Origin of the sequence: Thermomonas mangrovi (genome assembly GCF_028201335.1) — a bacterium.
GTDB classification, from domain to species: Bacteria; Pseudomonadota; Gammaproteobacteria; order Xanthomonadales; family Xanthomonadaceae; genus Thermomonas; species Thermomonas mangrovi.
On record NZ_JAPEVV010000004.1, the window covers coordinates 1 to 112652 of the forward strand.

General features: G+C 70.8%; 102 protein-coding genes, 1 tRNA gene and 2 pseudogenes (1 of these 105 running past the window's edge). 46 read left to right on the forward strand and 59 right to left on the reverse strand.

Going from position 1 to position 112652, the window contains the following annotated elements:
- The 5 genes from ON759_RS07960 to ON759_RS07980 form a co-directional block, all read left to right on the forward strand.
- Positions 1-3295: autotransporter outer membrane beta-barrel domain-containing protein (locus ON759_RS07960; RefSeq protein WP_271679844.1), on the forward strand; the 3295-nt coding region annotated here is incomplete at its 5' end.
- Between the two features lie 62 nt (positions 3296-3357).
- Positions 3358-4560 (forward strand): TIGR03032 family protein, encoded by a 1203-nt coding sequence (locus tag ON759_RS07965; protein WP_271679845.1) that lies wholly within the window; start codon positions 3358-3360, stop codon positions 4558-4560.
- Positions 4557-4979: an EF-hand domain-containing protein gene (locus ON759_RS07970; protein ID WP_271679846.1), complete on the forward strand. Its 423-nt coding sequence runs from the start codon at positions 4557-4559 to the stop codon at positions 4977-4979. The genes ON759_RS07965 and ON759_RS07970 overlap by 4 nt, the downstream gene beginning before the upstream one ends.
- Positions 4976-5602: a hypothetical protein gene (locus ON759_RS07975; protein WP_271679847.1), complete on the forward strand. Its 627-nt coding sequence runs from the start codon at positions 4976-4978 to the stop codon at positions 5600-5602. The genes ON759_RS07970 and ON759_RS07975 overlap by 4 nt, the downstream gene beginning before the upstream one ends.
- A gap of 77 nt (positions 5603-5679) precedes the next feature.
- On the forward strand, positions 5680-7299 hold the full coding sequence (locus ON759_RS07980; RefSeq protein ID WP_271679983.1) for a M4 family metallopeptidase: 1620 nt from the start codon (positions 5680-5682) through the stop codon (positions 7297-7299).
- 315 nt (positions 7300-7614) lie between these two features.
- On the opposite strand, the gene ON759_RS07985 is transcribed toward ON759_RS07980, so the two are convergent.
- A tRNA-Arg gene (locus tag ON759_RS07985) sits at positions 7615-7691 on the reverse strand.
- A gap of 78 nt (positions 7692-7769) precedes the next feature.
- Here ON759_RS07985 and ubiA point away from each other — a divergent pair.
- Positions 7770-8690: a 4-hydroxybenzoate octaprenyltransferase gene (gene ubiA, locus ON759_RS07990; protein WP_271679848.1), complete on the forward strand. Its 921-nt coding sequence runs from the start codon at positions 7770-7772 to the stop codon at positions 8688-8690.
- A gap of 69 nt (positions 8691-8759) precedes the next feature.
- Here ubiA and ON759_RS07995 read toward each other — a convergent pair whose 3' ends face one another.
- Positions 8760-9485 (reverse strand): ComF family protein, encoded by a 726-nt coding sequence (locus ON759_RS07995; protein ID WP_271679849.1) that lies wholly within the window; start codon positions 9483-9485, stop codon positions 8760-8762.
- Positions 9486-9561: 76 nt separating this feature from the next.
- Here ON759_RS07995 and bioB point away from each other — a divergent pair, with 76 nt between their 5' ends.
- Genes bioB through ON759_RS08020 form a run of 5 tightly spaced genes read left to right on the forward strand, consistent with a single transcriptional unit; the run spans position 9562 to position 14486 of the window.
- Positions 9562-10584 (forward strand): biotin synthase BioB, encoded by a 1023-nt coding sequence (gene bioB / locus ON759_RS08000; protein WP_271679984.1) that lies wholly within the window; start codon positions 9562-9564, stop codon positions 10582-10584.
- Between the two features lie 2 nt (positions 10585-10586).
- Positions 10587-11768, forward strand: coding sequence for an 8-amino-7-oxononanoate synthase (bioF, locus tag ON759_RS08005; protein ID WP_271679850.1), 1182 nt, complete (start codon positions 10587-10589; stop codon positions 11766-11768).
- Between the two features lie 2 nt (positions 11769-11770).
- Positions 11771-12580: a pimeloyl-ACP methyl ester esterase BioH gene (bioH, locus tag ON759_RS08010; RefSeq protein ID WP_271679985.1), complete on the forward strand. Its 810-nt coding sequence runs from the start codon at positions 11771-11773 to the stop codon at positions 12578-12580.
- Positions 12577-13497: a malonyl-ACP O-methyltransferase BioC gene (bioC, locus tag ON759_RS08015; RefSeq protein WP_271679851.1), complete on the forward strand. Its 921-nt coding sequence runs from the start codon at positions 12577-12579 to the stop codon at positions 13495-13497. Before bioH ends, bioC begins: the two co-directional genes overlap by 4 nt.
- Positions 13494-14486, forward strand: coding sequence for a multidrug resistance efflux transporter family protein (locus ON759_RS08020; protein WP_271679852.1), 993 nt, complete (start codon positions 13494-13496; stop codon positions 14484-14486). The genes bioC and ON759_RS08020 overlap by 4 nt, the downstream gene beginning before the upstream one ends.
- On the opposite strand, the gene ON759_RS08025 is transcribed toward ON759_RS08020, so the two are convergent.
- From ON759_RS08025 to ON759_RS08035, 3 genes are read right to left on the reverse strand one after another with little or no spacing between them, the layout of a single operon-like run.
- Positions 14483-15967 (reverse strand): ArnT family glycosyltransferase, encoded by a 1485-nt coding sequence (locus ON759_RS08025; protein WP_271679853.1) that lies wholly within the window; start codon positions 15965-15967, stop codon positions 14483-14485. The two genes, ON759_RS08020 and ON759_RS08025, sit on opposite strands and share 4 nt — an antisense overlap.
- Positions 15968-15980: 13 nt before the next feature.
- Positions 15981-16406 carry a ketosteroid isomerase-related protein gene (locus tag ON759_RS08030; protein WP_271679854.1) on the reverse strand — a complete coding sequence of 142 codons (426 nt, stop codon included), beginning with the start codon at positions 16404-16406 and terminating at the stop codon, positions 15981-15983.
- Positions 16403-17392, reverse strand: a complete 990-nt coding sequence (locus ON759_RS08035; protein WP_271679855.1) for a pyridoxal-phosphate dependent enzyme — start codon at positions 17390-17392, stop codon at positions 16403-16405. Before ON759_RS08035 ends, ON759_RS08030 begins: the two co-directional genes overlap by 4 nt.
- 128 nt (positions 17393-17520) lie before the next feature.
- On the opposite strand from ON759_RS08035, the gene ON759_RS08040 reads away from it, so the two are divergent.
- The 4 genes from ON759_RS08040 to ON759_RS08055 all read left to right on the forward strand — a co-directional run bounded on the left by ON759_RS08040 (position 17521) and on the right by ON759_RS08055 (position 22005).
- Positions 17521-18075: a hypothetical protein gene (locus tag ON759_RS08040; protein ID WP_271679856.1), complete on the forward strand. Its 555-nt coding sequence runs from the start codon at positions 17521-17523 to the stop codon at positions 18073-18075.
- Positions 18076-18644: 569 nt separating this feature from the next.
- Positions 18645-18836 carry a hypothetical protein gene (locus ON759_RS08045; RefSeq protein WP_271679857.1) on the forward strand — a complete coding sequence of 64 codons (192 nt, stop codon included), beginning with the start codon at positions 18645-18647 and terminating at the stop codon, positions 18834-18836.
- A complete protein-coding gene (gene mnmG / locus ON759_RS08050; protein ID WP_271679858.1) occupies positions 18833-20722 on the forward strand; it encodes a tRNA uridine-5-carboxymethylaminomethyl(34) synthesis enzyme MnmG in 1890 nt (629 codons plus the stop codon). Before ON759_RS08045 ends, mnmG begins: the two co-directional genes overlap by 4 nt.
- 26 nt (positions 20723-20748) lie before the next feature.
- On the forward strand, positions 20749-22005 hold the full coding sequence (locus tag ON759_RS08055; protein ID WP_271679859.1) for a sialidase family protein: 1257 nt from the start codon (positions 20749-20751) through the stop codon (positions 22003-22005).
- Between the two features lie 6 nt (positions 22006-22011).
- Here the strand turns inward: ON759_RS08055 and ON759_RS08060 are convergent, their stop codons facing one another.
- The 7 genes and pseudogenes from ON759_RS08060 to glyQ all read right to left on the reverse strand — a co-directional run bounded on the left by ON759_RS08060 (position 22012) and on the right by glyQ (position 32722).
- On the reverse strand, positions 22012-25920 hold the full coding sequence (locus tag ON759_RS08060) for a translocation/assembly module TamB domain-containing protein (RefSeq protein ID WP_271679860.1): 3909 nt from the start codon (positions 25918-25920) through the stop codon (positions 22012-22014).
- The gene (locus ON759_RS08065; protein WP_271679861.1) at positions 25917-27845 is read right to left on the reverse strand and encodes an autotransporter assembly complex protein TamA; all 1929 of its coding nucleotides are present in this window, start codon (positions 27843-27845) and stop codon (positions 25917-25919) included. Before ON759_RS08065 ends, ON759_RS08060 begins: the two co-directional genes overlap by 4 nt.
- Positions 27846-27891: 46 nt before the next feature.
- Positions 27892-28361: pseudogene (locus tag ON759_RS08070) on the reverse strand (bacteriohemerythrin).
- 84 nt (positions 28362-28445) lie between these two features.
- A complete protein-coding gene (glyS, locus tag ON759_RS08075) occupies positions 28446-30584 on the reverse strand; it encodes a glycine--tRNA ligase subunit beta (protein ID WP_425608462.1) in 2139 nt (712 codons plus the stop codon).
- Positions 30585-30681: 97 nt separating this feature from the next.
- Positions 30682-31308 (reverse strand): DUF3011 domain-containing protein, encoded by a 627-nt coding sequence (locus ON759_RS08080; RefSeq protein WP_271679863.1) that lies wholly within the window; start codon positions 31306-31308, stop codon positions 30682-30684.
- Position 31309: 1 nt separating this feature from the next.
- Positions 31310-31717 carry an EF-hand domain-containing protein gene (locus ON759_RS08085; protein ID WP_271679864.1) on the reverse strand — a complete coding sequence of 136 codons (408 nt, stop codon included), beginning with the start codon at positions 31715-31717 and terminating at the stop codon, positions 31310-31312.
- Between the two features lie 63 nt (positions 31718-31780).
- Positions 31781-32722 (reverse strand): glycine--tRNA ligase subunit alpha, encoded by a 942-nt coding sequence (gene glyQ / locus ON759_RS08090; RefSeq protein WP_271679865.1) that lies wholly within the window; start codon positions 32720-32722, stop codon positions 31781-31783.
- Between the two features lie 42 nt (positions 32723-32764).
- Between glyQ and ON759_RS08095 the strand changes: the two genes are divergently transcribed.
- Together ON759_RS08095 and ON759_RS08100 are read left to right on the forward strand one after the other, a co-directional pair.
- Positions 32765-33496 (forward strand): glutamine amidotransferase, encoded by a 732-nt coding sequence (locus ON759_RS08095; RefSeq protein WP_271679866.1) that lies wholly within the window; start codon positions 32765-32767, stop codon positions 33494-33496.
- 23 nt (positions 33497-33519) lie between these two features.
- Entirely contained in the window at positions 33520-34449 is a 930-nt protein-coding gene (locus ON759_RS08100; protein ID WP_271679867.1) for a hypothetical protein, read from the forward strand.
- Between the two features lie 3 nt (positions 34450-34452).
- Here ON759_RS08100 and ON759_RS08105 read toward each other — a convergent pair whose 3' ends face one another.
- The 5 genes and pseudogenes from ON759_RS08105 to ON759_RS08125 all read right to left on the reverse strand — a co-directional run.
- Complete coding sequence (locus ON759_RS08105; protein WP_271679868.1) at positions 34453-35163, reverse strand: RDD family protein; 711 nt, start codon at positions 35161-35163, stop codon at positions 34453-34455.
- The gene (gene tatC, locus ON759_RS08110; RefSeq protein ID WP_271679869.1) at positions 35144-35899 is read right to left on the reverse strand and encodes a twin-arginine translocase subunit TatC; all 756 of its coding nucleotides are present in this window, start codon (positions 35897-35899) and stop codon (positions 35144-35146) included. Before tatC ends, ON759_RS08105 begins: the two co-directional genes overlap by 20 nt.
- Entirely contained in the window at positions 35892-36305 is a 414-nt protein-coding gene (gene tatB / locus ON759_RS08115) for a Sec-independent protein translocase protein TatB (RefSeq protein ID WP_271679870.1), read from the reverse strand. The genes tatC and tatB overlap by 8 nt, the downstream gene beginning before the upstream one ends.
- A gap of 17 nt (positions 36306-36322) precedes the next feature.
- A complete protein-coding gene (locus ON759_RS08120; protein ID WP_271679871.1) occupies positions 36323-36544 on the reverse strand; it encodes a Sec-independent protein translocase subunit TatA in 222 nt (73 codons plus the stop codon).
- A gap of 90 nt (positions 36545-36634) precedes the next feature.
- Positions 36635-37411, reverse strand: a pseudogene (locus tag ON759_RS08125) (lipid-binding SYLF domain-containing protein); the annotation flags it as partial.
- A 96-nt stretch (positions 37412-37507) separates the two neighbouring features.
- Between ON759_RS08125 and hemH the strand changes: the two are divergent.
- Positions 37508-38473, forward strand: coding sequence for a ferrochelatase (gene hemH / locus ON759_RS08130; RefSeq protein ID WP_271679872.1), 966 nt, complete (start codon positions 37508-37510; stop codon positions 38471-38473).
- Entirely contained in the window at positions 38473-39333 is an 861-nt protein-coding gene (locus ON759_RS08135; protein WP_271679873.1) for an alpha/beta fold hydrolase, read from the forward strand. The genes hemH and ON759_RS08135 overlap by 1 nt, the downstream gene beginning before the upstream one ends.
- 19 nt (positions 39334-39352) lie before the next feature.
- Here the strand turns inward: ON759_RS08135 and ON759_RS08140 are convergent, their stop codons facing one another.
- The 5 genes from ON759_RS08140 to ttcA form a co-directional block, all read right to left on the reverse strand.
- Positions 39353-39658 carry a hypothetical protein gene (locus ON759_RS08140; protein WP_271679874.1) on the reverse strand — a complete coding sequence of 102 codons (306 nt, stop codon included), beginning with the start codon at positions 39656-39658 and terminating at the stop codon, positions 39353-39355.
- Positions 39659-39695: 37 nt separating this feature from the next.
- Positions 39696-40217, reverse strand: a complete 522-nt coding sequence (locus ON759_RS08145) for a hypothetical protein (RefSeq protein WP_271679875.1) — start codon at positions 40215-40217, stop codon at positions 39696-39698.
- A gap of 48 nt (positions 40218-40265) precedes the next feature.
- The gene (locus tag ON759_RS08150) at positions 40266-41063 is read right to left on the reverse strand and encodes a M48 family metallopeptidase (protein WP_271679876.1); all 798 of its coding nucleotides are present in this window, start codon (positions 41061-41063) and stop codon (positions 40266-40268) included.
- A 47-nt stretch (positions 41064-41110) separates the two neighbouring features.
- A complete protein-coding gene (locus ON759_RS08155) occupies positions 41111-42013 on the reverse strand; it encodes a recombination-associated protein RdgC (protein WP_271679877.1) in 903 nt (300 codons plus the stop codon).
- Between the two features lie 101 nt (positions 42014-42114).
- Positions 42115-43014, reverse strand: coding sequence for a tRNA 2-thiocytidine(32) synthetase TtcA (gene ttcA, locus ON759_RS08160; protein ID WP_271679878.1), 900 nt, complete (start codon positions 43012-43014; stop codon positions 42115-42117).
- Between the two features lie 54 nt (positions 43015-43068).
- Here ttcA and ON759_RS08165 point away from each other — a divergent pair, with 54 nt between their 5' ends.
- Positions 43069-43287 carry a YdcH family protein gene (locus ON759_RS08165; RefSeq protein WP_271679879.1) on the forward strand — a complete coding sequence of 73 codons (219 nt, stop codon included), beginning with the start codon at positions 43069-43071 and terminating at the stop codon, positions 43285-43287.
- 9 nt (positions 43288-43296) lie between these two features.
- Here ON759_RS08165 and plsB read toward each other — a convergent pair whose 3' ends face one another.
- From plsB to ON759_RS08185, 4 genes are all read right to left on the reverse strand, one after another.
- The gene (plsB, locus tag ON759_RS08170) at positions 43297-46083 is read right to left on the reverse strand and encodes a glycerol-3-phosphate 1-O-acyltransferase PlsB (RefSeq protein ID WP_271679880.1); all 2787 of its coding nucleotides are present in this window, start codon (positions 46081-46083) and stop codon (positions 43297-43299) included.
- An 8-nt stretch (positions 46084-46091) separates the two neighbouring features.
- Positions 46092-47024, reverse strand: coding sequence for a hypothetical protein (locus ON759_RS08175; RefSeq protein ID WP_271679881.1), 933 nt, complete (start codon positions 47022-47024; stop codon positions 46092-46094).
- Positions 47025-47245: 221 nt separating this feature from the next.
- A complete protein-coding gene (locus tag ON759_RS08180) occupies positions 47246-48079 on the reverse strand; it encodes a DUF2608 domain-containing protein (RefSeq protein WP_271679882.1) in 834 nt (277 codons plus the stop codon).
- Positions 48080-48125: 46 nt separating this feature from the next.
- The gene (locus ON759_RS08185; RefSeq protein ID WP_271679883.1) at positions 48126-50120 is read right to left on the reverse strand and encodes a UvrD-helicase domain-containing protein; all 1995 of its coding nucleotides are present in this window, start codon (positions 50118-50120) and stop codon (positions 48126-48128) included.
- Positions 50121-50182: 62 nt separating this feature from the next.
- On the opposite strand from ON759_RS08185, the gene ON759_RS08190 reads away from it, so the two are divergent.
- Positions 50183-50803 (forward strand): thymidine kinase, encoded by a 621-nt coding sequence (locus ON759_RS08190; RefSeq protein ID WP_271679884.1) that lies wholly within the window; start codon positions 50183-50185, stop codon positions 50801-50803.
- Between the two features lie 7 nt (positions 50804-50810).
- Here ON759_RS08190 and ON759_RS08195 read toward each other — a convergent pair whose 3' ends face one another.
- The 3 genes from ON759_RS08195 to mutM all read right to left on the reverse strand — a co-directional run bounded on the left by ON759_RS08195 (position 50811) and on the right by mutM (position 55122).
- A complete protein-coding gene (locus tag ON759_RS08195) occupies positions 50811-53624 on the reverse strand; it encodes a serine/threonine-protein kinase (protein WP_271679885.1) in 2814 nt (937 codons plus the stop codon).
- A gap of 28 nt (positions 53625-53652) precedes the next feature.
- Positions 53653-54231: an ECF-type sigma factor gene (locus ON759_RS08200; RefSeq protein ID WP_271679886.1), complete on the reverse strand. Its 579-nt coding sequence runs from the start codon at positions 54229-54231 to the stop codon at positions 53653-53655.
- A gap of 63 nt (positions 54232-54294) precedes the next feature.
- A complete protein-coding gene (gene mutM / locus ON759_RS08205; protein ID WP_271679887.1) occupies positions 54295-55122 on the reverse strand; it encodes a bifunctional DNA-formamidopyrimidine glycosylase/DNA-(apurinic or apyrimidinic site) lyase in 828 nt (275 codons plus the stop codon).
- 99 nt (positions 55123-55221) lie between these two features.
- Between mutM and ON759_RS08210 the strand changes: the two genes are divergently transcribed.
- The 3 genes from ON759_RS08210 to ON759_RS08220 are packed head-to-tail and all read left to right on the forward strand — an operon-like array spanning position 55222 to position 57250.
- Positions 55222-56424 (forward strand): DesA family fatty acid desaturase, encoded by a 1203-nt coding sequence (locus ON759_RS08210; RefSeq protein WP_271679888.1) that lies wholly within the window; start codon positions 55222-55224, stop codon positions 56422-56424.
- 1 nt (position 56425) lies between these two features.
- Complete coding sequence (locus tag ON759_RS08215) at positions 56426-56755, forward strand: EF-hand domain-containing protein (protein WP_425608463.1); 330 nt, start codon at positions 56426-56428, stop codon at positions 56753-56755.
- An 18-nt stretch (positions 56756-56773) separates the two neighbouring features.
- Positions 56774-57250 (forward strand): BLUF domain-containing protein, encoded by a 477-nt coding sequence (locus ON759_RS08220; protein WP_271679889.1) that lies wholly within the window; start codon positions 56774-56776, stop codon positions 57248-57250.
- Positions 57251-57305: 55 nt separating this feature from the next.
- On the opposite strand, the gene ON759_RS08225 is transcribed toward ON759_RS08220, so the two are convergent.
- The 3 genes from ON759_RS08225 to ON759_RS08235 form a co-directional block, all read right to left on the reverse strand.
- Complete coding sequence (locus ON759_RS08225) at positions 57306-59414, reverse strand: M13 family metallopeptidase (protein WP_271679890.1); 2109 nt, start codon at positions 59412-59414, stop codon at positions 57306-57308.
- A 134-nt stretch (positions 59415-59548) separates the two neighbouring features.
- The gene (locus ON759_RS08230; protein WP_271679891.1) at positions 59549-61210 is read right to left on the reverse strand and encodes an MFS transporter; all 1662 of its coding nucleotides are present in this window, start codon (positions 61208-61210) and stop codon (positions 59549-59551) included.
- Between the two features lie 10 nt (positions 61211-61220).
- Positions 61221-62597, reverse strand: coding sequence for a DcaP family trimeric outer membrane transporter (locus tag ON759_RS08235; protein WP_271679892.1), 1377 nt, complete (start codon positions 62595-62597; stop codon positions 61221-61223).
- Positions 62598-62773: 176 nt separating this feature from the next.
- Here ON759_RS08235 and acs point away from each other — a divergent pair, with 176 nt between their 5' ends.
- Both acs and ON759_RS08245 read left to right on the forward strand, forming a co-directional pair.
- The gene (gene acs, locus ON759_RS08240) at positions 62774-64726 is read left to right on the forward strand and encodes an acetate--CoA ligase (protein ID WP_271679893.1); all 1953 of its coding nucleotides are present in this window, start codon (positions 62774-62776) and stop codon (positions 64724-64726) included.
- A gap of 7 nt (positions 64727-64733) precedes the next feature.
- The gene (locus tag ON759_RS08245; protein WP_271679894.1) at positions 64734-65405 is read left to right on the forward strand and encodes a response regulator transcription factor; all 672 of its coding nucleotides are present in this window, start codon (positions 64734-64736) and stop codon (positions 65403-65405) included.
- Positions 65406-65408: 3 nt separating this feature from the next.
- Here ON759_RS08245 and ON759_RS08250 read toward each other — a convergent pair whose 3' ends face one another.
- From ON759_RS08250 to ON759_RS08300, 11 genes are all read right to left on the reverse strand, one after another.
- Positions 65409-68852: a PAS domain-containing hybrid sensor histidine kinase/response regulator gene (locus tag ON759_RS08250; RefSeq protein ID WP_271679895.1), complete on the reverse strand. Its 3444-nt coding sequence runs from the start codon at positions 68850-68852 to the stop codon at positions 65409-65411.
- A gap of 90 nt (positions 68853-68942) precedes the next feature.
- A complete protein-coding gene (cls, locus tag ON759_RS08255) occupies positions 68943-70361 on the reverse strand; it encodes a cardiolipin synthase (RefSeq protein ID WP_271679896.1) in 1419 nt (472 codons plus the stop codon).
- A gap of 98 nt (positions 70362-70459) precedes the next feature.
- Positions 70460-70624, reverse strand: a complete 165-nt coding sequence (gene rpmG, locus ON759_RS08260) for a 50S ribosomal protein L33 (RefSeq protein ID WP_139716501.1) — start codon at positions 70622-70624, stop codon at positions 70460-70462.
- 12 nt (positions 70625-70636) lie between these two features.
- Positions 70637-70873, reverse strand: coding sequence for a 50S ribosomal protein L28 (gene rpmB / locus ON759_RS08265; RefSeq protein WP_271679897.1), 237 nt, complete (start codon positions 70871-70873; stop codon positions 70637-70639).
- Positions 70874-71166: 293 nt separating this feature from the next.
- On the reverse strand, positions 71167-72921 hold the full coding sequence (locus ON759_RS08270) for a DUF885 domain-containing protein (protein WP_425608464.1): 1755 nt from the start codon (positions 72919-72921) through the stop codon (positions 71167-71169).
- A gap of 52 nt (positions 72922-72973) precedes the next feature.
- Positions 72974-73297, reverse strand: a complete 324-nt coding sequence (locus ON759_RS08275) for a lipid-A-disaccharide synthase N-terminal domain-containing protein (protein ID WP_271679898.1) — start codon at positions 73295-73297, stop codon at positions 72974-72976.
- A gap of 20 nt (positions 73298-73317) precedes the next feature.
- Positions 73318-74064 (reverse strand): glycosyltransferase family 2 protein, encoded by a 747-nt coding sequence (locus tag ON759_RS08280; protein ID WP_271679899.1) that lies wholly within the window; start codon positions 74062-74064, stop codon positions 73318-73320.
- Positions 74065-74125: 61 nt separating this feature from the next.
- Positions 74126-75067, reverse strand: coding sequence for a ParB/RepB/Spo0J family partition protein (locus ON759_RS08285; RefSeq protein WP_271679900.1), 942 nt, complete (start codon positions 75065-75067; stop codon positions 74126-74128).
- The gene (locus ON759_RS08290) at positions 75064-75861 is read right to left on the reverse strand and encodes a ParA family protein (protein ID WP_271679901.1); all 798 of its coding nucleotides are present in this window, start codon (positions 75859-75861) and stop codon (positions 75064-75066) included. Before ON759_RS08290 ends, ON759_RS08285 begins: the two co-directional genes overlap by 4 nt.
- A 52-nt stretch (positions 75862-75913) precedes the next feature.
- Entirely contained in the window at positions 75914-76561 is a 648-nt protein-coding gene (gene rsmG / locus ON759_RS08295) for a 16S rRNA (guanine(527)-N(7))-methyltransferase RsmG (RefSeq protein ID WP_271679902.1), read from the reverse strand.
- Positions 76558-77130 (reverse strand): 4'-phosphopantetheinyl transferase family protein, encoded by a 573-nt coding sequence (locus ON759_RS08300; RefSeq protein WP_271679903.1) that lies wholly within the window; start codon positions 77128-77130, stop codon positions 76558-76560. Before ON759_RS08300 ends, rsmG begins: the two co-directional genes overlap by 4 nt.
- Before the next feature lie 169 nt (positions 77131-77299).
- Here ON759_RS08300 and ON759_RS08305 point away from each other — a divergent pair, with 169 nt between their 5' ends.
- On the forward strand, positions 77300-77554 hold the full coding sequence (locus ON759_RS08305; RefSeq protein WP_271679904.1) for a GlsB/YeaQ/YmgE family stress response membrane protein: 255 nt from the start codon (positions 77300-77302) through the stop codon (positions 77552-77554).
- A 64-nt stretch (positions 77555-77618) separates the two neighbouring features.
- On the opposite strand, the gene xth is transcribed toward ON759_RS08305, so the two are convergent.
- Positions 77619-78389 (reverse strand): exodeoxyribonuclease III, encoded by a 771-nt coding sequence (gene xth, locus ON759_RS08310; RefSeq protein WP_271679905.1) that lies wholly within the window; start codon positions 78387-78389, stop codon positions 77619-77621.
- 34 nt (positions 78390-78423) lie between these two features.
- The gene (locus ON759_RS08315) at positions 78424-79857 is read right to left on the reverse strand and encodes a coniferyl aldehyde dehydrogenase (protein WP_425608466.1); all 1434 of its coding nucleotides are present in this window, start codon (positions 79855-79857) and stop codon (positions 78424-78426) included.
- 70 nt (positions 79858-79927) lie between these two features.
- Between ON759_RS08315 and ON759_RS08320 the strand changes: the two genes are divergently transcribed.
- From ON759_RS08320 to ON759_RS08355, 8 genes are read left to right on the forward strand one after another with little or no spacing between them, the layout of a single operon-like run.
- Complete coding sequence (locus tag ON759_RS08320; RefSeq protein WP_271679907.1) at positions 79928-80515, forward strand: gamma carbonic anhydrase family protein; 588 nt, start codon at positions 79928-79930, stop codon at positions 80513-80515.
- Positions 80516-80549: 34 nt separating this feature from the next.
- Positions 80550-81083, forward strand: coding sequence for an RDD family protein (locus ON759_RS08325; protein ID WP_271679908.1), 534 nt, complete (start codon positions 80550-80552; stop codon positions 81081-81083).
- A complete protein-coding gene (locus tag ON759_RS08330; protein ID WP_271679909.1) occupies positions 81083-81763 on the forward strand; it encodes an RDD family protein in 681 nt (226 codons plus the stop codon). The genes ON759_RS08325 and ON759_RS08330 overlap by 1 nt, the downstream gene beginning before the upstream one ends.
- Before the next feature lie 5 nt (positions 81764-81768).
- Positions 81769-82758: a stage II sporulation protein M gene (locus tag ON759_RS08335; RefSeq protein WP_271679910.1), complete on the forward strand. Its 990-nt coding sequence runs from the start codon at positions 81769-81771 to the stop codon at positions 82756-82758.
- Entirely contained in the window at positions 82748-84268 is a 1521-nt protein-coding gene (locus ON759_RS08340; RefSeq protein ID WP_271679911.1) for a DUF4129 domain-containing protein, read from the forward strand. Before ON759_RS08335 ends, ON759_RS08340 begins: the two co-directional genes overlap by 11 nt.
- Entirely contained in the window at positions 84265-85386 is a 1122-nt protein-coding gene (locus ON759_RS08345) for a DUF4350 domain-containing protein (RefSeq protein WP_271679912.1), read from the forward strand. The genes ON759_RS08340 and ON759_RS08345 overlap by 4 nt, the downstream gene beginning before the upstream one ends.
- Positions 85383-86366: an AAA family ATPase gene (locus ON759_RS08350; RefSeq protein ID WP_271679913.1), complete on the forward strand. Its 984-nt coding sequence runs from the start codon at positions 85383-85385 to the stop codon at positions 86364-86366. Before ON759_RS08345 ends, ON759_RS08350 begins: the two co-directional genes overlap by 4 nt.
- The gene (locus tag ON759_RS08355; RefSeq protein WP_271679914.1) at positions 86363-87664 is read left to right on the forward strand and encodes a DUF58 domain-containing protein; all 1302 of its coding nucleotides are present in this window, start codon (positions 86363-86365) and stop codon (positions 87662-87664) included. The genes ON759_RS08350 and ON759_RS08355 overlap by 4 nt, the downstream gene beginning before the upstream one ends.
- 1 nt (position 87665) lies before the next feature.
- On the opposite strand, the gene aroE is transcribed toward ON759_RS08355, so the two are convergent.
- The 7 genes from aroE to ON759_RS08390 all read right to left on the reverse strand — a co-directional run bounded on the left by aroE (position 87666) and on the right by ON759_RS08390 (position 93836).
- Positions 87666-88511, reverse strand: coding sequence for a shikimate dehydrogenase (gene aroE, locus ON759_RS08360; RefSeq protein ID WP_271679915.1), 846 nt, complete (start codon positions 88509-88511; stop codon positions 87666-87668).
- Positions 88512-88542: 31 nt separating this feature from the next.
- Positions 88543-89535: a porphobilinogen synthase gene (hemB, locus tag ON759_RS08365; protein WP_271679916.1), complete on the reverse strand. Its 993-nt coding sequence runs from the start codon at positions 89533-89535 to the stop codon at positions 88543-88545.
- A gap of 74 nt (positions 89536-89609) precedes the next feature.
- Complete coding sequence (locus ON759_RS08370) at positions 89610-91247, reverse strand: PA domain-containing protein (protein ID WP_271679917.1); 1638 nt, start codon at positions 91245-91247, stop codon at positions 89610-89612.
- The gene (locus ON759_RS08375) at positions 91240-91569 is read right to left on the reverse strand and encodes a hypothetical protein (protein ID WP_271679918.1); all 330 of its coding nucleotides are present in this window, start codon (positions 91567-91569) and stop codon (positions 91240-91242) included. Before ON759_RS08375 ends, ON759_RS08370 begins: the two co-directional genes overlap by 8 nt.
- A 130-nt stretch (positions 91570-91699) precedes the next feature.
- Complete coding sequence (locus ON759_RS08380) at positions 91700-91948, reverse strand: hypothetical protein (protein WP_271679919.1); 249 nt, start codon at positions 91946-91948, stop codon at positions 91700-91702.
- Positions 91949-91991: 43 nt separating this feature from the next.
- Positions 91992-92981: a chorismate transformation FkbO/Hyg5 family protein gene (locus ON759_RS08385; protein ID WP_271679920.1), complete on the reverse strand. Its 990-nt coding sequence runs from the start codon at positions 92979-92981 to the stop codon at positions 91992-91994.
- A 39-nt stretch (positions 92982-93020) separates the two neighbouring features.
- Positions 93021-93836: a glycosyltransferase family 2 protein gene (locus tag ON759_RS08390; RefSeq protein WP_271679921.1), complete on the reverse strand. Its 816-nt coding sequence runs from the start codon at positions 93834-93836 to the stop codon at positions 93021-93023.
- Between the two features lie 141 nt (positions 93837-93977).
- Between ON759_RS08390 and ON759_RS08395 the strand changes: the two genes are divergently transcribed.
- The 9 genes from ON759_RS08395 (at position 93978) to ON759_RS08435 (ending at position 103122) form a co-directional block, all read left to right on the forward strand.
- Positions 93978-96305 (forward strand): S9 family peptidase, encoded by a 2328-nt coding sequence (locus ON759_RS08395; RefSeq protein ID WP_271679922.1) that lies wholly within the window; start codon positions 93978-93980, stop codon positions 96303-96305.
- A gap of 123 nt (positions 96306-96428) precedes the next feature.
- Positions 96429-97022: a TIGR00645 family protein gene (locus tag ON759_RS08400; protein ID WP_271679923.1), complete on the forward strand. Its 594-nt coding sequence runs from the start codon at positions 96429-96431 to the stop codon at positions 97020-97022.
- A gap of 48 nt (positions 97023-97070) precedes the next feature.
- Positions 97071-99257: a DNA helicase II gene (uvrD, locus tag ON759_RS08405; RefSeq protein ID WP_271679924.1), complete on the forward strand. Its 2187-nt coding sequence runs from the start codon at positions 97071-97073 to the stop codon at positions 99255-99257.
- 103 nt (positions 99258-99360) lie between these two features.
- Positions 99361-99681 (forward strand): BufA1 family periplasmic bufferin-type metallophore, encoded by a 321-nt coding sequence (locus tag ON759_RS08410; protein ID WP_271679925.1) that lies wholly within the window; start codon positions 99361-99363, stop codon positions 99679-99681.
- Between the two features lie 8 nt (positions 99682-99689).
- Entirely contained in the window at positions 99690-100577 is an 888-nt protein-coding gene (gene bufB, locus ON759_RS08415) for an MNIO family bufferin maturase (RefSeq protein ID WP_271679926.1), read from the forward strand.
- Positions 100574-101356 (forward strand): DNA-binding domain-containing protein, encoded by a 783-nt coding sequence (locus tag ON759_RS08420; RefSeq protein ID WP_271679927.1) that lies wholly within the window; start codon positions 100574-100576, stop codon positions 101354-101356. Before bufB ends, ON759_RS08420 begins: the two co-directional genes overlap by 4 nt.
- Positions 101353-101841 carry a DoxX family protein gene (locus tag ON759_RS08425; protein WP_271679928.1) on the forward strand — a complete coding sequence of 163 codons (489 nt, stop codon included), beginning with the start codon at positions 101353-101355 and terminating at the stop codon, positions 101839-101841. Before ON759_RS08420 ends, ON759_RS08425 begins: the two co-directional genes overlap by 4 nt.
- A gap of 38 nt (positions 101842-101879) precedes the next feature.
- A complete protein-coding gene (locus ON759_RS08430) occupies positions 101880-102470 on the forward strand; it encodes a sigma-70 family RNA polymerase sigma factor (protein ID WP_271679929.1) in 591 nt (196 codons plus the stop codon).
- Positions 102460-103122 (forward strand): NrsF family protein, encoded by a 663-nt coding sequence (locus ON759_RS08435; protein WP_271679930.1) that lies wholly within the window; start codon positions 102460-102462, stop codon positions 103120-103122. The genes ON759_RS08430 and ON759_RS08435 overlap by 11 nt, the downstream gene beginning before the upstream one ends.
- 39 nt (positions 103123-103161) lie before the next feature.
- Here ON759_RS08435 and ON759_RS08440 read toward each other — a convergent pair whose 3' ends face one another.
- Together ON759_RS08440 and ON759_RS08445 are read right to left on the reverse strand one after the other, a co-directional pair.
- Entirely contained in the window at positions 103162-103443 is a 282-nt protein-coding gene (locus ON759_RS08440; RefSeq protein ID WP_271679931.1) for a DUF2782 domain-containing protein, read from the reverse strand.
- 47 nt (positions 103444-103490) lie between these two features.
- Positions 103491-105341: an ABC transporter ATP-binding protein gene (locus ON759_RS08445; RefSeq protein ID WP_271679932.1), complete on the reverse strand. Its 1851-nt coding sequence runs from the start codon at positions 105339-105341 to the stop codon at positions 103491-103493.
- 74 nt (positions 105342-105415) lie between these two features.
- Here ON759_RS08445 and polA point away from each other — a divergent pair, with 74 nt between their 5' ends.
- Together polA and ON759_RS08455 are read left to right on the forward strand one after the other, a co-directional pair.
- The gene (gene polA / locus ON759_RS08450; protein WP_271679933.1) at positions 105416-108178 is read left to right on the forward strand and encodes a DNA polymerase I; all 2763 of its coding nucleotides are present in this window, start codon (positions 105416-105418) and stop codon (positions 108176-108178) included.
- A gap of 438 nt (positions 108179-108616) precedes the next feature.
- Positions 108617-109096, forward strand: coding sequence for a DUF421 domain-containing protein (locus ON759_RS08455; protein ID WP_271679934.1), 480 nt, complete (start codon positions 108617-108619; stop codon positions 109094-109096).
- A gap of 15 nt (positions 109097-109111) precedes the next feature.
- On the opposite strand, the gene hemF is transcribed toward ON759_RS08455, so the two are convergent.
- From hemF to ON759_RS08480, 5 genes are all read right to left on the reverse strand, one after another.
- Positions 109112-110071 (reverse strand): oxygen-dependent coproporphyrinogen oxidase, encoded by a 960-nt coding sequence (gene hemF / locus ON759_RS08460; RefSeq protein ID WP_271679935.1) that lies wholly within the window; start codon positions 110069-110071, stop codon positions 109112-109114.
- 144 nt (positions 110072-110215) lie between these two features.
- Positions 110216-110902 carry a hypothetical protein gene (locus ON759_RS08465; RefSeq protein WP_271679936.1) on the reverse strand — a complete coding sequence of 229 codons (687 nt, stop codon included), beginning with the start codon at positions 110900-110902 and terminating at the stop codon, positions 110216-110218.
- Between the two features lie 45 nt (positions 110903-110947).
- Positions 110948-111562: a hypothetical protein gene (locus tag ON759_RS08470; RefSeq protein WP_271679937.1), complete on the reverse strand. Its 615-nt coding sequence runs from the start codon at positions 111560-111562 to the stop codon at positions 110948-110950.
- 59 nt (positions 111563-111621) lie between these two features.
- Positions 111622-112197, reverse strand: coding sequence for a DUF4755 domain-containing protein (locus tag ON759_RS08475; RefSeq protein ID WP_271679938.1), 576 nt, complete (start codon positions 112195-112197; stop codon positions 111622-111624).
- A 47-nt stretch (positions 112198-112244) separates the two neighbouring features.
- Positions 112245-112652, reverse strand: the end of a protein-coding gene (locus tag ON759_RS08480; protein ID WP_271679939.1) for a DUF4852 domain-containing protein. 432 nt of this gene lie beyond the right edge of the window; only the last 408 of its 840 coding nucleotides appear in the window; its start codon lies off the right edge, out of view — the gene reads right to left on this strand; the stop codon is at positions 112245-112247.

Below are 112652 nucleotides of genomic sequence, written 5' to 3' on the forward strand. Positions count from 1 at the left end.
CAACGTGTCGGTGGACAACAGCGGCACGATCGACGTGGTGAGCGGCGGCAACGTGGCGGTGGGCGTGTTCGCGCGGGCCGACTACGGCACCGCGAGCGTGACCAACAGCGGCGACATCACCGCATCAGTGGGCAGTGCGTACTACAGCGGCTATGCGGCGTACGGCGTGCTGGCGCGCGGCGCCTACGCCGAGGTCGCCAACAGCGGCAGCATCACCGCCGAGGGCTACTACTACGCGACGGGCATCGCGGCGACGTCGTACTACGGCACCACGGTCCACAACACCGGCGGCAGCATCACCGCCTACGCCTTGGGTGGCGCGACCGGCATCGATGCGACCTCGTTGCTGGGCGACGTGGACGTGGACAACGCCAGTGACATCGAGGCCGTGGGCTTGGTGTTCGGCGCCCGCGGCATCAATGCTGGCGCACTCTACGACGTCTCCGTCGACAATAGCGGCGACATCTACGCGGCCTCGCTCTACGGCTCGGCGATCGGTATCAATGCCAGTGGCCTGTACGTCCCCTATGTCGGTGCCGCGACCGGTGACATCACCGTTACAAATTCCGGCGACATTTCACTGCTGACGTATGCGCCTGGCCAAGGCACCGCCTCAGGCATCAACGCATTCCGCGATTACGGCACGATCGACATCACCAACAGCGGCGACATCAACGTCCTGTCCGGTGGTCGTTCCTACGGCATCTACGCTTCGGTCAAGTACGGCGAGTCGACGGTCACCAACAGTGGCTCGATCACCATGATGTCGCCATACGACGCCGCAACTGGCATCTTGGCTGAGACCGGCCTGGTTTACGGCGGCGGCGACGCCTCCGTGGTCAACAGCGGTGCCATCAGCGTGTCCACCTACTACGGCTATGCCACCGGCATCGCCGCCGGTGCCGGCGGCAGCGTGTCCAAGTACTCGTACGGCAACGCCAGCATCAGCAATTCGGGCGACATCGAGGTGTACGCGCCGTACTTTGCCGCCGGCATCCTGGGCCGCGCCTCGAATGGCGACGTGACCATCAACAACAGCGGCGACATCCTTGCGGTGACCGTGGGTGCGTTCGGCTACGGCGATGGCCAGTCCTTGGGCTTGGGCGGCTGGGCGGTGACCGGTGGCGACGTCAACATCACCAATAGTGGCGACATGCTGGTGGTGGGTTACGTGGATGCGATCGGCATCCGCGCCGAGACCTCCGAGTACCAGCAACAGGTCAACATCACCAACAGCGGTGACATCCATGTCGCGTCCTACACCAACTACGCGAATGGCGTGTACGTGCGGGCCTACTCCGGCGACGCCACAGTGACCAATACGGCTGGCGGCACCTTGGCTGCCTATGGCCCGCTCGCGTTCGGTGTGAATGTGCTTGCCCCTTACGGCGACATCGTGGTCAACAACGCCGGCACGATCTACTCGTACTCGACGCTGTACGGCGCCGGCGTGTGGACCCGCAACTTCTACGGCACCGCGACCCTCAACAACAGCGGCACCATCTCCTCGGAAGGTCGCGACGAGTACCACTGGGCCGTGTTCGGCGGCCAGGGCGTCGACATCATCAACAACCGCGGCATGATCGACGGCGCGCTGGCGTTGAACGCGGGCGATGACGTGTTCAACGGCCTGTCGGGCGGCGTGTGGCACGTGGACAACGAGTGGACCCACTTCGGTGATGGCAACGACGCCATCAACAACGGCAGCGGCAGCCAGATCGTGGTCGACGGCGGCGTCATCCACATGGACGCCGGCGATGACCGCCTGACCAATGCCGGCACGGTCTGGATCGGCTCCGGCGGCAGCATTAGCTTCGGTGACGGCAATGACACCATCGCCAACAATTCCGGCGGCCTGATCCGCCTGAGTGACGGCGCCATCTACTTCGATGGCGGCACGGCGAACGCCTTCGGCAACTGGGGCACGATCAGGGTCGAGGGCTACGGCCTGATCGACATGGGGGTCGGCGCCGGCAACACGCTGACCAACGTCAACACGATCAACTTCCTGGACGGCCACGCCGACGACAGCCTGGCGGTGTTCGGCACCTTGGGCGGGACCGGTTCGCTGGGCATCGACGTGGACCTCGCGGACGAGAGCAGCGATGAGCTGTATGTCGAGGGCAACATGGCGGCGAATGCCGCGCAGCGCGTGGACATCGCGTTCGTCGGGATGCCGCTGGTGGCCAATACCTCGATCGACTTCGCGTGGGTCAGCGGCACCTCCAGCGCCGGCTCGTTCGTGCCGGGCCAGATCCTGGGCTACAACCCCGCGCGCAACTTCCTGGACATCGACTTCAGCATCGGCAGCCGCCTCAACGCGGCCAACACCGCAGCCGATGTGTTCTACGTGAACCTCGACGTGGTGGGCCTCAACGACACCGGCGCCCTTGCGGCTTCGGTGGCATCGGGTGCCGCCGGCTTCCTCAACAGCCAGGTCGGCACGTTCCGCCAGCGCCTGGGCGCCAACCCGTACGGCGATGCCGGCAGCGTGATGAGCGCCTTCGTCCGCGCCTACACGGATGAAGGCGACGTCTCGCCCGACCACGTCGCGGCCAATTTCGGCCAGGGCGGCAACTTCGCCTACAACCAGTCGACCTGGGGCCGCGAGATCGGCGTCAACGCCAACCTGTTCGGCAACTTCCACGCGGGCTTGGTGCTGGGCAATGCGGACAGCCGCCAGCGGCTCACCGGCGCCGGCCACGGCGAGAACCGCATGGATGGCATGACCTGGGGCGCCTACGCGACCTGGTACGTGCCGGAAGGCTTCTACGTCGACCTGTCGGGTCGCTGGATGGCGGCGGACGTCAAGTCGATCTCGGCCGCCGGCACCCTGGTCACCCGTGCCCACACCCGCGCGGTGAGCCTGGAAGGCGGCTACGAGTGGAAGCTCGGCAGCTTCACCCTGGTGCCGCAGCTTCAGTACACCCGTACGGAAGTGCAGGACGTGCGCACCATCTACGGCGATCGCGCGGACTTCATGGCCCATGGCGGGACGTACTCGCGCGGCCGCCTGGGCGTCGAGTTGAACAAGACCTTCACCACCGCCAGCGGGCTGCGTTGGACTCCGTACGGGTCGATCAACGCGATCCGCGAGTTCGATGGCGAGAGCACCTACACCGTCGCAGACAACTTCCATGGCAGCACCAGCCTGGACGGCACCAGCGCGATGGCGGAACTCGGCATCGGCGTGCAGAAGGGCGGCTTCGGCTTCAGCCTCGGGGCCAACTGGACCGACGGCGGCGCGCTCGACGGCTTCGTCGGCGGCCAGGCCGTGTTCCGCTTCGCCTGGTAAACCACGACATGGCCGGGTCCGGCATCGCCGGGCCCGGCTCCCGTCACGCAGTTGGAAGTCACGTGTCGAACGACAACAAGCAGGAAGCACCGAAGGGCCAGGACCTCGAGACCGGGCTCGACGTCGTCGGGGCGGAAGCCCCGGCGCAGGACAAGGCAGTCGCCGCGCCACCCTCCGCGCAGGCCGCAGCAGGCCCGAAGGATCCGACCAAGCTCCGCGTCGACAAGGGATGCTCGCGCGGCCTTGCCGGCTGGCTGGCCCAGCACCGCCTGTCGCTCGCGATCACCTCGTACCAGTCGGGCCGCATCTACCTGGTCGGCAGCGACAAGCAGGGGCGCGTCTCCTTCTTCGAACGGATCTTCGAGCGGGCGATGGGCGTCGTCGGCAACGCGCAGCGCATCTACCTCGGCGGGCTGTACCAGCTGTGGCGCTTCGAGAACGTGCTGCGCCCGAACGAGGTCATCCATGGCCAGTTCGACAAATGCTACGTCCCGCGCAATGCGCAGACCATCGGCGACCTGGACATCCACGAGCTCGGGATCCGCAAGAACGGCAAGGTCGTGTTCGTCAACACGAAGTACTCCTGCCTCGCCGAGCTCAGCCAGACCCACAGTTTCAAGGCGATCTGGAAGCCCAAGTTCATCAGCAAGCTCGCCCCCGAGGACCGGTGCCACCTCAATGGGCTGGCGATGGTCGATGGCGAGCCCAAGTACGTGACCGCGGTGTGCCGCAGCGACAGCGTCGACGGCTGGCGCGACCGCCGTCGCGATGGTGGCGTGGTGATCGACGTGCAGACCGACGAAGTCGTTTGCGAAGGCCTGTCGATGCCGCATTCGCCGCGTTGGCACAACGGCAAGCTCTGGCTCCTCAATGCCGGCACCGGTTACCTCGGCTGGGTCGACTTCGAGACCCGCTCGTTCGTCCCGCATGCATTCGTGCCCGGTTTCGCCCGTGGCCTGTCCATGATCGGCAACGTCGCCGCGGTCGGGTTGTCCAAGCCGCGCAACCAGCGCTTCGAGGGCCTGCAGCTCGACGACGAGTTGAAGAAGCGCGATGCGGACCCGTGGTGCGGCGTGCAGATCATCTCGCTGACCAACGGCGACGTGATGAACTGGATCCGGTTCGAGGGCGACATCAGCGAGATCTTCGACATCAGCTTCCTGCCGAACGTGAAGCACCCGATGATGATCGGCTTGCGCACGCCCGAGATCCGCGATCTGATCACGTTCGAGTCCGAGATCCCGCAGGAGGCATCGACCGCATGAACACGCTTCGTGGATTCGCCATGGCGGGCATGCTGGCCTGTAGCGGCATGGTCGTCGCGCAGGCGGCCAAGGCGCCGATCGCCAAGCCTGTCCGGACCGGTGCCGAAGTCACCTTCGATGCCTGGGACAAGGATCACAATGGCCAGCTCTCGCGCGAGGAGTTCCGTGCTGGCTGGGAGCGCGCGCAGCAGGCCCTGCAGGCCGAAGCGCGCCTGCGCCAGCATTTCTCCACGGTGGACGCCAACAAGAGCGGGGCGCTCGAGCCCGCCGAGTACGCGACCCTCGAGCTCGTGAAGAAGGCCGGGAAGGACGCGCCGATGTCGCGCTTCGATGCGAACAAGGACGGCAAGCTGCAGTTCGGCGAGTACCTGCGGTTGGTGCAGGCGCTCGCGCCCGAGAACGCGGGGGCCGCGAAATGAGCGAGGCGGCCACCAAGCCGCGTGCGGGCCGGCTCGGCGGCAAGGCCGCGCGCGAGGCGAGCATCGAACCGGTGTGGAAGCAGGTAACGCCTGCACTGCGCGATGAACTGGTGGCCTTCTGGACCGCCAATGGCGCGGTATCCGATCCGCAACGCGCCTCCGCCCGCGCGGACGAAGTGGTCTGCGTCGTGCGCGACGAGCAGGGTGCGCTGTGCGGCGCTTGCTCGGTGCAGGTCCGCGTGTTGCCCCGCCTGCGCCAGCCGATGTACTACATGCGCATGTTTTTGGCCAAGTCCGCCCGCGGCATGGGCCAGGCGATCCCGCTGCACAATGCCACCCGCGACGCACTCGCGGCCTACAACCGCACCCTCGAGCGCCCCGAGGCGCTCGGCGTGCTGCTCGAGTTCGAAAGCCGCTTCCTGTCGTCCCGCTTCAAGCAGGCGTACCACCCCGAGGGCGATTCGACCTTCATCGGCTATTCGCCGCGCGGGCTGCAGATGCGGGTTTCCTATTTCAAGGATGCGGTCCTGCCGCCTCCCGCGCCCCTGCCCGCCGCGCTCGGCAGGCGCATGCGGGCTGCCGCCGGGGCGCGCATGCAACCACGCGCCACGCCTGCAAGCTAAGCGATCCGTTCCAACCCGATCCACCAGCGTCCAGCGGCCAGACCGGCCACCATCACCACGGGGAGTTCACCATGAAGATGCAATACAGCCTGTTGAGCCTGGCGGTCGTCGCCGGCCTCGCCGTTGCCGGTTCCGCCGATGCCGCGGCACCGACCAAGGCCGCGGCCGTCAACCGCGCCCTGTCCATCGTCGGCACCAGCCCGGTCGCGATGCGCCGTGCCGGTGGCGATGCCTTCGCCGCCCGCGACGTCATCGTCGATGCGGACGGCACCGAGCACGTGCGCTTCCATCGCACCTTCGGTGGCCTGCCGGTGATCGGTGGCGACATGGTGGTGCATTCCCGCAACGGCAAGCTCGCCGGGGTCAGCCAGACCCTGCGCAGCTCGGCACGTCCGTCCTTGAAGCCGACGGTCAGCGCCGACCAGGCGATCGTGGAGGCGGGTGCCCGCTTCGGCAGCCACTTCCAGGGTGCACCGAATTCGCGCCTGGTGGTCTACGCACTCGGTGCGTCGCCGGTGCTGGCCCATGAGGTCGTGTTCAGCGGCGTCAAGGCCGACCAGACCCCGACCGAGATGCATTACTTCGTCGACGCGCGTTCCGGCAAGTTGTTGAACCAGTGGGACGAGATCCATGTCGCCAAGCCGGGCCCGGGCGGTTCCACCTGCGCGGGTACCGCGGCCACCGGCAGCGGCAAGACGCTGATGATCGGCAATGTCGCCATCACCACCACCAAGTGCAGCGCGACCAGCTATGAGCTGCGGGATCCGACCCGGGGCGGCGGCTACACCACCAACATGGCGATGAAGACCGCCGGCCTCGGTACCGTCTTCACCGACTCCGACAACGTCTGGGGCAACAACCTCACCAGCAACTCGCAGACGGCCGCGGCCGACGCCCAGTACGGGATCGCCACCACCTGGGATTACTACAAGAACGTGCACGGCCGCAACGGCATCGCCAATGATGGCGTGGGCGCCTTGAGTCGTGTCCACTACGGCCGCAATTACGCGAATGCGTTCTGGAGCGATGCCTGCTTCTGCATGACCTTCGGCGATGGCGACAACGGCGCCAGCATCTATCCGCTGGTCTCGCTGGACGTCGCCTCGCACGAAATGAGCCACGGCGTGATGAGCCGCACCGCCGACCTGATCTACAGCGGCGAGTCCGGCGGCCTGAACGAGGCCAACTCCGACATCTTCGGCACCATGGTGGAGTACTACGCCAATTCGGCGGCGGACCCGGCGGATTACGTGATCGGCGAAGAGTTGTTCCCGAACAACGCGAACATGCGCAATGCCATCCGCTGGATGTTCAAGCCCAGCCTCGACGGTGTCTCGTACGACTGCTATGTGCCTAACATCGGCAGCGACGACGTGCACTTCAGCTCGGGCGTGGCCAACCGGTTCTTCTACCTGCTTGCGGAAGGCGCCGTGGTCCCGACCGGTTTCGGCGCAGGCACCTGGGCGAACTTGACGCCGTCCTCGCTGGTGTGCAACGGCAATACCTCGATCACCGGCATCGGCCGTTCCGCCGCCGAGAAGATCTGGTATCGCGCGATCACGGTGTACATGACGGCGAGCACGAACTACGCCGGTGCCCGTGCGGCGACCCTCAGCGCTGCGACCGACCTGTACGGGATGGGCTCGACCCAGTACAACGCGGTTGCGGCGGCATGGAGCGCGGTCAGCGTCAACTGACGATCATCGCGCATGAAACGCGAACGGCCCGCGCAAGCGGGCCGTTTCGTTTGTGCGGCCGGCAATCACGACGAAGCGGCATTCGGAGATGGCGCGCCCGGAGGGGTGAGGGGATGCGCTTGCGAACCATCGGTTCGCGCATCCGTGAACGCCCGAGCGCCTTGCGCGAGGGCCGGCAATCACGACGAAGCGGCATCGGAGATGGCGCACCCGGAGGGGTGAGGGGATGCGCTTGCGAACCATCGGTTCGCGCATCCGTGAACGCCCGAGCGCGGTGCGCGAGGGCCGGCAATCACGACGAAGCGGCATCGGAGATGGCGCGCCCGGAGGGATTCGAACCCCCGACCAATGGCTTCGGAAGCCACTACTCTATCCGGCTGAGCTACGGGCGCGTACCACGCGGCGGCGTCCGCCGCGGACGCGCATTCTCGCACGATTGCCGCGCGGCGTGCCGCTGCTAGGCTAGGCGGATGCCGTACGAACGCGACTTCGCCCCGCTGCCCGCACCCGAACCGCGTTGGCGCGAGCGGCTGCGGCAGTACTGGGCCCTGGTCCGCGGCGACCGCCCGATCGGCTGGCTGCTGCTGCTGTGGCCGACGTGGTGGGGCCTGTGGCTGGCCGCGGATGGCGTGCCGCCACTCTGGACCTTGCTGGTGTTCTCGCTCGGCGTCTGGCTGACCCGTTCGGCCGGCTGCGTGATCAACGATTACGCGGATCGCTGGCTGGATCCGAATGTCGAACGGACCAAGCATCGACCGCTTGCCACTGGCGCGGTGTCCGGCCGGGAAGCGCTGGCGGTGTTCACGCTGTTGATGCTGTTCGCCTTCGCCCTGGTGGTGACCCTGAACCGGCTGACCATCTACATGAGCGTGGTCGGCGTGTTGCTGGCCGCCAGCTATCCCTACCTCAAGCGCTACACCTACCTGCCGCAGGTCTACCTGGGGATGGCGTTCGGCTGGGGCATCCCGATGGGCTTCGCCGCGTTGACCGGCAGCGTGCCGCCGGTGGCGTGGGTGCTGTACGTGGCCAACATCTTCTGGGCCACCGCCTACGACACCTGGTACGCGATGGTGGACCGCGACGACGACCTGCGCATGGGCGCGAAGTCCACGGCGATCCTGTTCGGCGACATGGACCTGGTCGCGCAGGGCGTGCTGTACGCCGGCATGTTCGCCGCGCTGGCGCTGGTCGGGCGCGATGCGGGGCTGGGGCAGGCCTGGTGGGCCGGCCTGGGCGTCGCCGCGGTGCTGGTCGCCTGGCAGTTCGCGATCGCGCGCCACCGCGAGCGCGGCGCCTGCTTCCGCGCCTTCCTGCACAACCACTGGGTGGGGATGGCGATCTTCGTGGGCCTGGCCGTGGACACGATGCTGCGGGGCGGCGCCTCCGGCTGAGGCGCGTCTAGTCCCAACTGCCGTCGACCCGGACGGACAGCGTTGCGCCGGCGCGGCCTGCGATGGCGGTCACGCCACCCGCGCGCAGACCCAGGCATCGACCCGGCGGACGCCCGCGGCGCGCAATGCGCGGGCTGCGGCATGCAGGGTGGCGCCGGTGGTCATGACATCGTCGACCAGCGCGACATGGCCCGGGAGTCCATCGCCCGCGTCCACCCGGAAGGCGCCGCGCAGGTTGCGCTGGCGTGCCTCGGCATCCAGCCGCGACTGCGCGCCGGTGGCGCGGGTCCGCCGCAGCACGCCGGCGAGCAGCGGCACCTGCAGCGCACGGGCCAAGGGCCGCGCCAGCTCCAGCGCCTGGTCGTAGCCGCGCCGGCGCAGGCGCGCGGCGTGCAGCGGCACCGGCAGTAGCGCGTCGGGCCGGTCGGCGGCGGACAGGGCATCGACCATGCATTGCGCCAGCACCCGGCCGGCGGCGAAATCGCCGTGGAACTTCAGCCGCGGCAGCAGCCGATCCGCGGGGAAGGCGTAGTCGAACACGGCATGCACGCGATCGAGCGGTGGCGGCGCGGCCAGGCAGGCGGCGCAGGGCCCGCCGCCCGGGACGGGCAGGGCGCAGCGGGGGCAGGCCGGGCCTTGCCAGGGCAGGGCGGCGTGGCAGGCGGCGCACAGGTCGCGGCGATGCGCGCCGGCTTCGCCGCAGGCCAGGCAACGCAAGGGGAACAGCCAGCGCAGCGGGGCGGCCGGGCAACCGTCAACTTTTCCGGGGATCGATCGGTTGACGGTGCCGGCCATGGCTCCCAGACTGCCGGCTTCGATCGCCACCGTCCGTCGGGGAAGTCCCATGCCTGCCGTCAGCCTTGCGCCCGCCATCGCCTTCCCGGTCCGCCACGACTGGGCGCGCAGCGAGGTCGAAGCCCTGTTCGACCTGCCGTTCACCGAACTCCTGCATCGCGCCGGCAGCGCCCACCGCCAGCATTTCGATCCCGCCGAGGTGCAGGTGTCGACCCTGCTGTCGGTCAAGACCGGCGGCTGCCCGGAGGATTGCGGCTATTGCCCGCAGGCGGCGCGCTACCACACCGGCGTGGAGGCGACCAAGCTGATGGAGACCGAGGCCGTGGTTGCGCGCGCGCGCCAGGCCAAGGCCGCGGGCGCCTCGCGCTTCTGCATGGGCGCGGCCTGGCGGTCGCCGAAGGATCGCGACATCCCCAAGGTCGCGGCGATGATCCGCGAGGTGAAGGCGCTCGGCCTGGAGACCTGCGCCACCCTCGGCATGCTCAGCGGCCCGCAGGCGCATGCGCTGAAGGACGCAGGCCTGGACTACTACAACCACAACCTCGACACCGACCCCGAGTTCTACGGCGACATCATCCAGACCCGCGAGGTGCAGGACCGCCTGGACACGCTGGGGCATGTCCGCGACGCCGGCATGAAGACCTGCTGCGGCGGCATCGTCGGCATGGGCGAATCGCGCCGCCAGCGCGCGGGGCTGCTGCAGGCGCTGGCCAACCTGCCGGCGCACCCGGATTCGGTGCCGATCAACCGGCTGGTGCAGGTGGAAGGCACCCCGCTGCATGGCACGGTCGAACTGGATCCGTTCGAGTTCGTGCGTACCGTCGCGGTGGCGCGGATCCTGATGCCGGCTTCGATGGTGCGCCTGTCCGCCGGCCGCGAATCGATGAGCGACGAGCTGCAGGCGCTGTGCTTCGCCGCCGGTGCCAATTCGATCTTCTACGGCGAGAAGCTGCTGACCACCGGCAATCCCGATACCGAACGCGACCGCGCCCTGTTCGCGCGCCTCGGCCTGCGTCCGATGCAGGTGGAATCGGCGAAGGACGACCGCATCGACGCCTGCACGACCACGGTGCACGCCGGCATCACCGAAGCGGCCTGAGCATGCGGGTGTCGTTGCAGCAGCGCGCGCAATCGCTGCGCGCGCAGCGCGAGGCCGCGCACCGGCTGCGACGCCGGCGCACGGTCGCGCGCCGCGACGGCGTGCGTGCCGAGGTCGATGGCGCGTGGCTGCTGGAGTGCTGCGGCAACGATTACCTGGGCCTGTCGCGGCACCCGGCGGTGGTCGCCGCCCTGCGCGACGGCGCCTTGCGCGACGGCGCGGGCGGCGTGGCCTCGCACCTGGTGAGCGGGCATGCCGCCGCCCACGAGGCGCTGGAACACGCCTTGGCCGACTGGCTGCAGGCGCCGCGCGCGCTGCTGTTCGGCAGCGGCTACCTCGCCAACCTCGCGGTGCTGCAGGGCCTGCTCGGCGAGGGCGACGCCTGCGTGCAGGACCGGCTCAACCATGCCTCGTTGATCGACGGTGCGCGCCTTGCCGGCTGCGCCCTCAAGCGTTACCCGCACGCGGATGCCGGGGGCGCCGCGCGCCAGCTCGCCGCGCATCCGCAGGGCGCCGCGCTGCTGGCCACCGACGGCGTGTTCTCGATGGATGGCGACCGCGCGCCGTTGCGCACGCTGGCCGACGTCGCAGGCGCGCACGGCGCCTGCCTGTACGTCGACGAGGCGCATGCGGTCGGCGTGCTCGGCGACGCGGGTCGCGGCATCATCGCCGCCGCCGGGCTGGGCACCGCCGAGGCGCCTCTGCGCCTGGTCACCTTCGGCAAGGCGTTGGGCAGCGTGGGCGCGGCGGTGGTCGGCGAAGCCGTGCTGGTCGAGCACCTCGCGCAGGTCGCGCGGCCGGGCATCTACACCACCGCGATGCCGCCGGCGCAGGCCGCCGCCACCCGCGCCGCGGTCGAGATCGCGCGCGGGCCGGAAGGCGACGCGCTGCGCCTGCGGCTACAGGCCAACATCGCCCGCTTCCGCGACGGCGCGCGTGCCCGCGGCCTCGCGCTGATGCCGTCGGACACGCCGATCCAGCCGCTGCGCGTCGGCGCCGATGCCGATGCGCTGGCGATGGCCGCCGCCCTGGAAGCGCGTGGTTACTGGGTCGCCGCGATCCGCCCGCCGACCGTGCCCGAGGGCAGCGCCCGCCTGCGCATCACCCTCAACGCCCTGCATGGCGACGCCGACATCGACGGGCTGCTGGTCGCGCTCGATGCCGTGCGCGGGGCGAGCGCATGAGCCTGCACGTCGACGTCATCGGCCACGGCCCGCCGCTGGTGCTGCTGCACGGCTGGGCGATGCACGGCGGCATCTTCGCGCCGCTGGTCGAGGCGCTGCGCGCGCGGCGCACGCTGCACGTGGTCGACCTGCCGGGCCATGGCCACAACCGCGACTGCGGCGTCCCGCTCGCGCTCGAGGCCTGCGCGCGCGCGGTGCTGGAGGTCGTGCCGGATGCGCCGTGGTGCGGCTGGTCGTTGGGCGGGCTGGTGGCGTTGCAGGCGGCGGCGACCGCGCCGGCCCGCATCCCCGCGCTGGCGATGCTGTGCGCCACCCCGAAGTTCGTGGTGGCCGAGGACTGGCCGCAGGGCATGCCGGCCACGGTCTTCCATGGCTTCGCCGACGGCCTGCGCCTGGACTGGCGCGCGACCATCGACCGCTTCATCGCGCTGGAGGCATTCGGGTCCGACCACATGCGCGAGGAACTGCGGATGCTGCGCGACGCCGTGCTGGCGCATGGCGAACCCTCGCCGCGGGTGCTGGCCGAAGGCCTGCATGTGCTGGAAACCGGCGACCTGCGCGCCGTGTTGCCGGGCTTGCGCATGCCCAGCCTGTGGATCGGCGGGCGGCGCGACCGCCTGGTCGATCCGCGTGCCATGGAGGCAGCGGCGCGGCTCGCGCCCGCGGCGCGCTTCGTCGAGGTTGCGCACGCCGGGCATGCGCCGTTCCTCACCCATGCCGACGCGGTGGCCGGCGCGCTGCAGGATTTCCTTGCGGAGTACCCTCACCCCAACCCTCTCCCGCAAGCGGGAGAGGGAGCGATGCAGCCATGAGCGGGCGCGTGTTCGACGCGCGCCAGGTGCGGCGCGCCTTCTCCCGCTCCGCCGCCAGCTACGAAGCCGCGGCCCAGCTGCAGCACGTGGTGGAAGCGCGCCTGCTGGAATCGCTGGACTACCTCGACGATCCGGCGCTGGCGCGCGCGCCGCCCCGGCGCGTGCTCGACCTCGGCTGCGGGACCGGCCGCGCCAGTCGCGCGATGCAGGCGCGCTGGCCGAAGGCGGAGGTCGTCTCGCTCGACCTCGCCTTGCCGATGTTGCGCGAGGGCCGCGCCGCCGCGCGTCCGGGCGGCTGGCTGGCCAACCCGTTCGCGCGCCGCCCGCTGCCGGTGTGCGCGGATGCGCGCGCGCTGCCGCTGGCGGACGCCTCGGTGGACGTGCTGTTCTCCAACCTCTGCCTGCAGTGGGTGGAGGACCTCGATGCCGTGCTCGCCGGCTTCCGCCGCGTGCTCAAGCCGCATGGCCTCTTGCTGTTCTCGACCTTCGGCCCCGCCACCCTGTGGGAACTGCGCGAGGCCTTCGCGCAGGCCGACGACGTCCCGCACGTGAGCCCGTTCGCCGACATCGCCGGCGTCGGCGATGCACTGGTGCGCGCCGGCTTCCACCAGCCGGTGCTCGACCGCGAGGACGAGCGCACCCATTACCCGGACCTGCCGGCGCTGATGCGCGAATTGCGCGCGATCGGCGCGACCAATGCGCTGGCCTCGCGCCGGCACACGCTGACCGGGCGCACGCGGTTCCGGGTCGCGGCCGAAGCCTACGAAGCGCAGCGCGAAGCGCACGGGTTGCCGGCGAGCTGGGAGATCCTCAGCGCGATGGCCTGGGCGCCCGAGGCCGGCACGCCGATCCGCGAGGGCGGCGTCGACGTCACCGCGGTGCCGCTGTCGCGCATCCCGATCCGCCGCCGCGGATGAGCCTGGCCCGGCGCGCGCTGCTGGCGGTGGGGCTGTCGCTGGCCTCGACCCTGTTCTTCACCGCGACCTACGTGTTCAACCGCGCCGCCGCGGTCGATGGCGGGCACTGGGCATGGACCGCGGCCTTGCGCTACCTGTGCACACTGCCGCTGCTGCTGGTGTTGATGCCGTGGCAGGGGGGCACCGCGCCGGTGCTGCGGGCGATGCGCGCGGCGCCCGGTGCGTGGCTGGCGTGGAGCGGGGTCGGCTTCGTCGCGTTCTACATCCTGCTCAGCGTGGCCGCGGCGAGTGGGCCGGCCTGGCTGGTGGCCGGCAGCTTCCAGACCACGGTGGTGGCGGGGATGCTGTGCGCGCCGTTGCTGTACCGCGATGCGCGGGCGCGCATCCCGCGCGCGGCCTTCGCGGTCGGGGTGGTGGTGTTGGCCGGCGTGTTGCTGATGCAGGTCGGGCACGCCCGCGGCGCGCTCGATGCCCACGCGTGGTTCGCGCTGGCCTGCGTGGTGGCGAGCGCGTTCGCCTATCCGCTCGGTAATCGCGGCCTGCTCCTGCACCTGGAGCGCCGCGGCACCGACCTCAACGCGACCCAGCGCGTGTTCGGCATGACCCTGGCCAGCCAGCCGGCGTGGCTGGCGCTGGCGGCGTGGGCGTGGACGCAGGCCGGGGCGCCGCCGATGGGACAGGTCGGGTTCGCGTTCGGGGTCGCGCTCAGCGCGGGAGTGGTGGCGACCATCCTGTTCTTCCAGGCCACCGGCATGGTCCGCGACAACCCGACCGCGCTCGGCGCGGCGGAGGCGATGCAGGCCGCCGAGGTGTTGTTCTCGGTCGCGCTGGGCGCGCTGTTCCTGGGCGAGGCCTGGCCGCACGGCATCGCGCTTGCCGGGGCGATGCTGGTGGTCGCCGGGATCGGCCTGTTCGCCTGGGTGGTTGCGCACGATGCGCGCCGCGGCACGCGCGAGGCCGAGGCCCTGCGCGGCGATCGCGGCGGCTAGCGCGGCGCGGGCGGCACGATGCGGAAGATCGCCCGGTCGCGATAGGGCGCGCCCAGCGGCTCGATCCGGTAGCCGAGCGCCTCGACCCGCGCGCGCACCGCCGGCAGGTGCTTGAGCGGCGTGTGCCAGACCACGTTCGGTTCGCGCTCGGCGAGTTCGCGCGCGAGGTCTTCGTCGTAGGCCGGGTTGAAGCGCGGCGCATCGCGCATCGGCGCCAGCGACAGGCGTTCGACCTCCACCCCGAGTTCCAGGTGCAGTCCGTAACGCGGCAGGTCGTCGATCGCGTTGACCTCGTAGATCTCGCCCGGGACGCGGTCGCGGATCGCGCGCGCCCAGGCCGCGGCATCCTTGGACGTGTCCATGGTCGCGGCGACGAACTTGAGGCCGAGCAACAGCGCCGCCCATCCGGCGATCCAGCCCCAATGCGGCAGCCGGCGGCCTTCCGCGAGCCACTGCCGCGCGACCAGCAGGGACAGCGGCAGGAACAGCGGCAACAGGTACAGCGGCAGCCGTGAACGTGCGAGGCAGAACACCAGCAAGGGCAGCAGGACCCACAGCGCCAGCAGCAGGCCGGCCGCATCGCCAGCGCGGGTCTCGGGTTTGCGCCAGCGGCGCAGGTCCGCGGGCAGGCCGCGTGCCCAGCGCCACAGCGCTGGGGTCCACGGCATGGTGCCAAGCAGCAGCGTGGGCGCATACACCTGCAGCCAGCCGTACCACTCGCCGTGGCGGCCGAATTCGTCGGTGGCGATGCGGTTGTAGACCTCGTCGCCGATGAAGTAGTGCAACAGGCCGGGGTTGCCGTGGACCACCGCGAGGTACCACGGCAGCGCCAACAGCACGAAGACGCCCAGGCCGACGATGTCGAACAGCCGGTGGCGCTCGCGGTCGGCGCGCAGCAGGTCGAAGCCGAGGATCGCCAACAGCGGCAGCAGGGCGGGCGGGCCCTTGGTCAGGAACGCCAGGCCGAACGCGCCCCACATCAGCGCCAGCCAACGCCTGGCCTGCGCGCGATCGCCGAAGCGCGCCTCGACGAAGCCGTGCATCGCCAGCGCCTGGCATGCGGCGAGGAACGGATCGGTGGTGATCAGCTGCGAGGCCGCGAACGGCAGCAGCATCGTCGCGTAGGCCAGCGCGGCGATGCGTTCGCCGCCGGGCGCGACGCGGCGCGCGGTGCGCCAGGCCAGGCCGACGACCAGCAGGTAGGCGAGGGCGGAGGGCAGGCGGGCGGCGAACGGGGTGTGGCCCAGCACGCCGACGCTGGAGGCGATCACCCAGTAGGTCAGCGGCGGCTTGGTCCAGTGCCCGACTTCGTGGTTGCGGTGCGGGTTCAGCCAGTCGCCGCTGTCCAGCATGTTCAGCGCGACGTTGGTGTAGCGCCCTTCGTCGGGGTCCCAGATGCCGCGCAGGCCCAGGCCGGCCAGCGCCAGCACGCAGGCGAGCAGGGCGATCCAGGCGGCGGGCGAACGCAGCAGGCGGGGCATGCGGGACGACCGGTCAGCGCACCTGCGCCAGCCAATCCTCGAGGTTGTAGTAATTGGTCACGCGCGCGATGACGCCGTCGCGGAGGGCGAAGAACGCACCGCCGGGCAGCACGTAGTGCTGGCCCTGCGCGGGCGGCAGGCCGTCGTCCGCCTGCAGGTAGTCGCCGTGCACCACGTATTCGGCGGCGGCGCGCGTGCCGTCCGGCGAGGCCATGACCACCACGTCGCGCAGCTGCTCGCGGTAGCAGCGCGCCATGCGGTCCTGGAACGCGGCGAAGGCGGCCTTGCCGGTCTCGCGCGGCCCCTGGTTGAGGTCGTGGACCACATCCTCGGCCAGCAGTGCCTGCATGCCCGCCCAGTCGCCGCGGTTGAACGCCGCGTAATAGGCCAGCACCAGTTCGGTGGCGCGGTCGTGGGCGCGGGTGCCGTCGATCTTCACGTGGTCGGTCCTTGGGTGGCGGCTGGCAGCAGGGCGGGCAGGGCGTCGAGGTCGAGGTTGCCGCCGGACAGCACCAGCCCGACCTTGCGCCCGGCGAAGCGCGCACGATACGCGAGCACCGCGGCCAGCACGATGGCCGAGGAGGGTTCGACCAGTTGCTTCATGTGGCTGGCGACCAGGCGCAACGCGGCAAGGGTGGCGTCGTCGTCCACGGTCAGCACCTCCGCACCCGCCGCCTGCAGCAGGGCGAAGTTCGGTGCGCCCAGGGTGCCGCGCAGGCCATCGCATACGGTGTCGGGGGTGAACGCGTGGTCGAGCATGCCGCGCGCGAACGAACGCGCGCCGTCGTCGGCGCCCGCGGGCTCGGCCAGGTACAGGCGGCAGCCGGGTGCGAGCGCCTGCATCGCCAGCGCGGTGCCGGCGGCCAATCCGCCACCGCCGAGCGGTACCACCAGCGCATCGAGGTCCGGATGCGCGGTCAGCAGTTCGAGCGCGGCGGTGCCCTGCCCGGCGATGACCCGCGCATCGGTGTAGGGATGCACGACGGTCGCGCCGGTGTCGGACTGCACACGTGCGCAGGCGGCCTCGCGCGCGTCGATGGTCGGTGCGCAGCGATGCAGGATCGCGCCCGCGCGTTCGATCGCCGCGAGCTTGGCCTGCACCGCGCCCTCCGGCACCACCACGTGGCAGGGGATGCCGCGCACGCGCGCGGCCAGCGCCAGCGCCGCGCCGTGGTTGCCGGACGAATGCGTGGCGACGCCGCGCGCCGCGACCTCGTCCGCCAGCGACCACACTGCATTGCAGGCGCCGCGGAACTTGAACGCACCGACCCGCTGCAGGTGCTCGGCCTTGAAGTGCAGGTGGGCGCCGGCCGCCTCGTCGAGCGATCGGCTCCGCAGCACCGGCGTCACGTGGGCATGCGGGGCGATGCGCGCGGCGGCATCGAGGACATCAGCGAAGCCGGGCAGGACGTCGGGTGCGGGCATCGCCGCATGCTAGCGCAGCCGACGCCGGCTGAATCGTTCAGGCGCGGCGTCGCCCGGCCTGTCAGGATTAAGCACGGATTCAATCCGCCGGCACGACGCTGGCGCCACGCACACGGGGATCCCACGCCATGCTTCGCAAGTTCCTGCTCCCGGCCCTCGCCACCGCCCTGCTGGCCGGTTGCGCGACCGGCTACACCTATCGCGGCGGCAGCGGCGACTACTACTACGGTCGCCCGCAGGTCGAGTACCGCACGGTCGGGCCGTACGGGTACCCCGGCTTCGGGGGTTACTTCGGTTACGGGATCGGCTACGGCGCGTACGGGCCCTATGGGCTGTTCGGGTATGGATACCCCTACGGCTACTACGGTTCTCCCTACTGGGGACCGTGGCATCCACGTCCGCCGCGCCCAGGCCACGGCCACGGGAATGGCGATGCCGACGCCGATGGCGACGATCGCCCGCCGCCGTGGCGCGACTTCGGCCGGATGGCACCGCGCGAGGGCGTGCGCCGCGCCGACGATGCGCCGCGCGCGCGCGATCGCGCCCCGGCACCCGTGCGCGAACAACGCGCCTTCGAACGTCGGCCGCAGATGCCGTCGATGCGCGACGCAGGCGACGGCGGGTCGCCGATCGGGCGCGCCGTCCGCGGCGCGCGCCGCAGCGGCGGGAATCCGGCCGACTAAGCGTGCGCTTCGTCACGATCGTGGCCATTCGTGTGCCCCTGCCTGACCAGAAACGTCACTCAGCGACCCGGAAGGGGTAAGCTCAGCCCATGCCGGCGACTTGTGGGGACCTCCGGATCCCCCCTGTTCCGTCACCCTGCAGTCGCCGGCACCTTTTTCCCGAGCGGGATGGATGGCCCCAAAAAAATGAGGGCCGAACGTCCCCCGACATTCGGCCCTCCAGCGTCCTCGCCTTGCGCAAGACCGGCCCCTGTTCAGTCCGGCCATCGCCCGTTAAGCGTGCCACGGCGAGTGCTGGATAGGTAAAAGCAGGAAGCGTGCCAAGTAAGCGGGGCTTGTGGAAAACCACCACTATCGCGTCTGCTGCACGTGGCCATCGCATGCGTCGCGTCCGCATCGCCCGGTGTCCTGCGCACCCCGGTCAGGCAAAGGTCCTGCGCGAACCCGCACTAGAATGTGCCGCCCCTGAAACCGCGTCGCGGTCGTGCCCGGGGCATGGCCGTTCCGTTCGGCTGCGGCCGGGCCGGGTGTCGCCGACGGTGCCGGCACGCGCCACGCATGAGCCACGCATGAGCGATTCCTTCTACAACTTCGATGTCATCGTCATCGGCGGCGGGCATGCCGGGCGAGCGCGCGGCGATCGCGACGCATCGCTTCGCGCCGCGCCGAGCGCCCGAGGCAGGAGCCGACGGCGGGGTGACCCGGCGAGCGCACGGCGCGCGAGCCTGGTCACTGACGTTGCCGTCAGGAGCGATCCATGAGCGACTCTTTCTACACCTTCGACGTCATCGTCATCGGCGGCGGGCATGCCGGCACCGAGGCCGCGCTGGCCGCCGCCCGCGCCGGCGCGCGCACGTTGCTGCTCACCCACGGCATCGAAACTGTGGGCGCGATGAGCTGCAACCCGGCGATCGGCGGCATCGGCAAGGGCCACCTGGTGAAGGAGATCGACGCGCTGGGCGGGATCATGGGGCGCGCCGCGGATGCCGCCGGCATCCAGTGGCGCGTGCTCAACGCCAGCAAGGGCCCGGCGGTGCGGGCCACGCGATGCCAGGCGGATCGCGCGTTGTACCGGAGCTACGTCCGTCGCGCGGTGGAAACGCAACCCAACCTCACCGTGTTCCAGGCCGCGGTCGACGACCTCGTGATCGAGCAGGACGCCGTGCGCGGCGCGATCACCAACACCGGCCTGCGCTTCCATGCGCCGGCGGTGGTGCTGACCGCCGGCACGTTCCTCGCCGGCAAGATCCACATCGGCGAGACCCAGTACGCCGCCGGCCGCATGGGCGACCCGCCTTCCACCGCGCTGGCCCACAAGCTGCGCGAGGGCCGCTTCGTGGTGGACCGGCTGAAGACCGGCACGCCGCCGCGCATCGACGGGCGCACGCTCGATTATTCGAAGATGGTGGAGCAGCCCGGCGACGACCCGCGCCCGGTGATGTCGTTCATGGGCGACCACGCGGACCAGCCCGCGCAGGTCAGTTGCTGGATCACCCAGACCACCGAGCGCACCCACCAGCTGATCCGCGATGCCTTGCATCGCAGCCCGCTGTATTCGGGCCAGATCGAGGGCATCGGCCCGCGCTATTGCCCGTCGATCGAGGACAAGGTGGTGCGCTTTGCCGAGAAGGCCAGCCACCAGGTCTTCGTCGAGCCCGAAGGCCTCACCGTCACCGAGATCTACCCGAACGGCATCAGCACCTCGCTGCCGTTCGACGTGCAGCTGGAACTGGTGCGCAGCATCGTCGGCTTCGAGCAGGCGCACATCACCCGCCCCGGCTACGCGATCGAATACGACTTCTTCGATCCCCGCGGGCTGAAAGCCTCGCTGGAAACCAAGGCGGTGGCGGGGCTGTTCTTCGCCGGGCAAATCAACGGCACCACCGGCTACGAGGAGGCGGCCGCGCAGGGCCTGCTGGCCGGCGCGAACGCGGCGCGCCACGTGCGCGGTGAGGACGCGTGGACCCTGCGCCGCGACGAGGCCTACCTCGGCGTGCTGGTCGACGATCTGGTCACCCAGGGCACCAGCGAGCCGTACCGCATGTTCACCAGCCGCGCCGAATACCGCCTGCAGCTGCGCGAGGACAATGCCGACGCGCGGCTCACGCCGGTCGGGCGCGCGCTTGGGCTGGTCGACGATGCGCGCTGGGAACGCTTCAGCCGCAAGCGCGAGGCGGTCGCGGCCGAGACCGCGCGGCTGGCGGCGATCTGGGCCGCGCCGAACAATGCGCTGGGCGCCGCGCTCGGCGCACACCTCGGCGTGGAGGTCAGCCGCGAGAACAACGCGCTGGACCTGCTGCGCCGGCCGGAGCTCGACTACGCCGCGCTGATGCGCGTGCCCGGGCTCGGACCGGCGGTGGACGATGCCAAGGTCGCCGAGCAGGTCGAAATCGAGACGAAATACGCCGGCTACCTCGACCGCCAGCGCGAGGAGATCGCGCGCCAGCGACGCAACGAAACCACCGCGATCCCCGATGCCTTCGATTACGCGCAGGTGCATGGCCTGTCGGCCGAGGCCCTGCAGAAGCTGCAGCACGTGCGGCCGCAGACGGTGGGCCAGGCGCAGCGCATCCCCGGGATGACGCCGGCAGCGATCTCGCTGCTGCTGGTGCACCTGGAGCGCCAGCGCCGCGAACGCGCGGCCTGAACCGGCGGCAGCGGTATCCTGCGCGGATGCACATGCGCCCCCGCGTCGCCCTCGCCCTCGCCTTGCCCTTGCTGGCCGCCTGCGCGCGCCAGCCGGAACCAACGGTGGTCGCCGCCAATGGCGATTACCGCGTGCAGGTGTGGCCGTTGCCGGCGGCCGCGGGCGCGGCCTCGCCGGACCTGAGCCTGGCCCCGGGCGGTCGCCTGCTGCTGAGCTGGATGAGCCGCCAGCCGGGCCGACGCAACGCGCTGCAGTTCGCCTCGTGGAGCCGCGACGGCGGTTGGCAGAGCCAGCCGCGCACGATCGCGGTGGGCCAGTCGCTGGTCGCCAACTGGGCCGATGTCCCGCACCTGCGGGCCACCCCGGACGGGGCGCTGTGGGTGCAGTGGCTGCAGGCCGATCCCGGCAATCCGTCGGGCTACCACGCGGTGCTGGCGCGTTCGCGCGATGGCGGCATGCGCTGGGAGCAGATGACCCGCATCAACGATGACGCCGGCCCGGGCGAGCACGGCTTCGCCGCGCTGTGGCCGATCGGCGGCGACCGCCTCGGCGTGGCCTGGCTGGATGGCCGCGCGCAGGGCATGGCCGGCCACGACCACGCCGGGGTGCATGCTGGCGCGATGCAGTTGCGTACGAATGCGTTCGACATGGACCTCGGCCGCGGCAGCGATGCGGTGGTCGACGCGGCCACCTGCGACTGCTGCCAGACCGACGTCGCCATGACCGATCGCGGTCCGCTGCTGGTCTACCGCGACCGCGGCGAAGACGAGGTCCGCGACATCGCCAGCGCGCGCTTCGAGGGCGGCCGCTGGACTTCCCCTACGACCGTGCATGTCGATGGCTGGCAGGTCAGCGCCTGCCCGGTCAACGGCCCCGCGGTCGCGGCGCGCGGCAACGCCGCGGTGGTCGCGTGGTACAGCGAGGCGGGTGGCACACCCTCCGTACGCTTGGCGCGCAGCACCGATGCCGGCGATCGCTACGCCGCGCCGGTGGTGGTCGACCAGGGCGTCGCGGTCACCGGCCAGGTCGACGTCGCCCTCGACGGCGACCAGGCATGGGTGGCTTGGCTGCGCGAGGACGCCACCGGGCAAACCCTGATGCTGGCCCGCTACGCGCCCGACCTGTCGAAGCCGCTGCAGCGGATCGAGGTCGCGCGGCCGGCGGGCCGCGGCCATGCCACCGGCAGCCCGCGGCTGGTCGCCGACGGCGGCAGCGCGTGGCTGGTGTGGACCGATGTCGCCGACGGCGTGGCGCACCTGCAGGGCGCGCAGCTGGTGCGGTGAGCGCGCCTACTTCTCCGTTCGCCAGTTGACCGACGCGCGGTTCTCGAAGGTGCTGGATTCGACCTGGATGTCGAAGCCCTTGCGCAGCAGGTACTTCAGCATCAGCACCTGGCCGCTGCCGACCAGCGACACGCCGTAGCCGACATAGAGCTTGGGCGAGAGGTACTTGCCGACGCTGAGCACGTCACCGCCCAGCGCGCGCGATTCGGTGACGCCGGCGTCGTCCAGCCCCAGCCGCGCGCCGAGTTCCGCCGCGATCAGCCCGGAGCCGGCATTCAGCGCCGACTTCGCCGCTCCCAGCTGGCGCGCCTCGGCGCCGGTCACGGTCGACAGCGGGCGGCCGAGGGTCAGGTAGGCCAGCGCTTCCGATTCGCTCTTGGCCGGATTGGAGTACACCGTCGCGCGCGGCGCGGAGGCGCTGCCTTCGACGCGGATGCCGGCGGTGACGTCGCCGACCACGCGCTCGGCGCGCACGTCCAGGCGCGGGTCGCCGATCTCGCTGTTGGACCACAGCAGGCGCCCGCGGGTGATCTGCAGGTTCTGCCCGTAGGCGCGGTAACGGCCGGCCACGTCCAGCGCACCGGTCGCGCGCATGTCGCGGCCCGGCGCTTCGCGCACCCGCAGGCTGCCGCCGAGCGTGCCCGACAGCCCGAAGCCGTCGATCTTCACCGCCTCGCCCATCTCCACCGCGATGTCGAGGTCGAGCATGGTCGGGGTCGAGGGGCGGGTCGGGTCCACCGGATCCAGCACCACCACGTCCGGCGACGGCGAGATGCCCATGTCGAGCCGGTCGAGGTGGATGTCGGCGCTGGGCACGCGCACCTTGCCGGTCACCTGCAGCGGCTGCCCGGCGCGGTAGCGCACCACCACGTCGGGCGAGGCCACCGCGCGCAGCTGGCGGGTTTCCGCGACCAGCACGTCCTGGCCGCGCACGTTGAGCACCAGCGGCACCTCGTCGTCGCGCCAGCCCAGGCTGCCGTCCACCTGCAGGGTGCCGCCGCCGGAGCGCACCTGGCCGACGATGCGCGCGCTGCCGTCGGCCTGGGCGTCCATCCGCACGTCGCCCTGTTCCAGCGCGATCCCGAGCGCCGGCAGTTCCGCGGCGAAGTCCTGCAGCCGGCCTTGGCCGCCGATCGCCGGCTGCGCGCGGGTGCCGCCAAGGCGCAGGTCGAGGTCGAGCTTGCCGGTGGGTTCGACGATATCGGGCGAGAACAGCTCCAGCGCGGTGAGCTCGTCGGTGCGCAGCCGCAGCTGGCCGTCGAGCGGCGCGAACGCGTCCCAGCCGGTGGCCACCCGCGCGACCACCACGCCGTCGTCGTCGAGGCCCGCGTGCAGCGTGGCCTGCAGCTGGCGGGGATCGAAGTCGGCATCCAGCTTGAGGTCGCGATAGCCGATCACGTCGCGGCGCGCACGCGGGCGGTTGCGCACCCCGCCGCGGTCCGAGGTCAGGGTGGCGGTGCCGCGCCAGCTGGCGCCCACCGCGCGCAGCCCGGCGACCAGATCGGCGCTGCCGCTGAACACCCACGGGCGGCCATCGCTGCGTTCCGGCAGGTAGGGCACCAGCAGGGCCAGCGGCAGCCCGCTGCCGCGCAGGTCCAGCCCGCGCCGCGGCCAGTCGGCATCGGCGCACAGGTCGCCGCCGTCCGCCGCGCGCAGGCAGGCTTGCGACAGGCTGCCGTTGCGGCCATCCCAGCCCCAGCGCGCCGGTGCCTGCAGGGTCCAGCGGCTGCCCATCGCAGGATCGAGCGCGAGCGTCGCCAGCGTCCCGGACCAGCGCGCGCCGTTGCGCGCCGCATCGCCGCGCAGGGCGACGGTGCCGTATTCGGACTGCGCGTTCGCGTCCACCTGCAGCCGCTCCACTGCGCCGCGCAGGGTGGCCTGCAACCCGGTCAGCGGGATCCCGGCCTCGAGCCCGCGCGCATCCACCACCAGGCTGCCGGCGCCGCGCGCCCACGGCAGCGCGCCGCGGGCGACGAGGTGGTCGGCGCGGTAGTCGCCGAACGCGATGCCATCGCCCGCCAGGTCGACGTCGAGGTCGGGGGTGCTGCGCGCGCCGCGCAGCGCCAGGCGCCCGCGCAGCACGCCGCGGCCATCGGGGAGCAGGTCGTCCAGCCGCAGCGGCGCGAACGTGGCGTCCACCTCGATCGCCTGCGCGATGCGTCCGCGCGCCTCGATCCGGCTGTCGCCGAGGCGCAGCGCGACGTCGCCGCTGTAGGCATCGCCGTCGACGTGCAGCGCGCTGCGCCCGGACAGCGGGCGCTTGCGCAGGGTCCCGCCGAGACGCGACGCCTCGACGTCGGCGAGCAGGCGGCCGTCGTCGCGGATCGCGCCGGAGGCCAGCACCACGCCATCGACGGCGCCGGGCCAGTCGGGCGCGAAGTAGCCGGGGTCGAAGCCGGCCAGCGTCGCCTTCGAGGTCCAACTCAGCCGGGGCGTCCAGGTGATCTCGCCGGCGCCCTGCAGGCGGCCTTGCGGCATCGTCGCGCTCAGCGCATCGATGCGCAGGCCGTCGCGGTGGCCAAGTCCGGTCAGGTCCACGGTCGCGCGTTCCTGGCCGCGTTGCAGGCGCGCCTGGCCTTTCACCCCCCAGCGCTCCAGCGTGCCGGCCACGCCCAGGTCGGCATCGCCGGCGATGGTGGTCGCGCCGTCGGCGCTGCGCCAGCGCAGTCCACGCGCATTCACGGCGAGCTTGACCGCGGTCTTCGCCGGATCGGCCAGGTCGGCCACGCCGTTCGCGGAGATCCGCCCGTCGTACAGGTCCAGCACCAGGGGCTGCAATTGCAGGCGGCGATCCTCCAGCGCCAGCCGCGAGGGCTGCAGGGTCGTCGCGAACTCGCCCTGCCGGAGCGTGCCCTGCACGGTGGCGCGGCCGCCGTCGCCGTCGGCGACGAGGTCGAAGGCGATCGGGGTCGCCGGCTCGCCGCCGCTGAGCAGGCCGGGGTCCACCGCTTCGCTGGCCGCGCGCAGGCGCCAGCGCGGTGCGTCCTTGTCGCCACGCAGGGTGAGGGTGGCGCGAGTCGGCGCCGGGAGGCGGCCGGCGATGGCCACGTCCATCCGCGACAGGTCGCCCTTGGCGACCAGTCCGAGGCGCGGGGCGGTGCGCCCGGCCGGGGCCGGCAGCACCGCGGTGGCGACCAGGTCGGTGCGGTAGTCCTCGCGCGGGAGGTAGTCGCCATGCGCGGCGAAGCGGCCGCGGTCGCTGTCGACGTCGAGGTTGGCCACCTGCAGGCGCCCGGGGCCGGCGCGCAGGCCGGCGCGCGCGCTGCGGATCGCCACCATCGGCTCGCCCTCCTGCAGCACCTGCAGGCGGTCGATGCGGACGTGGTCGGCTTCCAGCGCCAGCGGCGGGGCGATCTGCGGCAGCACGTCGGGCCAGGTCGGCAGCTCGAACGGCGTGTCGCTGCGCGGCAGGTCGAGGCGCGCACCCTCGATCGCCAGCGCATCCAGCCGCAGGGTCCGGCCGAGCAGCGGGCGCAATGCGGGATCCAGGGTCACCGCGTCGGCATCGAACACGATCCGCCCCATCGCGCAGCTCGCCTGCGCGGTCGTCACGCAGTCCGGGTCGCGTTGCCGCGGCATCGAGACATGCACGCCGCGCAACACCATCGGCCCGGACGCCGGGCCTTCGGCGGCGCGCCAGGTCAGCACGGTGCCGGCCGGCAGCCGCGCCACGACCTGCCGCAGCAGCAGGTCGCGGCCGCCGATGGTGGACAGCAGCCAGTACAGCAACGCGGCGACCCCGATCGCCAGCAGCAGGGTGCCGATGCCGCTGCGCAGGGCGATCCGCCGCTGGCGCTGCCGGCGCAGCACGCGCAGTTCGGCGATCCGCGCCTCGCGCTGCGCACGCGTGGCGTCGGCCGGCAACGGGTCCAGCCCGTAGCGGCGATAGCGGTCGTAGCGTTCGCGCCAGCTCACAGGTCGGCCCCGATCGCGAAGTGCAGGGTGAACGGCGAATCCGGCGACTTCAGCCCGCGCGCGATGTCGATCCGCACCGGCCCCACCGGCGAGCGCCAGCGCACGCCAAAGCCGACGCCGGTGTGCATGTCGGGGCGCTTGCCCTCGAAGGCGCTGCCGCTGTCGACGAACACCGCGGCGCCCCACGGACCCTTGAAGTAGCGCTCGTACTCGACGCTGGCGGTGACCACGTTGGAGGCGCCGGTGTAGTAGACATCGCCGTCCACTTCGACCCGCGGCCCGATCTCGTGCCAGTCGTAGCCGCGCACGCTGCGGTCGCCGCCGGCATAGAAGCGCAGGCTGGGCGGCAGGTCGAGGAAGCTGCCGCTGAACGTGTGCCCGGCCTCGCCGCGCAGGATCAGCTTGCTGTCGGCATCGAAGCCATGGAACCACTGCACGCGCGCATGCACCTGCAGGAAGGTGGTGTTGCCGTCCGCACCGCCGCGCCCGCCGCGCAGCAGGAGCGTGCCGCCCGCACCGCGGCGCGGGTCGAGGCGGTCGTCGACGTCGACGTAGGTCGCCTCCAGCGCCGGGAACACATAGCTGCCGTAGCGGTAAGGCAAGGGCGACAGGCCGCCCTCGCCATCGTCGGCGACGTTGATCAGCCAGCGCTCGCGCAGCACGTGCAGCGAGGCCAGCAGGTTGAGATGGTCGTTGTACTGGCCGCTGCGGCTGGCCACGAATTCGACGCGGCGGCTGTTGATGTAGGGGTTCACCTCGTCCACCGCCTGCAGGCTGGCGGTGTACCAGCCATCCAGCCAGGCGAAGGCCGGCACCTTGTACTGCAGGGTCAGCGCCTTGCGGTCCTTCGCATAGTCGAGCTGGGCCAGCGCCTTGTGGCCGAGGCTGTTGAGGTAGCGGCGCTCGACCCCGAGGTTCACGCCGGGGCCGCTGATCGTGCCGTAGCTGGCGCCGACGGTGTAGATGCTGCGCGGCGCGGGGCTCAGGCTGACCTCCACCGGCACCGTGCGTTCGCTGGCGTTCTCCGGCAGCGCCGACACGTCCACCAGCCCGAAGTAGTCCAGCGCCACCAGCGAGCGCCGCAGCCGGTCCAGCTTGGCGGCGTCGTAGGGCGCGCCGGGTTCCCAGTTCACCAGCTTCTGCAGCAGGTCGTCGCGGATGATCGGCTTGGGGTCCTGCTGGAAGCGCGCTTCGCCCAGGCGGTAGCGTTCGCCGGTGGTCCAGCGCAGGTCGATGTCGGCAGCGAAGTCCGCGCGGGTGACCTCGACCCGGTGGCTGGCGAGGTCGGCATCGAAATAACCGTGCTGCAGCAGGGCATTGGAGATCCGCTTCTTGCCGGCCTCGTACACGGTGTGGTCGAGCACCGCGCCCTCGCGCGGTGCGAACGCGGCCAGCGCTTCGCGCACGCCGCCGTCCCCGGCCCCCGGCCCGTCGACATCGACCTGTTCGCGGCGCACGCGCACCGGCTCGCCGAGCACGATCTGGATGTCGACGGTCAGCGTGCGCTTGGGATCGCGCCGCGGGGTCGTGGACGCGGCGGCGGGCGCACCGCCGTCGGTGCCGGCCTCGTCGCCGTCATCGGGATCGTCGACCGCGTCGGCATCGGTCGCCGGCGGTTCCGCGCGCTGCCCCACCGGCAGGTCGCGGTCGCTGCGGCGGATGGTGATGGTCGGCGAGTAGTAGCCGAACGGTTCCAGCGCTTCGCGGGTCTCGCGCTCGGCCTGGCGCAGCAGGTAGTTCAGCCGGCGCGCGCTGAGGTCCTTGTCGAGCTCGTCGTTGAGCGACAGCGCGGTGCGCACGTTCTGCGCGACCGCGGGGTCGGCCACGCCCTGGATGTCGATGCGCGCGACCTTGGCCGCGCAGGCGGGACCCGCCACCAGGCAGGCGGCGAGGGCAAGGCCCAGGCGGTGGGGGAGGCGGGGCATGCCGGCAGGATACCGGGCCGGCATGACGCCACGGTAGATGCGATGCCTACTGCAGCCAGGCCTTGATCTTGCGCTTGAACCAGCCGTCGCGCGCAACGCCGCCGGCCATGCCGCCGCGCTTGTAGGTCTCCAGGTAGTGGCGCACGTGCTTGGCGTAGGCCTTGTCGTCGCCGCGGATGTGGTTGAACAGCCAGCGCGCGAGCATGCCCTTGAGCTCGGCGGCGATGTCCTCCCCGGCTTCGAAGCGCATCCGGTATTCGCTGACCCGGCGCACGAACATGTCGTGCACGCGCTTGTGCGCGGGGCCGAAGGAATAGCCGGACTCCTCCATCAGCTCTTCCTCGAACGCGAAGTGCGAGAGGGTGTAGTCGATCAGTTCCTCCAGCACGGTGGCCAGGCCTTCGCGGCCCTTGGCCTCGCCGAGCTGGTTGATCAGCGCGACGATGCGCTGGTGTTGCTGGTCGATGACGTCGATGCCGGTTTCTCGAGTTCGTCCTGCCAGACGAGGAGGGTCATCGCGATGCTCCCGATGGGGGTGTATCGCGAAGCCAGGGCGCCTGCGCGCCCCGCAGATTGATGGGAATCAACCGCCGGGCGCGGTCAGGTCGACAGATGCTCGATCGCGGCCACGCTGCCCAGGCGGTCGGCCAGGCGCTTGAGCAGGGCCAGCCGGTTCGCGCGCAGCGCCGGGTCCTCGGCGTTCACCATCACCGCGTCGAAGAAGGCGTCGACCTGCGGCCGCAGCCGCGCCAGGTGCGCCAGCACATCGACGTAGTCGCCGTGCGACAGCGCATGGCCGGTGTCGTCGTACGCCGCTTCCACCGCCTCCGCCAGCGCGCGCTCGGCGGGCTCGACGAGCAGTCGCGTGTCCTCCATGCCGGGGATGGCGATGTCGGCCTTCTTCAGGATGTTGCCGATGCGCTTGTTGGCCGCGGCCAGCGCCGCCGCCTCCGGCAATTGCGCGAAGGTGCCGATGGCGTCGATGCGGCGGTCGAAGTCGTACAACGACTTCGGCTTGCGCTCCGCGACCGCGTTGAAATGCGCGGCCGGCACGCCCTTGTCGGCGTAGTAACCGCGCAGGCGGTCGAGGATGAAGTCGTAGATTTCTTCTCGGTGCGCGTAAGCCTTGGCAATCCGCATTTCATCTTCAGATTTCCCAGACAGCGCCGGGAAAGCTTGATCGGGAATTGCTTCCAATGCCGCGCCGATCGTGTGCGACAAATTCAGCTCGAACCCGCTCTCGATGATCGTGCGCGCCAGCCCCAGCGCATTGCGGCGCAGCGCGAACGGGTCCTTGTTGCCGGTCGGCTTGAGCCCTGCGGCGAAGCCGCCGGCCAGGGTGTCCAGGCGCTCGGCGATCGCCAGCACCTTGCCCACGCCGGACAGCGCGATGTCGTCGCCGGCGAAGCGCGGCTGGTAGGCCTCGTCGATCGCCAGCGCGACCTCGGCCGGCTCGCCGGCATGGGTGGCGTAATGGCGGCCGGCGATGCCCTGCAGCTCCGGGAACTCGTTGACCATGCGGCTCTGCAGGTCGTTCTTCGCCAACATCGCGGCGCGCCTGGCCAGCGCCGCATCCACGCCGACCTGCGGGGCGATCGCCTCGGCCAGCGCGGCGACCCGCGCCACCTTGTCGGCCACGCTGCCCAGCCTGGCCTGGTAGGTGACCGTCTTCAGGCCGTCGCCCATCGCGGCGAGCCCTTGCTTGAGGTCTTCGTCGAAGAAGAACTTGGCGTCGGCGAAGCGCGGGCGGATCACGCGCTCGTAGCCCTTGCGGATCTCCGACGGGTCCCTGGACGCGATGTTGGCGATGCCGATGAAGTGCTCGGTGAGCCGGCCGCCGGCATCCAGTACCGGGAAGAATTTCTGGTTGGTCTCCATGGTCGCGACCAGCGCTTCCTGCGGCACCGCCAGGAACTCGCGCTCGAATGCGCAGGCCACCGCGACCGGCCATTCGTTGAGGCAGTTGACCTGCTGCAGGTTGTCCTCGTCGATGCGCGCGCTGCCGCCGGCGGCCCTGGCCGCGCCCTCGACCTCGGCGATGACGCGCGCGCGGCGCTCGTCGGGATCGACCAGCACGTGGGCTGCGCGCAGCGCCTCGACGTAGGCGGACGGCGCGGCGATCGGCACGTCGCCGCCGTGCAGGAAGCGATGCCCGCGGCTGGCACGGCCGGCGCGGATGCCCAGCGCCTCGAGCGCGACCACCTCGTCGCCGAACAGCGCGACCAGCCAATGCAGCGGACGCGCGAAGCCATAGGCATGGGCGCCCCAGCGCATCGGCTTGGGGATCGGCATCCCGGCCAGGGCGTCGTCCAGCACCCCCTGCAGGAGGTCGGCGGTGCGCGCGCCCGGGGTCACCGCGCGATGCACGAAGCGCGCGCCCTTGGCGTCGGTGGTTGTCTGCAGCGCGGTCCAGTCCACCCCGGCCTTGGCGGCGAAGCCTTCCAGCGCGCGGGTCGGCCTGCCTTCGGCATCCAGCGCGATGTTGAGGTAGGGCCCCAGCACCTCGCTGGCCTGCTCGGGTTGCTCGGTGGCCACGCCGGGCAGCAGCACCGCCAGCCGGCGCGGCGAATACAGCGGCTTGGCGTCGCCGGCCTGCACCGCGACGCCGCGCTTGCCCAGCGCCGCCACCACGCCGTCGAAGAAGGCCTGGGCCAGCCCCGGCAGGGCCTTGACCGGCAGTTCCTCGGTACCGAGTTCGATCAGCAGGGGGGCAAGGCCAGTCACGCGGGGCTCCGACATTCCAGGGGGACAAATGAGAAAGGGCAGCGGCCGGATCCGGCGCGCTGCCCTGTTTCCGTGCGGCCGGTTACTTTACCCGACCGCGCCCCCGCGGGCCTCAATACACCACGAAGATCGCGCGGCAGCCGTCGTCCACCCACAGCTGGCGGCCATCCACGCCCCAGCTGCGGCCGTACACGCAACTGGTGTTGCTGAGCTGGCGACGGATCTCCGCATGGCCGCGGCGGTCGATGTAGCCGCAGCTGCGGTAGCGGCCGTCCTGCGACTCGCAGCGGATCTCGCGGCCATAGCTGTTGTTGCCGTAGCCGTAGTCGTAGTTGCTGTCGTAGCCGTTGTAGTAGCCGTCGTTGTAATGGTTGTTGTTGTCGTGGCGGTCGTGGTCGTGGCTGGCGATCGCGGCGGCGGCGATCGCGCCCAGCACCAGCGCGCCGGCGACCTTGGCGCCATCCGAACTGCCGGAGTGCGATCCCACGCGGAATTCCGCGCGGCAGCCATGGGTGACCCAGATGCGGTTGCGGTCGTAGCCCCAGGTGTCGCCCTGCCAGCAGCCCTTGCTGCTGAGCTGGCGGGTCAGGGTCACGCCACCGGTGGTGCTGACCGGGCAGGAACGGTAGTTGCCGTCCTGCGATTCGCAGCGGATGGTGGATTGCGCCGCGGCGGTGCCGGCCGCGCAGAGCAGCAGCAGGCCGGCGAACGCGGCGAGGATGCGATGGTGGCTGCGCATGTCACTGCCCTCCCTGGGCAAGGCCGGCGCGGCCTGCCTCGATCTCGTCGCGGCTCAGGCAGCCGTTGCCGTCCTTGTCGAAGCCGGCGAAGCGCACGGTGTAGGCGTCCTGCCAGGCTTCCAGCGCGATCGGCCGTTCCGGGGTGGTTTCCATCGGCCCCGGCGGCGCCTCGGCGGCGTCCAGCGTGCCGTCGTGGTTGGCATCCAGCGCGTGGTAGCGGCGGCTGGTGTAGTTGCGGCCTTCCTCGAGGTCGACGCAACCATTGCCGTTGCGGTCCAGCATCTCGACCACCTTGTCGAGCGGCAACGCGCCGATCGGCGGTGGCGCCTTCTTCTGTGCCTGGGCGATGCCCATGCATGACAACAGCGCCGCGGCGATCGCCGCGACGGACATGCCTCGCGATTTCATGCGTGCTTCCCTTGGGAGCCGGCGACCCGGACGGGTCGCTCCCACGACCCCGCGTGGCCGATCTTACGCCGGCGCGGTCGTCGCCTCTGTCGGCTTTGCGCTGACACCCGGCCCTGCTTTCAGGCCCGGGAAGCCGAGCTTCTCGCGCTGCGCGAAGTACGCCTCGGCCACCGCCTGCGCCAGCTTGCGCACGCGCAGGATGTAGCGCTGGCGTTCGGTCACCGAGATCGCGCGGCGCGCGTCGAGCAGGTTGAAGCTGTGGCTGGCCTTGCACACCTGGTCGTAGGCCGGCAGCGGCAGGCCGGCCTCGACCAGCTTCAGTGCCTCGGCTTCGCAGGCGTCGAAGCGGTGGAAGAGCTCCTCGACGTTGGCGTGCTCGAAGTTGTAGGCGCTCTGCTCGCGCTCGTTCTGCAGGAACACGTCGCCGTAGGTGACCACGCCCTGCGGGCCGACCGTCCACACCAGGTCGTAGACGTTGTCGCAGTTCTGCAGGTACATGCAGAGCCGCTCCAGGCCGTAGGTGATCTCGCCGAGCACCGGCCGGCATTCCAGGCCGCCGGCCTGCTGGAAATAGGTGAACTGGGTGACTTCCATGCCGTTGAGCCAGACCTCCCAGCCCAGGCCCCAGGCACCGAGCGTCGGCGACTCCCAGTTGTCCTCGACCAGGCGCAGGTCGTGCACCTGCGGGTCGATGCCCAGCGCCTTGAGCGACTCGAAATACAGCTCGACGATGTTGTCGGGGTTGGGCTTCATCACCACCTGGTACTGGTAGTAATGCTGCAGGCGGTTCGGGTTCTCGCCGTAACGGCCGTCGGTGGGGCGGCGGCTGGGCTGTACGTACGCCGCGTTCCACGGTTCGGGGCCCAGCGCGCGCAGGAAGGTGGCCGGGTGGAAGGTGCCGGCGCCGACTTCCAGGTCCAGCGGCTGGATCAGCACGCAGCCCTGCGCCGCCCAGTAGGCGTTGAGGCGCTGGATGAGGTCCTGGAACGTGATCGTGGCGGTCATGCGGGCTGGCAACGGCGGCGTGGCTGGCTAGTATAAGTGCCGATGTCGCCGCCCTTCCTGATCATCGAGACCGGCCAGCCGGTCGCGCCGATGCGCCGCCACGGCAGCTTCGCGCACTGGATCCGGGTGGCCGCGGGACTGGAGCGCGACGCGGCGGTGGTGGTCGACGTCGAACGCGGTGACGCCTTGCCGGCGCGCGCGGGATTCGCCGGCGCCATCGTCACCGGTTCGGCGGCGATGGTCACCGAGCGCCTGGACTGGAGCGAGCGCAGCGCGGGCTGGTTGCGCGAAGCCGCGCACGCCGGCCTGCCGCTGCTCGGCATCTGCTACGGCCACCAGCTGATCGCCCACGCGTTGGGCGGCGAGGTCGGCGACAACCCCCGTGGCCGCGAGATGGGCACGGTGTGCATCGAACTGGCCGATGCCGCCCGGGAGGACCCCTTGTTCGCCGGCCTGCCGGCGCGTTTCCCGGCGCAGGCCACCCATCTGCAGAGCGTGCTGCGGCTGCCCCCGGGCGCCACCGTGCTCGCCCGCAACCCGCACGATGCCTGCCACGCGTATCGCTGGGGCACGCGCGCCTGGGGCGTGCAGTTCCATCCGGAATTCGCCACCGGGCACATGCGTGGCTACATCCGCGCCCGCGCCGACGCGCTCGCCCGCGAGGGCCGCTGCAGCGCGCGGATGGCGCGCGAGGTGGCCGCCGCGCCGCATGCACGGGGGGTGCTGCGGCGGTTCGTGCGGCAGGCGCGCGGGGGGCGCGCTCCGGTATCCTGAGCGCATTCGACGCGAGGGATGCCATGGAGATTCGCAAGCTGCCGATCGGCCAGGGACTGGCATGGTTCCGGCAGGCCATCGACCTCGGGGCGCGCAACCCGCGCGCGGTGTTCGGCGCGGCCCTGCTGTTCCTGCTGGCCTTGTACGCGGTGGCCCTCGTCTTCGCGATCGTCGGCGCGATGGTGGTGGGCCAGGGCGCAGCGCCCGCGGCCGGCCAGGGCCCCGACTTGCGCGATGCATTGATCGTCGCCGCCCCGCTGTTCCTGGTGGTGATGGTGCTGGTCCCCATCCTGCTGGGCGGGTTGATGCACGTGATCCGCGAAACCGAATCCGGGCGACCGGTGCGCGCCCGCGACGTGTTCCTGCCGCTGCGCTCGCCGGCGGGCCGGCGGCTTGCGGGCATCGGCCTGGTGCAGGTGGCGTTGACCGCGGTCGGTGGCCTGCTGGTCGCCGCGCTGGCCGGGGAAGACTACTGGCGCAACTATGCCGCCGCGATGCAGTCGGCCATGCAGGGGCAGATGGAGCAGGTGCCGCAGCCAGATCACGCGGGCCTGTTGATGCTGCTGCAGTTCCTGCTCAACTACGTCAGCTACGTGCTGGTGATGTTCGCCATCCCGTTGATGCTGTTCTCGGGTGCGCGCCTCGGCGAGGCGGTCAAGGCGACGCTGCAGGCTGGCCTGCGCAACCTTGGCGCCAACCTGCTGGCCGGCGTGTTGTTCATCGGCGCGTTGCTCGCGGCGACGCTGGCGTTCGCCCTGGTCGCGCTGGTGCTGGGGCTGGTCGGCGGCGCGGTGCACCCGGTGCTCGGCAACCTGCTGGTGGCGATGGCCGGGCTGGGCTTCGTCGCCGGCGTGCTGGTATTGCTGGTGGGCGGCGGTTACCTGGCCTGGCGCGACACCTTCGGCGAAGGCCCTGCTGCGATGCCTGGCGACGTGCACGGCATCGAGGTCTGACCCCTACACGCCGCCCAGGGCCTGCAGCAGGCCCGCGTCCAGCCATGCCTGCAGCGCACGCAGCAGGGCGCCAGCCGCGACGATGCCTGCGAGCGCCTGCAGCGCCAGCCACGCCTTCGCCCAAACGGGAAGCGGGCGGGCGGCGTCCGCCACCACGCGGGTGCCGCTGAGGCGGTCGTGCAGGGCCAGATGCGGCGGCACCGCCGCCAGCGCATGCCCCAGGTTGAGGCTCAGCCAGGACAGACCGGCAGCCAGGTGGCGCAGCAGCGCCCGACCGACGCCGAGCCGCCGGCCCTGCGCGTCGACCACGCGCAGGCCGAGCAGGCGCTTGCCCGGGGTGGCCTGCCAGCGCGAGGCCTCGAAGGCGACCGCCCAGGCCAGGGCCAGCACGGCGTACAGCAGTGCCGGCGCCAGCAGCAGGCTGGCGACCGCGGCTTCCAGCGCGCGGATCGCTGCGGCCAGGCGCGGGTCGGCCAGCCATTGCGCGGCGAGCGTGGTGGGCGGGGCGAGCCCCGCATCCAGCAGCTGGTCGAACAGCCGCGGCAATTGCGCCTGCAGGGCGCGGCCGGCCTCGAGAAGTGCGGCCCAGTCGGCGCGCCAGCGCGCGGCCCCCAGCCAGGCCACCAGCGGCGCCAGGCAGGCCGCGTCGAGCGACCACGCGGCGTAGCGTGCCCAGAACCGCGCGTTGACGGGCTCAGCCGGCGCGCGCGCCATCCGCCGACCGTCGCGGCGTGACCAGCACCGAGGCCAGGATGCCGGCTTCGTAGAGCAGGACCATCGGGATCGCCAGCATCAGCTGGCTGACCACGTCGGGCGGGGTGACGATCGCCGCGATGATGAAGATGCCGACCACCGCGTAGCCGCGCGCCTCGCGCAGCTGGGCCGGGGTCACCCAGCCGAGCAGGGACAAGATCACCAGCGCGACCGGCAGCTCGAACGCCAGCCCGAACGCCAGGAACATGACCAGCACGAAATCGAGGTAGGCGCCGATGTCGGTCATCATCGCCACCCCGGCCGGGGTCACCTTGGTGAGGAAGCCGAACACCATCGGCAACACCAGGAAGAAGGCGAAGGCGCAGCCGGCGTAGAACAGCGACAACGCGGACGCCAGCAGCGGCAGCGCCAGCTTCTTTTCGCGCTGGTACAGCCCGGGGGCGACGAAGGCCCAGGCCTGGTAGAGCAGCCACGGCATCGACAGCATCAGCGCGGCGAAGAAGGCCAGCTTCATCGGCGCGAAGAACGGCGAGGCCACCTGGGTCGCGATCAGCTGGCCGCCCTTGGGCAGCTTGTCGAGCAGCGGCTGCGCGAGCAGCGCGTACAGCTTGTTGGCGAATGGCAGCAGGCACACCAGCACCACCACCAGGCCGACGAAGCCGCGCAGCAGCCGCGAGCGCAACTCGAGCAGGTGCGCGATCAACGGGCGTTCGAGGTCGTCGCCGGCGTCAGCCATCCTGTCCTCCGCGCGGCGTGGTGGCCGGGCCTGCCGGCGCGGTCGCCTCGAAGGCGAGGGCCTCCGCATCCGCTGGCGCGTCGTCGGACGGACCGGCGGTCGCCGGCTCGGCACCGGCCCCCGCCGCGGCTTCGGCAGCCTGGCGGGCACGCGCGGCCTCGCTGGCGATGTCGCGGAATCCGGCTTCGGCCTCGTCCAGCGCGCGCCGGCTGTCCTGCAGGCTGCGCTTGAGCTCCTCGCTGGCCAGTTCCTGTTCCAGCTCCGACTTCACCGAGTACCACTGCGCGCGCGCCTTGCGCACCCACAGGCCGGCGAAGCGCGCCGCCTTGGGCAGCCGCTCCGGCCCGAGCACGACCAGCGCGACCACGGCGACCACCAGCATCTCGCCGAAGGAGAAATCGAACATCGGTGGCGCCGCGTGGCTTAGCGGGCGACGTCGTCGTGCTCGCGCTGCTCGGTCTTGGCCGAGGCGCCGTCGTTGCCGAGGTGGCCGGCGGGCTTGCCCTCGTCGCCGGTCATGCCCTTCTTGAACTCGTTGACGGCCTTGCCCAGGTCGCGCGCGCCGGAGGTCAGGCGCTTGGTGCCGAACACCAGCAACACGATCGCCAGGACGATCAGCCAGTGCCAGATGCTGAAGCTACCCATGGTCGGGCCCTGCGTAGAGGTGGGGAGGGCGATTCTACGCCGATGCCGGAAGGCGTGCGGTCAGCGTTGGCCGTCGGGCAGCGGGGTGGTGGTCGCGGGATTGCCGGTGTCCAGCGGCTGCACCTGCGCGGCGCCCGGATCCGCCGCCGGGGCGGGCGCGGGCTTGGCGCGCTCGGCACGGGTGTTGGCCCCGGCTTCCTCCAGGGCATCGCGGAAGCGGGTGATCGCGGCCGACGGTGCCGCCGGCGCGCGGCCCTCGAACACCATCCGCGGGGTCACGTCGCGGCCGTAGGCGCTGCGGTTGGCGCCGTTGTCGATGCTCAGCACCGCCCCGTCCAGCGCGATCCCGGCGAACAGGCCGCGCGCGCGCGACCACGACCAGATCTCCGCCTTCAGCTCGCCGTCGGTGGCCGCCGCGGCGTTGCGCCCGACCGGTCCGGCGGCGATGCCGGCGTCCGCGCCGAGGGTGATCTTGCCGTTGGCCAGCGATTCCAGGCTGCGGTCGTTGCGGAACACCAGCACCACGTCGGCCGACTGCACGCCCGCCTGCAGGCCGAAGCTGGCCCCGGCGAGCTTCACGAACACCGGATTGGACCAGGTGCCGTCGGCGGCCTTCACCGCCATCAGTCCCAGCCCGCGGCGGCCGCCGAGCATGAAACCGGCCTTGATGGTGTCGGGGACCACCACGATCGCCCGCGCATCGTCCAGCAGGCGGTCGGGGATCGCCGATTCGGGAATCGCGCGCATCTGCTCGACCACGCGCACGGCATCGCCGGCCCGCACGTCCTCGCGTTCGCCGGCGATCGCGCCATGCGCGGCCAGCAATGCGGCCAGGGCCAGGGTCAGGCGGCGGGGGGCGGTCGTCATCGGGCGGCACTCGCGGAGGGGGAAGCCGCATCGTCGCCGCCGCGCGATGAATCGTCGATTAGCCGAGGCACGGGGCACGCATGCGATCCTATGCCGATGCGCGAAGACGCCTCCCCACCCGCCCTGGTGCTGGTCAACCTCGGCACGCCCGCCGCCCCGACCCCGTCCGCGGTGCGCCGCTACCTGTCGCAGTTCCTGCACGACCACCGGGTGGTGCAACTCACGCGCTGGCTGTGGTGCCCGCTGCTGCACTTCGTGATCCTGCCGCTGCGCAGCCCCAAGGTCGCCCGCAAGTACGCGCAGATCTGGATGCCGGGCGGCTCGCCGCTGGCGGTGCACACTGCCGCGCTGGCCGATGCAGTGGCCCGGCGCCTGCCCGGGTGGCGGGTGGCGCACGCGATGCGCTATGGCCAGCCGTCGGTGCAGGCGGTGTTCGACGGCCTACGCGCCGAGGGCGTGCGCAAGATCCGGGTGCTGCCCCTGTATCCGCAGTACTCGACCACCACCACCGCCAGCGTCGCCGATGCGGTGGCCGCCGCGGCGAACGGCCTGCAGGTCGAGGTCTTGCGCGACTACCACGTGGATGCCGGCTGGGCGGCGGCGGTGGCCGCTTCGATCCGCGCGCACTGGGACGCCGAGGGCCGCGGCGAACGCGTGCTGCTGTCCTTCCACGGCATCCCGCGGCGCCTGGTCGATGGCGGCGATCCGTATGCCGCGCAATGCGAAGCCAGCACGCGGGCGATCGCACAGGCGCTGGGCGTGCCGCGCGAGGATCTGCTGCTGACCTTCCAGTCGCGCTTCGGGCGCGAGCGCTGGCTCGAGCCCTACACCCAGCCGACGCTGGAGGCGCTGGCCCGCGAGGGCGTGCGCCGGGTCGACGTCGCCTGCCCCGGTTTCGCGGTGGATTGCCTGGAGACGCTGGAGGAAATCGCGGTCGAGAACGCGGTGGCCTTCCGTGGCGCGGGTGGCGAGGCCCTGCGCTACATCCCCTGCCTCAACGCCGAGCCGACGCATGCCGATGCGCTCGCCGCCCTGGCCTCGCAGGACGCGGGCTGGACCTGATGCGCGAACTCGCGATCGACACCTCGCTGGGCCGCATCGCCGGGCTGCACGCGGGGACGCCGGGGGCGCCCAGGGTGCTCGCGCTGCACGGCTGGCTGGACAACGCCGCCAGTTTCCTGCCGCTGGCGCCGTTCCTGGACGGCATCGAGCTGGTGGCGATCGACATGCCCGGGCATGGCCGCAGCGCGCACCTGCCAGCCGGCGCGGACTACTCGTTCGCCGGCGCGCTGGCGAACCTGCTGGACGTTGCCGATGCGCTGGGCTGGGACCGGTTCGGCCTGCTCGGGCATTCGATGGGCGGGGCGATCGCCAGCCTGCTGGCGGCGGCCTGCCCCGAACGGGTGACCCGCCTGCTGGCGATCGAGGCGATCGGGACGCTTGCCGAACCCCCGGAGCAGACGGTGCCGCGGCTCCGCGAAGCCCTGGCCGCGCAGCGCGCGCTGCGCGACAAGCGCCTAAGGGTGTTCCCCGACGTCGACAGCGCGGTGCGTGCGCGCCAGTTCGCCAGTCGGGTGCCGGGCAGCGGCCTGGGCGAGGCCGAGGTCCGCCTGCTGGTGGCACGCGGCCTGCGCGCGGTCGACGGCGGATACACATGGAGCAGCGATCCGCGGCTGACCCTGCCGACCCTGGTGCGGATGACCGAGGCGCAGGTGGAGGCGCTGGTCGCCGGGATCGCCTGTCCGGTGCGGGCGATCTTCGCCGACCCCGCACAGCCGTACCTGCCGGATGGGCTGCGCCGCAGCCGCACCCGCCTGCTGCCGGCCGGCGAGATCGTGGTGATGCCGGGCGGCCACCACCTGCACATGCAACAGCCCGCGGAGGTCGCCGCGGCGATCGGGGATTTCCTGCGCGGCGGTTAGGCGCGGGCGCCGGTCGGCGTCAGTCCTTCGGCAACATGCATTGGCGGCAATGCGAAGCCCGCAATGCGAGCAGCAACGGCCGCCGGCGAAAGAAGCGGCGGCTGCAGCGCGGGCAACGGAATGCCTGCCAATGCAAGCCGGTGGCCAACACCGTCAGCGACCATGCCGCCAACGGCCAAGCCAGCCCATGCACGCCGTGGCGTTCCAGCAGCCACTCGGTGGCGACAAGCAAGACGATCACCGGCCCCAGCAGCAAGGCGCACCAGAACAGCCGCGCGCGCCGGCGATAGTCGGACCAGTTGTGGTGCTCCGTGCGTTGCGGCACCCGATGCGTCCCTGGGGCGGTGGGATCGGCGGCCGGCTCAGCCGCCTTCGTGGCCGGTGCGCACGGCGAGCTGGGTCCCGCCGCCGTCGGACTTGGCGAGCTGGTAAACCGCTTGCCGCGCGTCCTTGCTGTAGACCAGGGTGCTGCCGTCGCCCGCCTGCATCGCCATTTCGCGCTTCCAGCCGCGCGCCTGCATCGCCTGCTCGATCTCCTGCGACAGCGCCGCGACCGCCATGTCGGTCTGCATGTTCACCATCTGCATCCCCGCCATGTCCATCGCGCTCTCGATCCTGCGCTGCGCCGGGAGGTGGAGGTCGCCCGGGAAGCCGTCCGGCAGGGCGACCGTCCCGCCTTCGGCGGCGGACGCGATCTTGATGTCGCCTTCGTTCGTCTTGATCGATACCGCGTTGCCATCCTTCTCGATGTCCACCTTGTTGCCCGTGGCCTGCTCGATGGCGGCTTCCATGGCGGTCTCCTGCGCCTTTTCCTGCGCCTTCTGGCAGCCGGTTGCCAAGGCGAGCGCGGCCAGCGCGAGTGCAAAGCCGGAACCGGTCTTCATGCAGTCATCCCCCTGATGGTCATGTCGTCGACAACGCGATCATGCACGTCAGCCGGCCAGCAATGCACGCAGCCTGCCCTTGAGCCGCCGCCCCTCCGCGTGGAAGTACCGCCGTTCCTCGCGCCAGTCCGGGAACCGGGCTTCGACCGCGGCCCAGAAGCGGGGCGAGTGGTCAGCATGCAGGAGGTGGCAAAGCTCGTGCACCAACACGTACTCGAAGGCCGAGGGTCGCGCCAGCACCAGCGCAAGATCCAGCGCGAGGGTGCCATCCGGCGCCAGCGAACCCCAGAGCGACGAGGTGCGCTTGAACACGATCCGCCGGGGGCTGCGCGGCAGGTTGGCGAGATGGCCGGGGAGCCAGCGGCCCACGTCGGCGCGACCCTGTGCCTCGTAGAAGTCGCGCAGCGCGCGCCGCAGGGCGGCATCGCCGGCACGGGCGGGGGCGGCGAACACCAGTCCACCCCCGGCATCGACCTCGACCCGCGTGGCGCGTGCGTCCGCCCAGCGCACCGGCACGTCCTCGCCGCGCAGGGGCAGGGCGGCGGTCGCGTCGCGGACCAGGTCGTGGCGGGGCTCGCAGGCATGCGCCGCCAGCTGCAGGGCCAGCCAGTCGCGGTGCGCGTGCAGGAAGCGGTCGCCGGCGGCGAGGCTGGCGCGCAGGGGCAGGGTCAGGCGCGCGCCGCGTTCGTCCACGCTGAGCTTGATCCGCCGCGCGCGGGGATCGCGCACGCGGAGCACGTCGATGCGACGGCCATCCGCGAGCACCAAGCTGACGCTGTCGCGCAGCACCGAAGGTGGCTTCGCCGCGATGCGGGTGGGCGAGAGCAGGCGGAACAGCGAACGCATGCGCGGATTCTATGTCCCCGCCCGGCCGGGCAGGTGGCCGGTAACGCTCAGTCCGCCTTGCTGAGCTTGAACGCCTGCTCCAGCACCGCGAACAGGCGCTTGAACTCGCCCGCCATCAGCGCGAAGCGCGCATCGAGTTCGGCCGCCACGTCCTCGCGGTCGCTGGACTCCAGCTGGTCCACCGCGCCGTCGAGCAGCTTGAACTTGCGCACCACCAGGTCTTCGCCGACCACGAAGCTGACGTGGTCGTCCAGCACCAGCGCGAGGCGGGTGACCTGCTTGCCGGCTTCCAGGTGCTTGGCGATTTCCTCGCCCGACAGTTCCATGCGCTGCACCTTCACCACCGCGCCGGTGTCGGCGGGGTCGCGCAGCTCGCATTCGTCGCCCAGCGAGAGCCCGTCCGGCAGCGCATCGCCGGCGACCCAACCGGTCAGGATCGCGCGCGGCGCGACTTCGGCATTGAGCGGCAGCGCGGGGAAGCTGCCGAGCGCACGGCGCACTTCGGAGACCACGGCTTCGGCGGACTTGCGCGACGAGGTGTCGACGGCGAGCACCCCGAGCCCGCCGTCGAGCAGGGCATCGGTGCGCACCGGGCGCACGAAGGCACGCGGCAGCAGCTCCATCACCAGTTCGTCCTTCAGCCGCTTGCGGGTGCGGCCGCCCGGCTTGCGGCCTTCCTTGTCCTCGATCGCCGCCAGCTTCTTCTGCAACAGGTCGTTGACCACCGCGCCCGGCAGCAGCTTGTCCTCGCCGCCGACGGTGATCCAGGTGCTCGGGGCGATGGCGTGGCTCAGGGCGTCGCCATGCTGGCCCATCGGCGGCACGAAGCCGCGGCTGGACAGCTCCAGCGGCCCGACCGGCTTGAGCGCGCACTCGGCGAGGTGCGATTCGAGGTCGGCGAGGTCGAGCGTGGTCGGGAAGCGGAACAGCGTCAGGTTGCGGAAGAACATCGAAATTACCTTGTCGTCATCCCGGCGAACACCGGGATCCAGTGGTTGGCGGCAGTGGCGTGTAGAGGGCTGGATCCCGGGGTCCGCCGGGATGGCAGCGGTTATGCGTCAGTGTCGGTGGCGGGCGTCGCATCCCCTGCGAGCCATGCATGCGCATCGGGCGATGCGCCGTCGCCGCGCCTGCCGAGCGCGAGGAAGTCGAACAGCGTCGGGTCGCTCAACTGCGAGGGGCGGATGTCGCCCAACGCGCGCGACATGGTCTCGATGCGGCCGGGCGATTCCTTCTCCCACTGCGCCAGCATCTTCTTGACCTGCTTCCGCTGCAGGTTCTCCTGCGAGCCGCACAGGTTGCACGGGATGATCGGGAACCCCTTCGCCTCCGCATAGGCCTCGATGTCGTCCTCGCGGACGTAGGCCAGCGGGCGGATGACGACGTGCTTGCCGTCGTCGCTGAGCAGCTTCGGCGGCATGCCGCTGAGCTTGGCGTGGAAGAACAGGTTCAGGAAGAAGGTGTTGACCAGGTCGTCGCGGTGGTGGCCCAGCGCGATCTTGGTGAAGCCGTGCTGCTCGGCGTACGTGTACAGCGCGCCGCGGCGCAGCCGCGAGCACAGCGAGCACATCGTCTTGCCTTCCGGGATCACCCGGCTGACCACCGAATAGGTGTCCTGCTCGAGGATGTGGAAATCCACGCCGATCGACTTCAGGTACTCCGGCAGCACGTGTTCCGGGAAGCCGGGCTGCTTCTGGTCCAGGTTGACCGCGGTGATCGAGAACGACACCGGCGCCTTCTTCTGCAGCTGCAGCAGCACGTCCAGCATCGTGTAGCTGTCCTTGCCGCCGGACAGGCAGACCATGACCTTGTCGCCGTCCTCGATCATGCCGAAGTCGGCGATCGCCTTGCCCACCTGATGGCGCAGGCGCTTGGCCAGCTTGTCCGCCTCGCGCTTGCGGCGCTGGGCGATGGACACGGGTTCGGCGAGGGGCAGGTCGAGGGCGTGCATGGGACGCGCATTCTACCCGCCGCGGCCGGCCCGCCGCCGCGCTATGCTCGGCGCATGGGCCATCCGCTCGATCCCGCCGAACTCGCGCGCCTGTCGCGGCGCGTGGTCGAGCTGCGCCTGGAGCACCGCGACCTGGACGGGGCCATCGAGCGCCTGGCCGCCGACATCCAGGCGGACGAGCTGGCGCTCAAGCGCCTGAAGAAGCGCAAGCTGCAGCTCAAGGACCAGATCGCGTGGCTGGAGAACGCGCTGATCCCGGATGAGCCGGCCTAGCAGGCGCGCCTAGCCGTCGTCGCCCGGTGCGGGTGGCGCCGTTGCAGGCGTCTCGGGCGGCAGCGCGGGATGTTCGCCGGTGGTGCGGGTGCTGTCCGGGCTGATCTTCTCGATGGTGTGGCGCAGCTCGCGCCCGAGCACCACGCGTGCGTCCTTGGCCCAGCCGTTCAGGCGTTCGTCGAAGGCCAGCTTGCCGTTGCCGTCCGCCCACACCAGCTTCAGCTCGCGCAGCTTCTGGATGAAGCCGCGGAACAGGCCCTTGTCGAAGAATTCGGGCGCGGTGTTGGCGTACAGCAGCGCCAGCCGCTGCGCCGCCAACTGGCAGAGGCTTTCCAGTTCGCCGGCGCTGAGCTTGCCGGGGCCGTTCTTCACCAGCACCGAGATCGCGATGTAGTAACGCTCGAACGCCTGCTGCAACGCATGCCCGTGCGCGCGCAGGCGGAACACTTCGTCGGTCTGCCCGGCATTGCGCTGGTAGATGCCGCCGTCGTCGTCGCCGACCCGTTGCAGCAAGCCCTCGCGCACGAAGACCTCGAGGGTGCGGTCGATGCGTTCGGCGAAGCCGTCCTCGTCCCAGGGCAGGAACAGTTCGGCCTGCAGGAACGGATAGAGCGCGCGCCCCAGGCGTTGCAGCTGGGCGCGGCCCATGCGGCGGTTGTTGAGGAAGCAGACCGCGATCCACGCCGAGGCCGTGAACAGGTGCAGCACGTTGTTGCGGAAATAGCTGAGCAGCACCGCTGCCTCGCCGTCCACCGACAGCACGTCGCCGAGCGGATGCGAGGTGCGCGACAGCGTCCCGATCTCCTCGCCGTGGGCGATGATCTGCTGCGGGGTGTGCGGGGTGACGGTGACGTGCTCGGCGTAGGGCACGTCCGCCAGCAGGGTCTGCGCCAGCGCGATCTGCGCCAGCAGGTCGGCCTCGCCCATCGCATGCCGCGGCGTGGACAGCATCGCCAACGCCAGCAGGTTGATCGGGTTGACGTCGGCGGCGCGGTTGACGTTGACCTGGATGGCCTGCGCCAGCTCGTCGATGGTGTCGGACAGCCAGGCCGGCTTCTCGTCTTCGGGCACGGGCTTGCCGTCCCAGCCGGCATGCGCCTGCAGCACGTCGTCCAGGCGGATCGGCTCGCCGAAGTTCACCACCACCTGGCCGAAGTTGCTGCGCAGCACCTTGGGGATGCCCAGCAGCAGCTGCCAGATCGATTCCTTTTCCTTCGGCTTGCCCGACAGCTCGTCCAGGTAGCTGCGGCCTTCCATCAGCTTCTCGTAGCCGATGTACACCGGCTGGAATAGCACCGGCCGGCTGGGCTGGCGCAGGTAGGCGCGCACCGTCATCGCCAGCGAGCCGGCCTTCGGCGGCAGCAGGCGGCCGGTGCGCGAACGCCCGCCCTCGATGAAGTATTCGATCGAATAGCCGCCGGCGACCAGTTGCGCCATGTACTCGCGGAACACCGCCGAGTACAGCGCGTTGCCCTTGAAGCTGCGGCGGGCGAAGAACGCGCCGCCCTTGCGCAGCAGGGTGCCCACCACCGGCAGGTTCAGGTTGATGCCGGCGAAGATGTGCGGCGGGACGATGCCGTGGGTGTACAGCAGGTAGCTCAGCAGCAGGTAATCCATGTGGCTGCGGTGGCTGGGCACGTAAACCACCTCGTAGCCCGGCGCCGCCTGCTTGAACTTGTCGAGGTGGTGGACCAGCACGCCGCGGTAGATCCGGTTCCAGACCCCGTTCAGCAGGAAGCTGGCGGAACGCACCACCGGGTGCGAATAGTCCGCGGCGATCTCGTAGGCATAGGCGTGCGCCTTCTGCCAAGCGGCGTCGTGGGTGCTCTTGTCGCGCCGGGCCTGGTCGGCAATCGCCTCGCGCACCGGATCGGCGGCCAGCACCTTGTCCACCAGCATGCGCCGGGTCGACAGGTCGGGGCCGACCACCACTTCGCGCACCCGGCGGAAGTGGGTGCGCAGCACGCGCGAGAGCTTGCGCACGGTGCGTTCCGGCTCCAGACCCTCGGCGACGATCTCGCGCAGGGACACCGGCGGGGCGAACTGCACCAAGGTGTCGCGGCCGTTGAGCAGGATCGCCATCAGCCGGCGGAAGCGGCCGACCAGCGTCCAGTTCTCGGAGAACAGCACGCTGAACCAGCCGCTGCTGCGGTTCGGCGCCTGACCGACGAAGATCGAGACCGGAACCAGCGCGACATCCAGCGCCGGGTCCTTGCGGTGCGCTTCCAGCAGCCGCGCCAGCGAGCCCGAATGGGTGCGGTGTTCGGGCCCGGGGACCAGGCCCAGCGCCTGCAGCGCGTTGGCGTGCCGGCGCGAGAGGGCCACGTAAGCGCGCTTGCGTCCCAGCGGGTCGCCGGGGATCGGCTGCAGCGGCGGCGGCAGGCCGGCCTCGCGGCAGGCGCGTTCGAGGATCAGGGCGTTGGACAGCCCGTAGTCCTCCAGCACGTAGCAGACCAGGCGGCCGTCGTCGTATTCGCCCGGCGCCTCGGGCTCCAGTTCCAGTTTCAGCCAGGGATCGAGCAGCCAGCCCAGCAGGCGGGCCCACAGCGGTGGCTTGGCCGCCCGCGGGCGCGGCGGGTTGGCGGCCGGCGCACCCGCATCGGCGGGAGCCACGGCATCGGCGGGTGGCGGCTCGGGCGCGGCCAGGAAGCCGGGCAACGGGAGCGCGGCGGCCTCGGGCGCGGGTGGCGTCGGTGGGGCTTCGCCGGCCGGGTCGATCGCGCCTGGCACCGGTGCGGCGGCGTCGGGTGCGTCGAACAGGCTGGGCTGGCGCGGGGAGTCGGGACGGGTCGGCATCGTCGCCATTATGGCGAAGCGGGCTTGCCGGCGTCCGCCCCGGGGCCGAGCGAGGCCTCGGCGCGCCCCACGAAGTCGGCCAGGTACCAGTGCCCGTCGATCCGGACCACCGGCACGATGGCGTCGATCGGCCGCCCGGCCAGGGTGTAGCGCAGGCGCAGGCGGGCACTGTCGCCGGTCTGCTCGAGCAGGCGCACGTCCAGTCCGCGCAGGCTGGCGTCCAGGTCCAGCCCGTACTGGTCGCGCAGCTGGGCCAGCAGGGTGGCGAGGAAGGGCGACAGCCGGGGCAGGCTGTCGTCCATCCCGAGCCTGGCGAAGGCGGCGTTGCCGGCCTTGCCGTCGATGCCGCTGCGCTGCGCGGCGGCCACCAGCGCGGTGAAGAAGCGGCGCGCGCGCGCCGGATCCGACAACGGGGCAGCCACGGCCCAGTCGCCGACCGCGGCGATCGCCTGCACCACGTGCTCCCGCTCGGCGGCGGTGTAGTCGGGGGCCTTCTGCACGTACTCGCCGCCGAACACCACCAAGGTGCGGAGGGTCTGGTCGATGTCGCGGTCGGCGCCCTTGAACTGACGGTCGAAGGTCGCGATCAGCGTCGATTGCGCGTCTTTTTGCTGCAAAGCTGCGAGCATCTTCGGCAAACGCGCGTCCAGAGGCAGTTCGTCCAGCGGCCAGCGCGTGCGGCCCGCGGACCACCCGCTCGCCAGCCGGGCGTGCAGTCCGGGCGGCACCGCGAGGCGGGCGAAGCCGGCGCCGTCGCGGGCCAGCAGGCGGTCGCGCAATAACAGGACGGCATCGATGGGGCGTGTGGCCGGCGCGACCCGGGCCGCAGGCGCCACCGCGATCGCCGAGGAGGGCGTGGCGTCGCGCTGGCAGCCGCCCGCCAGCAACGCGCCCAGCAGGCCGGCCAGGAGCGCGAGGCGGTGCGGCAGCGAGCGCGTCATCGGCATTCCCGGGATGGCATCGCCGGAGTGTCGGGGCGGCCGGCGCCGCGGCGCAAGCGCGGCCAAGAAAAAAGGAGGCCGGTGGCCTCCTTCAAATCCGGCCAAGGCCGGAGGACAGCAGTTGTGGCATGGCGCCGGCGAACCGGCTGAGTGCAGGCTAACGCCAGCGCCAAGTTAATGCAACAGGTGAAGTAAGATCAGATAACTATATGATTTTATTGTCAGTAAGCGCACTTGCCCGCTTCCAGTGCGCGCAAGCGCTGCGGATAGGTGCCGGCCAGCAGCTGGCGCCAGGCCTGCCAGCCGGCGCGGCCGGCCGCGGCTTCGTCGGTATCCACGGTCTTGTCGACGCGGGTGTAGTGCAGGCCGAGGTAGGCGATGCCGGCATCGCGCAGCGCCGCCTGCATGTTGTCGATGTTCCTGCGGCCGTCGTCGACCAGCACCACCCGCTCGTAGCGCAGGCCGAGGCGCTGCAGCAGCGCGAGCAGCACGCGGCCCTTGTCCTGCCCCGAGGTCATGAAGATGCCCTGGTCGTACACCACGTGCACCGGCGCGGCATCCGGCGCCTTGCGCCAGTCCCAGGCGCTGCCGTCGGCCTGCCCGCCCAGCATCCGCGGCAGCGCGTAGCCGGCCTCGCGCAGGGTGCGCAGGGTGCCGCCGCGGTACAGCGGGTTGCGCGAGGTCAGCATCAGCGTGTCGACGCCGAGCGCGTTGATCGCGGCCGGGCCATCGGCTTGCGTGGGCACCTGGTCGCCGGCCTCGTAGTTCAGCGCGATCACGTCGAACAGGCAGGGCACCTTGCCGGGATCGTCCGCGGCCAGGGTCTTCTGCCATTCGTACCAGGTGTCGCTGCCGAAGAAGCCGGCCGAGGTGAGCAGGGTGTCGTCGATGTCGAGCACCAGCAGGGTGCGCGCCGGGGATTCGGCCAGCGCGGGGGACACCAGCGCGAGGTCGCGGATGTCGCGCACCTCTGAGCTGGCGCCGCCGGGGCGCACCATCGGGCCGGCGCAGGCGCCCAGCAGGGCGACCAGGACGAAGGGCAGCAGGCGGCGCATGGCGGGCTCCGTGGGGCGGGCCCGGCAGTGTAGCGGGCCGCGTCGTTCAGTCGGCGAGCAGGGCGCGGATGTTGGCGATGCCGGCGCTGCGCCGCTCGGCCTTGTGCGCGGCATCTGCCACAGGGTCGGCGCCGTCGCGCTGCAACTCGTCGGCCGGCAGTTCGTCGAGGAAGCGGCTGGGCTTGAGCCGCAGGCGGTCGCCCCAGCGCTGCGCCTCGCGCGCGTGCGACAGCCAAAGCCGCTCCTTGGCGCGGGTGATGCCGACGTAGAGCAGGCGCCGTTCCTCGTCGATGCGGCCTTCCTCGATGCTGGCCTCATGCGGCAGGTTGCCGTCCTCGACGCCGACGATGAACACGAAGCGGAACTCCAGGCCCTTCGCCGCGTGCATCGACATCAGCCGCACCTGGTTGCCGGCGTCGCCCTTGTCGGCATGCGACAGCAGCGCCAGCGCGGCGGCGAGCTCGCCGGGACCCGACGTCTTCGGACCGTCGAACCAGTCGGCCAGTTCGTCCAGGTTGCGCCGGCGCGCGTGGAACTGCGCCTCGTCCTTGCACAGCGCGCGCAAGGCGGCGAGCAAGCCGGAGCGCTCGTTGAGCTTGCGCACCAGCTCCGCCGGCGGCAGCGTGCGCGCGTCCGCGCGCAGCCCGCGGACGATGTCGCAAAAACCCTGCAGGGCATTGGCCGCGCGCGGCGGCAGCTGCTTGCCGATCGCCAGCGATTCCGCCGCCCGCGACAGCGGCAGGTGGCCTTGCGCGGCCAGCTCCCCGAGGCGCTGCAGCGAGGTCGCGCCGACGCCCCGGTTGGGCGACTGCACCGCGCGCAGGAAGGCGGCGTCGTCGTCGGGATTGGCCAGCAGGCGTAGCCAGGCCAGCGCGTCCTTGACCTCGCCGCGGTCGAGGAAGGCGGTGCCGCCGCTCAGGTGGTAGGGGATGCGCAGCAGCTGCAACGCCTTTTCCAGCGCGCGGCTCTGGTGGTTGCCGCGGAACAGGATGCAGAACTCGCTCCACGGCGCGGCATGCTTCTGCGCGATGAACTGGATCTCCGCGGCGACCTTCTCCGCCTCGTGCGCGGCGTCCTTGCACTCCCAGACGCGGATGCGCTCGCCGTCGGCCTGGTCGCTCCACAGCGTCTTCGGGTGCTCGTGCGGGTTATGCGCGATGAGGGCGTTGGCCGCGCGCAGCACGCGGTTGCTGCAGCGGTAGTTCTGCTCGAGCTTGATGATCTGCAGCGCGGGGTAGTCGCGCCCGAGTTCCAGCAGGTTCTCCGGGTTGGCGCCGCGCCAGGCATAGATGCTCTGGTCGTCGTCGCCCACGCAGGTGAAGTGCCCCTGGTCGCCGGCCAGCGCCTTGAGCAGGCGGTACTGGGCGTCGTTGGTGTCCTGCGACTCGTCGACCAGCAGGTAGCCGATGCGTTCGCGCCAGGCCATCACCGCCTCGGCATCGGATTCCAGCAACTGCACCGGCAGCCGGATCAGGTCGTCGAAATCGACCGCGTTGAACGCGGCGAGCCGTTGCTGGTAGCGCGCGTACAGGGCCGCGGCCTCGCGCTCGCGGCCGCTGCGCGCGGCTTCGGCGGCATGGTCCGGCGACAGCCCGGCGTTCTTGGCGCGGCTCACCAGTTGCTTGGCCGCCTCGATCGCATCCGGCTTGCTGCCCGGCGGCAGCAGGTCCTTCAGCTGGGCCGCGGCGTCGTCGGCGTCGAAGATCGAAAACCCGCGCCGCAGGCCCAGCTTGGCGTGGTCGACCTGCAGCATGCGCAGGCCGAGCGCGTGGAAGGTGGAGATGGTGAGGTCCTGCGCGGCGTCGCCGCGGATCCGCTTGGCCACGCGTTCGCGCATCTCGCGCGCGGCCTTGTTGGTGAAGGTGATCGCGGCGATCCGCCTGGCCGGGTAGCGGCCCGAATGGATCAGGTGCGCGATCTTCTCCACGATCACCCGGGTCTTGCCGCTGCCGGCGCCGGCCAGCACCAGCAACGGGCCGTCGACGTGCAGCACCGCGGCGCGCTGGGGCGGGTTCAGGCCATGGAGGGGGTCGCGTGCCATCGCCGCCATTGTCGAAGCGCGCGGCGCCCGCTGCCAGCCTTGTGCGCCGTTAGAATCCGTGCATGGCGAAGCTCTACTTCTACTACTCCGCGATGAACGCGGGGAAGACCACCACCCTGCTGCAGTCCGCGTACAACTACCGCGAGCGCGGCATGCGCGTGGCCATCCTCACCCCGAAGCTCGATTTCCGCGCCGGCAGCGGCACGGTGGCGTCGCGGATCGGCCTGCAGGCGGAGGGCCTGGCGTTCGGTCGCGACGACGACCTGCAGGCGCGGGTGGCGGCCGACATCGCGGCGCACGGCCCCCTGCACTGCGTGCTGGTCGACGAGGCGCAGTTCCTGACCAAGGCCCAGGTGTGGCAGCTCAGCGAGGTGGTCGATGCGCTGCGCATCCCGGTGCTCTGCTACGGCCTGCGCACCGATTTCCGCGGCGAGCTGTTCGAGGGCAGCCGGTACCTGCTGGCCTGGGCCGACGAGCTGCAGGAGATCAAGACCATCTGCCACAGCGGCAGCAAGGCGACCATGACGGTGCGCGTGGACGAGGCCGGGCGCGCGCTGCAGGACGGCCCGCAGGTCGAGATCGGCGGCAACGAGCGCTACGTCTCGGTGTCGCGCAAGGAGTTCAAGAAAGTGATGCGCGGCGAGGGCAGCATCGAGCCGCTGCAGTCGCCGTTGCCGCTCTGACCCGGGGTCAGCGGCGGGCGATGCCGCCCGGGCAGGCCTTGCGGATGCCCTGCACCTCGCGCGGGACCGCGCCGCCTTCCGGCAGGGCCAGTTGCATCTGCGCGAGGATGCCGGCCAATTGCGCGCGCGCTTGTGCCGGTTGCGAGCGGCAAACGGCTTCGGCCGCATAGGCGCGCGCCAGCCAGGCCGCCTTGCGCTGTTCGATGTCGGTGCCCACGAACTCCCCCAGTTGCGAGAGGCGCCGCAGCGCGCCGTCGTCGCCGCGCAAGGCCTGGAAGCGCGCCTGCGAGACCTCGGCCCGGCGCGTATGCGAATGCCCGGCGCCGTACCCTGCCCGGGTCAGCCGGACCGCTTCGGAGAGAGCGCGCGCGGCTTCCGCATCGCGCCGGAGCGCCGCGAGGATCTCGCCTTCCAGGCGGTCGGCGTCGCCGACCAGTTCGTGCGCTGCGCCGAAACGCTGGCGACGCAGCGTCGCCGACTCGCGCACCGCCGCCAGCGCCTCGTCGTCCTTGCCGGCGTCGTGCAGGACCATGGCGAGGTTGAACAGGCCGGAACCGAGCAGGCCCGGGTTGTGCCCCTTGCGCCAGATCTGCACCGCCTGCCGCTGGTGGCGTTCGGCGCGCGCCAGGTCGCCCCGCTCCCAGGCCACGATCGCCAGGCTGTTGTAGGTGCGCGCCAGGTCGGGGTGTTCCGGGCCGAGGCGTACCCGCATCCATGCGTGCGCGTCGAGGAATTCCGATTCCGCCTCGCCGAACCGCCCGAGGTCGACGTACAGCGCGGCCAGCTGGCGGCGCGCGTCGATCGTCGCGCGATGGCTGCGGCCGTGCAGTTGCTGGGCCAGCACGACGGATTGCCGGCAGTCGCGTTCGGCTTCGGCCACGGCATCGTTGCTGCGCTCCAGCGTGCACAGGCTGCGCAGGAGGTCGATCGCGAGCGGGTGGCGTTCGCCGACTTGCCGGCGCAACTGGGCGAGCGCATCCCGCAGGATCCGGATCGCTTCCTGCGGGCGGCCGTCGTCCGCGCGCAGCGCGGCGACGTCGAGCAGGCTCTCGGCGACCCCGGCATCGTCGCCGTGCTCGCGGCGAAGCTCGAGGGCGCGCGCATACAGCTGGTTGGCGAGGTTGCGTTCGCCCATGTCGCGATGGCAGCGCGCGAGTTGCGAGTAGTAGGCCGCGACCTGGGCCGGGAGTTGCGCCTGCTCGCGGTCGGCGAGGGCGCGCAAGGGCTGCATGAGCGCCAGGCAACCGCGCGCGTCGCTGAGCATGCGCCGCGCCGCGCCGCGCAGCGTGACCGCTTCCAGCCGCAGGCTGGTGGGCGCCTCGGGCGATTGCGCCAGCATCCCCGCCTGCCGCACGAGCAGCGCATCCGCTTCACGGTAGTCGCCGATGCCCAGGCGCAGGCGTGCCACCACGCCGTAGAGTTCCGCGCGCGCCTGCGGTTGCCGGGCCAGGCTGGAATCGCCGCGGGCGATGCCCATGTCCAGCAGCTTGCGCAAGTCGATCGGCGCGTCCATCGGGGTCGCGCCCGCGCTTTCGAACAGGCCGGCGATGAAGCTCTGCATCGCCTGGGCGCGCCCCGCCTCGCGCATCGCCTGGCGCGACTGCCAGCCCACCACCCCAAGCGCGGTGAGCAGCACCGCCAGCACCAGGCTGGTGGCGGCGATCGCCCAGCGGTGCCGTTGCAGGTACTTGCGCACGCGGTAGCGCATGCTCTCCCCGCGCGCGGCCACCGGCCGTCCGCGCAGGTAGCAGAGCAGGTCGTGCGCCAGCGCCTCGACCGAGCCGTAGCGCCGCTCCGGTCGCTTGGCCAGGGCCTTCAGCGCGATGTTGTCGAGGTCGCCGGTGAGTTCGCGCGCAAGCCTGGCGGGCGGATACGGGCGGGTATCGAGCGGATCCGCGCGCCCTGCCGCCTGCGATGGCCGCAGCGGTTCGCCGGCGAGGATCGCTTCCTCCCATTCGGCGTCGGTCTGGCGCTTCAGCCGGTAGGGCTTGCAGCCCGTCAGCAGTTCGTACAGCACCACGCCGAGCGAATACACGTCGGTCATGGTGGTGACCGGTTCGCCGCGGATCTGTTCGGGTGCCGCGTAGTGCAGGGTGAAGGTGCGCACGCCCGTCCGCGTCTGTTCCGCCGGGAGCGGTTCGGCATCCAGCAGCTTGGCGATGCCGAAGTCGAGCAGGCGGACGTGGCCCGCCGGGGTGACCAGGATGTTCGACGGCTTCAGGTCGCGATGGACGATGAGGTTCGCATGCGCGTGGCTGACCGCTTCGCAGACCTGGCGGAACAGGTCGAGCCGCGCGGCGATGTCGAGCTGCCGGCTTCGGCAGTAGTCGGTGATCGGCTCGCCATCGACGTACTCGAGGGCGAGGTAGGGCTGGCCGTCCGCATCGAAGCCGGCATCCAGCAGGCGGGCGATGAACGGATGCGCGAAGCGCGCGAGGATCTCGCGCTCGCGCACGAAGCGTTGGCGCAGCCGCGGATCCGCCAGGCCGGGGCGCAGCAGCTTCAGCGCGACCTTGCGGTCGTACAGCCCGTCCGCGCGCAACGCCAGCCAGACCTGGCCCATCCCGCCCTCGCCGAGCAGCCGGTCGAGGCGGTAGGCGCCGATGCGCGCGCCCGGGCGTGCGCCCGCGGGAAGGGCGACCACCGGCTCGGCCAGGAAGCCTGCATCGTCGGCTTCCAGCGCCAGCAGGCGGCCCAGTTCGGCGGCGAGGTCCGGGTCTTCGCGGTGCAGCGCGGCCAGGTGTTCCTCGCGTTGCCCGGGCGGCAACTCGAGCAGGGCGTCGAGCAGGGGCGACAGCCGTTGCCAGCGCTCGATGTCCATCGCGGCCCACCGGTCGCCCGACCTTCGGTCAGGCGGCAGGCGACTCCTGCAGCGACGCGAGCAGGAACATCCGTGCCTTCTGCCAGTCGCGGCGCACGCTGCGCTCCGATCGCTTCAGCAGGGCGGCGATCTCCAATTCCGACAGGCCCGCGAAATAGCGCATCTCCACCACCTGCGCGAGGCGCTCGTCGACCGAGGCCAGCCGGTTCAGCGCGGTGTCCAGTCCCAGCATGTCCTCGTCCAGGCGCAGCCCGCCCTCGATGTCCTCCGGCAGGTCGGTGACGCGATGCAGGTCGCCGCCGCGCTTCTGCGCCAGGCGCTGGCGGGCGTAGTCGACGACCACGCTGCGCATCGCCGAGGCGGCGTAGGCGAAGAAGTGCGCGCGGTCGTCGAATTGCGCGGCGCCGGTGCCGCGGCCGATCAGCTTGAGGTAGGCCTCGTGGACCAGTGCGGTCGCATCCAGGGTGTGGCCATGCTGGCCGGCGAGCTGGCGCCGGGCCATCGAATGCAGTTCCTGGTACAGCGTGGCCAGCACGCGGTCCATGGCGCCGCGATCGCCGCCGTGGGCGGCATCGAGCAAGACGGTGATCTCGCCGGAATCGGTCATCGTGCGGGGCGTGTCGGGGGACGCCGCACTATAGCCGCTGGCGCCGGCCCGCGTGAAACCCGGTCAACGCTGGCAGTGGCCGCACCAGACGCTGGCGCGCTGGCCCACCAGTGCCTGCCGCATCGGTCGCCCGCACCGCGGGCAGGGCGCGCCGCCGCGCCCGTAGGCCAGCAGTTCCTGCTCGAAGTAGCCGGGCGCCCCGTCCGGGCTGAGGAAGTCGCGCAGGGTGGTGCCGCCGCGCGCGATCGCATGGGCCAGGATCGCCTTCACCGCCTCGGCAAGCGCGACGTAGCGCGCGCGGGAGACCTTGCCGGCCGGGCGCAGCGGGGAGATCCCGGCCATGAACAGCGCTTCCGCGGCATAGATGTTGCCCACCCCGACCACCACCGCCTGGTCCATCAGGAAGGTCTTCACCGGCGCGGCGCGGCCACGGCTGCGGGAGAACAGGTAGTCGCCATCGAAGTCGTCGGACAAGGGCTCGGGGCCGAGGCCCGCCAGCAGCGGATGGACCTCGCCGGGCGCCTGCCACAGCAGGCAGCCGAAGCGGCGCGGGTCGTTGAAGCGCAGCACGCGATCCGGGGCGCCGTCGAGGCCCTCCAGGCCGATGTCGGCATGGTCGTGCGCGCGCACGGCGGTGTCCTCCGGCAACACCCGCAGGCTGCCGGACATGCCGAGGTGGAGCAGCGCGCTGCCGGCGGCGGTGTCCAGCAGCAGGTACTTGGCGCGCCGGCGGATCGCCTCGATCCGCTGGCCCGGCAGCAGGTCCTCGACCTCGCGCGGGATCGGCCAGCGCAGGTCGGGGCGGCGCAGGCGCACGTGCCCGACCCGGCGGCCGGCGACATGCGGCAGCAGCCCGCGGCGGGCGGTCTCGACTTCGGGCAGTTCGGGCATGCTGCCATGATGCCGCCGATCCACGCGCAAGCCCAAGCGGCCCGGGCCGTCGTGGCATCATGGCCGGGCGCTCCCCCGCGCCCATGAGACCCCATCGCGATGCCCGCTTCGTTCCTCGAGTTCCTCGCCGGCGGCCTGCTCCAGGCCAAGCTCTGGCAGCTCGCCCTGTACCTGCTGGTCGTCACCCAGCTGACCATCTTCACCGTCACCCTCTACCTGCACCGCAGCCAGGCGCACCGGGGCGTGGACTTCCATCCCGCGCTCGCGCACGCGTTCCGCTTCTGGAGCTGGCTGACCACCTCGATGATCACCCGCGAGTGGGCGGCGATCCATCGCAAGCACCACGCCAAGTGCGAGACCCCGGACGATCCGCACAGCCCGATGCACAAGGGCATCGGCAACGTGCTGTGGCGCGGCGGCGACATGTACCGCGAGGCGCGTCGCGACCGCGCCAGCATCGAGCAGTACGGCAAGGGCTGCCCCGAGGACGCGATCGAGCGCCGGCTGTACACCCCGTACGCCACGCTCGGCCCGGTGCTGATGCTGCTGGTGGACTTCGTGCTGTTCGGCGCGGCGGGCGTGGCGATCTGGGCGATCCAGATGGCATGGATCCCGTTCTGGGCCGCGGGCGTGATCAACGGCCTCGGCCATTGGTGGGGCTACCGCAACTTCGAGACCACCGACACCGCCACCAACCTGGTGCCGTGGGCGGTGTGGATCGGCGGCGAGGAGCTGCACAACAACCACCACGCATTCCCGTCCTCGGCCAAGTTCGCCCTGCGCAAATGGGAGTTCGACATCGGCTGGGCGGCGATCCGCCTGCTCGAAAAGGTGCGCCTGGCCAAGGTGCTGCGCGTCGCGCCCAGCCTGGACGTGCGCCCGAACATCCCGATGCCGGATGCGGACACCTTGAAGGCGCTGGTGGCGCATCGCTTCCAGGCGATGACCGATTACCAGCGCAACGTGCTGAAGCCCGCGTTGCGCGAGGAAGCCGCGGCGGCCGGCGCGAAACTGCGCGCGCTGCTTCCGCGCAAGTTGCGCAAGGCGCTGGCCGATGATGGGCGCTGGCTTTCGCCGGAAGGCCGCGAACAGTTGCGCGCATGGGTCGCCTCGCGCCCGCGCATCCAGGCCTTGATCGAGCATCGCGCACGCCTCGCCGAGGTGCTGGAGCACCGCAGCCACGATGCCGCCGAGCGCCTGCACCGCCTGCAGGCGTGGTGCGCCCAGGCGGAGGCCAGCGGCGTGCGCGCGCTGCAGGATTACGCCGCACGCCTGCGCGGCTATGCGCTGATCCCGGCCTGAGGTGCGCGCGCTGGTGCCGTGGCTGGCCATGGCCTGCGCCTTCGCCGCGCAGGCCCAATTGGCACGGCCCGGCGACTACCTGACGAAGATGGACGTCGACCGCGACGGCAAGGTGTCGCTGGTCGAATACCAGGACTGGCTGAGCTATGCCTTCGATGCGATGGACCGCGACCACGACGGCGTGCTGTCGCCGTCCGAGCAACCGGGCGGACGCGGCACCATGCTGACCCGCGCCGCGCATCGTGAACGGCTGGCTGAACGGTTCAGGCGGCAGGATGCGAATCGGGATAACGTGCTGGACGCGCGCGAACTCGCGGCACCACCGCGCTAGCGCATCCCGGGAGCAGGCATGGATCAGCTGTGGGCTATCTCGTACGCCAGCGTGGCCGCGCGCCCGCTGTCGCCGTCGGAACTCGACGCCCTGCTGCAGGACGCGCAGGGGTTCAACCAGGGCGCGGGCGTGAGCGGCGTGCTGTGCTACGACAACGGCGTCTTCATCCAGTACTTCGAAGGCCCCGAGGCCGGCGTGCGCCGCGTGTACGAACGCATCCGCGCCTCGGCGATCCACCAGCAGCTGGAGGAACTCTCCAGCGCGCCGATCGCCGAGCGCCAGTTCGATGGTTGGCACATGGCGTTCTGCCAGGCGCCGGACACGCTGTTGCAGGCGCTGGCCAACACCGGCTGGGAAGCCAACCTGCCGGTGACCCGCAGCGCCGACGAAGCGCATCGCGGCCTGGGCCTGGTGCTGTTCCACTGGAACCGCTGGGTCGCGGGCGGTGCACGCGCGCCGGCCCGCGAAGACCTGCGCGCGACGGTCGCCGGCTGATCGCGGAAACGCCGGCCAGGGGCCGGCGTTTCCAGCAAGCACGCATCGAGAACGATCACCAGATCCGCACGCGGTCCCCAGGCTTCAGGTAGAGCGTCTCGCCTTCGGCGACCTTGAAGGTGCTGTACCAGGCGTCGATGTTGCGGACGGTGAGTGCGCGCCAGCGGGCCGGGGCATGGCCGTCGCCGACCACCTGCGCGCGCAGCGCGGCATCGCGCTGCTTGGCGCGCCACGCCTGCGCGAAGGCGAGGAAGAAACGCTCATCGCCGGTCATGCCGTCGATCACCGGCGCTTCCTTGCCACCGAGCGACTTGTGGTACGCGGTGTACGCGGCCTGCAGGCCGGCGACGTCGGCGATGTTCTCGCCCAGGGTCTGCTTGCCGCTGAGGTGCAGGCCCGGCAGCGCCTCGTAGGCGTCGTACTGCGCCACCAGCTTGTCGGTCGCGGCCTTGAAGTGCGCGGCATCCTCGGGCGTCCACCAGTTGCGCAGGCGGCCTTCGGCGTCGAACTCGGAGCCGAGGTTGTCGAAGCCATGGCTGACCTCGTGGCCGATCACCGCGCCGATCGACCCGTAGTTGGCGGCATCGTCCGCGGCCGGGTCGAAGAACGGCGCCTCCAGGATCGCGGCCGGGAAGTTCATGGCGTTCTGCAGCGGCAGCTGCACCGCATTCACTGTCTGCGGCGTCATCCACCATTCCTTCTTGTCCGGCGCCTTGCCCAGCTTGCCGGTCTGGTGGCGATACTCGGCCTCCTCGGCGCGCAATGCATTGCCGAGCGGATCGTCGCGCTTCACCTCGAGCGAGGAATAATCGCGCCACGAATCCGGATAGCCGACGCCGATCAGCATGGTCTCGGCCTTTGCCTTCGCGGTCTTCTTCGTCTCCGGCGTCATCCATTCGAGCTTGTCCACGCCGTCGCGGAAGGTGGCGAGGATGTTCTTCACCATGTCCTCGACCTTGGCCTTGGACGAAGCCGGGAAGTACTGCTTCACGTACAGCTGGCCAATGGCGTCGCCGAGCGCGCCATCGGTCGCACCGAGCGCACGCTTCCAGCGGTCGCGCTGCTTGCCGGTGCCGTTCAGCTGGGTGCCGTAGAAGGCGAAGCTGAGGTCGGCATAGGCCTTGGGCAGCAGGCCGGCGCTGTGGTTGATCGCGTGGAAGCGCAGGTAGTCCTTCCACGCCTGCAGCGGCTCGCTGGCGACCAGCGCGGACAGCTTCCTGATCGCATCCGGCTGCCAGGCGAACAGGGTCTGCTGGCCGTTCAACTTCGCGGCGTCGAAGAACGCCGTCCAGTCGATGCCCGGCGCATTCTTCGCGTAGTCGGCGACCGCCCACGGGTTGTTGGCCTTGTGGATGTCCTGGCTGTCGACCACGTTGGCGTGCGCCTTGGCGATCTTCATCTCGAGGTCGAAGATCGTCTTCGCCTTCTTCTCCGCATCCGCGTCGCCGGCCAGTTTGAGGATGTCGGCGATGTAGGCCTGGTAGGCCGCGCGATTCGCCGCCATGTCCTTGTCGCCGGCGAGGTAGTACTCGCGGTCCGGCATGCCCAGGCCGCCCTGCATCAGGTAGCCGACGTTCTTCGACGGATCCTCCAGGCCCTGCGCGACGAACAGGCCGAACAGGTTCTCGGTGTAGAAGTTGGTGGCGTTGAGCGGGTCGGTGTCTGCACGCATGCCGGCGCCGAGGTAGCGGGACAGGCTGGCGCCGTCGCTGATCGCGTTCACCGCGTCCAGCTTCGGTTGCAGCGGGGCGATGCCGCGCGCCTCGATGCCGGCCTCGTCCATGTAGGCCGCGTAGAAGTCGGCGATCTTGCGTTCGTTCGTGCCGGCCTCCGGATTGGCCTTCTCCAGCCCCTGCACCAGGTCGGACAGGCGCTTCTCCGCCTTCTCGAAGACGTAGAAGCCGGTGCTCAGGCTGGCGCGGTCGGCCGGGATCTCGGTGGCCCGCTTCCAGGCGCCGTTCGCGTATTCGTCGAAGTCGTCGCCGGGCTTGACCGCCTTGTCGATGCCGGCGAGGTCGATGCCGGAGGTCGCGGCCTTGGGTGCCTCGGCGGTCGCCTGCGCGGCAGGCGGGGCGGCGTCCGGCGCGCAGCCGGCGAGCAGGGTGGACACGGCGCAGAACAGGGCCAGCGCCAGCGGGGCGCGGCGGAGCGGGGAAGCGGTCATGCGGGCGGGCTCGTTGGGGCGAGCGGCCATCCTGCCGCGCCGGCGCCGGCGTGCAAGTGCCCGAAGTCAGGGCCGCCGGAACGAAAACGGGCGCCGGCATGCCGGCGCCCGCAAGGTCCCGTGGGGGCGGGGTGTCACTGGGTGATGTCGACGTCCTTGGTCTCGCGCAGGAACAGCGCGCCGATCACGAAGGTCATCAGCGCGATCACGATCGGGTACCACAGGCCGTAGTAGATGTTGCCGGTGGCCGCGACCAGGGCGAAGGCGATGGTCGGCAGGAAGCCGCCGAACCAGCCGTTGCCGATGTGGTACGGAAGCGACATCGAGGTGTAGCGGATGCGGGTCGGGAACAGCTCGACCAGCCACGCCGCGATCGGGCCGTAGACCATGGTCACGTAGATCACCAGCAGGGTCAGGATCGCCACCACCATCGGCTTGTTGATGCGCGCCGGGTCCGCCTTCTCCGGATAGCCCGCCGAGGTCAACGCCGCCTTCAGCTCCTTGCCGAACGCCTCCCCCGCGGCCTTGGCATCGTCGCCGGCCAGGCCCGCGCCCTCGTAGCTGGCGACGTCGGTGCCGCCCACGCTGACCTTGGCCACGGTGCCGGCCGCGACCGGTTCGATGGTGTACGGGATGCCGGCCTTGGCCAGTGCCGCGGTGGCGATGTCGCAGGAGTTGGTGAACTTCTTCTTGCCGACCGGATCGAACTGGAAGCTGCAGGTCGCGGGATCGGCGTGGACCACCGCCGGTGCGCTGCTGCGGGCTTCCTCGACCGCCGGGTTGGCGTAGTGGGTCAGCGCCTTGAACAGCGGCATGTAGGTCAGGGCGGCGACCAGGCAGCCGACCATGATGATCCATTTGCGGCCGATGCGGTCCGACAGCCAGCCGAAGAAGATGAAGAACGGGGTACCCAGCGCCAGCGCGGTGGCGATCATCAGCCAGGTCGTGGTGGCGTCCACCTTGAGCGACTGGCTGAGGAAGAACATCGCGTAGAACTGGCCGGTGTACCAGACCACCGCCTGGCCCGCGGTCGCGCCCAGCAGCGCCAGCAGCACGATCTTGCCGTTCTTGGAGAAGAAGCTCTCGGTGATCGGCGCCTTGGAGGTCTTGCCCTCGGCCTTCATCTGCTGGAACAGCGGCGACTCGTGCAGCTGCATGCGGATCCACACCGACACGCCCAGCAGCACGATCGACAGCAGGAACGGGATGCGCCAGCCCCAGGCCTCGAACGCCTCGGTGCCCAGGTAGGTGCGCACGCCGAGGATGACCAGCAGCGACAGGAACAGGCCGATGGTCGCGGTGGTCTGGATGAAGCTGGTGTACAGGCCGCGCTTGCCGTTCGGCGCATGCTCCGCCACGTAGGTGGCGGCGCCACCGTACTCGCCGCCGAGCGCGAGGCCCTGCAGCAGGCGCAACATGATCAGGATCGCCGGCGCGGCGAAGCCGATCGACGCGTAGCTGGGCAGCACGCCGACCAGGAAGGTCGACAGGCCCATGATCACGATGGTGACGAGGAACGTGTACTTGCGGCCGACGATGTCGCCGAGGCGGCCGAACACGATCGCGCCGAACGGGCGCACCGCGAAACCGGCGGCGAACGCGAGCAGGGCGAAGATGAAGGCGCTGGTCTCGTTCAGGCCGCTGAAGAACTGCTTGGCGATGATCGCGGCGAGCGAGCCGTACAGGTAGAAGTCGTACCACTCGAAGACGGTCCCGAGGCTGGACGCGAAGATGACCTTCTTGTGGCCCTGGGTGAGCGCGCCCGCGGGTGGCGAGCTGGCGGTGATGGTGGACATGGCGTGCTCCTCAGAAGCTGTACTTGACGGTGGTGTGCAGGCGGCGCAGGTCGCCATCGGCGCCGCTTTCCACCTCTCGGTTGCCCCAGATCAGCTCGGCGCCGATGTCCAGTTTCGGGAACGGGCTGTAGATCAGGTTGGCATGCACGGACTGCGCCGATTCGGTCACCCCGAAGCCGGTCCAGTCGGTGTCGTTGTCGAGCTGCGCGCGCGAGAACATCAGGTTGCCGCGCAGCTTCGGGTTGAACACGTGGCGCCAGGACACGAAGCCGGCGAGCACGCCGATCCCGTCTAGTTCGCCGCCGGTGGCGTCGAGCACGCCGTCCGCGCCGAGGCCGAAGGCGACGTAGCGGCCGATGCCGCGGCCCGCGGTCAGCATGTAGCGGACGTCGTCCGACTTGCCGAGGTTGTACTTGCCGGACACGCTCACGCCGTAGCCGGTGTCGCTGGCGCTGGTGGTCGCGGTGTCGTGGCGCAACTGGCGGGCGATGCCGGCGACGCTGACGTGGCCCCAGTCGCCCTTCGTGGTCCAGCGCGCGGTGAGGTCGGGCAGGCTGCCGTCGTCGCTGATCGTGCGGGTGGTCGAGCGGTAGCCGTTGACCAGGGTCTGCGGATTCTCCAGCGCGACCGAGAACGGGCCGCTGGTGTAGCGCACCTGGGCCTGGCGCACGAAGGTGGTGCCTTCGGTCGGGCCGACGAAGTCGACCGCGTCCGGCAGCGCCGCGACGTCCTGGAAGTTCGACCAGGTCTGGCCGGCCAGCCACTTGTCCCAGGTCACGTAGGCCTGGCGCAGGGTCACGCCGTGGGTGTTGGTCGAGGCCTGGTTGCCCAGGTTGCTCATGCCGCCGCCGAACAGGTCGAACTCCAGGTAGGCGCGGGTCTTGTGGCCCTGCACCTCGCCGTCGGAGGCGAACCAGAAGCGCGAGAACATCGCATGCGTGTCGATGTCGGCATGCGCCTCGTCCACGCCGCCGACCGGGATCGCGCTGGGCAGGTAGAACATGCGCCCGGCCGAGCCGTCGGCGATCTCGCCGGCGTTGGTGTCGGTGAGCATCGCGTCGAGCTTGACGAAGCCGCCGAAGCTGAAGCGGCCGCCCGGGTTGCCCGCGACCAGGATCGGCGAGGACTGGATCTTCGGCTTGCCGTCGTCGGGCGCGGCCTGCGCCACCTTCACCTGGTCCAGCTGGGTCTGCGTCTGCGCCAGCGTCGCCTGCTGCTGTTGCTGCGCCGACAGCAAGGCCTGCACCTGCGCCTCGAGCTGGGCGATGCGCGCCTCGAGTTCCTGTTCCTTCTTGGTCTCCGCCAGCGCGGTGCCCGGCAGCAGCAACGCGCACAACAGCGCGGTGGCCAGCGGGCGGCGTCGACCCAGGGTCGTCTGTGTCTGCATGGTTCCCCCTCCCAAGGGCTGCGCGGCCGGATGCCGTGCCGGGCGACCTTGCGCCGGGGTGCCGGGAGGCGTCGATTCGCCTTTGGTCGAAGTCGCGCCCGCTTGCGACCAAGGTCTAACGCCGGCCGCGCGGGCATGCGGCACACTGGCCCCAACGTCGTCCTCGGAGGCATGCCATGACCGAAGCCAGAGACCGCTACCACGTCCCCGCCGCGTTCGCCGCGCACGCGAACCTGCGCCACCGCGACTACGTGCGCGAGTACCAGGCCTCGGTGGAGGCGCCGGAGGCGTTCTGGGGCCGCATCGCCGAGCGCATCGACTGGATGCGGGCGCCGACCCGCATCAAGGACGTCAGCTTCCACGAAGCCGACTTCCGCATCCGCTGGTACGACGACGGCGAGCTCAACGCCAGCGTCAGCTGCCTGGACCGCCACCTCGACGCGCACGGCGACCGCGTCGCCATCGTGTTCGAGCCCGACGACCCGGCCACGCCGGCCGAGAAGATCACCTACCGCGAGCTGCATGCGCGGGTGTGCAAGCTGGCGAACGCGCTGCGCAACCTCGGCGTGGCCAAGGGCGACCGCGTCACCATCTACCTGCCGATGATCCCCGACGCGGCGGTGGCGATGCTCGCCTGCGCGCGCATCGGCGCGGTGCATTCGGTGGTGTTCGGCGGGTTCGCGCCGCAGTCGATCGCCGACCGCGTGCAGGACTGCGGCAGCAAGCTGGTGATCACCGCCGACGAAGGCCGCCGCGGCGGCCGCGCGGTGCCGCTGAAGGCGAACGTGGACGCGGCGCTGAAGATGCCGGGCACCAACAGCGTCGAGACCGTGCTGGTGGTGCGCCATACCGGCGGCGCGGTGGACATGCAGATGCCGCGCGACCGCTGGTTCGACGCGGTGGTCGACGGCCAGCCCGACACCTGCGAGCCCGAGCGCATGAACGCGGAGGACCCGCTGTTCATCCTCTACACGTCCGGCAGCACCGGCAAGCCCAAGGGCGTGCTGCACACCACCGGCGGCTACCTGGTGTGGGCCAGCTACACCCACGAGATCGTGTTCGACCTCAAGCCCGACGACATCTACTGGTGCACCGCGGACGTGGGCTGGATCACCGGCCACAGTTACATCGTGTACGGGCCGCTGGCCAACCGCGCCACCACGCTGATGTTCGAGGGCGTGCCGAGCTGGCCGAACGCCTCGCGCTTCTGGGAAGTGGTGGACAAGCACCAGGTCACCATCTTCTACACCGCGCCGACCGCGATCCGCGCGCTGATGCGCGAGGGCGACCATGCGGTGAAGCGCACCTCGCGCAAGTCGCTACGCCTCTTGGGCAGCGTGGGCGAGCCGATCAACCCCGAGGCCTGGCGCTGGTACCACGACGTGGTGGGCGAGGAGCAATGCCCGATCGTCGACACCTGGTGGCAGACCGAGACCGGCGGCATCCTGATCTCGCCGCTGCCGGGCGCCACCGACCTCAAGCCGGGGTCGGCCACGCTGCCGCTGCCCGGCGTGCAGCCCGCGCTGGTGGATGCGCAGGGCAACATCCTGGAAGGCGAGACCTCGGGCAACCTGGTCCTGCTGGATTCCTGGCCCGGGCAGATGCGCACGGTCTACGGCGACCACCAGCGCTTCATCGAGACCTACTTCAAGGCCTACCCGGGCATGTACTTCACCAGCGACGGCTGCCGGCGCGATGCCGACGGCTATTACTGGATCACCGGCCGCGTCGACGACGTGATCAACGTGTCCGGCCACCGGATCGGCACCGCGGAGCTGGAGAGCGCGCTGGTCTCGCATCCCGCGGTCGCGGAGGCCGCGGTGGTCGGTTTCCCGCACGACATCAAGGGCCAGGGCATCTACGCCTACGTGACCCTCAAGCAGGACCAGGAGCCGAGCGACGCGCTGGCTAAGGACCTCAACGCCACCGTGCGCAAGGAGATCGGGCCGATCGCCAGCATCGACCACCTGCAATGGGCGCCGGGCCTGCCCAAGACCCGCAGCGGCAAGATCATGCGCCGCATCCTGCGCAAGATCGCCGAGGACGCGCCGGAGCAACTGGGCGACACCAGTACCCTCGCCGACCCGTCCGTGGTGGAATCGCTGGTCAGAAACCGCCGCATGACCTGAGCGCCGCATGCCCCAGCTGCTGATCGCCGACGACCACCCGCTGTTCCGCGAGGCCCTGCGCGGGGTGGCGTCGCGGCTGCTGCCCGATGCCGCGATCCACGAGGCCGAGGATGCGGCCGGGCTCTACGCCATGGTGGATGCGCACCCCGATGCCGACCTGCTGCTGCTGGACTTGAACATGCCGGGTGCGCAGGGCTTCTCGGCGCTGGTGCACCTGCGCGCCATGCATCCGCAACTCCCGGTGGTGATGGTCTCGGCGCGCGAGGAACCCGCGGTGGTGCGGCGCGCGCTGGACCATGGCGCGATGGGCTTCATCCCGAAGTCGTCCGACGCCGCGACGCTGGCGGGCGCGCTCCGGCAGGTGCTGGATGGCGAGCGCTGGGCGCCCGAGGCGGCGCTCGATGCCGCGCCGATCGCCGACGAGGAACGCGCCATCGCCGCGCGGGTGCGCGAACTGACGCCGCAGCAGTTCCGCGTCCTGCAGATGCTCGGCGCCGGCCTGTTGAACAAGCAGATCGGCTACGAGCTCGGTGTCTCCGAGGCGACCATCAAGGCGCACATGAGCGCGATCCTGCGCAAGCTCGGCGCGACCAACCGCACCCAGGCGATCCTGCTGGCGGGCAAGCTGGCGGTGGAGCCGGACGCGGTGGTGCCGCCGGAGGTCGATGAGGCGGACTGAGGCTCAGCCGGTCGCGCTGCCCGCGCGCACCGACGCCAGGAACGCCCGCAGCGAGGCCGGCCGGATCGGCTTGGTGAGCAACAGGTAGCCGCGCGAGGCCGCGGCGCGCTTGAGCGCGTCGCTCCCGTCGGCGGTGAGCAGGGCGCCGGGGATGGGGCCACAGGCGGCGCGCAAGGCATCCAGCGTGTCCAGGCCATCCAGCCGGTCGTGCAGGTGGTAGTCGACCAGCAAGACCTCGGGCGCGGTGCCGGCCAGGGCCAGCGCGCCGTCGACGGTGGTCGCGCAATGCCCGTCGACCTGCCAGCGGCCGAGCAGGGCCTGCATGCCGGCCAGGATCTCGGGGTCGTTGTCCACGCACAGCAGGCGCAGGCCGGCCAGCGAGGCGTCGGTCGCACCGATCCGGGGCCGCGCGGGCGGCAGCGGCAGGGCGCGCGCCGCGCGACCGACCCGGATCGAGAACACGCTGCCGCGGCCGACCGTGGAGCGCACGTCCAGCGGATGGTCGAGCACGCTGGAGATGCGCTGGCAGATCGACAGGCCGAGGCCGAGGCCGCGTTGGCCGCGCTCGCCGGGTTGGTCGTAGCGGCGGAACTCCTCGAAGATCTGCTCGAGGTGCGCGGCGGGGATGCCCGGCCCGGTGTCCCACACCTGCAGCAGGACCTGGTCGCCGCGGCGGCGCGCGGCCAGCAATACGCCGCCGTCGTGGGTGTAGCGCATCGCGTTGCCCAGGAAGTTCTGCAGCGCACGGCGCAGCAGGCGGCGATCGCTGCGGACGGGCAATCCCTCCGGCGCATGCACCCGCAACGACAATCCGCGCTGCGCGGCGGTCGGCGCGTACTGCGCATGCAGCTCGCGCAGCAGGTCCACCGCGTCGAAGTCGGACCATTGCGGTTGCAGCACGCCGGCGTCGAGGCGCGAGACGTCCAGCAGTCCGTCGAGGAGGTCCTCGGCTGCGCGCAGCGAGGCATCCATGCGCGCCGCCAGGTGCGCCTGCTCGCCGGCATCGCCGCTCTCGCGCAGGGCCGAGGCGAACAGGCGCGCGGCGTGCAGCGGCTGCAACACGTCGTGACTGATCGCGGCGAGGAAGCGGGTCTTGGATTGCTGCGCGGCCTCGGCCTCGCGGGTCCGCAGTTCCACCCGCTGCTCCAGCGTCTCGTTGACCTCGCGGAGTTCGCGTTCGACGCGCTTGTAGTCGGTGATGTCGCTGTAGCTGGTGACGTAACCGCCGCCCGGCAACGCGCGCCCGAGCATCTCGATCACCTGGCCGTTCGCGCGTACGCGCTCGAAGACATGCGGCGTGCCGGCGCGCAGGTGCTCCAGCCGGCGCGCGATGTGCGCCTCGACGTCGCCCGGCCCCATCTCGCCGCGCTGGGCGTTCCAGCGCATCAGGTCTGCGACCGGGCGGCCGACGTAGAGCATGCCGTCGGGGTAATCGAACAGGTGCTGGTACCGCCCGTTCCACGCGACCAGGCGCATCTCGGCATCGACCACGCTCACGCCCTGGGCGATGTTCTCCAGCGTGGTGGTGAGCACCTCGCGGTTGTAACGCAGCGCATGGCTGGTCTCGTCGAGCAGGCTGACCACTTCGGCCAGCTCCATGCCCGAGCCGCGCAGCACCGATGTGAGCGTCGTGCGCGCTGAGGCGGCACCCAGCGCGGAGGCCAGCAGGCGCTCGGTGAACTGCACCAGCGCGCGGTCGGCCGGCTGGGCCGGGTCCCATGGCCGCTGCTGGGCGGCGGCATGGTCCTGGAAGGCGCGGCGCGCGTGCTGCTCGCCGAGGATGCGTTCGGCCAGGGTCAGCAGTTCGCTGCTGCGGACCTTGCCGACCAGCATGCCCGGCGCGGTGACCGGGCGGTGCACGTAGGGATCGAGGTAGTCGGCGGCGGCCAACTGGTCCTCGAGCAGCGGCCGGTGCCGCACCGACATGAACACGAAGGCGGCGACGTTGCCCAGCAGCGACCAGAACACGCCGTGGGTCAACGGATCCCAGCCGGACAGCCCGAACAGCGATTCGGGGCGCAGCCAGGCTAGCCCCAGCGGACCGGCCTGCAACCAGCCGGCATGGGCGGGATCGCCGCGCAGCAGCGCCGGCAGCAGCAGGCACCAAGCCCACAGGATCGCCCCGGTGAGCAATCCGGCATACGCGCCGCGCCGGCTGGCGCCGCGCCAGTACAGGCCACCGAACAGGGCCGGCGCGAACTGCGCGACCGCCGCGAACGCGAGCAGGCCGTGTTGCGCCAGCAGGGCCTGGTCCAGCGCGCGGCGGTGGTAGGCGAACGCGACCAGCGCCAGCACCAGGATCGCGATGCGCCGCACCAGCAGCACCCGCCGCTCGATCGCCACTTCCTGCTGCAGCAAGCCGTTGCGCAGCAGCAGCGGCATCACCAGGTCGTTGCTGACCATGGTCGACAGCGCCACGCTGGCGACGATCACCATGCCGGTCGCCGCCGACAACCCGCCGATGTAGGCGACCAGCGCCAGCCATGGCTGGTCGTGGGCCAGCGGCAGGGCCAGCACGAAGCTGTCGGGCGACAGGCCCGCGGCCCCCGGCATCGCCTGCCCGGCCAGCGCGATCGGCAGCACCAGCGCGCAGATCAGGGCGAGGTAGCCGGCGAACAGCCAGCGCGCCGGTTGCAGGTCGGCCGGGTCCTGGCACTCGACCACCGCCACGTGGAACTGGCGCGGCAGGCAGACGATGGCGGTGAAGGCGATCAGGGTCTGGGCGAGGAAGCCCGCCGGCAGCTGCGAGGTGGCGAAGGCGTCCGCGCTGGCGGCGATGCGGTTGGCGATGCCGCCGCTGCCTGGTAGATGCGCCAGCGCGAGCAGGCCGATCGCGACGAAGGCGACCAGCTTGACCAGCGATTCCAGCGCGATCGCCAGCACCATGCCGCGATGGTGCTCGGTGGCGTCGATCCGGCGGGTGCCGAACAGGATCGCGAACACCGCCAGCATCAGCGCCACGTACAGGGCGGGGTCCGCATACCAGTCGGCGGCGACCGGCTGGCCGCTGAGCACGCCCACGCTCATGCCCACCGCCTTGAACTGCAACGCGAAGTAGGGGATCGCGGCGATCGTCGCCAGCACCGCGACCATCGCCGCCAGCCCGCGCGCGCGGCCGTAGCGCGAGGACAGGAAGTCGGCGATCGACACGATGCGGTGGCGGCCGGCCGCCAGCACCAGCCGCTCGAGGATCCGCCAGCCGAACAGCAGCAGCAGGATCGGCCCGAGGTAGATCGGCAGGAAGCCCAGGCCGGTTCGCGCCGCGGTGCCGACCGCGCCGTAGAACGTCCACGACGAGCAGTACACCGCCAGCGCCAGCGCGTACACCGCGGGGCGCCAGCGCGGGCCTTGGCCGAAGCCCGGGTGGCGCTCGCCCAGCCAGGCCACGGTGAACAGCAGGCCCAGGTAGGCCAGCGCCACCAGCATCAGGAGCCAGCCCGCCATCATCGTCCGCGCGTTCCCCGTCGCAATTCCGCGGGCGAGTGTGGTGCATGGCAGGCGCGCGGTCGCGCTGCAACGCAATAGCGCGGCATCGCGCTACAGGAACGAATCGGCGAGCCGGGCGATCCCCGACACGCTGCGCCGCCAGTGCGGGCGTTGGCGCCAGGCGGCGGCATCGAGGTGCTCGGCATCGGCGAGGCAGTGCGCCTCGATCCGCCGCAGTTGCGCGACCACCGCCGGGTCGTAGCAGAGCAGGCCCAGTTCGGCGTTCAGCGCGAACGAGCGGATGTCGAGGTTGATCGAGCCCACCAGCGCGATCTCGTCGTCCACGCTCAGGTGCTTGGCGTGCAGGAAGCGCGGGCGATGCAGGGCGACCTTGACCCCCGCCTCGAGTAGCGCGTCGAGGTAGGAATCCTGCGCCCATCGGGTCAGGCGCTGGTTGTTGCTGCGCGAGAGGATCAGCTGCACCTCGATCCCGGACAGCGCGGCGATCTCCAGCGCGTCGAGGGTGGCGTCGTCGGGCACGAAGTAGGGCGTGGCCACCACCAGCCGGCGGCGCGCGCGCTGGGCCAGCGCGACCACCGCGTTGCGGGCATTGGCGAACGGGTAGGCGGGGCCGCTCGGCAGCAGTTGCGCCGGGCTGGTGCCGGCGGCGTCGGGCGGTTGCTCGGGCACCGCGAGCACCTCGCCGGTCTCGATGTACCAGTCGCTGGCGAAGATCGCGCCGAGCTGCGCCACCACCGGGCCCTGCACGCGCGCCACCACCTCGCGGTTCGGGAAGCCGGGGACGAAGCCGGGCGCCGCCAGGTTCTGCGAACCGGTGTGGCCGATGCGGCGGTCGATCACCGCCAGCTTGCGGTGGTTGCGCAGGTCCATGCGCGCGCTGCGGCGCCAGGCCAGCCCGCCGGCGAGCATCGCCCGCACGTCCACCCCCGCCGCGCGCAGGCGCGGGGCATAGGCGCGCAAGCCGCGCTTGGCGCCGACGTCGTCCAGCAGCAGGCGGCAATGCACGCCGCGCCGCGCGGCCTCGGCCAGCGCGTCCGCCACCGCGTCGCCGACCGCGTCGTCGAACATCAGGTAGTACAGCAGGTGCACCTCGAAGCGCGCCGCCGCGATGTCGGCCAGCAGCGCCTGCAGCGAGGCCGCGTAGTCGTCCTCCAGCGCGATCGCGTTGCCGCCCATCGGCATGAAGTCGCCGGTGCGTTCGCACAGGCGCGCGATGTCGTCGGCGATGCTGTCGTCGTGCGGCGTCCAGCGCAGCCGCGCGAGCGGTTGCTGGCGTTCGGCGATCACCCGCGAGGCGTTGGCCTGGCGTTCGCGGCGCTCCCGCGACAGCCACGGGTGGCCGAAGGCGAGGTACAGCGGCAGGCCGAGCAGCGGCAGGAAGCCCACCAGCAGCAACCAGCTGCGCGCCGCGGCGGGCGCGCTGCGCACCGGGATCCAGGCGAGCGCCACGATGCGGATGCCCCAGTCCAGGGCCAGCAGCCAGGTCGCCGGATGCAGCAGGAAGTCCATGCGCCGATTCCACCACGCGCGGGACGCGCGTGCGAGCCGCGCAACAAAAAAGCCCGCTTTGCGGCGGGCCTCTTCGTGCATCCGACGAGACGGAAGGCTTACTTGATCTTGCCTTCCTTGTACGGAACATGCTTGCGCACGACGGGGTCGTACTTGCTGACCTCCATCTTGTTCGGCGTGTTCTTCTTGTTCTTGTCGGTGGTGTAGAAGTGACCGGTGCCGGCCGTGGAGATCAGACGGATCTTGTCGCGCTTGCTTGCCATGGTGTGATCTCCTTAGACCTTCTCGCCCTGCTTGCGCAGGTCGGCCAGGACGGCGTCGATGCCGTTCTTGTCGATGGTGCGCAGGGCCGCGGCGGACACGCGGAGCTTGACCCAGCGGTTTTCGGAAGCGACCCAGAAGCGGCGCTCGTGGAGGTTGGGCTGGAAGCGACGACGGGTCTTGCGGTTGGAATGCGAGACGTTGTTGCCGGTCGTCGTGCGCTTGCCGGTGACTTGGCAGACTTTGGACACTGTGCACCTCGATGGTGTTTGGTTGTCGCCCGTAGCCCGGGAGACGGCGGCCCCGTCGCATCCCCGAAGGGGTGGCGACACACGAAACGGGAGGGACATCGCGCTGCCAACGGCGGGCCGGAGTCGTGTTCCGGGACCGCCCGGAACCAGCCATGAGGCGGTGCCGGACGCAGCGAGCCGCGCATTATGCGGACAAAACCCTTTGCAGGCAAGTACTTGGGGGTCGGTCGCTGGCCGGCAGGCAATGCTCCATGTCGCCTGGCAGGCCAGCGAAGTGCCAAGGGCAGCGGGAATCAGGGGCCCTTGCCCGCCTTCGCCTCGGCGATATACGCCCGGATCTGCGATTCCAGCACCGGCAGCGGCAGCGAGCCTTGCGCCAGCACCGCGTCGTGGAAGGCGCGGACGTCGAACTTGGGGCCCAGCGCGGCCTCGGCCTCGCCGCGCAGGCGCATGATCGTGAGTTCGCCCAGCTTGTAGCTCAGCGCCTGGCCCGGCCAGCTGATGTAGCGGTCGACCTCGGTGGTGACCTCGTGCTCGGACAACGCGGTGTTGTCGCGCAGGTAGGCCAGCGCGCGGTCGCGGGTCCAGCCCTTGTGGTGCACGCCGGTGTCGATCACCAGCCGGCAGGCGCGCCACATCGCGTAGGTCAGGCGCCCGAAATCCTCGTACGGGGTTTCGTAGATGCCCATTTCCTTGCCCAGCCATTCGGAATACAGGCCCCAGCCTTCGCCGTAGGCGCTGATATAATCCTTGCGGAAGTCGGGCACCTCGCCCTGCTCGCGCACCAGCGAGCCCTGCAAGGCATGCCCGGGCGCGGATTCGTGCAGGGTCAGCGCGGGCAGGTTGTACAGCGGCCGGCTGGGCAGGTCGTAGGTGTTGAGCCAGTAGGTGTCGGCGCCACCGCGGCCGGCGGTCCAGAACGGCGCGATGTCCGGCGGCACCGGCACGATGGTGAAGCGCCCGCGCGGCAGGGTGCCGATCAGCTTGCCGATCTCGCCGTCCACCCGCTTGGAGATCCACGCGGCGCGGTCCAGCAGTTCCTGCGGGGTCTTCGCGTAGAACCGCGGATCGGTGCGCAGGAAGGCGATGAACTCGGCGAAGCTGCCCTGGAAGCCGACCTGCCGGATGATCGCGTCCATCTCCGCGCGGATCGCCGCGACTTCGCGCAGGCCGATCGCGTGGATCTCGTCGGGCGAGAGGTCCAGGGTCGTGTACTTGCGGACTTGCTCGCGGTACCAGGCCTGGCCGTCCGGCATCGCCTCGGCGGCCAGCGTGGGGCGCGCCTTCGGCAGGTACTCGCTGCGGAAGAACGCCAGCAGCCGTGCGTAGGCCGGCACCACCGCATCGCGGATCGCGGCACGGCCCTCGGCGCGCAGCGCGTCCTGTTCGGCGGCGGGAATCGTCTGCGGCATCTTGCGGTACGGATCGAAGAAGTTGGAGGAATCGATGTCCTTCAGTTCGGCGATCATCGCGATCGACCCGTCGCGTCCGTCCAGCACCGCGCGCGGCACCGAGAACCCGCGCGCCAGGCCCGCGCGCATGTTGGCCATCTGCTGGTCGAAGTACCGTGGCACGTCGCGCAGGCGCGCTGCGTAGGCGCGGTAGCCGGCGGCATCGCGCGGCGTGGCCCGGGCCATGAAGCCGAGGTCGGACCAGAACGAGCTGTCCGCGTTGAACGGCATCTCGTAGTCGCGGAAGCGCAGTTCCGCGGCCATGTGCGCGATCTGCGGGCGGTACACCGCGTAGTTCACCTGTTCCTTCGGCGACAGTTTCGACGCGTCGATGCCGTCGAGTTGCTTCAGCACGCCGTCGAGGTAGGCCAGGCGCCGCGCCTGCGCCTCGGGGCCGACGTCGGCCAGCGTGCTGGCGGGCGGACGCGCGCTGTTGTCGCTGTCCTCGTCCCAACTCGGCGCCTGCTGCATGCGCCACGCCCATTCGGCCTTGTAGAGGGTTTCGAAGGCCTTGTCCTCGACGCTCCCGGCAGGCACCTGCGCGGCATGCGACGCGAGCGGCAAGAGCAGGCAGCAGGCGAGCACGAACGATCTCACGGGGCGGCATCCGGCGGCGGGGAGGCCGGATCGTAGCACCGGGCCCGAGGCCTCAATGGCTGTTGCGGTCGCGGTGCCAGCCGCGGTGGCGGATGTCGAGGTAGAGGCTGTAGCAGGCGGTGAAGCTGGGGAACAGGTTCTGCAGGATCCCCACCGCGTCGTTCTTGCCGAAAATGAAGTAGGCCAGCGTCATCAGGCTGCCGAGGATGCTCATGTACCAGAACAGCCGCGGGATCACCGGCTTGCCGTGGCGCTTGCTCGCGATGAACTGGACCAGCCAGCGGCCGCCGAACATCAGCGCGCCGACCAGGCCGATCAGCTTCCACGGGCTCATGTGGATGCCGGTCCATTCCAGCCACGGAATGGCGGTGTTCATGACATCCGGCGCGGCGGCGATCACCGTGCGTCGTCCATGGCCGGCACTTCCTCGACCGCGGTGCGCCGGCTGCGCTGGATCAGCCAGGACACGCCGAACAGGTCCTTGATGCCGACGATCGCGCGGCCGAGGTTGTTGTACTTGGACACGCCCGCGGTGCGGTGGCGGTGGTTGACCGGCACGCTCACCGTCTGCCAGCCCGCGCGCTGCATCAGCGCCGGCAGGTAGCGGTGCATGTGGTCGAAGTAGGGCAGGTCGAGGAAGGCCGCGCGCTCGAACAGCTTGATCCCGCAGCCGGTGTCCGGGGTGGCGTCGCGCAGCATCCGCGAGCGGATGCCGTTGGCGAACTTGCTGGCCCAGCGCTTGCTGCCGCTGTCCTGGCGGTTGACCCGCCAGCCGGCGAACAACTTGGTGTCCGCGGTCGCGGCGCCGCGCTGCGCGAGCAGCTTGGGAATGTCGGCGGGGTCGTTCTGGCCGTCGCCGTCGAGGGTGGCGATCCACGGCGCGCGCGCGGCTTTCACCCCGTTGCGCACGGCGGTGCTCTGGCCGGCGTTGCCGAGGTGGCGGATCACCCGCAGTTCCGGCACCGTCGCCTGCAGCTCGCGCAGGCGTTGCAGCGTGGCGTCCTTCGAGGTGTCGTCGACGTAGACGATCTCGAAGTCGACGTGCCCGCGCAGCGCGGCGACGATCTCGCCAACCAGCGGCGCGACGTTGTCTTCCTCGTTGTGCACCGGCACCACGACCGAGAGTTGCGGCGTGTCGCTCATCGGGTCTCCCGAAATTCCGGAACCTGCCGGGACCGACGCCTGGGCCGGTCCGGGCGCATGGCTACCTGTTGCGCAGGCGTTCCAGCACGCCGTCGAGGACGTCGAAATCGGCGTAGTGGATCACCAGCTTGCCCTTCTTGCCGCGGCCCTGGACCACGTCCACGCGGCTGCCCAGGGTCTCGCTGAGCTCGCGCTCCAGCGCGGCGATGTCGGCCTGCCGGGGCGGCGCCTTGGCGGCGGGCTTGCGCGGTTCCGCGGGCAGCTTGCCGGACGCCAGTTGCTGCACGCGATGCTCGACCTGGCGCACCGACCAGCCTTCCTCGGCGGCCTGCCGGGCCAGCGAGATCGCCATCGGCACGGCCAGCGGCAGCAGCGCGCGCGCATGCCCCATCTCCAGCGCGCCGGCCTGCACCAGCGCGCGGATCTCGGCCGGCAACTCCAGCAGGCGCAGCAGGTTGGACACCGCGGCGCGCGAGCGCCCCACCGCCTCGGCGGCGGCGGCATGGGTCAGGTCGAATTCGTCGATCAGGCGCTGCAGGGCCTGCGCTTCCTCCAGCGGGTTGAGGTCCTCGCGCTGGATGTTCTCGATCAGCGCCATCGCCACCACGGTGCGGTCGTCGACCACCCGCACCACCACCGGTACTTCGGCCAGGCCGGCGCGCTGCGATGCGCGCCAGCGGCGTTCGCCGGCGATGATCTCGTAGGTGCGGCCGCCCTTGCCGTCGGCGCCGACATGCTCGCGCACCACGATCGGCTGGATCACGCCCTGCGCGCGGATCGACGCGGCCAGTTCCTCCAGCTTGGCGTCGTCCATCGTGCGCCGCGGCTGGAACTTGCCGGGGACCATCGCGTCGACCGGCAGGGTGCGCAACTGGTCGCCGGGCATCGCCTGCTGCAGCGCCGGCGCCTCGGCGGCGGCCTTGGGCCCGAGCAGGGCCTCGAGTCCACGGCCCAGGCCGCGCTTCTTCGCCGCGCCCTTCGACGCGGGGGTGCCGGCCGTCATGCCGCCTTCTCCTTCGCTTGCTGCTGGTCGCGCTCGCGCTGGCGGCGCAGGACTTCGCCGGCCAGCCCGAGGTAGGCCACGCCGCCGCGGCTGGCGCGGTCGTAGCCGATGATGCTCTGGCCGTGGCTGGGCGCCTCGGCCAGGCGCACGTTGCGCGGGATGATGGTGCGGAACACCAGCTCGCCGAAGTGGTTGGTGAGTTCGGCGGACACCGCGTTGGCGAGGTTGTTGCGCACGTCGAACATGGTGCGCAGCACGCCTTCGATCTGCAGGTGCGGGTTGAGCCGGCCCTTCAGCGCCTCGATGGTGTCGAGCAGGGCGCTCAGGCCTTCCAGCGCGTAGTACTCGCACTGCATCGGCACCAGTACCGAGTCCGCCGCGTTCAGCGCGTTGAGGGTCAGCAGCGACAGCGACGGCGGGCAGTCGACGATCACGAAGTCGTAGTCGCCGCGCACGCCGTCCAGCGCCTGCTTGAGCTTGCCCTCGCGGCCGGCCGCGTCCATCAGGCGGATCTCCGCGGCGGTCAGGTCGATGTTGCCGGGCAGGAGGTCGTAGCCGTCCTCGCAACGCGCGATCGCCTCGCCGGTGGCGGCCTCGCCGAGCAGGACGTCGGTGATCGACGCCTCCAGCTCGCGCTTGTCGATGCCGCTGCCCATGGTCGCGTTGCCCTGCGGGTCCAGGTCGACCAGCAGCACGCGCTTGGGCGTGCGCGCCAGCGCGGCGGCCAGGTTGACCGCGGTCGTGGTCTTGCCGACCCCGCCCTTCTGGTTGGCGATGGCGATGATGCGGGCCATGCGGCGTGATTCCCTCGCGGAGGACCGGTCGCGACGCGCGCCGGGCCGTCGATTATGCCTCAGGCCGGTCGCGGGCGACTTCGACCAGGTGGCGCTCCGCGTCCAGCCCCGGCACCCGCAACGGGTGCACCGCGGCCAGTCGCCAGCCGGCGGGCAGGGTCGCGATCTCCTCGTCGGGGACCACGCCCTTCATCGCCAGCAGGCGTCCCCCCGGGCCGGGCAGGTGGCCGCCGAGCTCGAGGATCAGTGGCAGCGTGGCCAGCGCGCGCGCGGTGATGGCGTCGAAGTGCGTGCCCGGGCGGAACGCCTCGATCCGCGATTCGGCCACCTGCACGTTGCCCAGCCCCAGCTGGCGCGCGGCTTCGCGCAGGAAGCGCGCCTTCTTGCCGTTGCTCTCGACCAGGGTGACCTGCAGCCCCGGGGTGGCGATGGCCAGCGGGATGCCGGGCAGGCCGGGGCCGGTGCCGAGGTCGGCCAGCGTCCGCAAGTCGCGCACGAACGGCTGCATCGCCAGCGAATCCAGCAGGTGCTTGGCGACCATGTCGCGCGGGTCGCGGATCGCGGTCAGGTTGTAGGTGGCGTTCCAGCGTGCCAGCAGCGCGAGATAGGCCAGCAGCGGCGTGGCCAGCGCGGCGGGCAGGCCCAGCGCCTCCAGCCCGGCGGCCAGTTCCGGGCGCAGCGTGTCGATGTCGGTGCTCATGCGGGCAGTATGCCGTCGTGGCGCGCCACCACGGCGACATGCCCGTCGCCATCGCGGGCATGCAGGCGCCAGTCGGACGCGGCCCCGAGCGCGGGATCGCAACGCAGCAGGCGGGGCGTGGTGGCCGTCGCATCGAAGGCCAGCCGGTGCAGCCCGAACGACAATCCGTGCCCATGCGCCTTGAGCACCGCTTCCTTCGCGCACCACAGGCGCAGGAAGGCGTCGTCGCGCGCGACGTCCGCCAGCGCGGCGAGGGCCGCGACTTCGTCGTCGGCGAAATAGCGTCGCGCGATCCGCTGCGCCGGCACCCGGCGCGCACGCGGTTCGATGTCGACGCCGACCACGCCGGTCGGCACCCACGCCAGCAACAGCGCATCGCCGCTGTGCGACCAGCCGATGTCGCCGTGCCCCGGCGGCAGGCGCGGGCGACCGCGCGCGTCGCGCTGCAGCGCACGCGCCGCGTCGCCGCCGGCGATCTCGCGCAACCAGTCGCGCGCGCTGGCGAGCGCATCGGGCGGACGCGGCATCCAGTGCAGCCGCAGGTCGGCGTCGGGGGCGACGGGCTCCATCGTCACCTCAGGTGAACATGGCTGAACGCCGCCCGCAAGCCGGCGTTGTGAAGACATCCCCGTCACGCAAGGGTTCAGACACTGCGCCTACCCCACGGCGGCGCAGGCATCGAGGCCATCGACGCGGGCGCCAAACCACCCGTCCCACACCACACCAGGAGGCACACCCATGAATTTCCTCATCATGCTGATCGTCGGCGGCATCGCCGGCTGGCTCGCGAGCATGGTCATGCGCACCGATGGCCAGCAGGGCATCATCCTCAACGTCATCGTCGGCATCATCGGCGGCTTCCTGGGCGGCTTCCTGCTGCCGATGGTCGGCCTCAACTTCGGCGGCACCCTGGGTTACCTGATCACCGCCCTGATCGGCGCGATCGTGCTGCTCGCCATCGTCAACCTGTTCCGTCGCGGCCGCGTGCGCTGAAGCGCGGTTCGACACGGATGTCGCGAACGGGCCCGGCAATGCCGGGCCCGTTTCGTTTGCGCGATCACCGCAGCGCGACCCAGGCCGGCGCGTGGTCGCTGGCGCGGTCCCAGGTGCGCGGCGTGCGGTCGATGCCGGCGTCCTCTGTGGTTCCGCGCAACGCATCCGACACCAGGGTGAGATCGATGCGCAGGCCGAGGTTGCGGCGGAACGCCGCCTGTCGGTAATCCCACCAGCTGAACACGCCGGCGTCGTCGTGGTGCAGGCGGAAACCGTCGTGCAGCCCGAGCGCCAGCAACTTCTGCAGCGCGGCGCGTTCCGCGGCCGAAGTCAGGATGTGGCCGTCGTTCCACACCGCCGGATCGTGGACGTCGCGGTCGTCGGGCGCGATGTTGAAGTCGCCCAGCACCACCAGCCGCGGATGGCGCTGCAGTTCCCCCGCGATCCAGTCGTGCACGGCGTCCAGCCAGCGCAGCTTGTAGGCGTACTTGTCGGTGCCGAGGTCCTGCCCGTTGACCACGTAGAGGTTGACGATGCGCACGCCGTCCACGGTCGCCGCGATCGCCCGCGCCTGCGCGTCGTCGAAGCCGGGGATGGCGACCTGCACCTCGTCGAGGCTGCGGCCGCGCGCCAGCAGCGCCACCCCGTTGTAGGTCTTCTGCCCGTGGAACACGCTGCGGTAGCCGAGCTCGGCGAGCGCGCCGTCGGGGAAGCGGTGGTCCTCCAGCTTGGTCTCCTGCAGGCCGACCACGTCGGGCGCGAAGTCCTGCAGCCACTGCTGCAGCTGCGGCAGGCGCACGTTCAACGAATTGACGTTCCAGCTGGCGATCTTCATGCGCGGCATCCTAGTCGATGCCACGCGCCGGCGCTCAGCGGATGATCAGGTCGAGCAACCACTTCGCCTTCGCATACGGCGGCTTCAGCAGGTCGCCGCCGGTCATGCGCGCCTGCCAGAACACTGGCAACTGCTTGCTCATCGCATCGAAGCCTGCGCGTGCATGGTAGGCGCCCATCCCGCTGGGGCCGACGCCGCCGAACGGCAGGTTGCCGACCGCGAAGTGGAACAGGGTGTCGTTGACCGAGACCCCACCGGCCAGCGTGCGCGCCAGGATCCGTTCCACCGTGGCGCGGTCGTGGCTGAAGGGATACAGCGCCAGCGGCCGGTCGTGCGCGTTGACGTAGGCGATGGCCTCGTCGAGCGTGCGGTACGACTTCACCGGGAGCAGTGGCCCGAAGATCTCCTCCTGCATCACCGTCGCGTCGTCGCCCGGCTCCAGCAACACGGTCGGCGGTAGTACCCGCGACGCGGGATCGGCGCGCCCGGCCAGCGTGAGCGTTTCGATGCCGCGCGCGGCGGCATCGTCGAGGTAGCCCTGCAGGCGGGCGTACTGGCCGGCGTTGACCACGCGGGTGTAGTCGGACAGGTTCGACAGGTCGGCGCCGTAGCGCGCCTGCACTTCCGCGCGCAGGGCGTTGACGAAGGCATCGCGCTGGCCGGCGGGCACCAGCACGTAGTCCGGCGCGATGCAGGTCTGGCCGCCGTTGAACCACTTGCCGGTCGCGATCCGCGCGGCGGCCTTGGCGACCGGATAGTCGTCGGCGACGATCGCCGGCGACTTGCCCCCGAGTTCCAGGGTGAGCGGGGTCAGGTTCGGCGCGGCCGCCGCCATCACCTTGCGCCCGACCGCGGTGGAGCCGGTGAACACCAGGTGGTCGAACGGCAGCGCGGCGAACGCGGCACCGACCTCGGCGCCGCCGAGCGCCACCGCCACCCGCTCGGCCGGGAACACCTCGGCCAGCAGCGAGCGCAGGAATTCGCTGGTGCGCGGCGTGTGTTCCGACGGCTTCAGGTAGACGTGGTTGCCGGCGGCGATCGCGGTGGCCAGCGGGATCAGCGCCAGGTTGACCGGGTAGTTCCACGGCGCGATCACCCCGACCACGCCCAACGGCGATGGCCGCACCTGCGCGCGCGCCGGCAGGAAGCGCCAGCCCACGCCGACCCGGCGCGGCTTCATCCACCCGCGCAGGTGGCGCAGCAGGTGGTCGATGTCGTTGAGCACGGTCATGCCGTCGGCGATCCGGCTTTCGTCCTTCGAGCGATGCCCGAAGTCGGCGGCGATCGCATCGGCCATCTCGTCGAGGCGTCGCTTGAGGGCGTCGCGCAGCCGCTGCAGGTCGCGCCGGCGTTGCGCGTGGTCGGGCTTGCGCGCCTGCCAGGCGGTGCGCAGGCCTTGCAGGGTGGGCGCCAGCGCGGCGACCGCGGTGGCGTCCTGGCCCTGGTGGGCGGTGGTCTGGAGGGGCATGGCGTCGGCGGTCGCGTTCATGGCCGGAGTGTAGACCCGGGTCGCTGCAGGCTGGCTCTAGAATGCGCGCATGGAGACCAAATCGTCCGTTCTGCGCCCCTTCCGCGACCGCTTGCCCACCCTTGGCGCGCGCACCTACGTCGATCCGGCGGCCAGCGTCATCGGCGACGTGGTGCTCGGCGACGACGTGTCCGTCTGGCCGTTCACCGTGGTCCGCGGCGACGTCAACTTCATCCGCGTCGGCGATCGCACCAACCTGCAGGACGGCAGCGTCATCCATGTCAGCCACGACGGCCCGCACGCGAAACTGGGCGGCTTCGCCACCCGCATCGGCAACGACGTGACCATCGGCCACAAGGCGATCATCCACGCCTGCACGATCGAGGACGCGGTGCTCATCGGGATGGGCGCGATCGTGCTGGATGGCGCGGTGGTGCGGAAGCACGGCTTCGTCGGGGCCGGCGCGCTGGTGCCGCCGGGCAAGGTGGTCGGCGAGGGCGAGCTGTGGCTGGGCAATCCGGCGAAGAAGGCCAGGCTGCTGTCCGACGCGGAGATCGAGGCGCTGTACTACAGCGCGGGCCACTACGTGCGGCTGAAGGACGAGTACCTGCGCGCCTGCGGCAATCTTGCCGTTCCCCCCGGCGATCCCGATCGGTAAAGTCGCGGGCGGGGAAAGGATACGAGGTCACCGGATGGATCCGTACAACACGGCCGATGCGCACGCGCCGGCCAATCCGTATGCCGCGCCGGCGGCGCGGGTGCAGGACGTCGCCGGCAGCGATGCCATGGCCAAGGCCTCGCGCGGGGCGCGACTGGCCGCGGTGTTGCTGGATGCGGTGCCGATCATGGCGATCGCGATCGCCGCGGCGATCCTGGTGCCGGCGATCGGCAGCGGCGGCAACGGGGCGATGTCGCCATTGGCCATGGCGGTGCTCGCGGCGGCGGGCATTTCGATGGTGGCGTTCGCCATCTACCAGCTGGTGATGCTGCACCGGCACGGCCAGACCTTCGGCAAGAAGCTGATGGGCATCCGCATCGTGCGCAAGGACGGCAGCCGCGCCGGCCTCGGCCGGATCTTCTGGCTGCGCTATTTCGTGCCCGGCGTCATCGGCAACATCCCGCTGCTCGGCGCGCTGTTCGCGCTGGCCGATCCGCTGTTCATCTTCGGCGAAGAGAAGCGCTGCCTGCACGATTTGTTCGCGGACACCATCGTCGTCGACGCCTGATGCTCGACACCGTCCGCGAGGTCCACACGCCGGAGGGCGTGGCCCTGCGCCTGCCGGCCGCCGGCCCGGTGCCGCGCGCGCTGGCCTGGGCGATCGACCTCGCGATCCGGCTGGCCCTGCTGTCGGTGTGCTCCGCGATCTTCGGGGCGCTGGGCGAGGGCGGCATGGGGCTGTACTTGGTGATGCTGTTCCTGGTGTTCTGGGCCTACCCGATCGTGTGCGAGGGCCTGTTCAACGGACAGACGCCGGGCAAGCGCGTGCTCGACCTGCGCGTGGTCTCGAGCGACGGCGCGCCGGTGGGCTGGCTCGCCGCCTGCGTGCGCAACCTGATGCGCACCGTGGACATGCTGCCGTTCGGCTATGCCTGCGGCCTGGTGAGCAGCCTGGCCGATCCCTGGGGGCGGCGCCTCGGCGACATCGTCGCCGGCACCCTGGTGGTGCATGCGCCGCGCGTGCAGGCGCAACCATTGGTCCCGACCGCGGACGTGGCGGCGCCACGGGTCGCCTTGCGGCCGGCGGAGCAGGCGGCGGTGGTCGCCTTCGCCGAGCGTGCGCCGCGGCTGACCCCGGAACGCCAGGCCGAACTCGCCGACATCGCCGAACCGCTGACCGGGGCGCGCGGCGCGGATGGCGTGGTCGCCTTGCAGGGCATCGCCAACTGGCTGCTGGGCAGGCGCTGAGGCCGATGCGCCAGGAACACTTCATCGCCCGGCACCAGGCCGAATGGCAGGCCTTCGATGCCTGGCTGGATGCGCGCGGCGGGCGTCCGCGGCGGGCGCGTGCGGACCGCGACTGGCGCGGGATGGACGACAGCGCGGTCCCGGCGGCCTACCGGCGCCTGACCCAGCAGCTCGGGCTCGCGCGCCGCCGTGGCTATAGCCCGCAGTTGGTGGAGCGCCTGCAGGCGCTGGTGCAGCGCGGCCACGACGTGATGTACCGCCCGCCGCCGCCGCGCTGGCGGCGCAGCGTCGAATTCCTGCTCGCGGACTTCCCGCGGCTGGTGCGCGCGGAACGTGGCGCGATGGCCGCCGCGTTGCTGATGTTCGCGTTGCCGCTGGTGCTGAGCTTCGTCGCGGTGCAGGTGCGGCCCGAGCTGATCCACACCCTGTTCGAGCCGGTCCAGTTGGCGCAGATGGAAGCGATGTACGACCCCGCCGCGTCGAAACTGGGCCGCGACTCCGGGGAGGACCTGCAGATGTTCGGCTACTACGTGATGAACAACGTCTCCATCGGCCTGCGCAGCTTCGCCAGCGGGCTGCTGGCGGGGATCGGACCGGTGCTGGTGCTGGGCATGAACGGGCTGATGATCGGCGGCATGGCCAGCCACCTACAGGGCGTCGGCCTGGGCGATCCGTTCTGGCGCTTCGTCGCCGGGCATGGCGCGTTCGAGCTGACCGCGATCGTCATCGCCGGCGGTGCTGGCCTGCGCCTCGGGCTGGGGGTGCTCGCGCCCGGGCGCCGGCGTCGCGTGGATGCGCTGGTCGAAGGCGGGCGGCGCGGCGCGCGGCTGGCGCTCGGGGTGTTCGCGATGCTGGTGGTCGCGGCCTTCATCGAGGCGTTCTGGTCCTCGATCGGCTGGATCCCGGCGGCGGTCAAGTTCGGGGTCGGCGGCGCGTTGTGGCTGATGGTCCTGCTGTGGCTGTGGCGCGGGGGGCGCGACCGGCATGCGGCTTGACCAGGTCCAGGTCGAGTTGCGCCCGCGCTCGCCGTGGGAGGCGATGGAGCTCGGCATCGCGCTGGTGCGGCGGCATGCGCGCGCGATCTGGTTGCCGTGGGCGGCGATCACCCTGCCCCTGTTCGTCGTGCTCAACGCGCTGGCGTGGACGCTGGACCTGGTGCCGCTGGCGGCGCTCGCGATGTGGTGGCTGAAGCCGGTGTTCGACCGCGTGCCGCTGTACGTGCTGTCGCGCGCGGTGTTCGGGCAGGCGCCCGCGGTGCGCGAGACCCTGGCCGCGCAACGCCGCTGGGGCTGGCGGCCGATGGCGGCTTACCTGACGTGGCGGCGCCTGGGGCCGGCGCGCGCGTTGTACCTGCCGGTCGACCTGCTGGAGGGCGGCGCGGGCGGCGGTGCGCGTCGCCAAGTGATCGGCGGCTCGGCGCGCGGGATGGCGATCCTGCTGACCCTGGCCTGCGCGAACTTCGAGGCCGTGCTGGTGTTCGGCATGTATGCCTCGGTGGTGCTGTTCGTGCCGGTGGAGTTCCTGTCGGAATCGGCGCGCGCGCTGTGGACGCTCGCGTTCGAAGCGCCGCCGCGCTGGGCGCAGCTGGCGGGCAATGCGCTGGTGTGGGTCGCCAGCAGCGCGATCGAACCGTTCTACGTCGGCGCCGGCTTCGGGATGTACCTCAACCGCCGCACCCAGATCGAAGGCTGGGACATCGAGCTCGCCTTCCGTCGCTTGCGCACGCGGATCGCGGGCCTGTCCACCGCGCTGCTGGTCGGCGCCATGCTGTGCCTGCCCATGCCGCCGGCGGCCGCGGCCGATGACCCCCCCAGGAAGGCGGCCACGCCGGCGCCGTCGACCTTGCCGCGGGTGTTCGGCGACCTCGAGGATGCGCGCGCCTTCAAGGCCGCCACCGAGGCGGCGTACCGCGACCCGTTGCTCTCGCCCGAACGCAAGGTCACGCGCTGGGTGTCGCGCGATCCGCGCAAGCCGCGCCAGGACAGCGAGGTCCCGGTGTGGCTGCAGCGCGTGGGGGACGCGATCGCCGCGCTGGGCGAATACGGGTTGTGGTTCCTGTTCGGCGGCCTGGCCTTGTTGCTGGCGTGGACCCGCAAGACCTGGTGGCCGTGGATGCGCGACCTGACCGCCGCGCCCGCGCCCGCGCCGACGGCGCTGCGGCTGGAGCCGCATGCCGACGCGGAACCGCTGCCGGCGGATCCGGCCGCGGCCGCGCGCGCGCTGTGGTCCGCGGGACGGCGTCGGCGGGCCCTTGCGTTGCTGTACCGCGCCAGCGTCGCAGCGATGGCGGCGCGGATCGATGCGGTGCTGGTGCCGGGCGCGACCGAGGCCGAATGCCTGCGCGCCGCGCGCGGGATGGCGGACGCCGACGACCGCGATGCCTTCGCGCAGGTCGTGCGGGTCTGGCAATACGCCGCCTATGCCGAGCGCCTGCCCGACGACGCCGGCTTCGACGCGCTGGCCTCGCGCCTGGCCGCGCGCTTCGCGTGGGGGACGCCGGCATGAGCCGCATGCGCACGGTGCTGCCGGGCGTGCTGGTCGCCATCGCGCTGGCGCTGGGCGCGGCCTGGTTCTTCAGCACCCACGAACGCAAGCAGGAAACGGTGAAGCTGCCGCCGCGCGGCGAGGCGACCTACAACCCGCTGTATGCGCTGAAGCTCGCCTTGCGTGCGCAAGGGCAGGTGGTGGCGTCGCGGCAGCGGCTGGACGTGGCGGAGATGGCGCTGCGGCCCGGCGATACCGTGGTGCTGCTCGGCGATCCGCGGACGGTGACCCCGACCCAATGGGACGACCTGTTCGCCTTCGTCGACGCCGGCGGGCACCTGGTGCTGCGGCTGCCGGGATGGCAGAAGGGCGTCAATCCCGCCGGCACACTCGCCGAGTGGCTGCCGATCCAGCCGCTGTTGCTGCCGGCCCGCTGCCTGTCGTTGCGGATCCCGGGCCAGCCCGACCATGTCGAGTTCTGCCGCGCGCCGCGTTTCCGCCTCGCGGACGACGCCCGCCCGCTGGCGGCCTGGCGCAACGACCAGGGGCTGCATGCGTATGCGCGCTTCGCGCAGGGGCGCGGCACGGTCGACCTGGCCGGCAGCCTGGAGATGCTCGACAACCGCAGCCTGCGCGACGTCCCGCACCAGGTCTTCGCCCGCCAGCTGCTGGCGCCGGGCTGGGGCGCGGGGCGCTACCACCTGGTGTACGCGGCCGACATGCCGCCGCTGTGGCGCTGGTTGCTGGACCGCGCCTGGATGGCCTTGCTGCCGCTCGCGCTGGCCCTGCTGGCCTGGTTGTGGATGCGCAGCCAGCGTTTCGGCCCGCTGCTCGCCAGCCCCCCGGCCGCGCGCCGCTCCCTGCTTGAACACGTGCAGGCCAGCGGCGAGCACCTGCTGCGCTACGGGCGCTTCGGCACCCTGCACGCCGCCATGCGCGACGCCGTGCTGGACCGCCTGCGCCGGCGCGACCCGCTGGCCGCCGCGCTGGAAGGCGATGCGCGCGCCACGCTGGTCGCGCAACGCAGCGGCCTCGGCGTGCGCGAAGTGCGCGCCGCCCTCGACACCCGCCCCCCGCGCGACAAGCGCGAATTCCGCGAACGCATCGCCCGCCTGATCGACCTGAGGACACGCCTGTGACCACCGACGCCCACGATTCTTCCCTGCCCGACGGCGCCGACGCGCTGGCGGCCGCCATCCGCGCCGAGGTCGGCAAGGCCTTCATCGGCCAGGAGGACGTCCTCGATGCGGTGATGATCGCCCTGCTCGCCGGCGGCCACGTGCTGCTGGAGGGCGTGCCCGGCCTCGGCAAGACGCTGCTGGTGCGCGCGTTGTCGCAGGCGCTCGGGTGCGCGCATGCGCGCGTGCAGTTCACCCCCGACCTGATGCCCAGCGACATCAGCGGGCATGCGGTGTTCGATCCCAAGCAGGAACGCTTCGAGATCCGCCGCGGGCCGGTGTTCACCAACCTGCTGCTGGCCGACGAGATCAACCGCGCGCCGGCCAAGACCCAGTCCGCGCTGCTGGAGGCGATGCAGGAGCAGCAGGTCACCATCGAGGGCAACAGCTTCCCGTTGCCGCCGCCGTTCATGTGCCTGGCGACGCAGAACCCGCTGGAACTGGAGGGCACCTATCCGCTGCCCGAGGCGCAACTGGACCGTTTCCTGCTGAAGGTGCTGATCGGCTACCCCAGCCTGGTCGACGAGAAGCGGATGGTCGCCGCGGTCAGCGAAGGCCGGACCGCCGCGGACTTCGACCTCTCGCAGGTGGCGCAGGTCGCCGACCCGGCCGCGGTGCTGATGCTGCAGCGGCGCGCGGCGGCGGTGCGGGTCGATGCCGCGGTGCTCGACTACGCGGTGCGCATCGTCGCCGCGACCCGCACCTGGCCGGGCATCGCGCTGGGCGCCGGCCCGCGCGGCAGCATCGCGCTGGTGCGCGCCGCGCGTGCGCAGGCGATGCTCGAGGGCCGCGACTTCGTGGTGCCGGACGATGTCCGCGGGATCGCCAAGCCGGCGTTGCGGCATCGCATCGCGCTGGCCCCGGAACTGCAGATCGAAGGCCAGTCCGCCGACGACGTGCTGCACGCATTGCTGGCCAAGGTGGACGCGCCCCGCCAGTGAGGCCCGCGCCGCTCCTGCTGGCCTTGGTGCTCGCCTGGCTGCTGCCCGGGGTGGCGGCAAGCTTCGGGCTGCTGCCGGCGTCGGCGTGGATCGCCTATGGCGGGGTGTTGGTGCTGGTGGCGGCGCTGGATGCCTGGCGCCTGCGACGGCTGGCCACGCCCGATGTCGCCCGGGTGGCGCCGGAGGCATGGCCGGTCGGCGTGGAGCGCGAGGTCGAACTGGTGGTCGACGGCGGTGCGCGGGCGATGCGCGTGGACCTGCACGACCTGCACCCGCAGGGCTGGCAGGCGGACGGGCTGCCGCGCACGCTCGACCTCGTGCCGGATGCCGGCGTGCGCTTCGCCTATCGCTTGCGGCCCGACGAGCGCGGCGACTTCGGCTTCGACGGCGTGCACCTGCGGCTGCATTCGCCGTGGCGGTTGTGGCGGCAGCGGCGCGTCGTCGGGACCGCCCAGCGCGTGCGCGTCTTCCCCAACTTCGCCCCGCTGGCGCGCCTGGCCCTGCTCGGCGCGGAACAGGCCTCGCGGATGGTGGGCGCGCATGTGCGCCGGCGCCGCGGCGAAGGCACCGACTTCCACCAGATGCGCGACTACCGCGTCGGCGACAGCCTGCGCCAGGTCGACTGGAAGGCGACTTCGCGCATGCGCCGGCTGATCTCGCGCGAGTACCAGGACGAACGCAACCAGCACCTGCTGATGGTGATCGACACCGGCCGCCGCATGCTGGCGCGAGACGGCGCGCTGAGCCACTTCGACCACGTGCTGGATGCGGCGCTGGTGGTGTCCTACCTCGCCCTGCGCCAGGGCGACGCGGTCGGCCTGCTGGCCAGCGGCGGCGAGCGTCGCTGGGTGGCGCCGCAGCGCGGCATGGGCGCGATCGACGTGTTCCTGCGCGAGACCTACGCGCTGCAGCCCACGCCGGTGGCGACCGATTACCTGGCCGCCGCCACCGAGCTCAGCCTGCGGCATCGCCGGCGCAGCCTGGTGATGCTGGTGACCAACCTGCGCGACGAGGACATGGAGGACCTGCTGGCCGCGGTCCGCATGTTGCAGCAGCGGCACCACGTGGTGGTCGCCAGCCTGCGCGAGGAAAGCCTGGCCGGTGCCCTCGACGGGCCTGCGCAGGATCTGCCGGGGGCGGTGCGTGCCGCGGCCGCCGCGCGTTACCTCGCGCAACGCGCCGCCGCGCACGACGCGCTGCGCGCGCATCGCGTCGGGGTGCTGGACGTGACCTGCGCGGAACTACCGGCGGCGCTGGTCGAGCGTTACCTCGCGATCAAGCGCGAGGGGCGGCTCTGAGTCAATCGGCGGTCACCAGCGCGGGCGCGCGATTGCTCAGTTCCGCGTGGATCGCGTCCGTCTCCGGGCGCACGCCGTGCCAGATCCGGAAGCTCTCGGCCGCTTGCTCGACCAGCATGCCCAGTCCATCCACGGACTGCCGGCATCCGGCGGCGCGGGCCCAGGCCAGGAACGGGATCGCGGCGTCGCCGTAGCTCAGGTCGACGGCGACGCTGCGTGGCCCGACCAGGGCCATCGGCAGCGCGGGCAGCTCGCCCCCCCGCGTGGCGGAGGTGGCGTTCACCACCAGGTCGAATTCGCCCTGCGCGGCGAGGTCGTCGAGGTAACGCACGTGCACGCGGGCCGGATCGCCGAGCGCGTCGGCCAACGCGTCGGCGCGCGCGCTGGTGCGGTTGGCGATGGTCAGCTCGCCGATGCCGGCGTCCAGCAACGCCGGCGCCACCCCGCGCGCGGCCCCGCCTGCGCCGAGCAGCAGCGTGCGCCGCTCGCGCAGGTCCAGGCCGTGGCGCTGGGTGAGGTCGCGGACCAGGCCGCTGCCGTCGGTGTTGTCGCCGCGCCAGGCCCCATCCTCCCCGCGGACCAGGGTGTTCACCGCGCCGGCGCGCCGGGCGCGTTCGCTGGCCTCGGTGCACAGCGCGAACGCCGCTTCCTTCAGCGGCAGGGTGACGTTGGCGCCGCTGCCGCCGCGCGCGGCGAAAGCGGCGAGCGCCGCGGCGAAGCCGGCGGGTTCGACGTCGATCGCCTCGTAGCGCAGCGCAATCCCGGCCTGCCGTCCGAACGCGGCATGGATGCGCGGCGACAGCGAATGCGCCACCGGGTGCCCGAACACCGCATGCAGGGCTTCCATCGCAGGGCTCCCGTGGCCGCGCGCGGCCGCGTCAGTGCGCCTCGCGCAGCCAGCGGGCCGCGTCCAGCGCGAAATAGGTCAGCACGCCATCGGCACCGGCGCGCTTGATGCTCGCCAGCGCCTCCAGCGCGCAGGCGCGTTCGTCCAGCCAGCCGTTCTGCGCGGCGGCCTTGATCATCGCGTATTCGCCGCTGACCTGGTACACGAAGGTCGGCGCGCCGTACGCGTCCTTCACCCGCCGCACGATGTCGAGGTAGGGCAGGCCCGGCTTGACCATCACCATGTCGGCACCCTCGTCCAGGTCGAGCGCGACTTCGCGCAGGGCCTCGTCGGAATTGGCCGGGTCCATCTGGTAGCTGGACTTGTTGCCCTTGCCGAGCGCGCCCGACGAGCCGACCGCGTCACGGAACGGACCGTAGAACGCCGAGGCGTACTTCGCGCTGTAGGCCAGGATGCGGGTGTGGATGAAGCCGTCGTCCTCCAGCGCGCCGCGGATGGCGCCGATGCGCCCGTCCATCATGTCGCTTGGCGCGACCACGTCGGCGCCCGCGCGGGCGTGCGACAGCGCTTGCTTCACCAGCGCTTCCACGGTCTCGTCGTTCATGACGTAGCCGGTGTCGTCGACCAGGCCGTCCTGGCCGTGGCTGGTGTACGGGTCCAGCGCGACGTCGGTGATCACCCCGAGGCCGGGGAAGCGCTGCTTCAGCGCGCGCACCGCCCGCTGGCACAGGCCGTCGTCGTCCCAGGCGGCATGCGCGGTCAGCGACTTGGCCTCGGGTGCGGTGACCGGGAACAGCGCCAGCGCGGGAATCTTCAGTTCGCTGGCCTGCTCGGCGACGCGCAGCAGTTCGTCGATCGACAGGCGCTCGATGCCGGGCATCGAGTCGACCGGCGCGCGTCCGGCGGCCTCATGCACGAACACCGGGTAGATCAAGTCGTTGGCGGTCAGCACGGTCTCGCGCATCAGCCGGCGCGAGAAGTCGTCGCGGCGCATCCGCCGCATGCGGGTATGGGGATAGCTCATCGGCGCAGTTTACGCCGCCCAAAAGAAGACCGGCGCCCGAAGGCGCCGGTCGGTGGTGGTACCGGAACCGGAACTCAGAACGCGAGCGGGAAGACCTGGTGGCTCTGCACGCGCTTGGCGCACATCATCATCTTGTTGCCCTGGGTCGCGGTGAGCACGCCGCTGGCGACCATCCGGTCGCGGTTGGCGTCCATGCAGTTGTAGTACTGGTTGCGGGTCTGCGCGGACAGCAGGCACACCTCGTTGCTGGCCTGGATGGTGGCGCCGCCGATCAGGCCGCCATCGTTGACCACCTTGATCCCGGTGTCGCAGTCCGGGACGCTGGGGCTGCCGATCTGGGCATTGCCGGTGTTCAGCCGCCAGCCGATGTCCGCGAGCAGGTGCGGGGTGATGTCGAGGTTGTAATAGCCGCGCAGGCTGCCGTTGATCGCCGGCTCCATCAGCAGGTTGGGCGCGGCAATGCTGTCGTAGTGCGAGCCCGACGAGCCGCTCTGCACCGGGTTGGGCATGAACAGGCGCGGACGGCCGAGGTCGTCGGCACCCTGCAGCTTGGTCGGGTCGATGACGAAGCCCACGGTCATCGGCAGGTTGGCCTTGAAGCTCGCGCCGGCGGCCTGGGTCACGCGGATCGACGGGATGGTGATCGTCGGATCGGCGCCACCGAGTCCCGGCGGCGGGTTGCCGGCGGCGTTGTCGGCGATGATCACGCCGATCGCCCCGGCATTCTGGGCATTCTTGACCTTGATGGTGAAGCCGCAGGTGCCGCGATCGATCAGCGCGATCTTGCCGGCGACCTGGGCGCCGTTGGACAGCGGCGAGCAGCCGTCGGTGGTGCTCGGGCCAGCGGCATCCGCCGCATCCTGCGACAGGACCACCTCGCCATTGAAGTTGCTGGTGGTCAGCGCCGGGCCGAAGCTGGCGGTGCCGTAGGCGTAGTTGCCGGCGATCGCCGCCGGGGTCAGCACCCGGAAGTCCTGACGATCGTCCAGCAGCAGCGCCGCGCCCGCAGTCGCGCGCGGGCCGGTGAACACCACGTTGCCGAAATTGACGCCGGACGTGGCGCGTTCCGCCTGCGTCATCGCCGTCCAGTACTTCTGCGCCGTGTTGTCGTAGGTGAACACGGAGTAGATGTCCTGGATACCGCTCAAGAATGCGCCGCTCGCCTCGTTCTCGAAATTCGAGAAGCCCAAGCCATGGGCGTATTCGTGCATCACCACGTCCAGGAAGTTGACCTGGCCGGCGGGGGTGTTGCCATCCAGGCCGTAGTAGAAGGTGAAGTTGGTGCTGAATTGCGACTGGATGTCGAACTGGCCCGGCACGAGGTCGGTCCCAGCGATCGAATCGGCCAGCGCCGTGTGGTACCAGGTGCCCGCCACCGGCGCGTTCGCGAAGTCCCGGTTCACGAACGTGGCGCCGGCCGAACCGAGCACGCCCGGGGCGAGGCTGAGGAAGCGGGCTTGCACGAAGACCGGCACGTCGCTCTGCAGGACGCTGCCCCACAACGCGGCGGCGTAGTTGGCGACGTAGCGGCGTTGCTCGCCCCTGGTGGTGCCCGGGTTGCCGCCGACCGGTGTCGCGGGGGTGGTGTCGTTGTAGCCCACGCCGGCCGGGTCGGTGATGACCGGAATGATGTCGGCGGCCTGCGCCTGCGAGAGGCCGGCGAGTGCGACCAATACCGCGGTGGCAAGGGCCAGACGGGGCGACTTATTCATCGTTCGCCTCCTTGGCGGGGGTGGTCGGGCCATCGGTTTCCAGGATACGGACCTTGCCGTTCGCATCCACCTGCGCATGCAGGTAGTTGTGCAGGTCGTCCGGGACCGATGCGCCGCCGTCGCCCGCCAGGGTCGCCGGGGCCGACTTGGCGGCGATGCCCTTGGCAGCCTGCTGCGCCTGGTATTCGCGGGCCATGGCGTCGGCTGCCGCCTTCTTCTGCAGCACGTTCATCGGCTTGCCGGCGTGCGCGTTGCCTGCCGCGAGCGCGGCGATGGCGATTCCGGCTGCCACCAGGCAGCCGTGCTTGATCGTTCCTGACATCGTCTTGATCCCCTTGCTGCGGCGGCCGATCCGCCCGGCGTTGCCGGTTGCGGTGCCACTGGCGTGCCGCCGCGGCCGCCAGTCCGCGTTGTATACCGTGATCAGCCGCCCGCAACAACTGCCGGGTCGTTCACAGCAGGCCGCCACCCAGGCCCAGCCGCCAGGTGGCGACCAGGATCACCAGCGCATTGAGCACGAGGCCCGCCTTCGCGCGTCCATTCCTCTCGCTGCGGGTGAACACCAGCCCGATGGCGGCGACGATGGCGCCGATCGCCGCGAACGGGATCAGCAGCCAGTTGGTGATGCCGACCACCGGGATCAGCGCCAGCACCATCCAGCACAGCGCCACGATGCCCCACAGGATGCTGATCACGCCCATTGCCCCGCCTCCTCGGCCCGGTCCGGGATGGACCGTCACCGGCTCAAGCATGCACGCCATCGATCTCCACGGCGAGTTCGGCGCGGCACACCTGGCCGTGCAGGACGATCCGCGGCACCCCGGGCAGGCGCGCATCGAGCCATGCATCGATGGTGCCGAGGTCCGCGGCGTCGCGGACATAGACCTTCAGCCGCGTGCCGGCGCCCGGGTGCACGGGCAGCCCGGGGCGGAGCGCGCGCGCGGTGGCGATGAGGCTGTCCAGGTTGGCCAGCACCTCGTCGAGTTGCGCTTGCAGCGAATCGCCGTGCCGCGAGGCGTGCCCGACCACCGCCGCGGTGCCCGACAGCAGCAGCGGCATCGCCTCCGACGCCGGCAGCAGCGCCCGCGCGAAGCCGGGGGCCTGCGGGCCGTACTGGCGCGGATAGCGCCAGGCCTGGACCTGGCGGGGATTCTCGAGCGGGTGGCCGGGCCGGGCCGCGGCCAGCCAGTAAAGCAGGAAGCGGCCGGTCCGCCGAGGGAACCCGATCGCGGTCGCGGCCGGCAATTCGCCGGGCGCGAGCTCGCGGGCGATGCCACGGGCACGGCCCACGCAGAAGCGCCGGTAGCGCTCCTCGTCGCCGTCGCCCTCGGTGATCGCGTCCAGGTAGTTCCAGATCCGCAGCGGATGCGGATGCCGGCCGGCGGCCAGCCAGGCTTGCAGGCGGGCGTAGGCCGCCGCGGCGGTGGCTTCGGCGTCGCCGTCGTCCACCACCGACAGCGTCCCGAACTGCAGGCCGCCCGCTTCGCTCCAGGCGATGCCGTCGGCATGGCCGTGCCGGACTTCACCATCGACCCGCCAGCATTCGAAAGGTGCCGCGCCATGCGCGGGCAGGGCCACCCGCAGGTAGCGGGGGTCGGCATGCGCGGGCGGGGCGTCGTCGCCGAAGCCGAACACCGCCAGCAACCCGGGGTCGTCGAGCAGGGCATCGAGCGGCGCATCCCGATACTCGACGCGCAGGGTTTCGGCGGGGGTGGGGGTGGCGAGCGAATGCATGGGGCCGCGGATGATAGCGTGCGGGCCGATCCGGGTCGGTCAGCGCAGGGCGTCGGCGGACGTTGCCTCGGCGGGGTGCATGTCGGGATCGTCGATCACCGCAGGGTGGGCGCGGATCGATCGGTGGACCCGCACCAGCCCGCCGCGGCGCAGGCATTGCAGGACGATGTGCGAGGTGATCCGCCACAGGTCGCGGAGCGGGCGGAAATGGCTTGCGCGGAACTGCGGCGCGCCATGCACGTCGTTGTAGCGGGCGGCGATCGGCACCGACACGCAACGCGTCCCCAGGGCCTGGGCGGCCGACATCAGCACCTGCGCCTCGAACACGAAATGCTCGCCGGGGATGCCGGCGCAGGCGAGGCGGCAAACGTCGGCGGGGTACAGGCGCTGCCCGCTCTGGCTGTCGGCGACCTGGTAGCCGGTGCCCCAGGCGATACCCCAGTCGCCGAAGGCGTTGGCCAGGCGTCGATGCAGGGGCTGGCGGTCGCGGTTGCGCAGGCGCGCACCGATCACGATCCAGCCGGGGTAGCGGTTGCCGGTGGACAGGAGCCGCGGGATGTCGGCGGCGGCATGCTGGCCATCCCCGTCCATGGTCAGGACCCCGGCATGGCCGCGGCGCAGGGCTTCGGCAAAGCCGTCGCGGAGCGCGGCGCCCTTGCCGAGCCGGCTGGGGTGGCGCAGGACCACGATCGGCAGGTCCACCACGGCCTCCACGGTGCCGTCGTCGGAGCCGTCGTCCACCAGGATCACGTTCGGGCAATACCGGAGCACGCCCTGCACCACGTCGCGGATGCGCAGCGCCTCGTTCAGCGCGGGGATGACCACCGCGATCCGGTCGGGGGTCAACAGGGGCATGGCGGGGGACATGCGCGGAAGTATGGCAGCGCCATGTCGACGCCAGCCGGCGGGCGGGACCATCGGCAGGGGCGATGGTTCAGCTGGCGCGCTACGATCCTCGGATTGCCCGGACGGGGCGAGGCGACGGATGGGGATGCGATGGCCAGGATCGGGACCACGGGGTGGCTGCTGGGGGCGCTGCTGATGGGCGGGATGCCCGACGGCCAGGCGGCCTCCCCGGCAGCGTTGACGACGGCGGACTACGAGCGCGCGGCGCGCATGCTCGGCGATCGCACTGCCCCGCTGGTCGACGGACTGGTGGCCAACAGCACCTGGCTCGACGATGGCACCGCGGTGTACGCGTATGCGGAGGGCGGCAAGACCGCCTGGCGACGCCTCGATCCGGCCACGGGCGCCAGCGTCGCGGCCTTCGACGCCAAGGCCCTGGCCGAAGCGATCAACCAGGCCGCCGGCGGCAAGGGCCGGCCGGTGCAGCCTGACCGCCTGCCGGTCGCCGGCATCCGCTTGCAGGACGGCGCGCTGGTGGTGTCCACGCGCTCCGGCGCCGACTTCCGCTGCGAGGCCGCGGCCTGCACGCCGATCGCCCGCGCCAAGGCCGGCGACGAACCCGGCGCGGCGTCGCCCGACCATGCGCGCGAGGCCTTCATCCGCGACTGGAACCTGTGGGTGCGCGACGTCGCCACCGGCAAGGAAACCCAGCTCACCTTCGACGGTAAGCCCGACTACGGCTATGCCACCGACAACGCCGGCTGGAAGCACACCGACGAGGCCGTGCTGGTGTGGTCCCCGGATGGCAAGAAGATCGCCACCTTCCAGCAGGACCAGCGCAAGACCAGCACCATGACCCTGGTCGCGACCAACGTCGGCGCGCCCAGGGTCGAGCAGTGGAAGTACCCCTTCGTCGGCGACCAGGACGTGACCCTGATCGAGCGCGTGGTCATCGACCTCTCGGGCGACGCGCCGAAGACCATCCGCCTGCAGATGCCGCCGGACCAGCACCGTTCCACCTGCAGCGACGACCTGGTCTGCAGCAAGGGCTGGGAAGACGTGCAGTGGGCCAGGGACGGCAAGACCCTGGCCTTCGTCAGCACCGACCGCGGGCACAAGTCCGCGACCCTGCGGGTGGCCGATGCCGCCACCGGCAAGGTCCGCGACGTCTACACCGAAACGGTCAAGACCCAGTACCAGAGCGCCCCGGCGTTGGACTCGGTGAACTGGCGCTACCTGCCGGAGAGCAACGAGTTCCTGTGGTTCAGCCAGAAGTCCGACTGGGGCCACCTGTCCCTGCACGACCTCGCCACCGGCAAGGAAAAGCGCCAGGTCACGCGCGGCGACTGGAACGTGGCCGATGTCGTCCACCTCGATCCGGCCTCGCGCACGCTGTGGTTCAAGGGCGTGGGCCGCGAGCCCGGCCGCGACCCGTACTTCGTCCATTACTACCAGGTCGGCCTGGACGGCGGCGAGGTGCAGCTGCTCACGCCGGAGGACGCCAACCACGCGGTCGTGGCCTCGGACGACGGCAAGTACTTCATCGACGTACATTCGACCATCGACACCGCGCCGGTCGCGGTGTTGCGCGACGGCAGCGGCACGCTGGTCAAGGAACTCGCGCGCGCCGACCTCACCCGGTTGAAGGCCGCGGGCTGGGTGCCGCCGGCGTCGTTCACGGTCAAGGCCCGCGACGGCAAGACCGACCTCTACGGGCAACTGTTCAAGCCGTCCAACTTCGATGCGTCGAAGAAGTACCCGATCGTCACCTACATCTACCCGGGCCCGCAGGTGGGTTCGGTGCGCTCGCGCAGCTTCATGCCCGCGCACGGCGACCACCAGGCGCTGGCCGAGCTTGGCTTCATCGTCATCGCCGTCGACGGCATGGGCACGCCGATGCGCAGCAAGTCCTTCCAGGATGCGTGGTACGGCGACATGGCCGACAACACGCTGCCGGACCAGGTGGCCGCGCTCAAGCAACTGGCGGCGCAGCATCCGTGGATCGATGCGACGCGCGCAGGGATGTGGGGCCATTCCGGCGGCGGCAACGCCACTGCGTCGGCAATGTTCCGCTACCCCGACGTGTACAAGGTCGGCATCGCCGAATCCGGCAACCACGACAACCTCTCGTACGAGGACGACTGGGCGGAGCGCTACCACGGCCTGTTCGAGAAGCAGGACGATGGCAGCAGCAACTACACCGGCCAGGACAATGCCGCGTACGCGAAGAACCTCAAGGGCAAGCTGTTCCTGCTGCACGGGATGATGGACGACAACGTGCCGCCGCAATCCACCCTGCTGGTGGTGGACGCGCTGATGAAGGCGAACAAGGATTTCGACCTGCTGCTGCTGCCGCATGCGCGCCACGGATTCGGCGCGGACAGCTACTACGTCATGCGCCGGCGCTGGGACTACTTCGTGCAGCACCTGCTGGGCACGGAGCCGCCGAAGGAGTTCGCGCTGAAGCCGGCGATGTAATCCGCGGGCGAAGGCGACGCCACGCGACGGCGCCCGCGGGCGCCGTCGTCGCATCCGGCGCGCGTGCTTGGCACTGCCACGCCGTCCCGCTACCCTGCGCGGGATTTTCCGCCCGAGCCGCCCATGTCCAAGCCGTCCAACCGCATGAACCCGCTGCCCGCGCTGATCTTCTCCTCGCGCTGGCTGCAGCTGCCGCTGTACCTGGGCCTGATCGTGGCGCAGGGCGTGTACGTGTTCCTGTTCCTCAAGGAACTGTGGCACCTGATCCACGACGCCGGCAGCCTGAGCGAGCAGGGCATCATGCTGATCGTGCTGGGCCTGATCGACGTGGTGATGATCAGCAACCTGCTGGTGATGGTGATCGTCGGCGGTTACGAGACCTTCGTCTCCCGGCTGAACCTGGAGGGCCATCCCGACCAGCCGGAATGGCTGAGCCACGTCAACGCCAGCGTGCTCAAGGTGAAGCTGGCGATGGCGATCATCGGCATCTCCTCGATCCACCTGCTGAAGACCTTCATCGAGGCCGGGCAGCTGGGCCTGCCGCTGTGCACGCCGGAGCTCGCCGCGGCCAATGCCTTGTGCACCAAGGCCACCGCGACCGGGGTGATGTGGCAGACCATCATCCACTGCGTGTTCATCCTGTCGGCGATCGGCATCGCCTGGACCGACAAGCTGATGGCCAACACCGCCGGCAAGCGCGGGCACGGCGCGCATTGAGGCCGCGCCGCGGCGCGTCCGCGGGACGTACCGGTTAAAATCGGCGCGATGGATGTCTCCCACCTCCTCGACGGGCTGAACCCGGCCCAGCGCGAGGCCGTTTCCGCGCCCCCCGGGCATTACCTCGTCCTCGCCGGCGCCGGTTCCGGCAAGACCCGCGTGCTCACCCACCGCGTGGCCTGGCTGCACGAGGTGCATGGCGTGCCGCTGCACGGCATCCTCGCGGTGACCTTCACCAACAAGGCGGCGGGCGAGATGCGCGCGCGAATCGGCGCGCAGCTGGGCGGCGAGCCGCGCGGCATGTGGATCGGCACCTTCCACGGCATCGCCCACCGCCTGCTGCGCCTGCACTGGCAGGAGGCGAAGCTGCCGGAAGGCTTCCAGGTGCTGGATTCCGACGACCAGCAACGCCTGGTCAAGCGCGTGGCGCAGGCGCTGGAGGTCGACGACGGCCGCTTCCCGCCGCGGCAGATCGCATGGTGGATCAACGCGCAGAAGGACGAGGGCCGGCGCCCGCAACACATCCAGCCCGCCGCCAACGACGAGTGGGGCGACGTGATGCTGCGGGTGTACGCGGAGTACCAGGCGCGCTGCGAGCGCGCCGGCCTGGTCGACTTCGCCGAGCTGCTGCTGCGCGCGCACGAGCTGCTGCGCGACACCCCGGCGCTGCTGGCGCATTACCGGCATCGGTTCGGCCAGTTGCTGGTCGACGAGTTCCAGGACACCAACGCGATCCAGTACGGCTTCGTGCGCCTGCTGGCCGGTGAGACGGGACAGGTCTTCGTGGTCGGCGACGACGACCAGGCGATCTACGGCTGGCGCGGGGCCAAGGTCGAGAACGTGCAGCGCTTCCTGCGCGACTTCCCCGGCGCGGCCACGCTCAAGCTGGAGCAGAACTACCGCTCCAGCGCCAATATCCTCAACGCTGCCAACGCGGTGATCGCGCACAACGACGAGCGCCTGGGCAAGCGGTTGTGGACCGAGGCCGGCGAGGGCGAGCCGATCGACGTGTTCGCCGCCTACAACGAGATGGACGAGGCCGCCTACGTCGTCGACCGCATCGCGCAATGGGTGCGCGACGGCGGCAGCCACGGCGATGCCGCGATCCTCTACCGCAGCAATGCGCAGTCGCGCGCGTTCGAAGAAGAATTGCTCAAGCGGCAGATCCCGTACCGCGTGTATGGCGGCATGCGCTTCTTCGAGCGCGCCGAGGTCAAGGACGCGCTGGCCTACCTGCGCCTGGTCGCCAACCGCCACGACGACGCGGCGTTCGAGCGCGCGGTCAACACGCCGCCGCGCGGGATCGGCGACCGCACCCTGGACGAGGTGCGCAGGCTGGCGCGCGAACAGCGCCTGTCGCTGTGGCAGTCGGCGTCGCGGATCGCGTCCGGCGACGGCCTCGCCGCGCGCGCGCGCAACGCGCTGGCCGGCTTCGGCAAGCTGCTCAACGAGATCGCGTCCGAAACCGAATCGATGCCGCTGCCGGAGAAGCTCGACCACGTGCTCGCGCGCTCAGGGCTGCGCTTGCACTACGAGAACGAATCGCGCGGCCAGCTCGATTCGCGCACCGACAACCTCGACGAACTGGTCTCGGTGGCCTCGCGCTTCGTGCGCGGCGACGACGAGGATGCCGCGGCGATGCCGGAACTGGTCGCCTTCCTCAGTTATGCCGCGCTGGAGGCGGGCGAGGGCCAGACCCAGGCCGGCGAGGACGGCGTGCAGCTGATGACGCTGCACAGCGCCAAGGGCCTGGAATTCCCGCTGGTCTGCCTGGTCGGGCTGGAGGAAGGCCTGTTCCCCAACCTGCGCTCGGCGGAGGAGCCGGGGCGCATGGCCGAGGAGCGGCGGCTGGCCTACGTCGGCATCACCCGCGCGCGCCAGCAGCTGGTGCTGTGCCACGCGGAGTCGCGGCGCATCCATGGCAGCGACATGTACGGCATGCCCTCGCGCTTCCTGCGCGAGATCCCCAAGCCGCTGCTGCGCGAGATCCGCGCCAAGCCGGTGCTTCCCGCGTTCGTGCCGCGCGCCGGCCGCTTCCCGCCGCGCGACCGCGGGCATGCGCCGCTGGAGGTGCCGGCGATCGCGCTGGGTGCGCATGTCCGCCATCCGAGCTTCGGCACCGGCTTCGTCACCGACGTCGAGGGCAGCGGCGCGCACGCGCGGGTGCAGGTGAACTTCGACGAGGCCGGCAGCAAGTGGCTGGTGCTGGCCTACGCCAACCTGGTGCCGGCCTGAGGCAGGCGCGCGGCCGGCGACCGGCGCCGGTGTAACCCATCCGCATCGACCGACGAATCCTGTGTGCAGCCCGACTGGCGGCTGTCCACCCAGGAGAACGACGATGTCCGATCTGCGTACCCCCGCCCTGACCGCCGCCGCGCTCGCGGCCGTGCTCGGTTCCGCGCTGCTGGCGCCCGCCGCCCATGCTGGCGACAAGCCGATGGCGAAGGAGAAGTGCTACGGCGTGGCGATGGCCGGCAAGAACGATTGCGCCGCCGGCCCCGGCACCAGCTGCGCCGGCACCGCGAAGAGCGACCACCAGGCCAATGCCTGGAAGTACGTGCCGGCCGGCACCTGCACCAAGACCGCCTCGAAGACCTCGCCGACCGGCCACGGCCAGCTCGCCGCGTTCACCGCCAAGTCCGCCGACAAGGCGATGTGAGCCCGGCGATGCGCGCCATGCCTCCCTCTCCCCGCGCCGGCGCGCCCGGTCCCGGCCTGCCCGTGCAGGCCGGGATCGGCTTCAAGCCGCGGCACTTCCGCGGCTTGATGGACGATCCGGTCCCGCCCGGCTTCGTCGAGGTGCATGCGGAGAACTATCTCGGCGCAGGCGGGTTGCCGCATCGCCAGCTGGCCGCGTTGGCGGCGCGCGTGCCGGTCTCGGTGCATGGCGTGGGCTTGTCGATCGGCGGCATGGACCCGCTCGACCGCGGCCACCTCGCGCGGCTGCGCGGCCTGCTCGCGCGGCATCCGGCGGCGCAGTTCTCCGAGCACCTGGCCTGGTCCAGCCACGGCGGCATCCACTATCCCGACCTGCTGCCGTTGCGCTACGACGCTGCCACCCTGGCGCGCGTCTGCGCGCATGTGTCGCAGGTGCAGGATACGCTCGACCGGCGGATCCTGCTGGAAAACCCCAGCACCTACGTCGCGTTCGCGGGCGGCGACCACGACGAGCCCGGCTTCCTGCGCGAGGTGGTGCGCCGCACCGGCTGCGGCCTGCTGCTGGACGTCAACAACGCCTACGTCAGCTGCCGCAACCACCGCCGCGACGTGCAGGCGTACATCGCCGCGTTGCCGCTGCATGCGGTCGGCGAGGTCCACCTGGCCGGACATGCGGTGGTGGCCGATGCTGATGGTGGCGAGCTGCTGGTCGACGACCACGGCGCCGAAGTCGATGCCGCGGTGTGGGCGCTCTACCGCGACGTGCTCGCGGCGATCGGGCCGACCCCGACCCTGGTCGAATGGGACACCGACATCCCCGATTACCCGGTGCTGCGCGCGCAGGCGGCGATCGCCGATGCCTGCCTGCGCGACCTCGCGTGGGTGGATGCCGCGTGAACGCGCATGCCGACTTCGCGGCCGGGCTGTTGCAGCCGACCCTGCCGGCACCGGCCGTGTTGCACGCCGTCGATGCCGCCACCCGCGAACACCGCTACGCGGTGCATCGCAACAACAGCACGCATGCGCTGGTGGGTGCCTTCGAAGACGGTTTCCCGGTGCTGCGCGCACTGGTCGGCGCCGACTGCTTCGCGCATGCCGCGCGCGCATGCGCCCGTGCCATGCCGCCGCGCACGCCCGTGCTCGCCGAGCATGTGCAGGTGTTCCCGGCGTTCATCGCCGATGGCCCGCTGGTCGACGCCTTGCCTTACCTCGCCGATGTCGCCCGCCTCGAAGCCGCCTGCCTGCGGGTCTTCCATGCCGCGGATGCGCCGTCGCCACCGCTGGACGCCTGGCAGCGACTGCAGGCCGATCCGCAACGGCTCGCCGCGACGCGCCTGCGCCTGCATCCCGCCTGCGACTGGCTGGCCTGCACCCATGCAGCCGTCGACCTGTGGCAGGCGCACATGCGCGCCGAGCCGATGGAATCGGCCGACCTTGCGGGCATCGATCCCGACCATGGGCAGGACGCGTTGCTGTGGCGCGACGATGACGGCCTGGTGCAGGTCGCCGCGCTGACGCCCGGTTGTGCGGCCGCACTCGATGCCTTGCAGGGCGGCGCTGCACTGTTGCCCGTCCTCTCTCGCCTGCCGGGCCACGCGGCGGCCACGCTGCTCGCCCACCTCGCCGGCGACGGCGTGGTCACTGACATCCTTGTTCCCACCGTGGAGGCCACATGAGCCTGCGCCAAGCGAGCACGCGCATCGACCTCTCCAGCCGGCATGCCAGCGAGGCCATCGCCCTGCTCGCGCGGATCGGCCTGGCCTTCACCTTCTGGCTGTCGGGCCAGACCAAGATCGAGGGACTGGTGCTGGATCCGCTGGGCCTGCAGGTGCAATGGGGTTGGCCGCACGTGAGCGAATCCGCGCTCGAACTGTTCCGCAACGAGTATGCGCTGCCGTTGCTACCGCCGGACTGGGCGGCATGGATGGCGGCCACCGCGGAGCATGTGCTGCCGCTGATGCTGATCCTCGGGCTGGGTACGCGGGTAGCGGCGCTGGGCATCCTTGGCATGACCCTGGTGATCCAGGTCTTCGTGTATCCGCTGGCGTTCCCGACGCACGCGCTGTGGGCGGCGTCCGCGCTGGCCTTGCTGGTCCATGGCGGGGGCCGGCTGGCGCTGGATCGCCCGCTGGCCCGCAGGTTCGCGCGCAAGGGCGCATGATGGGCGTCGTCGTCCGCCACCCGGCTGCCCGCCACCCGATGCCGCCTTCCCTCGATGCCGAGGCGCCGTTCGACGCCCCCGACGACTGGGGCGCGTGGATGGCGCGCGCGCAGGCCGGCGACCAGCAGGACTATCGCCGCCTGTTGCAGGCGATCGGTCCCTACCTGCGCGCGATCGCGCGGCGCATGCTCGGGCAGGACGAGGCCGAGGACGCGGTGCAGGAGATCCTGCTGGTGGTGCATGGGGTGCGCCACACCTACGAGCCGGGCCGGCCGTTCCGACCGTGGCTGTCGACCATCGCCACGCGCCGCTGCATCGACATCCTGCGGCGGCGCCAGCGCGAGGGCCTGCGCGTCGGCGACGCGCTGGCGCTGGAGGCGCAGGCGGACGAGGCGCCGGATCCGCTCGAGCGGTTGGAACAGGCGCAGCGCGGCGAGCGCCTGCATGCGGCGGTGGCCGGGCTCAGCCCCGGGCAGCGCGATGCGGTCCGCCTGCTGCACTTGCAGGAGTTGTCGCTGCGCGAGGCCGAAGCCCATGGGCGGCAGCGCGCGGGCGCATTGAAGGTGGCCAGCCATCGCGCCCTGAAGGCGCTGCGGCGGGCGTTGCAGGGAGACGAGGATGCGCGGTGACACCGATCGGTTGATCGAACAATTGGCGGCGCAGGCGCGGCCGGTGCGCCCGCTGGCGCCGCCGCTGGTGCGGACGCTGGCCTGGTGCGGCGCGGTGGTCGCGGTCGCGCTGCTGGTGGTGGTGCTGATGGGCTGGCGCGGCGCGCCGCCCGAGGATTTCGCGCACCCGGGCGGCCGCTGGTCGTGGTGGGGCAGCGTGCTCGCTGGCCTGCTAGCCGCCTACGCGGTGTTCCAGGTCAGCGTGCCGGGCCGCGCGCTGGCCTGGGCGTGGCTGCCGCTGCCGGCGGCGATCGCCTGGTTCGCCGGCATGGGCTGGGGGTGCCTGGCGCAGGTGCGTGCCGACGGCGGCGCGGTGGCCCTCGGCTTGGGCAGCTGGCACTGCGCGCTGGCGATCACCCTGGTCAGTGCGCCGATGCTGCTGGTGATGCTATTGCTGGTGCGGCACGCGGGCGTGGTCCGGCCAGTGCCGACCGCAGTGCTGGCGATGCTCAGCGCGGCGGGCCTGTCGTCCGCCGCGGTCAGCCTGGTCCACGGCCACGAAAGCGCGCTGCTCACCCTGGCCTGGCACGGCGGCGTGGTGCTGCTGCTGTGCGCGGCGGCGTGGCTCAGCGGGCGCCCGCTGCTGGGCTGGATCGGGTACGCGCGCCGCTGACGCCACCCTGTTGCGCGCGACGGGTGCCGGATCGCGTCGTTACCAGCTGAACAGCTTGTAGTACGTCAGCGGACCGTCCTTGCCGTCGCGTGCGTCCACGATGCCGTCGCCATTGCGGTCGTAGAGGTAATACGTCGGGCCGCGCAGGGGCACCACCTTCACCATCTTCAGGGTGCCGGCGACGCGGTACTCGGTGATGCTGTCGCCGTTCGCCTCGGTGCGGGTCGCCGCGATGGCGTCCTTGGGCAGGGTGGATTCCGGCGTGGCGGTCGCGCAGGCGGCCAGCAGCAGGGCGGCGGCGAGGGGCAGGGCAAGGCGCATCGCGGCATCCTCGTGGGGGAGGCGCGCAGTATGCGCGATCCCCGGCCTCAGGCAGCTGGCGCCGGTGCTGGATCCAGTTCGAGGAAGCCGCCGGACTGCCGTTGCCACAGCTGCGCGTACAGGCCGCCGCGGGCGAGCAGCTGTTCGTGCGTGCCTTCCTCGACGATGCGCCCCGCATCCATCACCACCAGCCGGTCCATCGCGGCGATGGTGGACAGCCGGTGGGCGATGGCGATCACCGTCTTGCCCTGCATCAGCCGGTACAGGTTCTCCTGGATCACCGCCTCGACTTCGGAATCCAGCGCCGAGGTCGCCTCGTCCAGCACCAGGATCGGCGCGTTCTTCAGCAGCACCCGCGCGATCGCGATGCGCTGGCGCTGGCCGCCGGAGAGCTTGACCCCGCGCTCGCCGACCTGCGCGTCGTAGCCGCGGCGGCCCTTGGCGTCCACCAGTTCGGCGATGAACGCCTCCGCATTGGCCTGACGCGCGGCTTCGACCATCTCCGCGTCGCTGGCGTCGGGACGGCCGTAGAGGATGTTCTCGCGCACCGAACGGTGCAGCAGCGAGGTGTCCTGGGTCACCACGCCGATCTGCGCGCGCAGCGAATCCTGCTGCACGCTGGCGACGTCCACGCCATCCACGCAGACGCTGCCGGCCTCGACGTCGTGGAAGCGCAGCAGCAGGTTGACCAGCGTGGACTTGCCGGCGCCGCTGCGACCGACCACGCCGATCTTCTCGCCCGGCGCGATGTGCAGGTCGAGGTGCTCGATCACCCCGCCGCCCCTGCCGTAGTGGAAGGCGACGTCGCGGAAGTGGATCTCGCCGCGCGCGGCGGGGAGCGGTGGCGCGTTGGGGGCGTCGTCCACCGTCGGCGGCAGCGAGATCGAGGAAATGCCGTCGTGCACGGTGCCGATGTTCTCGAACAGCGCCGACAGTTCCCACATGATCCAGTGCGACATGCCCAGCAGGCGCAGCGCCAGGGCGGAGGCCACCGCGACCGCGCCGACGCTGGCATGGCCGTGCAGCCACAGCCAGATCCCGAGCGCACCGACCGCGAACAGCAGGGCCATGTTCAGCGCGTACAGCAGGCTGTAGACGCTGGTCGCCAGCCGCATCTGCCGGTACACGGTGGACAGGAAGCCGTCCATCGCCTCGCGCGCGTAGGCCTGCTCGCGCCGCGAGTGCGAGAACAGCTTGACCGTGGCGATGTTGGTGTAGCTGTCGACGATCCGCCCGGTCATGCTGGAGCGCGCGTCGGCCTGTTGCTGCGAGACCTTGCCCATCCGCGGCACGAACCAGCGCATCAGCAGCGCGTAGCAGGCCAGCCATGCGGCGAACGGCAGCATCAGCCGCCAGTCCGCGCTCGCGGCGACCACCAGGGTGCCGCCGAAGTACACCAGCACGTAGTTGCCGATGTCGAACAGCTTGACCACGGTCTCGCGCACCGCGAGCGAGGTCTGCATCAGCTTGGTCGCGATGCGCCCGGCGAACTCGTCCTGGAAATAGCCCATCGACTGCCGCAGCAGGTAGCGATGCACGTTCCAGCGGATCCGCATCGGGAAGTTGCCGAGCAGGGTCTGGTGCTGCACCGCGGAGTTCAGCCACACCAGCAGCGGCAGGCCGAGCAGCACCAGCGCCGCCATCGCCGCCAGCCGCGGGCCCTCGGCGGCGAGGAAGCGCGCCATGCCGAGCGCGTTCATGCGGTCGACCAGCGCGCCCACGTAGGCGTACAGCGCGACCTCGGCGATCGCGATCAGGCCGGTGGTCGCGGCCATCAGCAACAGCCAGCGTTCGGCGCCGCGCGTGTAGTGGCGGCAGAACGCGACCAGCGTCGCCGGCGGCTGGCTCGGCGGGGCGTCGGGGAAGGGGTCCAGGCGGCGTTCGAACCAGCGCAGCATCGTCGGCGTCTCGGGGGACAGGCGGGCATTCTGCCAGCGGGGCGTGCGGGCGGGCCGCGCCTTACAATCGGCGCATGGCCAAGCTCGTGCTGATCGACGGTTCTTCCTACCTCTACCGCGCCTTCCACGCGCTGCCGCCGCTCAGCAACGCCGCCGGCGAGCCGACCGGCGCGCTGTTCGGGGTGGTGAACATGCTGCGCGGGCACCTCAAGGAAAAGCCGGAGTACATCGCCTTCGTGGTGGATGCGCCGGGCAGGACCTTCCGCGACGACCTGTATCCCGAGTACAAGGCCAACCGCCCGCCGATGCCGGACGAACTGCGCGCGCAGGTCGAGCCGATGATGGAGATCGTCTCCGCGCTCGGCATCCCGATCATCCGCGAGGCCGGCGTGGAAGCCGACGACGTGATCGGCACGCTGGCGGTACGCGGCGCGGCGGCCGGCATCGAGGTCACCGTCTCCACCGGCGACAAGGACATGGCGCAGCTGGTGCGCCCGGGCGTGTCGCTGGTCAACACCATGAGCGGCGGGCGGCTGGATTCCGATGCGGCGGTGGTCGAGAAGTTCGGCGTGCGCGCCGACCAGATCGTCGACTACCTCGCGCTGATGGGCGACAGCGTCGACAACATCCCGGGCGTGCCGAAGTGCGGGCCGAAGACCGCGGCAAAATGGCTGGCCGAATACGGCTCTCTCGATGGCGTGATCGCCCATGCCGACGCCATCGGCGGCAAGATCGGCGAGGCCCTGCGCGAGGCGCTGCCGCGGCTGCCGTTGAATCGCGCGTTGACCACGATCCGCACCGATGTCGCGCTGCACGAAGGCCCGGCCGACCTGCACCTGCGCGAGCGCGATGCGGACGCACTGCGCGCGTTGTACACGCGTTACGGCTTCAACCAGGCGCTGAAGGAGCTGGACGGCGGCGCGGGCCTGCAGGCGCCGGCTGGCAAGGAGCCCGGCGTGGCGCGTGGCGGCGGCTTCGTGGCCGCGCCCGCCGCGGCGGCGACCGCGCTCGATCCCGCGCTGTCGGCACCCGGCCGCTACGAGACGGTGCTGGCGCAGGACCAGCTCGACGCGTGGGTGGCTAAGCTGTGCGATGCCGGCGAGTTCGCCTTCGACACCGAGACCGATGCGCTCGACGCGATGCGCGCCAACTTGGTCGGCATCAGCCTGTGCGTCGAACCCGGCGCCGCCTGCTACATCCCGCTCGCCCACGACTATCCGGGTGCGCCCGCGCAGCTCCCGCGCGAAGTGGTGCTGGACGTGTTGCGCCCGTTGCTCGCCGACCCGGCCAGACGCAAGGTCGGGCAGCACGGCAAGTACGACCTGCACGTGTTGCGCCGGCATGGCGTCGAGGTCGCGGGCTACGCCGACGACACCCTGCTCGAGAGCTTCGTGCTGAACGCCGGCATCGCCCGCCACGACATGGACTCGCTGGCGCAGCGCCACCTCGGCTACGCGACCATCAAGTACGAGGACGTGGCCGGCAAGGGCGCCAAGGCGATCGCGTTCTCGCAGGTCGCGATCGACGATGCGACCCGTTACGCCGCCGAGGACGCGGACATCACCCTGCGGCTGCATCGAGTGCTGCTACCGAAGCTGGAGGGGGAACCTTCGCTGCTGTCGGTCTACCGCGACATCGAGATGCCGCTGGTGCCGGTGCTGGCGCGGGTCGAGGCCAATGGCGTGCTGGTCGATGTCGAGGAACTGCGCCGGCAGACCGCCGACCTCGGCCGGCGCATGCTGGCCGCGCAGCAGAAGGCCACCGAACTGGCGGGGCGCAGCTTCAACCTGGACTCGCCCAAGCAACTCGGCGCGCTGCTGTTCGACGAGTTGAAGTTGCCGGCGCTGGTGAAGACCCCGAGCGGCGCGCCCTCCACCAACGAGGAGGCGCTGGAGGCGATCGCCGACCAGCACGAACTGCCGCGGGTGATCCTGGAGTACCGCGGCCTGGCCAAGCTGCGCAGCACCTACACCGAGAAACTCCCGGAGATGGTCAACCCCGACACCGGCCGGGTGCACACCAGCTACCACCAGGCCGGTGCCGCGACCGGGCGGCTGTCGTCCAGCGATCCGAACCTGCAGAACATCCCGATCCGCAGCGAGGAGGGTCGGCGCATCCGCACCGCCTTCGTCGCGCCGCCGGGACGCAAGCTGGTCGCCTGCGACTACTCGCAGATCGAGCTGCGGATCATGGCCCACCTGTCAGAGGATCCCGCGTTGCTGCGCGCCTTCGCCGAGGGCGCCGACATCCACCGCGCTACCGCGGCGGAGGTGTTCGGCAAGTCGATCGAGGCGGTGTCGTCGAACGAGCGGCGCGCGGCCAAGGCGATCAACTTCGGGCTGATCTACGGCATGGGCGCGTTCGGGCTGGCGCGCCAGCTCGGCATCGGCCGCGGCGAGGCGCAGGACTACATCGCGCTGTACTTCAGCCGCTACCCGGGCGTGCGCGACTACATGGAGCGCACCCGCCAGCAGGCACGCGACCTCGGCTACGTCGAAACCGTGTTCGGCCGGCGGCTCGCGCTGGACTACATCCACTCGCGCAATGCGGCGCAGCGCGCGGGTGCGGAGCGTGCCGCGATCAATGCGCCGATGCAGGGCACTGCCGCCGACATCATCAAGCGCGCGATGGTGCAGGTGGATGCCTGGCTGGCCGGGCATCGCGACCGCGCGCTGATGATCCTGCAGGTCCACGACGAACTGGTGTTCGAGGCCGAGGCCGATTTCGTGCCCACCCTGCTGGACCACGTCCCGGCCCTGATGGCCGGCGCGGCGCAGCTGCGGGTGCCGCTGGTGGTGGACAGCGGCGTCGGCGCCAACTGGGACGAGGCGCACTGAGGCGCCCGCCCGGCGCCCGGAAACCGCGCTGGGATGCGGGTGTCGTGGCTCCCGCGCCGGCGCCATGAATCATTCCTGAACCCAACAGTTTTTTAACCCGGATCTTCACGAACCATCCATCCTCGGAGTGGTCTCATCTCTCGCAACAGGTGCAACGCCTGTTGCCGATCACAACCCCTCCCCTGGTGTGATCACCGGAATGGCAGGTCCTCCCCAACCTGCGTTCCCCGGCCCCGCAGTCCTCCCCCTGGCTGCGGGGCTTTTTATTGCTCCGCAATAAAAAGCCCACGATTCGCCGCGGTCATTTGCCGCGGCAAATCGCGGGTCCCACTATGTGCCTCCGATCCCCGCGCCTTCGGCGCGCCCCCTTACCAAGGGGGCTTCCCTCCATGCAGGATGCGGCGTCCCGACACTCCCTGAAAAGCGGTGGTCCACCTGATGAACGAGCTATTCCAGTTGTCGGCGCCGTGGTGGGTGTTCGTGCTGCGCGCGACCGCGATCTACGCGCTGGTGATGGTGCTGGTGCGGGTGTCCGGCAAGCGCGCGGTCGGGCAGTTCACGCCGTTCGACCTGGTCCTGCTGATCCTGATCGGCAACGCGGTGCAGAACGGTATCAACGGCGGCGACAACTCGCTCACCGGGGCGGCGATCATGGCCACGACTCTGATCGCGCTGAACTACGCGGTGGCGTTCGTGACCTCGCGAAGCCGCCGCGCCGAGCGCCTGGTCGAAGGCGAGCCGGTGGTGCTGGCGCGCGATGGCAAGGTGTTCGACCACGTGCTGCGGCGCGAGCTGGTCAGCCCGAGCGATTTTCGCGAGGCGCTGCGGATGAACAGCATCGAGGATGTCGCCGAAGTGGAGCTGGCGCTGCTGGAAACCAACGGCCACATCAGCGTGGTTCCGCGCAAGCGCGATTGAGCGCGGCGCGCGCCGTCAGCGGCCGGGATCGGATTCGCCCAGCCAGTCGCGCGGCCGCAGGTAGTCCGCCAGCCGTGCCTCGTCGCTGCCCGGCTCCGGCGCGTAGCCGTATTCCCAGCGCACCAGGGGCGGCAGGCTCATGAGGATCGACTCGGTGCGGCCGCCGCTCTGCAGGCCGAAGTGCGTGCCGCGGTCGAACACCAGGTTGAACTCGACGTAGCGGCCTCGCCGGTACAGCTGGAACTGGCGCTCGCGCTCGCCATGCGGCGTGTCCTTGCGGCGCTCGACGATCGGCAGGTAGGCGTCGAGGAACCCGTCGCCGACCGCGCGCAGGTAGCCGAAGTCGGCGTCGAAGTCGCCTTGCAGGTCGTCGAAGAACAGGCCGCCGACACCGCGCGTCTCGTCGCGGTGCTTGAGGAAGAAATACTCGTCGCACCAGCGCTTGTGCGCGGCGTAGCGCGCCTGCCCGCCGAACGGTCCGCACAGGTCGCGCGCGGTGCGGTGCCAGTGGCGTACGTCCTCGTCGAACGGATAGAACGGGGTGAGGTCGAAACCGCCGCCGAACCACCAGGCCACGGTCTCGCCATCGCGCTCGGCGCGGAAATGGCGCACGTTCGCGTGCGTGGTCGGCAGGTAGGGATTGCGCGGGTGGAACACCAGCGAGACGCCGACCGCCCGCCACGACGCGCCCACCAGTTCCGGACGCGCGGCGGTGGCGGAAGGCGGCAGGCGCGTGCCGGAGACGTCGGAGAAGCCGATCCCCGCCTGCTCGAACACCGCGCCGTCGCGCAGCACGCGGGTGCGGCCGCCGCCGCGCAGGTGGGTGCTCGCATCGTCGTCGGCGCGGCGCCACGCATCCTCGACGAAGCGCGCATGGCCGTCGGCGGCCTCGATCGCCGCGCAGATGCGGTCCTGCAGGCCGGTGAGGTAGTCGCGGACGGTGTCGAACGGATGGGACGCGGGGGGCGATGGCATCGGGCAATTCTACCCGGCAATCTTGCTGGCTCCTGGGCGAAGCCTGGCCGAGGCATCGCTGATGCGATTGCCTCGGCTAGGGGCGTCTCGAGGGATGCAAGGGACCACGGGCTGGCACGATGCGGATCGTGCCTCGTTCAATCGTCAGTCATTTCGAGCGCAATAGGGCAGTTCAGGGCGATAACGATCGTTCCAGCGACGCAGCCACATCTCCAGCAGCGCGCCGGAATATCCGGACTCGCACACTTTGGTGCAATAGTAGAGCTTCGTCGCCGTGTAGCTTTCGCTGGCGCAGGAAGTGACAGGCTCCTCAGGCTCAGCTAGGAAATGGACGTACGTATATCCGGCGCTGGTTCCGAAGGAGACAAAGCTTTCAGCTGCTGTGAGGTGTGTCGTCGGGATGGCATCGCTCCCGAGCATCATTGATTGGTCGTCGACGAAGTCGACTTCAGTGTGTGCCACCGGCAATCCTGCCAAGCCACCGGTGGTGGCAGTGCCGTAGAAGAACGCCTGATCCGAACCAACATTGTTGAATGTCTGCACGGTACCGATCCCCGTCGTCACGTCGATGCCGGCGGCGGGTATGGAAATGCTCAATTGGCGAAGCCCGTTGAAAAAGACGCCTTTGCTCGGGTCGGGATTGTTGTCGGACGTGGTGGATTCCACGAGGTAATACAGTGTGACGGTCTGTCCAGGGGCGAAAGACGACGCCTGTGCGCCGTTCGCCTGCGTCACGATGCCCTTGTAGGCAACCTTGACTTCAGCGGCGGAAGCGTCGATTGCGCAGAATGCGAATGCTGCGATCGCGAGGAACAAAACGGAACGAATCATGTCGTTGACTCCTTGTCTGGATGGGTGGGTGTTGTTGCCATGAAGTCACATTCCAGAAGCACGGACATTCGTGAAGGCGACGGGAAAGTCGCGCACCTTCCGTACGCTGCCTTGGCCAAGGTCCTCCAGTGCAACGAAGGTGGCATTGATGTCGAAGCGATGGCCGGGTGTCTGGCCATCCTTCATGTAGCGTGTCCCGATGAAAGTGATTGTCCTTCTGCCACCGGGCTGGATCACGGAGGTTGTATCCGCCCGGTCAGCTGTGGCCATCGGAATGCCCTTTACGTCCTGGGAGTAGCGCGTGCTCGAATGCTCGTGGCGAAGTTCGTATTGATATCCGCGATCATCGGTAACAGAGAACGAGCCCTTCTGGTAGTTGAGTGCCAACGGGGTGTTGCCCGTATTCCGCAGCGTCATCACGACACTGACTGCGACGTGGCCCGACGCGTAACCGGTGGCGGGTCCTACCCGAACAGCGTCAATCGTGCCAACCAATGGATTGCCGCGGTGGCTCCCGTCGGCAGGTGTATCGATTCCGCATCCTTGCGCTTGAAGGGCTTCCAGCTGCGCCCGCAGACGGGCATTGTCCTGTTGCAATTGCGACACGCTTTGCCCGTAGGCTGGTAGGGAGGATGCAAGTGCCAGCAGCATGACCAGCACGGTGGCAGAGACTCGGAAAGTCATGTGGATTCCTTTGTGGGTTGGGAGGAAATGCTTGCTCACAGCGGCTGGCTGGATACTTCGAACGCCTGCTCGAAAATCTCCATCCATCGATGGATGTCGTGCTCGTTGGCGAATGCCAACCGCCAACGCGGGTGGTCGATATCCTTGACCGTCACGAAAATGCCGGTAGCCAGCTTGTTTTCCTTCGCGATCCTGTAATTCGCACCGGCAATCTGGGCACCTGCCGCGCCTGCATTGAGCGCGCCCTGAAAGCCGCTTCCGTAGGCGCCTCCCACGATCTGTCCGCCCTTCTGGATATTGCTATTCACGCCGCGAACCTGGTCGAAGGAATATTCCCTTTCGACCGTTCCGGACGGGAACTGCGAGCGCAACTTGACTAGACGTCGATCCATGTCGAGTGCGACAGCGGTGTTGTCGTGCCAGTTGGAGTATTTGAAACCATCTGCAAAGGACGAAAGCTTGCTGCTCTTGACGGTTGATCCGGTGGCGGATGCGATGAGCTTCACGATGCCGACGAAAATGAGCAGAATCCCGACGAGCCTGAGTGGGGATAGGATTCCGAGAAAACCGCTGGCAAGGAACATGAGCACACCCGTTACGATCCATTTCATGTGACCTCCTTTTGTTTGAAGTGGCGGGCCTTCCGCGAAGCGATGCTTCAACCAGCCGCGGCTTGTGCGGCACACGCAGCCGGATCCAGGCATTCCTGATCGGCTTCGGATTTGGATTCGACGGAAACGCTTCCATCCGGCCCGTACTCGGCCAGCACCCGCCCGGATTTGTCAGTGATCTGCACGCGCGTGACCAGCGCGTTGACCCGTTCGTTGTCCAGGTCGGCACTCTGGGCGAAGAAATAGATCTTCAACCGAGGCGTGTTGCTGTAGCCCGTACGCATCGATTCCAACTGGCGTGCGATGGCCTCGTCGGCGACCGGCGCGAACGCCAGTTGCGAATAGTTCGCCCAGCCGATCTTGTAGTCGTAGGCGTCGTTGAAATATCGGTAGCGGCCATCCTCGAACTCACCGACCGGGAAACCCTTGCGCTGGAAGTCGTAGGCGCCCAACCT

Excerpts from the sequence above, each read along its gene's own strand:
- tatC (WP_271679869.1), bottom strand. The coding sequence starts at position 35,899 with ATGGCTGACGCCGGCGACGACCTCGAACGCCCGTTGATCGCGCACCTG.
- ON759_RS08345 (WP_271679912.1), top strand. The coding sequence starts at position 84,265 with ATGAGCCGCATGCGCACGGTGCTGCCGGGCGTGCTGGTCGCCATCGCG.
- xth (WP_271679905.1), bottom strand. The coding sequence starts at position 78,389 with ATGAAGATCGCCAGCTGGAACGTCAATTCGTTGAACGTGCGCCTGCCG.
- ON759_RS08425 (WP_271679928.1), top strand. The coding sequence starts at position 101,353 with ATGAGCCTGCGCCAAGCGAGCACGCGCATCGACCTCTCCAGCCGGCAT.
- bufB (WP_271679926.1), top strand. The coding sequence starts at position 99,690 with ATGCGCGCCATGCCTCCCTCTCCCCGCGCCGGCGCGCCCGGTCCCGGC.
- ON759_RS08145 (WP_271679875.1), bottom strand. The coding sequence starts at position 40,217 with ATGAAGACCGGTTCCGGCTTTGCACTCGCGCTGGCCGCGCTCGCCTTG.
- ON759_RS08020 (WP_271679852.1), top strand. The coding sequence starts at position 13,494 with ATGAGCCTGGCCCGGCGCGCGCTGCTGGCGGTGGGGCTGTCGCTGGCC.
- ON759_RS08455 (WP_271679934.1), top strand. The coding sequence starts at position 108,617 with ATGAACGAGCTATTCCAGTTGTCGGCGCCGTGGTGGGTGTTCGTGCTG.
- ON759_RS08395 (WP_271679922.1), top strand. The coding sequence starts at position 93,978 with ATGGCCAGGATCGGGACCACGGGGTGGCTGCTGGGGGCGCTGCTGATG.
- uvrD (WP_271679924.1), top strand. The coding sequence starts at position 97,071 with ATGGATGTCTCCCACCTCCTCGACGGGCTGAACCCGGCCCAGCGCGAG.
- ON759_RS08370 (WP_271679917.1), bottom strand. The coding sequence starts at position 91,247 with ATGAATAAGTCGCCCCGTCTGGCCCTTGCCACCGCGGTATTGGTCGCA.
- ON759_RS08430 (WP_271679929.1), top strand. The coding sequence starts at position 101,880 with ATGCCGCCTTCCCTCGATGCCGAGGCGCCGTTCGACGCCCCCGACGAC.
- ON759_RS08055 (WP_271679859.1), top strand. The coding sequence starts at position 20,749 with ATGCACATGCGCCCCCGCGTCGCCCTCGCCCTCGCCTTGCCCTTGCTG.
- ON759_RS08035 (WP_271679855.1), bottom strand. The coding sequence starts at position 17,392 with ATGCCCGCACCCGACGTCCTGCCCGGCTTCGCTGATGTCCTCGATGCC.
- mutM (WP_271679887.1), bottom strand. The coding sequence starts at position 55,122 with ATGCCCGAACTGCCCGAAGTCGAGACCGCCCGCCGCGGGCTGCTGCCG.
- ON759_RS08340 (WP_271679911.1), top strand. The coding sequence starts at position 82,748 with ATGCGGCTTGACCAGGTCCAGGTCGAGTTGCGCCCGCGCTCGCCGTGG.
- ON759_RS08290 (WP_271679901.1), bottom strand. The coding sequence starts at position 75,861 with ATGGCCCGCATCATCGCCATCGCCAACCAGAAGGGCGGGGTCGGCAAG.
- ON759_RS08400 (WP_271679923.1), top strand. The coding sequence starts at position 96,429 with ATGTCCAAGCCGTCCAACCGCATGAACCCGCTGCCCGCGCTGATCTTC.
- ON759_RS08175 (WP_271679881.1), bottom strand. The coding sequence starts at position 47,024 with ATGACGCGCTCGCTGCCGCACCGCCTCGCGCTCCTGGCCGGCCTGCTG.
- rpmG (WP_139716501.1), bottom strand. The coding sequence starts at position 70,624 with ATGGCAAGCAAGCGCGACAAGATCCGTCTGATCTCCACGGCCGGCACC.
- hemH (WP_271679872.1), top strand. The coding sequence starts at position 37,508 with ATGCGCGAAGACGCCTCCCCACCCGCCCTGGTGCTGGTCAACCTCGGC.
- mnmG (WP_271679858.1), top strand. The coding sequence starts at position 18,833 with ATGAGCGACTCTTTCTACACCTTCGACGTCATCGTCATCGGCGGCGGG.
- ON759_RS08385 (WP_271679920.1), bottom strand. The coding sequence starts at position 92,981 with ATGCATTCGCTCGCCACCCCCACCCCCGCCGAAACCCTGCGCGTCGAG.
- ON759_RS08185 (WP_271679883.1), bottom strand. The coding sequence starts at position 50,120 with ATGGCACGCGACCCCCTCCATGGCCTGAACCCGCCCCAGCGCGCCGCG.
- ttcA (WP_271679878.1), bottom strand. The coding sequence starts at position 43,014 with ATGCACGCCCTCGACCTGCCCCTCGCCGAACCCGTGTCCATCGCCCAG.
- ON759_RS08285 (WP_271679900.1), bottom strand. The coding sequence starts at position 75,067 with ATGACGGCCGGCACCCCCGCGTCGAAGGGCGCGGCGAAGAAGCGCGGC.
- ON759_RS08100 (WP_271679867.1), top strand. The coding sequence starts at position 33,520 with ATGGAGATTCGCAAGCTGCCGATCGGCCAGGGACTGGCATGGTTCCGG.
- ON759_RS08225 (WP_271679890.1), bottom strand. The coding sequence starts at position 59,414 with ATGACCGCTTCCCCGCTCCGCCGCGCCCCGCTGGCGCTGGCCCTGTTC.
- ON759_RS08380 (WP_271679919.1), bottom strand. The coding sequence starts at position 91,948 with ATGGGCGTGATCAGCATCCTGTGGGGCATCGTGGCGCTGTGCTGGATG.
- aroE (WP_271679915.1), bottom strand. The coding sequence starts at position 88,511 with ATGGAAGCCCTGCATGCGGTGTTCGGGCACCCGGTGGCGCATTCGCTG.
- ON759_RS08305 (WP_271679904.1), top strand. The coding sequence starts at position 77,300 with ATGAATTTCCTCATCATGCTGATCGTCGGCGGCATCGCCGGCTGGCTC.
- tatB (WP_271679870.1), bottom strand. The coding sequence starts at position 36,305 with ATGTTCGATTTCTCCTTCGGCGAGATGCTGGTGGTCGCCGTGGTCGCG.
- ON759_RS08120 (WP_271679871.1), bottom strand. The coding sequence starts at position 36,544 with ATGGGTAGCTTCAGCATCTGGCACTGGCTGATCGTCCTGGCGATCGTG.
- ON759_RS08440 (WP_271679931.1), bottom strand. The coding sequence starts at position 103,443 with ATGCGCCTTGCCCTGCCCCTCGCCGCCGCCCTGCTGCTGGCCGCCTGC.
- ON759_RS08095 (WP_271679866.1), top strand. The coding sequence starts at position 32,765 with ATGTCGCCGCCCTTCCTGATCATCGAGACCGGCCAGCCGGTCGCGCCG.
- ON759_RS08150 (WP_271679876.1), bottom strand. The coding sequence starts at position 41,063 with ATGCGTTCGCTGTTCCGCCTGCTCTCGCCCACCCGCATCGCGGCGAAG.
- ON759_RS08390 (WP_271679921.1), bottom strand. The coding sequence starts at position 93,836 with ATGCCCCTGTTGACCCCCGACCGGATCGCGGTGGTCATCCCCGCGCTG.
- ON759_RS08245 (WP_271679894.1), top strand. The coding sequence starts at position 64,734 with ATGCCCCAGCTGCTGATCGCCGACGACCACCCGCTGTTCCGCGAGGCC.
- ON759_RS08220 (WP_271679889.1), top strand. The coding sequence starts at position 56,774 with ATGGATCAGCTGTGGGCTATCTCGTACGCCAGCGTGGCCGCGCGCCCG.
- ubiA (WP_271679848.1), top strand. The coding sequence starts at position 7,770 with ATGCCGTACGAACGCGACTTCGCCCCGCTGCCCGCACCCGAACCGCGT.
- ON759_RS08280 (WP_271679899.1), bottom strand. The coding sequence starts at position 74,064 with ATGAGCGACACGCCGCAACTCTCGGTCGTGGTGCCGGTGCACAACGAG.
- ON759_RS07975 (WP_271679847.1), top strand. The coding sequence starts at position 4,976 with ATGAGCGAGGCGGCCACCAAGCCGCGTGCGGGCCGGCTCGGCGGCAAG.
- ON759_RS08025 (WP_271679853.1), bottom strand. The coding sequence starts at position 15,967 with ATGCCCCGCCTGCTGCGTTCGCCCGCCGCCTGGATCGCCCTGCTCGCC.
- ON759_RS08230 (WP_271679891.1), bottom strand. The coding sequence starts at position 61,210 with ATGTCCACCATCACCGCCAGCTCGCCACCCGCGGGCGCGCTCACCCAG.
- hemF (WP_271679935.1), bottom strand. The coding sequence starts at position 110,071 with ATGCCATCGCCCCCCGCGTCCCATCCGTTCGACACCGTCCGCGACTAC.
- ON759_RS08445 (WP_271679932.1), bottom strand. The coding sequence starts at position 105,341 with ATGCTGCGCTGGTTCGAACGCCGCCTGGACCCCTTCCCCGACGCCCCG.
- glyQ (WP_271679865.1), bottom strand. The coding sequence starts at position 32,722 with ATGACCGCCACGATCACGTTCCAGGACCTCATCCAGCGCCTCAACGCC.
- ON759_RS08065 (WP_271679861.1), bottom strand. The coding sequence starts at position 27,845 with ATGCCCCGCCTCCCCCACCGCCTGGGCCTTGCCCTCGCCGCCTGCCTG.
- ON759_RS08315 (WP_425608466.1), bottom strand. The coding sequence starts at position 79,857 with ATGCCCCTCCAGACCACCGCCCACCAGGGCCAGGACGCCACCGCGGTC.
- ON759_RS08165 (WP_271679879.1), top strand. The coding sequence starts at position 43,069 with ATGGGCCATCCGCTCGATCCCGCCGAACTCGCGCGCCTGTCGCGGCGC.
- ON759_RS07995 (WP_271679849.1), bottom strand. The coding sequence starts at position 9,485 with ATGGCCGGCACCGTCAACCGATCGATCCCCGGAAAAGTTGACGGTTGC.
- ON759_RS08135 (WP_271679873.1), top strand. The coding sequence starts at position 38,473 with ATGCGCGAACTCGCGATCGACACCTCGCTGGGCCGCATCGCCGGGCTG.
- ON759_RS08190 (WP_271679884.1), top strand. The coding sequence starts at position 50,183 with ATGGCGAAGCTCTACTTCTACTACTCCGCGATGAACGCGGGGAAGACC.
- ON759_RS08040 (WP_271679856.1), top strand. The coding sequence starts at position 17,521 with ATGCTTCGCAAGTTCCTGCTCCCGGCCCTCGCCACCGCCCTGCTGGCC.
- ON759_RS08435 (WP_271679930.1), top strand. The coding sequence starts at position 102,460 with ATGCGCGGTGACACCGATCGGTTGATCGAACAATTGGCGGCGCAGGCG.
- ON759_RS08210 (WP_271679888.1), top strand. The coding sequence starts at position 55,222 with ATGCCCGCTTCGTTCCTCGAGTTCCTCGCCGGCGGCCTGCTCCAGGCC.
- ON759_RS08320 (WP_271679907.1), top strand. The coding sequence starts at position 79,928 with ATGGAGACCAAATCGTCCGTTCTGCGCCCCTTCCGCGACCGCTTGCCC.
- ON759_RS08275 (WP_271679898.1), bottom strand. The coding sequence starts at position 73,297 with ATGAACACCGCCATTCCGTGGCTGGAATGGACCGGCATCCACATGAGC.
- glyS (WP_425608462.1), bottom strand. The coding sequence starts at position 30,584 with ATGTCGGAGCCCCGCGTGACTGGCCTTGCCCCCCTGCTGATCGAACTC.
- ON759_RS08195 (WP_271679885.1), bottom strand. The coding sequence starts at position 53,624 with ATGGACATCGAGCGCTGGCAACGGCTGTCGCCCCTGCTCGACGCCCTG.
- ON759_RS08045 (WP_271679857.1), top strand. The coding sequence starts at position 18,645 with ATGAGCGATTCCTTCTACAACTTCGATGTCATCGTCATCGGCGGCGGG.
- ON759_RS07970 (WP_271679846.1), top strand. The coding sequence starts at position 4,557 with ATGAACACGCTTCGTGGATTCGCCATGGCGGGCATGCTGGCCTGTAGC.
- cls (WP_271679896.1), bottom strand. The coding sequence starts at position 70,361 with ATGGACTTCCTGCTGCATCCGGCGACCTGGCTGCTGGCCCTGGACTGG.
- hemB (WP_271679916.1), bottom strand. The coding sequence starts at position 89,535 with ATGAGCTATCCCCATACCCGCATGCGGCGGATGCGCCGCGACGACTTC.
- ON759_RS08325 (WP_271679908.1), top strand. The coding sequence starts at position 80,550 with ATGGATCCGTACAACACGGCCGATGCGCACGCGCCGGCCAATCCGTAT.
- ON759_RS08330 (WP_271679909.1), top strand. The coding sequence starts at position 81,083 with ATGCTCGACACCGTCCGCGAGGTCCACACGCCGGAGGGCGTGGCCCTG.
- ON759_RS08465 (WP_271679936.1), bottom strand. The coding sequence starts at position 110,902 with ATGATTCGTTCCGTTTTGTTCCTCGCGATCGCAGCATTCGCATTCTGC.
- ON759_RS08300 (WP_271679903.1), bottom strand. The coding sequence starts at position 77,130 with ATGGAGCCCGTCGCCCCCGACGCCGACCTGCGGCTGCACTGGATGCCG.
- plsB (WP_271679880.1), bottom strand. The coding sequence starts at position 46,083 with ATGCCGACCCGTCCCGACTCCCCGCGCCAGCCCAGCCTGTTCGACGCA.
- ON759_RS08180 (WP_271679882.1), bottom strand. The coding sequence starts at position 48,079 with ATGCGCCGCCTGCTGCCCTTCGTCCTGGTCGCCCTGCTGGGCGCCTGC.
- ON759_RS08155 (WP_271679877.1), bottom strand. The coding sequence starts at position 42,013 with ATGTTCTTCCGCAACCTGACGCTGTTCCGCTTCCCGACCACGCTCGAC.
- bioC (WP_271679851.1), top strand. The coding sequence starts at position 12,577 with ATGAGCGGGCGCGTGTTCGACGCGCGCCAGGTGCGGCGCGCCTTCTCC.
- ON759_RS08250 (WP_271679895.1), bottom strand. The coding sequence starts at position 68,852 with ATGATGGCGGGCTGGCTCCTGATGCTGGTGGCGCTGGCCTACCTGGGC.
- ON759_RS08475 (WP_271679938.1), bottom strand. The coding sequence starts at position 112,197 with ATGAAATGGATCGTAACGGGTGTGCTCATGTTCCTTGCCAGCGGTTTT.
- rsmG (WP_271679902.1), bottom strand. The coding sequence starts at position 76,561 with ATGAGCACCGACATCGACACGCTGCGCCCGGAACTGGCCGCCGGGCTG.
- acs (WP_271679893.1), top strand. The coding sequence starts at position 62,774 with ATGACCGAAGCCAGAGACCGCTACCACGTCCCCGCCGCGTTCGCCGCG.
- bioF (WP_271679850.1), top strand. The coding sequence starts at position 10,587 with ATGCGGGTGTCGTTGCAGCAGCGCGCGCAATCGCTGCGCGCGCAGCGC.
- ON759_RS07980 (WP_271679983.1), top strand. The coding sequence starts at position 5,680 with ATGCAATACAGCCTGTTGAGCCTGGCGGTCGTCGCCGGCCTCGCCGTT.
- ON759_RS08335 (WP_271679910.1), top strand. The coding sequence starts at position 81,769 with ATGCGCCAGGAACACTTCATCGCCCGGCACCAGGCCGAATGGCAGGCC.
- ON759_RS08085 (WP_271679864.1), bottom strand. The coding sequence starts at position 31,717 with ATGAAATCGCGAGGCATGTCCGTCGCGGCGATCGCCGCGGCGCTGTTG.
- polA (WP_271679933.1), top strand. The coding sequence starts at position 105,416 with ATGGCCAAGCTCGTGCTGATCGACGGTTCTTCCTACCTCTACCGCGCC.
- ON759_RS08375 (WP_271679918.1), bottom strand. The coding sequence starts at position 91,569 with ATGTCAGGAACGATCAAGCACGGCTGCCTGGTGGCAGCCGGAATCGCC.
- ON759_RS08080 (WP_271679863.1), bottom strand. The coding sequence starts at position 31,308 with ATGCGCAGCCACCATCGCATCCTCGCCGCGTTCGCCGGCCTGCTGCTG.
- ON759_RS08410 (WP_271679925.1), top strand. The coding sequence starts at position 99,361 with ATGTCCGATCTGCGTACCCCCGCCCTGACCGCCGCCGCGCTCGCGGCC.
- ON759_RS08105 (WP_271679868.1), bottom strand. The coding sequence starts at position 35,163 with ATGGCGCGCGCGCCGGCTGAGCCCGTCAACGCGCGGTTCTGGGCACGC.
- ON759_RS08200 (WP_271679886.1), bottom strand. The coding sequence starts at position 54,231 with ATGACCGATTCCGGCGAGATCACCGTCTTGCTCGATGCCGCCCACGGC.
- ON759_RS08235 (WP_271679892.1), bottom strand. The coding sequence starts at position 62,597 with ATGCAGACACAGACGACCCTGGGTCGACGCCGCCCGCTGGCCACCGCG.